Origin of the sequence: Pseudomonas fragi (genome assembly GCF_002269505.1) — a bacterium.
GTDB lineage: Bacteria > Pseudomonadota > Gammaproteobacteria > Pseudomonadales > Pseudomonadaceae > Aquipseudomonas > Aquipseudomonas fragi_D.
Genome location: NZ_NQKQ01000015.1, coordinates 1 through 115,343, shown reverse-complemented (window position 1 = coordinate 115,343; position 115,343 = coordinate 1). Strand labels below are relative to the sequence as shown.

Genomic DNA, 115,343 nt, shown 5'->3' with positions numbered 1-115,343 from the left:
CCGACACTTGCACCCCGGCCAGCACCGCTTACACCCGATTTGCAGTCAGCAATCAACTGCGAGGTCTCAGCCAGACCAGCTTCCAGCAAAGGCAAGAAACCCAACTGGGCTGAAGTCGGGTAGCAGCCCGGTACGGCGATCAAACGGGCCTTTTTGATTTGCTCGCGGTTGACTTCCGGCAGTCCGTAGACAGCCTCATCCAGCAGTTCTGGTGCACCGTGCGGCTGGCCGTACCACTTGGCCCATTCTTCGGCGTCCTGCAGACGGAAGTCGGCCGAAAGGTCGATAACCTTGGTACCTGCTGCCAGTAGTTCGCCAGCCAGGGCATGGGCTACGCCGTGAGGCGTGGCAAAAAACACCACATCGCAGGCACCCAGTGTTTGCGTGTCCGGCACGCTGAAGGCCAGGCCATCGTAGTGGCCGCGCAGGTTGGGATACATGTCGGCAACTGGCAGGCCAGCCTCGGATCGAGAAGTGATGACCACCACTTCAGCCTGCGGATGCTGTGCCAGCAAACGCAGCAGTTCGACCCCGGTGTAACCTGTGCCACCGACAATACCGACCTTGACCATAACCTGCCCTCAACGAAACCACTGGAAAGCCTTTGATAATAGGGTCAGCGCGCCCCTGCGACAACCGCCAAGGTGACTCACAGACGCTCTACTACTACTATTTGATCTACCGTGAACCTGGGAATAACTAAAAATGCTTTATCTATGGCTCAAAGCCTTCCACATCATCAGCATTGTCTGCTGGTTTGCTGGCCTGTTTTACCTGCCCCGTCTATTTGTTTACCACGCACAAAGCGAAGACTCTGTCAGTAAAGAGCGATTCAGCATCATGGAACGCAAGCTGTATCGCGGCATCATGGGCCCGGCAATGATTGCGGCCCTGATATTCGGCGGCTGGCTGTTGTGGCTAAGCCCCGGCTTCCTCAGCCAGGGCTGGATGCACGCCAAGCTGACACTGGTGTTTCTGCTGATCGGCTATCACCACATGTGCGGCGCGCAGGTAAAGCGCTTTGCCCGCGGCGAAAACACCCGCTCTCACGTGTTCTATCGCTGGTTCAACGAAGTGCCGGTGGTGTTCTTGCTGGCTATCGTAATTCTGGTGGTGGTCAAACCGTTTTAAACTCACTTCCTGACGATCCGAGGTTATCCAATGTCGCTGCCCGCCCTGCTTGAACAACGCTTGCGCCTGCCGGTAGTTGCCGCGCCCATGTTTCTGATTTCCAACCCGCAACTCGTACTGGCCTGTTGTCGCAACGGTGTGGTGGGCAGTTTTCCTGCACTCAACCAGCGCGATAGCAGCGGGTTCAAGGCATGGCTTGAAGAGATCGAAGCCGGGCTCGCAACATTGGATAATCCGGCGCCCTACGCCGTAAACCTGATCGTGCACAACAGTAACCCACGGTTGCAGGCGGATCTGGCGATCTGCATCGAGCACAAGGTACCTGTGGTGATTACCAGCCTGGGCGCCGTCAAGGAGGTCGTTGATGCCGTCCACAGCTATGGCGGCCTGGTATTCCACGATGTCACCACCCGCCGTCATGCCGAAAAAGCCGCAGAAGCCGGGGTCGACGGGCTGATTGCCGTTGCCGCAGGAGCCGGTGGCCATGCGGGTACCTGGAGCCCTTTTGCACTTGTAGCCGAAATCCGCCAGTTCTTCGACAAAACCGTGCTGCTCTCGGGCTGCCTGAATCACGGCCACGAAATCCTGGCCGCCCAGGTTCTGGGCGCAGACCTTGCCTACCTCGGCACACGCTTTATCGCTACCCAAGAGAGCCATGCACCTGACGCCTACAAAGAGATGCTGCTGGCATCCCGCGCTGCCGATATCATCCACACCCCGGCGGTATCAGGCGTGCCTGCCAGCTTCATGCGCCAAAGCCTGGAAAACGCAGGTTTCGACCTTGCGGCACTCCAGGGCAAAGGTGAAATCAAGCTCAAGCCACTGACCGATGAAGCCAAGGCATGGAAAACCGTCTGGTCTGCAGGCCAAGGCGTAGGTGATATCCACGACTTGCCAACAATTGACCAATTGATCGCGCGTCTTGATGAGGAATACCGCAAGGCGCAGCACCACGCCTCAAGCCTTGCCCGGCACTGGCCGCATCAGTGACATTACCCAGCCCGCCAATCCCGGCGGGCTTTGTTAAACACATCCAGACAAGGAAGCCACCATGCCCGAGCTGAGCCTGGACAAAACACCTCAACAACAATACGCACCACTCGACCCTTTGGGCTTCAGTGGCCGGATCGGGCGTTTGCGGCTGCTGGCCTGGAGCATGGTCATCAGTTGCATCGCCATGATCACGTCACTGCTGGTGCTGCTTGCCGTCAAGGTGTCACCCACACTAGGCATCACCTGCGGTGCAACGCTGACACTGGCCTACTTCATTATCAGCCTGCGAATCGGCGCCCAGCGTTTGCATGACCTTAACTGGTCCGCCTGGATGTTGCTGCTGCATCTGGTGCCGGTGGCCAACCTTGTCCTGTCCCTCATGATGCTGTTGATGCCCGGCACTCCCGGCCCGAACAAGTACGGTCCGCCGCCACCGCCCAACAGCCGGGCAGTCAACGTAGTGGCGGCCATCACGATATTTTTGATTGGATTGAGCATCTGCCTGATGGTTGCCGTACTGGCTTTGGGCCTGATGACTGCGGTGATCAACGCAGTCAACGGCAACAGCCTGTAGACTGCGTGCCTTAATGAACGCGTTAACGCCAGGGACATCATTGTCACCGGACTGTACCGTTGCAATGGAGAACAGCATGACCCGTTACGCTTTAATCACTGGTGCCACCAGCGGCATTGGCCTGGCCCTGGCTGAAGCCCTTGCCCGACGTGGGCGAAGCCTGATTTTGGTGGCCCGCCAACGGGACGCGCTGGAAACCATTGCCCTTGAGCTGACCCAGCGTTTTGGCGTCGAGGTCCTGTTCCGCGCCTGTGATCTGGGCGAACCCCTGCGCCTGTCCGGTTTTTTGCTGGAGCTCGAAGAAGGTGACCGCCAGATCGACCTGCTGGTCAATTGCGCCGGCATTGGCACCTGCGGCCCGTTCCTGGCACACGACTGGAGTGCCGAACAAGACTTGATCGAGCTCAACGTCCTCGCACTCACCCGCTTGTGCCATGCCATAGGCAACATGATGGCCGTACAGGGCGGCGGACAAATTCTCAATGTTTCCTCGATCGCAGCCTTTCAGCCTGGGCCGTGGCTTAGCACCTACTTTGCCAGCAAGGCCTATGTGCTGCATTTTTCCGAAGGCTTGCGCGAAGAAGTGAAAAAAACCGGCATCAAGGTTTCAGTACTTTGCCCTGGCATCACCCGCACCCGCTTTTTTGATGCGGCCAAAATGAATACCGACGCCATCAAGCAAAGCACCAGCGCCATGACCCCCGAAGAAGTGGCGCTCTACACCGTGCGAGCTCTCGACAAGAACAAGGCGATCATCATTCCCGGGCGGCGCAATCGCTGGATTACTCGCTTGCCGCGACTGCTCTCACGCTGGATGACGCGAAAAATAGCTGCCTCTGTTAACAAATCCTACTGCCCACGTTAACGAGACTGGGCGTAACTGGCTGCCCTGAGTACACTCAGACCGGACTTCACTCACGGAGACACAGCTTTGGATACTCTGTTCACCAAGATCATCAATCGCGAAATACCCGCCAAGATCATCTATGAAGATGATCAAGTGCTGGCTTTTCACGACATCGCCCCACAAGCGCCGATCCACTTTCTGGTTATCCCGAAAAAACCGATCCGCACGCTCAACGACCTGACCGAAGAAGACAAGCCGCTGGCAGGTCATATTTTGTTCACGGCACAGCGCCTGGCCAAGGAACTGGGCTGTGAAGACGGTTTCCGCGTGGTAATGAACTGCAATGAAAAGGGCGGCCAAACCGTCTACCACATTCATATGCACGTGCTGGGTCAACGCCAGATGAACTGGCCGCCGGGCTGATTGACCTCTGATTCTGACGCGCGAGCCCCCGCGGCTCTCGCGTTACCCCATGATCCAACGCAAACCCCGGCCGCCCGATTGGGGTAAACTGACCGCCGTGATTTTTTCCGGAGGTAAGCATGACTACCCAACGTCACTACTCGCCGATTGACCGTCTTCTGTTACAAGCCGATACCGCCTTGCGCACGCTGCTGCCCTTCAGCGGCCAGCCTCACCGTCCATCGCCGGCCATCGTCAAACCTGAAAACCCGCTGGCCCCACAGGCCAAGCGTCATGTTGCCGGCCTGATGCGTATCAACCATACCGGTGAAGTCTGTGCCCAAGCCTTGTATCAAGGCCAGGCGCTGACCGCCAAGCTGCCCCATGTGCGTGAAGCGATGGAGCATGCTGCTGAAGAAGAAATCGACCACCTGGCCTGGTGCGAGCAGCGCATCCGTCAATTGGGTAGCCACCCCAGCGTGCTCAACCCGTTGTTTTACGGCATGTCATTCGGGATCGGCGCCGCAGCCGGGCTGATTAGCGACAAAGTCAGCCTGGGATTTGTGGCAGCGACTGAAGACCAGGTCTGCAAACATCTGAACGAGCACCTTGAGCAACTGCCGGCGGAAGACGAAAAGTCCCGGGCAATTCTTGAGCAAATGCGCATCGATGAAGAACAGCATGCAGAATCCGCGCTCAATGCCGGGGGCTTTCGCTTCCCTGCCCCGGTGAAGTTCGGCATGAGCCTGATGGCCAAGGTCATGACCAAAAGCACCTACCGCATCTGACACAGCAGCCTTTGCGGGACATCTGCGAAGCACAAAAAAGGCGACTACCTTTCGGTAGCCGCCTTTTTTATTGCCGAGAATTTACGCCATGTTGCGTGCGTAGAAAATCTCGAGCATTTCGTGCTTGACCCGCTCAGTTACCTGGGCGCGCTGTTCAACCGACAGGTTGCTGGTGGCATCGCCGAACAGGTAGTTATCCAGTTCGAACTCCTTGAGCAGCATCTTGGTATGGAACAGGTTTTCCTGGTACACATTCACGTCGGTCATCTGGTAACCGTCACGGGTGTCTTCGGAGAGGTAGTTCTGGATCGAGTTGATCTCGTGATCGATAAAGTGCTTTTTGCCTTCCACGTCACGGGTAAAACCACGCACGCGGTAATCGACAGTCACGATATCCGAATCAAACTGATGGATCAGATAGTTGAGAGCTTTAAGCGGTGAAATAACCCCGCACGTCGACACATCAATATCCACACGGAACGTTGCAATACCGTCAACCGGGTGAATCTCCGGGTAGGTATGAACCGTGATATGACTTTTGTCGAGGTGAGCCAGGATGGTCTCGGGCAGCGGGCCTGGGGACTCTTCGATCTGGCTTTCGGTAGGAATTACCGGCTGCTCGGAGATCAGAATAGTCACGCTGGCGCCTTGTGGGTCGTAATCCTGACGGGCAATGTTCAGGATGTTGGCACCAATGATATCAACCACATCTGTAAGGATCTGCGTCAGGCGCTCTGCGTCGTACTCTTGATTGATGTACTCAACATATGCCTGCTGGTCTTGCGGGGTTTCCGCATAACAGATGTCATAGATGTTGAAGCTCAAGGTCTTTGTCAGGTTATTGAACCCGTGGAGCTTGAGTTTGCTTTTCACCGTTATAAAACTCTCTATGTCGATGCGGCTCGGCCGCGTGATCCAGCATGCCCGTCAAGTGCGTAGGACGCACCTGCGTAGGACGGTTAACACCTCTTCGCGATGGCGATTTTGGTTATCTGTTCGGACATGCGGCCGGGAATCAATCCCCGCCACTACCCTGAAAAAAGTGGCGCATTATGCAGACGTCAGCGACTGATCGCCAGAGTCTGCATTGCATTTATGAAAATTGAATGTCGACTCAGGCCAGTTCAATAATTTCATAGTCGTGGGTAATGGCAACACCCGCGGCGCCAAGCATGATCGATGCCGAACAGTACTTTTCGGCCGACAGTTCGATGGCGCGTTTAACCTGGGCTTCTTTCAGGCCACGGCCCTTGACCACAAAGTGCAGGTGGATCTTGGTGAACACCTTTGGATCTTCAGTGGCGCGCTCGGCTTCCAGAAACGCTTCACAGCTCTCAACCGGCTGACGCGACTTCTTGAGAATGCTGACAACGTCAAAGTTGCTGCAACCGCCAAGACCCAACAGCAGCATTTCCATCGGGCGTACGCCCAGGTTGCGACCGCCGCTCTCAGGCGGACCGTCCATCACAACAACGTGGCCGCTGCCGGATTCGCCCAGAAACATGGCTTCACCAGCCCATTGAATGCGTGCCTTCATCGCCCAGACTCCACTGTTTTAAAAGGGGCGCCAGCTTAGCACAGGGCCAGAAACTGATAACTCGCAACACTGAAGCGTTTCTCTGACAAACCACTCGGAAAATTCTGCAACCCCACAGAACCTGTCTGGTAAGCTGGCGCCAAATCGCTGGCGCCAGCCAGCTAGCACTCTATATAAAAATAGATCTGACCCTTACTGTGCCAGCTTTCCGGGAAACAACCATGGTTGCTCTTACTCCCATACCCAAGATCAAAAACCTCGACAAGTTTTTGACTTTTTGCCAGCGCAAACGCTATCCAGCCAAGAGCAATATCATTTGCGCTGGCGAGTCTTCGCACACCCTGTTTTTCATTATCAAAGGCTCGGTAACAGTTTTGATTGAAGACGAGGAGGGTCGTGAAATGATCATTGCCTACCTCAATAGCGGCGACTTTATCGGCGAGCTGGGTTTGTTTGAACAGGCAGGACAAGAGCAGACGCGCAGCGCATGGGTTCGAGCCAAGACCGAATGCGAAGTTGCGGAAATCAGCTACCCGAAATTCAGAGAATACACACAGCAAGAACCAGAGATTCTTTACGCTCTCAGTGGCCAAATCGCACAGCGTCTGCGTAACACCACGCGCAAGGTCGGTGATCTTGCGTTCTTTGATGTCACCGGGAGAGTCGCGCGATGCCTGCTGGAGTTGTGCAAGCAACCTGACGCCATGACCCATCCCGATGGCATGCAGATCAAGATCACCCGCCAGGAAATCGGCAGGATTGTCGGCTGTTCGCGAGAGATGGTAGGACGCGTACTCAAAAGCCTGGAAGAACAGAACCTGGTCAACGTCAAAGGCAAGACCATGGTGGTGTTCGGCACGCGTTAAGGCTTGAGCAGGGGCGCCAGGAGCTCTTGATAACTGGCACTCAAGCGCTCAAAGAAATCTGGAGCGGCAAAAGCTTCGTGCAGCGCAATATGGCTGTCGGCAAGGCAACGTTGCTCCAGATTGCACAGCACGTTGAAGCGATTGACCGCAGCCACCATCGATTCACGCTCGTATTCCACCAGCAACGCACCGTGCACCAGACCGACAGGCCGCTGCCCGCCCTGGCTCTGGCGCCAGCGTTGAGCAGTACCGACCAGTTTTCGCGCATTGAGATTGACGTTGAAGCGGCCGTCACAAAATGCGCCTTCAACCTCACCCAAAGACGCGACCCCACCCAACTGAGTCAGCAGATCACAAATGGGCTCGCATAAACGCCGGTATGCCGTTTCGATGCGACCATGATCACCTTCGCTGCGCAAAGGCGCATACACCAGTGCGATGTTCACCGTAGAAGCAGACTGAGGGACTGGCTCGCCGCCGGTTTCACGCAACAGGATCGGCCAGCCACTGGCAGCCAGTTCGAAACTGGCCTGTTCAAAACCCGCCAGGCGACTCAAGCGCCGTGGCATGACCAGCGCCCGGTCGGTGGGCTGCCAGAACAGCACACCCGCCTCGTACTCACCGGCACACACGGATGCCAGTAAATCCTGCTCGGCCTTGAGGCCGGCTTCGACGGTGAGGTGTTTGATCAATGGCATGCGAATCCTTTCGAACGCAGAACAACAATGATTGTGGGAGCGAGCCTGCTCGCGATGGCATCACCGCAATTAACTGATAGGCCGCGCCGCCTGCATCGCGAGCAGGCTCGCTCCCACAGGTGGAGATCAGGTCAATCCAGAGTCGAACCGGTTACCGCCACCGCACGCTCCGGGAAGAACAGACGCTGCAGTTCATTGCCCGGGTTTTCGGCACGCATAAAGGCTTCGCCAACCAGGAACGAATACACTTCGCTGATTTCCATCAGCTCGACATCCGCACGGTTGAGAATGCCGCTTTCGGTAATGACAAGGCGGTCACGTGGAACACGCGGCAGTAGATCCAGCGTGGTTTCCAGGCTGACTTCAAAGGTGTGCAGGTTACGGTTGTTGATACCCACCAACGGTGTATCGAGGGTTTTGAGCGCACGTTCAAGCTCATCGCCATCATGCACTTCAACCAGCACATCCAGCCCGACGCTTTTGGCAACAGCCGCCAGCTCGGCCATTTTCACATCATCCAGAGCGGAGACGATCAGCAGCACGCAGTCGGCGCCCAATGCCCGGGCTTCTACGATCTGGTAAGGATCGATCATGAAGTCCTTGCGAATCACCGGCAGGGTACAAGCGGTACGCGCCTGCTGCAGGTAGGCGTCGGCGCCCTGGAAGTAGTCGATATCGGTCAGCACGGATAGGCAAGTAGCACCGCCCGCCTGATAGCTTTTTGCAATCTCGGCAGGCACGAAGTTCTCGCGAATCACACCTTTGCTCGGCGATGCCTTTTTGATTTCAGCAATCACCGCAGGCTGCTTTTTCTTGGCCTGTGCCAGCAACGCATTGGCAAAGCCGCGTACAGGATCCGCCTGAGCCGCCAATCGTTCAAGTTCAGCCAGGCTTACACGCGCACTGCGCTCGGCAACTTCCTGAACTTTACGCGCCAGAATATTCTCCAGAACGGTAGGCACACTCATGCTTCATTCTCCTGCTTGAAAATAGCGGTAAATGCACCCAGCTCTTCGAGCTTTTCCCGGGCCAGTCCGGTGTGTAGCGCGTCGTGGGCCAATTCCACACCTTCTTTAAGAGTGTAGGCAAGGTCCGCGGCATAAAGTGCAGCGCCGGCATTGAGTACAATCATTTCAGCCGCTTTCTGGCCGGCTTCGGTTTTGCGCCGCCCAAGGGCATCACGGATCAGTTCCAGCGATTGCTCCGGACTGTCGACCACCAGGCCAAACAGGCTCTGGCTCTTGATGCCAAGGTCTTCAGGCTGAACCCAATATTCCTTGATTTCACCTTTATGCAATTCCGCCACAAAGGTCGGTGCTGCCAGGCTGAACTCATCCAGGCCATCCTGCGAGTGCACCACCAGCACATGCTTGCTGCCCAGACGCTGCAACACTTCAGCCAAAGGCCGGCACAGCGCCTGGTTGAACACGCCGACCACTTGATGCAATACACCAGCCGGATTCGTAAGCGGGCCAAGCATATTGAACAGGGTACGCAGGCCAAGATCCCGACGCGGGATAGCCGCATGCTTCATGGCGCCATGATGGCATTGCGCAAACATAAAACCGATGCCCACGCTGTCAATGCAGCGGGCAACTTGAACCGGGGTCAGGTTCAGATACACACCGGCCGCTTCCAGCAGGTCGGCACTGCCGCTTTTACCGGATACTGCGCGGTTGCCATGTTTGGCCACCGTGCAGCCGGCCGCAGAGATCACCAGCGCCGAAGCGGTGGACACGTTGAAAATATTCGCGCCGTCGCCGCCGGTGCCGACGATATCGACCACGCCGTCCAGGGTGTTGAGCTCAACCTTGTCTGCCAGCTCGCGCATCACGGTGACGGCACCGACGATTTCGTCGATGCTTTCGCTCTTCATGCGCATGCCCATCATGAACGCGCCAATCTGCGCCTCGGTGCATTGACCGGTCATGATGTCGCGCATCACATCACGCATTTCATCGGTGGTCAGGTCGAGGTGCCCGACGATACGGTTCAGGGCTGTCTTGATATCCATAAAAAGTCCTTAGCGCGTGCCGCCGGTTTGTTTGAGAAAGTTCGCGAACAGCTCATGACCTTGTTCGGTCAGGATCGACTCAGGGTGAAACTGTACCCCTTCGATATTCAGCGTTTTATGGCGCAGGCCCATGATCTCGTCGACCGATCCATCTTCAAGCTGCGTCCAGGCAGTCAGCTCAAGGCAGTCCGGCAGGGTGTCGCGCTTGACCACCAACGAGTGGTAACGGGTCACGGTCAACGGATTGTTCAGGCCCTGGAACACTCCGGTATCGAGGTGATACACCGGGCTGGTCTTGCCATGCATCACCTGGCGCGCGCGAACCACATCACCACCAAAGGCCTGGCCGATGGACTGGTGACCCAGGCACACGCCCAGGATCGGCAGCTTGCCGGCAAAGTACTTGATGGCTTCAAGGGAGATGCCCGCCTCATTCGGCGTGCAGGGGCCGGGCGAGACCACAATGCGCTCGGGCTTGAGCGCGTCGATCTGGGCCACGGTCAATTCATCGTTGCGCACCACTTTGACCTCGGCACCCAACTCGCCGAGGTACTGCACAACGTTGTAAGTAAAAGAGTCGTAATTATCGATCATCAGCAACATGTTGCTAAACCTCTGACTTCACTGACATTCAAAACTGTTTTCAGAATTCATTACCCGCAGTTTCGATTGCTGGATTGAACACACCAACCGGGGGGCAGCCATTCATGAAAACGCAGGGGGCAGGTCCGGCGTGGCCGGCAGAGAAATATTAGGCGCGCCAACGCCAACGGCCGTTGGCCTTGAGAACTCGCATAAAGAGTTTGCTGATGATCAACACAGGAAGGGTCCCATTTCTACGTCACGGCACAGTAACGTAGCCTTGCGACAGGTGCAACACGGGGTAGCAAATACGGGGAAAAACACCCATTAAGTACTTTGTGACTTTTTATTGCATGAAACATTTAATACGATTTGTTTTGATAATGTCTGCGCCCCAAACAATAAAAACAGGCCATCACATGCGCAGGCTTTCCGTACTCATTCCTCTGGCGGGGTGCATCTTGTCCATCGTCAGTGAGCGTGTCATTGCAGCACCCTCGCCGTATTCCACCATGATTGTGTTCGGCGACAGCCTGAGCGACTCGGGGCATTATCCAGGGGTAGGCAGTGGCCTGCGCTTCACCAATCGCACCGGGCCTACGTACAAGGAATACCGGGGTGAGGAATATGTTGCCGTAGCGCCCACGCGGCTGGGCACAAAGTTGGGCATCGCACCCGCAGACATGCGCCCGTCCACTTCGCCGGATAATACGCTCACAGGAGAACCCGACGGTAATAACTGGGCGGTCGGCGGTTATCGTACGGACCAGATACTCAATTCAATCAAGACTGTGTCGAAGGTCGCGATACCTGATGACTGGTCTTTGGTCGGCGGTTACGTGCTGCGCAGCAAGCCTGGTTATCTTGTGCAGAACAACTTCAAGGCTGACCCCAAGGCGCTGTATTTCATTTCAGGTGGCGGCAATGACTTCCTCCAAGGCAAGGTCACCAGCCCCGCCGAAGCAGGCCAAGCCGCACAAAGGCTGGCGGCAAGCGCACACACCCTGCAACAGGCCGGAGCACGCTACATCATGGTCTGGCTGCTGCCCGATCTGGGCCTGACGCCAGCCGTTTACGGCACACCCACCCAGGCTGGCACCAGCTATCTGAGCGCCCTGTTCAATCATGAGCTAACCCAGCAACTGGCGCAGATAGACGCCGAAGTGATCCCCCTCAATATCCCGCTGCTGCTGCGTGAAGCCATGGCAGACCCCGCCCGTTATGGCCTGGCACTGGGGCAGGACCTAGTCGCGACCTGCTTCAGCGGCGAAGAGTGTACGGAAAACCCGCAGTACGGCCTCAACAGCGCAACCCCCAACCCGGCCAAACTGCTGTTCAACGACTCGGTACACCCCACCGAAACAGGGCAACAGCTTATAGCCGACTATGCCTACTCACTGCTGGCCGCCCCTTGGGAACTGACCTTGTTACCCGTCATGGCCCAAGCATCACTAAATGCCCATCAAGACCAGTTGCGCAACCAATGGGCGGGCGACAACGGTCAATGGCAAGCCGTTGGCCAATGGAGGACTCTGCTCGCCGGTGGCGGGCAACGCCTTGAAATCGACAAGCAAACCACGGCCGTGAAGGCAGATGGCAAAGGCTATAACCTCAATATCGGCACCAGCTACCGGCTGGATGAAAACTGGCGATTTGGCATTGCAGGCGGGTTTTACCGGCAACGCCTGGAGACCGGTAGCAATGAATCGGACTACAAGCTCAACAGCTACCTGGGTAGCGTGTTTGCCCAATACCAGCACAATCACTGGTGGGGGGATGCGGCACTGACGCTGGGCAGGCTGGACTACGACAGCCTGAAGCGAAAATTCGCGCGGGGTGTTGGTAGTGGTCTGGAGCAAGGGCAGGCTGACGGCCATCTGCGAGCATTGAGCACTCGCCTGGGTTATGAAATCGCACAGGCTTCTGACCTGTGGCAGCTCTCCCCCTTTATCAGCGCCGATTACTCACGGGTGGAAGTTAACCGCTATGAAGAAAAGGGCCGGCGTTCGACTGCATTGAACTACGAAGAGCAGACTCTTGTTTCAAATCGCCTGGGCGCGGGTTTGCTCGCCAGTTACCAGGCCACCCCACAGACGTTGTTGTTTGCCGAGGCTGCTCATGAACATGAGTTCCAGAGCGAGACCCAGCGCCTGAACATCGCGCTCAACAGCCTGCCCAACAATCGATTCAAACTCGAAGGCTATACGCCGCCAAGCAACCTTGCCCGTGTAAGCCTGGGGGTCAGCCACAATTTGACTGCCGACCTGAAGCTGCAGGCGGCTTATAACGCGAGAAAGAGTGACGGGGTCATGCAACAGGGAGTGAATATAGGGGTTAGCCTGAATTTCTAAAACCTGTGGGAGCGAGCCTGCTCGCTCCCACATAGTCTGCTGCAGGCTTTAATCTCGCGGAGTTTGCTCGGCCAGAGCCACAGCGCGGAACATTGCACGACGCTTGTTCAGCGTCTCTTCCCATTCCAGGGCCGGGACCGAGTCCGCGACAATACCGCCACCGGCCTGCACATGCAGTTCACCGTTTTTGATCACTGCAGTACGAATGGCGATCGCCGTGTCCATATTGCCGTTCCAGGCGAAGTAACCCACTGCACCGCCATACACACCGCGCTTGACCGGTTCCAGCTCGTCGATGATTTCCATCGCACGGATTTTTGGCGCGCCGGACAACGTGCCCGCCGGCAAAATCGCCCGCAGGGCGTCCATCGCCGTCAGCCCGCTTTTCAGCTGGCCTGTCACGTTGGACACAATGTGCATCACGTTGGAGTAACGCTCGATCACCATCTTCTCGGTGAGTTTGACCGAACCGATTTCAGAAACACGGCCCGTATCGTTACGGCCCAGATCGATCAGCATCAAGTGCTCGGCGATTTCCTTGTCATCACTGAGCAAGTCTTCTTCGAGCGCCAGATCGGCCTCTTCGGTAGCGCCACGCGGGCGCGTGCCGGCAATCGGGCGTACGGTAATCAGATTGTCTTCAACCCGCACCAGCACTTCCGGCGAACTGCCCACGACGTGGAAGTCGCCAAAGTTGAAAAAGTACATGTACGGCGTCGGGTTGAAGCAGCGCAGCGCGCGATACAGATCGATCGGTGCTGCCTTGAAGTCGATGGACATGCGCTGCGACGGCACCACCTGCATGCAATCGCCTGCGAGGATGTAGTCCTTGATGGTGTCGACAGCTTTTTCGTAGTCGTCCTGCGTGAAGCTGGAACGGAACACCGGGTCAGCCGCCTGCTGGGCCGTAAAGTCCAGGCCGCGACGTGGGGTGATCGGTTGGCGCAATTGTTCAAGCAGGGCCTCAAGCCGGGCCTGGCCTTCTTCATAAGCGTCAGGTTGTGCCGGGTCGACCAGCACGATCGCGTGCATCTTGCCGGCCAGGTTGTCGAATACCACCACGGCGTCCGACACCATCAGCAGAATATCCGGCACACCCAATGGATCAGGGTTCGGACATTTGCCCAGACGCTTCTCCACGTAACGCACGCAGTCATAACCAAAATAACCCACCAGGCCGCCGTTGAAACGCGGCAAACCGGCGATGGTCGGCACATTGTAGCGAGCCTTGAATTCTTCAACGAAAGCCAGCGGGTCTTGCGCTTCGCAGGCTTCGATCTCGACACCGTCATGGGTCACGCTGATCTGGTGATCATGCACACGCAGTACCGTGCGGCATGGCAAGCCAATGATCGAATAACGCCCCCACTTCTCACCTCCCTGCACCGACTCCAGCAAATAGGAGTTGGGCTGATCGGCCAGTTTCAGATAGATCGACAGCGGCGTGTCGAAGTCAGCCAGGGTTTCGCGGGCAAGGGGGATACGGTTATAGCCGGCAGCGGCCAAACGCAGGAATTCTTCGCGGATCATGAGGTGCCTCGTGGTCTGAGGGTAAAACGGTCAGGTTTGCAAACGTGCCGACAATGCGGCCAGATTCAAGTCAGGCGCGCCAACGCCAGCGGGCCAGGGCCTTAATGACTTTCATCCAGAGTTTGCGGGTGACCACCACGATGGAATCTCTTCGAGAGGGGGAAACAGAATTGCCCAACGTTATCTCAGGCGCAGAATCTAAGCAACCGGCTATCAGTTCTTGCAGGTTGCCGATCACCATATCTGGTGACTCTTCTTCAATCGGGCGACCGTGGTTGTAGCCGTAGCTCAACGCGACGCAACGAACGCCGGCAGCCTTGGCCGCCAGTACGTCATTGCGTGAATCGCCGATAAACATCGACTGGGCTGGGGTCGCGCCAGCCATTTTCATCACAAACAATAATGCTGCAGGGTCGGGTTTTTTCTGTGGCAGGGTGTCGCCACCGATAATCCAGCGAAAAAACCGCCCCAGCTTCAGTTCATCAAGCAAGGGCGCGACAAAGCGCTCGGGCTTGTTGGTGATCAGGGCCATTTCAACGCCCTGCTTTTGCAGCCACTTGAGGCTTTCACGGACACCGGGGTAGACCTTGGTGTGTGCATGGCCACCGTCGTAGGCCTGCATGAAAATCTCCAGTGCCTGCTCGGCCTGCTCATCATCAACGCCACTGCCGTCCATATTGCCGGCCAGGGCACGGCGCACCAGCATCGGCGCGCCATTGCCGATCCACAACCGCACGTTTTCAATCCCGGCGGGTGGTCGACCCAGCTTGAGCAGCATGGTCTCAACGGCCTCTGCCAAATCCGGTACCGAATCAATCAGGGTGCCATCCAGATCGAACATCACCAATTTTGGCAGCTGGCCCTGAAGTAGCTGCTCAAAGCGGCTCATGGGCGGGCCAACGCAAGCTCGGCGCGCATTTTCTGAATCACTTCTTCATAGTTTGGCGTGTTGAAAATGGCGGAACCAGCGACAAAGGTGTCGGCACCGGCTTCAGCGATTTCACGGATATTGCCAACGTTTACGCCGCCGTCGATTTCCAGGCGAATCTCGCGACCGCTGGCATCGATCAGTGCACGGGCTTCGCGCAACTTGTTGAGCGTACCGGGAATGAATTTTTGCCCGCCAAAGCCCGGGTTCACGCTCATCAGCAAGATCATGTCGACCTTGTCCATCACGTACTTGAGCACATCCAGCGGGGTCGCCGGGTTGAACACCAGACCTGCCTTGCAGCCGCCTTCGCGGATCAATTGCAGGGAGCGGTCGATGTGCTGGGTGGCTTCGGGGTGGAACGTGATGTAAGTGGCGCCGGCTTCGATAAAGTCGCCGATGATGCGGTCGACCGGGCTGACCATCAGGTGCGCATCGATGGGTGCGGTGACGCCGTACTTGCGCAGGGCGGCGCAGACCATCGGGCCGATGGTCAGGTTGGGTACGTAATGGTTGTCCATGACATCGAAGTGAACGATATCAGCACCCGCGGCGAGTACGTTGTCCACTTCTTCGCCGAGACGGGCGAAATCGGCGGAAAGAATCGATGGGGCAATAGCGAAGGGCTGCATGACGCACCTTTTAGTGGGCTAAACACGGTGGCGCGCATTGTATACCGCTGGCTATGTGCCGCACACCGCCTTGCGGTCGCTTCGCGACCGATCGCAGCCTTCGGCAGCGACTACAAAGACACACATAATCTGTAGTCGCTGCCGAAGGCTGCGAAAAGGACCGAAAGACCTATCTGCAATATCTTGCGAATAAAGGATCAAGCCGCTCCCTCGTTAGCCATCTAGGTTAAACAAACACCTACTGCGTCGAGGGCAAAGGAATGCCAAAAGTATTTACCAGCAACCAACTACTAAAAGGCCGCTACTCCGAACATGGCCGCGTTTACCTGCTCACAACCGTCACCGATCATAGACGTCCGATTTTCAGCGACTTCCATTTGGGTCGCCTCGTCGTCAATCAACTCAGGCAAGCCCATGAAGACGGCATCGTTCATTCAATCGCCTGGGTGGTCATGCCTGACCATTTTCATTGGCTGGTAGAGCTGCGCCGTAAAACCTTGGGTGAGCTGATGTGCCGCATCAAGTCGCGCAGCTGCGTCACCGTCAACCGGGCTAGCCAATCTGCCAGCCGGTTATTGCAAAAGGGTTATCACGACCGGGCCTTGCGCCAGGAAGATGATCTCAAGGCCGCTGCCCGCTACATCATCAAAAACCCGATTCGCGCCCAATTGACCACGCGGATCGGTGATTACCCCTTGTGGGATGCCTGCTGGTTCTAGACCTGCACAGAGAGCAAAAACGTCTCATCCACACGCTCACACCCTGACAAATACGGATCAACCCATTACGCTGCCGGTACTACTTCTGGCCTGGAATAACCGATGCTTTCTTATCGTCTGGCACTGCCGGCTTTGTGCCTGTTCCTGATGTTGCCGCTAGCCCTGCCCGTGCTCGCAGCAGAACCCGAGCCCGAACCCGAGGCCAAGCCAGTCGTGCGCGAACCACTGCCCGAGCGCAGTCAGGAAGATGCCACAGCTCTTGAACGACAACTCCCGGAGCATGAGCAGCAACAGTTGCAAGCGCCCAACGACAGTTTTCTCGCCTTGTGGAAACCTGCCAACAGCAGCGCTCCCGAAGGTGCGGTGATTATCATCCCCGGTGCTGGCGAGACCGCTGACTGGCCGCGGGTAGTCGGCCCGCTGCGCAACAAGCTGCCGGACGCCAACTGGGCCAGCCTGAGCCTGAGCTTGCCGGATATGCAAAGCGATGCCAGCCAGGCACGGGAAGCCGAGCCAGAGAAACCTCCCACTACAATTGCAACAGACAGTAGCAGCAAGGCAGCCAGCACCACAGCCAAACCCATCGAGCAGGCCGCCAGTGCCGGTACCGAAAGTCCGCAGGACGAGGTTGCGCAAACGGCACAAGCGCTGGACAAAGCCGACGCCGAGCGCATCTTTGCCCGCATCGATGCCGCCATCGCCTTCGCCCAGCATCAAAACATGCGCAGCATTGTGTTGCTCGGTCACGGTTCGGGTGCCTACTGGGCCTCGCGCTATGTCAGCGCCAAACACCCGGCCCAGGTTCAAAAACTGATCATGGTCCAGGCCCGCAAACCTGTACTGGCGCAGCCAGACTTGAGCCAACTGACACCCGCGCTTAACGTATCAATGCTGGACATCTTCTATAACGACCAGGCACTGGCCCGCGAAGCCGCCTTGCAACGATTGCAGGCAAGCAAGCGCGCCAACAGCGCGAATTACAAACAAGTGGGGTTGATCGCCACCCCGGGTAACCGGGAAGGCGAACAGGAACAACTGTTCAGGCGAGTTCGCGGCTGGCTCAGCCCGCAGCCTGTGGATAAGTAGCTGCGGCTAAAAACCGCGACGCTCACGGATCAGGGCGTAAGCTTGATGCAACTCGCGGGTTTTTTCCGTAGCTTCACGCACCTGCGCCGGGCTGGCTCCGGTGCCAGCAACCTTGTCAGGGTGGTGACGACTGAGCAGGCGCCGGTAAGCACGTTTGATTTGCTCAGAATCACTGGCATCCGTCACCCCAAGCAACATCAGCGATTGCTGATAAGTGCCGCTGCGCGTCGCCAGGGGTTTTTGATGGGCTTCATGCTCACCTCCCAACGCCAGCACCCTTTGCCGGGGCCAGCCCAGCCAGCCACCCCAAAGCACGATCAGTTCGCGCTCCTGGGGGGCGACCCGGCCATCGGCCAGAATCATCCGCCAACAGGCACGCAACACACCTTCAGCCGCATGGGGCTGGGCTTTGAGGCGCAGCAGATAACCACGTAACGAATCGCTGCCCGACTTGCCGCGGTTGAACGCCGCGATGGCCCGTTTTTGCGCCGCGGGCGCCATGTCGAGCTGACGCATTTCCAGCTGCGCCTGCTCGATGTGCCGGTTTGTCACGCGCCCGGCGCTTTTGGCCAGGCGACCAAGCAGCACAAACAGCAATTCATCATTACGCAGCACCGGCCGGGCGCCAATGCGCTCCAGCAGATGTGCCCAACTGTGCAGCTGCAGGCGCCGGTCCAACGCCTGCCCCAACAAAGCGCCGAGCATGGCCCCCGGAATACTGGCAATGAAAAAGCCTGCTCCGGCTCCAATCAGAGTCCCTGGCCACAACATGTCAGCGGGTGCCCTTGATCAACGACTCGACCTCGGCCAGGCGCTCGTGCGTCCCCACATCTACCCAATGTCCTTGCAATTGTTCACCTGTCACTTGCCCTGCGGCCATCGCCTTGCGTAACAGCGGGGCCAGCTTGAAAGCACCGGCGGTGCAGCCCTGGAACAACCCGGGGTCGAGCACCGCGATTCCACTGTAGGTCAGCGTATCGGCACCCGGCACGCCATCTTGAACCCGTCCGGCATCCAGGCTGAAGTCCCCGCTGGCGTGGTGCTCAGGGTTGCCCACCAGCACCAGATGGGCCAGGCCGGACAGCGGTTGGCGCAAGGCAGCAAAGTCGTAGTCGGTCCAGATATCACCGTTGACCACGGCAAACGGGCCATCACCCAGTAACGCCAGCGCCTTGAAAATTCCGCCTCCGGTTTCCAGCGGTTCACCTTCCGGGGAGTAGCTGATACTCACGCCAAAACGCGAACCGTCGCCCAGGTGATCTTCAATTTGCTGACCCAACCAGGCATGATTGATCACGATCTCGGTAAAACCTGCCGCTGCCAGCGCCCGCAAGTGGTGCTCGATCAGCGGCACGCCGCCCACGCGCACCAAGGGTTTTGGCGTATGCAGGGTCAGCGGCCGTAGGCGCTCGCCTTTACCGGCGGCCAGAATCATCGCTTTCATGCATCGGCCTCGCTGACCAGCCCCAGGCTGGCGAACAGCTCACCCAGCTCTGCCAGCTCAGGACGACGCGCCAACACTGCTTCTATATAAGAGAAGAAGCGCGGTACATCGGCCAGATAGCGCGGTTTGCCGTCGCGATGGCAAATACGGGCAAAAATGCCGATCACTTTCAAATGCCGCTGCACACCCATCAGGTCGCTGGCGCGCAGGAACTCTTCAAAATTCGGCTGCACCGGGATGCCCAGCGGCAATGCCAGTTTCCAGTAATCCTGCAGCCAGTTACGCACGCGCTCTTCAGGCCAGCTCAAGAAGGCGTCCTTGAACAAGCAGGTAATGTCGTACGTCACCGGGCCATACACCGCATCCTGGAAATCCAGCACACCGGGGTTGGGAATACTGAGCATCAGGTTGCGCGGCATAAAGTCGCGGTGCACCAGCACTTTGGGCTGCGCCAGAGCGCTGTCGATCAACAGTGTGCTGACCCGTTGCCATGCGGCCTGTTGCTGTTCATTGAAAGCCACCCCAAGGTGAGCACGCACGTACCACTCGGGGAACAGCTCCAGCTCGCGGCGTAGCAAGGCCACGTCATAGCTTGGCAAAGGCTCGGTCATCGGCAGTTGCTGAAAGGCCAGCAGGGCTTCGATGGCATCCTTGAACAATTCGTCGGCATTGGTGCTGTTGATCACGTCCAGGAAGGTCTTGTTGCCCAGATCGTTGAGCAAAAGAAAGCCGCGATCGAGATCCTGAGCGTAAATTTTCGGGACGTTAATCAGGCAAGTCCGCAAAAAATCAGCAATATCGACGAAAGGTTTGCAGTTTTCCTGGGGCGGCGGAGCATCCATGACCACAAAACTGCGGCCATCGCCCTCCCAGCGGAAATAGCGTCTGAAACTCGCATCGCTACTGGCAGCAGTCAACGTGGCCGGGGGGACAGCACCCCAACCCTCGTTCTCGAACAGGGTTGCCAACTGCTCATCCAGCCAAACTTTCAGGTGTTGCAAGCGTACATCTTGGTCAGGCATTACAAGGGTCTCCGACGGCGCTAGCCGTCAAGCGGGTCATGCTTTATTATCCAGAATCTTTTCCAGACCATCGATAGGCGTGCGGTCCCCCACCGCGGGCTGATGGCACGCAGGAAGCCCGGACTAATAAGATGGCATTGAAATCCCCCGCGTTTCGTAAAAAATTTCCGTTGCTGGTAACCGGCAGTTTGCTGGCCATGCAACCTTTAGCCACGCCGTTCGCTTTTGCCGAGGAGCAGTATGACTGTTCCGTGTCGGCTACGGGTGGCTGGGATTGCGCACCAAAAACCAACGTGGCGCAACTGCCACCGCGTCCGTCGCACAGCGACGGGACTGCAGGTGCCAGCGGCGAGCCCAGCGAGCAGGTCCAACAGACCCCGCTGGTAACCGAGGCCAAGGGCCGCGGTCTCAAGGCGCGCAGCGACGACTACAGCCACCTCGACTGGGTACCACGCGACAAGCTGACCCCGGCCCAGCTGGCCGAAACCGGTCCGTACTGCTCCGGCTCGTACGTGGAGCCCATCCGTCCGGGCATGAACGACCCGACCAGCAAAAGCGACGCCCCGACCTTTATTGGCGCCAAGGCCTCCCGCTATCAGCAGGATGAGCAGATTGCGACCCTGGCCGGTGACGTCGTGATGCGTCAGGGCAGCATGCAGATCGAAGCCGACGAAGCCAGCCTGTATCAGGCTGAAAGCCGTGGCGAGCTTAATGGCAAGGTACGCCTGCGTGACAACGGTGCCCTGATCGTCGGCGACCACGCCGATGTGCAACTGGACACCGGTGCGGCCAAGGTCGACAACGCCGAATATGTACTGCACAAGTCACGCATCCGCGGCAGCGCGCTGTATGCCAAACGCGCTGAAGACTCGGTCATTCGTCTCAAGGACGGCACGTACACCACGTGCGAACCAAGCAGCAACGCCTGGCAGCTCAAGGGCAACAACATCACGTTGAACCCGGCCACCGGTTTCGGTACGGCCACCAACGTGACGCTGCGGGTCAAGGACATTCCGGTGTTCTATACCCCTTACATCTATTTCCCGATCGACGATCGCCGTCAGTCCGGTTTCCTGCCGCCGTCCTTCAGCAGCAGCACCGACACTGGCTTTATGCTCGTGACCCCGTACTACTTCAACCTGGCACCCAACTACGATGCCACGTTGTACCCGCGCTACATGACCAAGCGCGGCCTGTTGATGGAAGGCGAGTTCCGTTACCTGACCGAGTCCAGCGAAGGCCAGTTCGGTGCCGCGTACCTCAACGACGATAACGACGACCGCAAGCGCCAGACCGATTACACCGACAAGCGCTACATGCTCAACTGGCAGCACAAGGGTGGCCTGGATTCCCGCGTACTGACTGAAGTCGACTACACCAAGATCAGCGATCCGTATTACTTCCAGGACCTGGAAAGTGACCAGATCGGCGTTGAAAGCCGTGACTACCTGAACCAGCAGGGCGCCGTCAGCTACCGTGGCGATGACTACACCGCCAAGCTGAACGTGCAGGCCTATCAACTGGCCACCGTTACCCAGATCACGCCTTACGACATGTTGCCGCAGCTCACCCTCAACGGGATGCTGCCAACTCACCCGGGCGGCCTGAACTTCGCGTACAACACCGAGCTGGTGCGATTCGATCGCGACCTGAAAACCGGTGACTTCACCAACGAAGACAACACCTCGTCTCCGCGTCTGGATACATACGTCAAGGGCCTGGCCCGAGCGAACGGCACACGCCTGAACCTGGCGCCTGCCATGAGCCTGCCGATGACCACTAGCTATGGTTTCGTGACGCCGACTCTCAAGTACATGTATACCCAGTACGACTTGGATCTTGATAGCGAAGGTAAAAATACTCTGCTGGCCGGTGAGAATTACAAGAGCTCACAAAACCGTAGCGTGCCTATCGCCAGTATCGATAGCGGCCTTTACTTCGACCGCAATACGAACTGGTTCGGCACCAATTACCGCCAGACTCTGGAACCGCGGGCGTTCTACCTGTATGTGCCCGAGCGCAACCAACAAGACATCCCAGTCTTTGACACCAGCGAGAGCACCTTTAGCTACTCCTCGCTGTGGCGTGACAACCGTTTTACCGGCTCCGACCGTGTCGGCGACGAGAACAAGCTGTCGCTGGGCCTGACCAGCCGTCTGATCGAAGACAACGGCTTTGAGCGTCAGCGTATCAGCGTTGGCCAGGCTTACTACTTCAAGGACCGCAAAGTTCAGTTGCCGGGCATTGACGCAAACCGCAAAGACGCTACATCCAGCGTATCCCCTTATGCCCTTGAATACGCTTATCGCTTCAACCGCGACTGGCGTGCGACTGCTGACTACAACTGGGACCCGGAAACCCGCAGCCCGCGCTCAGGCAGTGCGATGATGCATTACCAACCTGAGGACAACCCGAACAAGGTGGTCAACGTCGGCTATCGCTATCGTAATGACCAGGTTCGCTATGACCAGTACACCGGCAAGTGGATCATCGGTGGCGGCGACTTTGGTACGCCAGGTCAACCGGGTTACATCAAGGATTATTACAAAATTCAGCAGCACGACTTCTCGGTTATCTGGCCGATCGTGCCGCAATGGAACGCCATCAGCCGCTGGCAGTACGACTACAACCGCAACCGTACCCTGGAAGCCTTCGGTGGCTTCGAGTACGACAACTGCTGCTGGAAGCTTCGTCTGATCAGCCGTTACTGGGTATCCAACGACGAGTACACCCAGGAAGCCCCTCAAAACGAGAAGGGCGACCATGGTCTCTTCCTCCAAGTTGTGCTGAAAGGTCTCGGTGGCGTTGTTGGCACCAAAGTAGAGAGCTTCCTCGACAAAGGCATCCAAGGTTATCGTGAACGTGAAGATCAAGCTTTCTGAGTGTCTGCGCCCGCTAATGCTGGGCGCGTTGTTCCTGGGTACTGCAGCCAGCGCTGCAGTACAGCCCCTGGATAAAGTGGTGGCCATCGTCGACAACGACGTGATCATGCAGAGCCAACTGGACCAGCGTGTCCACGAAGTTCAGCAAACCATCGCCAAGCGCGGCCAGGGCGTACCGCCTGCCAGCGTTCTGGATCAGCAAGTGCTTGAGCGCCTGATCGTCGAAAACCTGCAACTGCAGATCGGCGAGCGTTCAGGCATTCGCATCACGGACGAAGAGCTGAACCAGGCCATCGGCACCATTGCCCAGCGCAACAACATGACCATCGAGCAGTTCCGTCAGGCCCTGGCCCACGACGGTCTGTCTTATGAAGATGCCCGTGAACAGGTGCGTCGCGAGATGATCATCAGCCGTGTGCGTCAACGCCGCGTGGCTGAGCGCATTCAGGTAACGGATCAGGAAGTGAAAAACTTCCTGGCATCGGACCTGGGCAAAATGCAGATGTCCGAAGAGTATCACCTGGCCAATATCCTGATCCCGACGCCTGAAAGCGCGAGTTCGGAAGCTATCCAGAATGCGGCAAAGCAAGCTGAAGAGGTCTACAACAAGCTCAAGCAAGGCGCTGACTTTGCACAAATGGCCATCGCCCGCTCCGGCAGCGACACGGCACTGGAAGGCGGCGACATGGGCTGGCGTAAAGCTGCTCAACTGCCACCACCTTTCGACCGCATGCTCAGCGAAATGCCTGTAGGCGACGTTACACCTCCAGTACGCACGCCAGGCGGCTTCATCATCCTCAAGCTGAACGCAAAACGTGGCGGTGGATCCGTGGTGGTGGACGAAGTCCATGTCCGTCATATCCTGATCAAGCCAAGCGAAATTCGTACTGAAGCGCAAACCAAAGAACTGGCCGCCAAAATCTACGACCGCATCACCTCGGGCGAAGACTTTGCCACCCTGGCCAAGACTTATTCGGAAGACCCGGGTTCCGCCCTCCACGGTGGCGACCTGAACTGGGTTGACCCCAACTCGCTGGTACCGGAATTCCGCGAAGCCATGGCCGACACTCCGCAAGGCGTGCTGTCCAAGCCATTCAAGACCCAATACGGCTGGCATGTTCTGGAAGTCCTTGGCCGTCGTGCCACTGACAGCACCACCCAGGCTCGCGAGCAACAGGCCATGAACGCCCTGCGTAATCGCAAATACGATGAAGAGCTGCAATCCTGGCTGCGTCAGATCCGCGACGAGGCCTATGTAGAAATCAAGCTGCCAGGCGCAACCGGTACTGACAGCGCAGGCCAGGCCGCGCAGTGAACACACAGCGTTTTGCCCTGACACCCGGCGAACCGGCAGGTATAGGTCCCGACCTGTGCCTGCTGCTCGCCTCGCAACACCAGCCACACCCCCTGATTGCCATCACCAGCCGCGACCTGCTCCTTGAGCGGGCCGCGCAGCTCGGTGTGGCTGTCAGCCTGCTACCGGTCGGGCCAGGCAACTGGCCCGATCAGCCGGCTCCGGCAGGCAGCCTGTACGTGTGGGACACCCCGCTCAATGCTGCGGTTACCGCTGGCAAGCTGGACAAGGCCAACGCAGCCTTTGTGCTGCAGACCCTGACCCGCGCCGCACAAGGCTGCATGAAGGGTGACTTCGCCGGCATGATCACCGCCCCTGTGCATAAAGGCGTGATCAACGAAGCGGGTATCCCGTTCTCCGGCCACACAGAATTCCTCGCTGACCTGACCCGCACCGAACAGGTCGTGATGATGCTCGCCACGCGCGGATTGCGCGTGGCACTGGTCACCACGCACCTGCCGCTACGTCAGGTCAGCGATGCAATAACCCCCGAGCGACTGATGCGGGTCACCCGCATTCTGCACGCCGACTTACAACAAAAATTCGGCATTGCCCGGCCGCGAATCCTGGTATGCGGGCTCAACCCCCATGCAGGTGAAGGCGGCCATTTGGGCCACGAAGAAACAGACATCATCGAACCAACCCTGGAGCGCCTGCGCAGCGAGGGCATGGACCTGCGTGGCCCGCTGCCTGCCGACACTCTGTTTACCCCAAAATATCTGGAACACTGCGACGCAGTGCTGGCGATGTACCACGACCAAGGCCTGCCCGTACTCAAGTACAAAGGGTTTGGTGCCGCCGTCAACATCACCCTGGGCTTGCCGATTATCCGCACCTCTGTCGACCACGGCACCGCCCTGGATCTGGCGGGTAGTGGCAAGATCGATACCGGCAGCCTGCAAGTCGCCCTGGAAACCGCCTACCAGATGGCCGAGACCCGTATATGAACGAGCAATACCAACACAAGGCGCGTAAGCGCTTTGGTCAGAACTTCCTGCACGATGCCGGGGTTATCGACCGCATCCTGCGCGCCATCAACGCCAAGGCTGGCGAACGTCTGCTGGAAATCGGCCCGGGCCAGGGTGCCCTCACCGAAGGCATCCTCAACAGCGGTGGTCAACTCGACGTTGTGGAGCTCGACAAGGATCTAGTGCCGATCCTCAACCGCCAGTTTGCCGGCATGAGCAACTTCACCCTGCACCAGGGTGATGCACTGAAGTTCGACTTCAAGAGCCTCAACGCGGCACCGCGCACCCTGCGCGTGGTCGGTAACCTGCCGTACAACATCTCCACCCCGCTTATTTTTCACCTGCTGAAAAACGCCGACCTGATCCGCGACATGCACTTCATGCTGCAAAAAGAAGTGGTCGAGCGCATGGCAGCAGGACCTGGCGGTGGTGACTGGGGTCGTCTGTCGATCATGGTTCAGTACCACTGCCGCGTAGAACACTTGTTCAACGTAGGCCCGGGTGCATTCAACCCGCCGCCAAAAGTTGACTCGGCGATTGTCCGCCTGGTGCCCCACGAAGTTCTGCCGCACCCGGCAAAAGACCACCGCCTGCTTGAGCGCGTGGTTCGCGAAGCCTTCAACCAGCGCCGCAAGACCCTGCGCAACACCCTCAAAGCCTTGCTCAGCAACGCTGAAATCGAAGCCGCAGGCGTCGATGGCAGCAAACGCCCGGAGCAACTCGACCTGGCCGCCTTCGTGCGCCTGGCCGACAAGCTCAGCGAGCAACCGGTCGTGGCGCCCGCCGCCGACTGATCGCCGAGAAAAAACGGGGGCCAGGCCAGACGCCACGTCTGGCCTAGTACCCGTTGTTTGGCCTAGACTCAGGCATCAGTTTTATCCCGAACTGTGTCTTCGCTTTCAAGTAAGGCCTCTCGCATGCACGATCCCCGCTATCTGGTCGACGTCAGCGTCGTCACACGTTATCTGCCAGAACAATCGCAGCCCGAACATCAGCGCTTTGCCTTTGCGTACACCATTACGGTGCGCAATAACGGCTCAATACCCGCCAAGCTGCTGTCCCGGCACTGGGTAATCACCGACGGCGATGGTCATGTTGAAGAAGTCCGTGGCGCCGGTGTTGTAGGGCTGCAACCCAGGATTGATCCCGGCAGCGAGCACATTTACAGCAGTGGGTCGGTCATCATGACCAAAGTCGGCACCATGCAGGGCAGCTACCTGATGCATGCCGATGACGGCCATGAGTTCAAGGCCATTATTGCGCCCTTTCGCCTGGCGGTGCCCGGAGCCCTGCACTGATGGCGGTGTATGCTGTTGGCGACCTGCAAGGTTGCCTGAAACCGCTCAAACGCCTGCTCGAACGTGTGGCCTTCGACCCCACCAAAGACAAGCTATGGCTGGTGGGCGACCTGGTCAATCGCGGCCCCGAATCGCTGGAAACCCTGCGCTTTCTGTACCGCATGCGCGAATCGCTGGTCTGCGTGCTGGGCAATCATGACCTGCACCTGCTGGCCGTTGGCCGCAATATCGAGCGTCTGAAAAAAGGCGACACCCTGCGCGAAATTCTTCAGGCTCCCGATTGCGACGAGCTGTTGAACTGGCTACGCCAGCAGCCGCTACTGCATTACGATGCCGAGCGCGACATTGCACTGGTGCATGCCGGAATACCGCCACAGTGGACACTGAAAAAAGCCCTCAAATGCGCCAGCGAAGTCGAGCAAGCCCTGCGTGATGACAATCTTATAGGGCCTTACCTTGACGGCATGTATGGCAACGATCCTGCCAAATGGGACAACGAGCTGACCGGCGTGACCCGCTTGCGGGTTATTACCAACTATTTCACCCGGATGCGTTTTTGTACCCGAGACGGCAAACTCGACCTCAAAAGCAAAGAAGGCGTAGGCACTGCACCGCCCGGCTTCGCGCCGTGGTTCAGCTACAAAGAACGCAAAACCCAGGGCCTCAAGATCATCTTCGGGCACTGGGCAGCACTGGAAGGCAACTGCAAGGAACCCGGCATCTTCGCACTCGACACCGGTTGCGTTTGGGGCGGGGCCATGACCCTGCTCAATGTTGACACGGGCCAACGCCTGCTCTGCGACTGTGACGACCCGGCCCTTGCCGCACCCTCCATTGCTCCGCACACCGAGCCACCTTCCCACCCCTTGGGCGCAGGCTAACCGCGCCCGCAGTCAGGCCACAGGAATTTCCCATGACCGAATTCAAACGTATCCCGCCAGAGCAAGCCCAGGCCCTGCGCGAACAAGGCGCCGTCGTCGTCGATGTACGCGACCCGCAAGCCTTTGCCGCCAGCCACATCAGCGGCGCGAAGCACCTGGACAACCACTCGCTGCACGACTTCATCGCCAACGCCGACCTCGACGTCCCGCTGATTGTCGCCTGCTACCACGGCAACTCCAGCCAAAGCGCCGCTGCGTACCTGGTAAGCCAGGGCTTTAGCGAGGTCTACAGCCTGGATGGTGGCTTCGAGTTGTGGCGTGCCACTTACCCGAACGAAACCGCCAAAAGCCCCACCGAATAATATTTTTATCAGCCCCAGCCCCCGTGTTCAGAGGGCTTGGGGCCTGCCTGACCAACGGTCGAGAGCAACAATTCACGCATCTGACCTTGACCTCCCGTATTACCAACTATCCTTTACCTCAGGCCATCCAAATCTGGGGAGAGCCGGTACACCGGCGAATGGATCATCGGTAGTAACTTCAAGGGTTTAGCCACCTTGATGGTGTCCTGGGGGGTACACAGCAGCTGAAATGCTGCTGCATGCCAGCACTCGAACTGACCGATCTATCGCCGACTCCACGTATCGAGCGAGGTGACGTCATGAGTATTTTTAGCCACTTCCAACAACGCTTTGAATCCACACGCCAGGAAGAGCTTACGCTCCAGGAATATCTTGAGCTGTGCAAACAGGACAAAAGCACTTACGCCTCTGCCGCTGAACGGCTGCTGCTGGCTATTGGTGAGCCTGAACTGCTGGACACCTCAACCGACTCCCGACTGTCGAGGATTTTCTCCAACAAGGTGATTCGCCGCTATCCGGCCTTTGAAGACTTCCATGGAATGGAAGAATGCATCGACCAGATCGTTTCCTACTTTCGCCATGCCGCACAGGGCCTGGAAGAGAAGAAGCAAATCCTCTACCTGCTGGGCCCGGTAGGTGGCGGCAAGTCATCGCTTGCCGAAAAACTGAAACAACTGATCGAAAAGGTACCCTTCTACGCAATCAAGGGTTCACCGGTCTTCGAATCGCCTTTGGGCCTGTTCAACGCCACCGAAGATGGCGCGATCCTCGAAGAAGACTTCGGCATCCCCAAACGCTACCTGAGCACCATCATGTCGCCGTGGGCCACCAAGCGCCTGGCAGAATTTGGCGGTGATATCAGCCAGTTCCGCGTGGTCAAACTCTACCCGTCGATCCTTAACCAGATCGCCGTGGCCAAGACTGAACCCGGCGACGAAAACAACCAGGATATTTCTGCACTGGTGGGCAAGGTCGATATCCGCAAACTTGAAGAATTCCCGCAGAACGACGCCGACGCCTATAGCTACTCCGGTGCGCTGTGCCGGGCCAACCAGGGCCTGATGGAATTCGTCGAGATGTTCAAGGCCCCCATCAAGGTGCTGCATCCACTGCTGACCGCGACTCAAGAGGGCAACTACAACAGCACTGAAGGTCTGGGCGCTATTCCGTTTACTGGCATCCTGCTGGCTCACTCCAACGAATCCGAGTGGCACACCTTCCGCAACAACAAGAACAACGAAGCGTTTATCGACCGGATCTACATCGTCAAAGTACCGTACTGCCTGCGCGTCAGCGACGAGATAAAGATCTACGACAAACTGCTGTTCAACAGCTCGCTGGCCAAAGCCCATTGTGCTCCTGACACCCTGAAAATGCTGGCCCAGTTCACCGTGCTCTCACGTCTCAAAGAGCCGGAAAACTCGAACATTTACTCAAAAATGCGGGTCTATGACGGCGAAAACCTGAAAGATACCGACCCGAAAGCCAAGTCCATCCAGGAGTACCGTGACAACGCGGGCGTCGACGAAGGCATGAACGGTCTTTCGACCCGCTTTGCGTTCAAGATCCTGTCCAAGGTATTCAACTTCGATCCGCACGAAATTGCGGCCAACCCGGTTCACCTGCTCTATGTGCTCGAACAGCAGATCGAACAGGAACAGTTCCAGGCTGAAACCCGTGAGCGCTACCTGCGTTTCCTCAAGGAATACCTGGCACCGCGCTACATCGAATTTATCGGCAAGGAAATCCAGACCGCATACCTGGAGTCCTACAGCGAGTACGGGCAAAACATCTTCGATCGCTATGTGCTTTACGCAGACTTCTGGATCCAGGATCAGGAATACCGCGACCCTGAAACCGGCGAAATCCTCAACCGCGTGGCGCTTAACGAAGAACTGGAAAAAATCGAAAAACCGGCAGGCATCAGCAATCCGAAGGATTTCCGCAACGAGATCGTCAACTTCGTACTGCGTGCCCGGGCCAACAACAACGGCAAAAACCCGACCTGGCTCAGCTACGAGAAGCTGCGCGTAGTGATCGAGAAAAAAATGTTCTCCAACACCGAGGACCTTCTGCCGGTCATCAGCTTCAACGCCAAGGCGAGCAAGGAAGACCAGCAAAAACACAACGACTTCGTTACCCGAATGGTCGAACGCGGCTATACCGACAAACAGGTACGCCTGCTCTCCGAGTGGTACCTGCGGGTCCGCAAGTCGCAGTAAGGCAGCTGTAAGCCCCAGGCCTCAAGCTGCAAGAACATGGAAGCTCGCGTACGGGCTTCCGCTTGCAGCTTGCTGCTGACCACTTGAAGCTGCCCGGAGGGCTCCATGAGCTATGTGATCGACCGACGCCTCAATGGCAAGAACAAGAGCACGGTTAACCGTCAGCGTTTTCTGCGGCGCTACCGTGACCATATCAAAAAGGCCGTAGAAGAGGCCGTAGGCCGCCGCTCCATTACGGATATGGAACATGGCGAGCAAATCAGCATCCCAGGTCGCGATATCGATGAGCCGGTGATGCACCATGGGCGCGGTGGCAAGCAAACGGTGGTGCACCCAGGCAACAAGGAGTTCACCAGCGGGGACCACATTCCGCGCCCGCAAGGGGGCTCAGGTGGTGGCGGCGGGCCTGGCAAAGCGGGCAATTCCGGCGAAGGCATGGATGAGTTCGTGTTCCAGATCACGCAGGAAGAATTCCTCGAATTCATGTTCGAAGACCTCGAACTGCCCAACCTGGTCAAACGCAACCTGACCGGCACCGACACGTTCAAAACCGTACGCGCCGGTATCAGCAACGAGGGCAACCCGTCGCGCATCAACATCATTCGCACCTTGCGTTCAGCTCACGCTCGACGCATCGCCCTGTCCGGCAGCAGCCGGGCAAAACTACGCGAGGCCAAAGCCGAGCTGGAACGGTTAAAACGCGAAGAGCCGGATAACTTCGGCGATATCAAAACCATTGAAGCCGAAATCGAGAAACTCAGCGCACGCATTCATCGCGTTCCGTTCCTCGACACCTTTGACCTCAAATACAACCTGCTGGTCAAGCAACCCAACCCCAGTTCCAAGGCTGTCATGTTCTGCCTGATGGACGTTTCAGGTTCCATGACCCAAGCCACCAAAGACATTGCCAAACGCTTTTTCATCCTGCTGTACCTGTTCCTGAAGCGAAACTACGACAAGATTGACGTGGTGTTTATCCGCCATCACACCAGCGCACGGGAGGTGGACGAAGAGGAGTTTTTCTATTCCCGGGAAACAGGCGGCACCATCGTGTCCAGCGCACTCAAACTGATGCAGGAGATCATGGCCGAGCGCTACCCCACCAATGAGTGGAACATCTACGCAGCCCAGGCCTCTGACGGAGACAATTGGAACGACGACTCTCCCATCTGCCGCGACATTCTGATCAACCAGATCATGCCATTTGTGCAGTACTACACTTATGTTGAGATCACTCCGCGCGAACACCAGGCGCTCTGGTATGAGTACGAACGCATCAGCGAGGCGTTTTCCGACACCTTCGCTCAACAGCAACTGGTCTCGGCCGGCGATATTTATCCGGTCTTCCGTGAACTCTTCCAGCGCAGGTTAGTGACATGACCGCCAAAGAGAATAAGCGCCAACCCATCTCCACCGGCTCAGAGTGGACCTTTGACCTGATCCAGGCGTATGACCGCGAAATCGGCCGCCTGGCTGGCCGCTATGCGCTGGACACTTACCCCAACCAGATTGAAGTCATCACCGCCGAACAAATGATGGATGCCTACGCTTCGGTGGGCATGCCGCTGGGCTACCACCACTGGTCCTACGGCAAGCACTTCCTTAGCACTGAAAAATCCTACACACGGGGCCAGATGGGCCTGGCCTACGAAATCGTTATCAACTCAGACCCCTGCATTGCCTACCTGATGGAAGAAAACACCATCTGCATGCAGGCATTGGTGGTGGCCCATGCCTGCTATGGTCACAACAGTTTCTTCAAGGGCAACTACCTGTTCCGCACCTGGACTGACGCCAGCTCGATCATCGATTACCTGGTGTTCGCCAAGCAGTACATCATGCAATGCGAAGAGCGCCACGGCATCGACGCGGTCGAGGACCTGCTCGACTCCTGCCACGCCTTGATGAACTACGGTGTGGACCGCTACAAACGGCCTGATCCGATTTCAGCCGAAGAGGAGCGCCGTCGACAAAAGGAACGCGAGGAGCACCTGCAAAAGCAGATCAACGATCTGTGGCGCACCATCCCCAAAAGCGCAGGCAAACTCAGCGAGAAGGACAACGCCCGCTTTCCCGATGAACCTCAGGAAAACATCCTCTATTTTCTGGAAAAGCACGCGCCCCTGCTGGAACCCTGGCAGCGCGAAGTCGTACGTATCGTGCGCAAAATAGCCCAGTACTTTTACCCACAACGGCAAACGCAAGTGATGAACGAGGGGTGGGCAACTTTCTGGCACTACACCCTGATGAACGACCTCTATGATGAAGGCCTGGTCACCGAAGGCTTTATGATGGAGTTCCTTATTTCCCACACCAGCGTGGTGTTCCAGCCCGGCTTTGACAGCCCTTACTACAGCGGCATCAACCCCTACGCGCTGGGGTTTGCGATGTATTGCGATATCCGGCGCATATGCGAACACCCGACCGAGGAGGATCGCTACTGGTTCCCGGACCTTGCAGGCAGCGACTGGTTGTCGAGCATCAAGTTCGCCATGAGCAGTTTCAAGGACGAGAGTTTTATCCTGCAGTACCTGTCACCCAAAGTGATCCGCGACCTGAAACTGTTCAGCATCATGGACGACGATCAAAAAGATGACCTGCTGGTACCTGCCATCCACGACGAAAACGGCTACCGCATCATTCGCGAAACCCTTGCCGCGCAATACAACCTGGGCAATCGCGAACCCAATATCCAGATCTGGAGCATCGACCGCCGGGGTGACCGCTCACTGACTCTGCGCCACCAGCAACACGACCGCAAACCGCTGGGCGACTCGACCGACGAAGTTCTCAAGCACCTGCACCGCTTGTGGGGTTTCGACATCCACCTTGAAACCCTGCAGGGCGATCAGGTCATGAAAGTCCACCACGTACCGCCAAAAGGCGATCATGGCGACAATGATCGCGGCCGCCAGGATATGGGACCCATACACCTGTAACAAACCCAAGCCTCCGCTAACGCGACACACAGGCTATCCTGTCGCGCTAACGGAGGTTTTTTATGCAGATCTATAAAGTTGGCGGCGCCGTACGGGATCGCCTGCTGGGCAAGCCCGTCACCGATATTGACTGGGTGGTGGTAGGTGCAACTGCCGAGCAAATGCAGGCCTTGGGTTATCGCCCGGTAGGCTCCGATTTCCCGGTGTTTCTTCACCCCAAGACTGGCGACGAATATGCGCTGGCCCGCACTGAGCGCAAAAGTGGCCATGGCTATGGCGGCTTTATCTTTCATGCCAGCCCCGACGTTACCCTCGAAGAAGACCTGATACGCCGCGATCTGACCATCAATGCGATGGCGGAGGATGAAGCCGGCAATGTGACCGATCCTTACCACGGCCAACGCGATCTTGAAGATCGTATTTTACGCCATGTTTCCCCCGCGTTCGCCGAAGATCCACTCAGAGTCCTGCGGGTGGCCCGGTTTGCTGCGCGCTACGCCAGCCTGGGTTTCAGCATCGCGCCCGAAACACTGGAACTGATGCGCCAACTGTCGCACTCCGGCGAGCTGCAAGCCCTGACCCCGGAGCGCTGCTGGAAAGAAATTTCCCGCGCCTTGATGGAAGATCAGCCTCAGGTTTTTATTGAAGTGCTGCGCAGCTGCGACGCTCTTGAAGTACTGCTGCCCGAAGTAAATGCCTTGTTCGGCGTGCCGCAGCCTCCGGCCCATCACCCGGAAATCGACAGCGGCTTGCACACCCTCAGCGTTTTGGAGCAATCCGCACGCTACAAGCAACCGCTGACCGTACGCTGGGCCTGCCTGCTGCACGATCTGGGCAAAGGGCTTACGCCTGAAAAAGACTGGCCAAGGCATATTGCCCACGAACACAAAGGGCTGCGCCTGATCAAGGCGGTCAATGATCGCTACAAGGTGCCAAGGGACTGCCAGGAACTGGCATTGCTGGTGGGCGAATATCACACCCACGGGCATCGCGCCCTTGAGCTCAAGGCATCGACGCTACTGGAATTGCTGCAGCGCTTTGACGTGTACCGTAGGCCGCAGCGGTTCGAGGAGTTTATCGTAGCCTGCGAGATGGACGCCAAAGGGCGCCTGGGGCTGGAAGATCGGCCATACCCTCAAGCCGACTACCTGCGCGGCGCCGCGCGGGCAGCTCTTGCGGTAGCAGTGCAGCCGCTACTGGAACAGGGTTTTAAAGGCCCCGAGCTGGGTGAGGCACTCAAGCGCGAACGGCTTAAGGCACTGCAAGCCTACAAGGATGCCGCGTAGTGCAAACCTTGTGGGAGCGGGCTTGCTCGCGATTAGGGCACCACGGTCTTTCAGACAGACCGCATCGACGCCATCGCGAGCAAGCCCGCTCCCACAAAAAAAAGCAGCAACCTGCAGCCCATTCAATCGACTCTCAGCCCGCCAGCATCTCCAGCGGCGTCAACTGCTCCCCCCGCCACTCAAAGGCAGCAGGTGCCAGAACCTGATCGATCTGCGCCTCGGCCCACATCTGGGAAAGCGTCTTGCCCACACCGGGATGGACTTTGTCTGGCGCTATCAAAGACAGCGGCCACAACACAAAAGCATTTTTGAGAATTTCGGCACGCGGCAGGGTCAGCCCCTCGAAATTGCCCTCCAGATCGCCGTAAAACAACACGTCGATATCCAGAGGCAAACCCTTGCGATCGTGGGCATAACGACCGTTATCGGCTTCGATCAGCTTCAAACGCCGACTTAGCTCAACCAGCGGCAAATCGGTTTTCGCCGACACCACCAGATTGAAAAATGGCCCGCTCTTGATCCCTACCGGCTGGCTTTCGAACACGGGCGAACACTGCATGCCCAGCAAAAAACCGGCCAGCGCATCCAGCCCCGCCTGCAGATGTGTTTCGCGCTCGACATTACTGCCCAGCCCAAGATAAACCCGAGTTAGCGACATCCGCGCTCAATCTCCACGCCCACCCCTGTAGCCGCCGCAACGGCGCCAGGCTTGGTCAGCTTGAGGTGCAGCCAGGGAATATTGAACTCGCTCATCAGCACCTCGGCCAGACGCTCTGCGAATGTCTCTACCAACTGGAACTGAGCCTGCTCGGCAAACGCCTGAATACGCGATGAAACACTCGCATAATCCAGTGCTAGCGTCAGGTCATCGCCAGCCGCAGCAGGGCGATTGTCCCACGCAAAACTTAGATCAAGGCGCAGGCACTGACGGATGCCACGTTCCCAGTCATAAGCACCGATAACGGTGTCAACTTCCAGGCCTTCGATAAACACTCTGTCCAAGCACTCTTCTCCGCAGCACGACAAGGGCGCAATGCGCCGTTAGAATCAGGGCGTCCTCGCCCGGAATAGTTAGCATGTTTTGGTTACTGGCGATCCTCGCCTACCTGCTCGGCTCTCTGTCCTTTGCCATTTTGCTCAGCCGCCTGACGGGAACTCCCGACCCGCGAATGAGTGGATCGGGCAATGCGGGCGCAACCAACATGTTGCGTCTGGCCGGCAAAAAACTTGCCGTCCTGACCCTGCTCGGCGACCTGCTCAAGGGGCTTTTGCCCGTCATGCTGGCCCGCCAACTGGATTTTTCGCTCCAGGACCAGGCCTGGATTGGCGGCTGCGCCGTCGTAGGGCACATGTACCCTGCTTACTTCCGCTTTCGCGGCGGCAAAGGTGTCGCCACTGCTGCCGGCATGCTACTGGGCCTGTATCCGCCCGCCGCACTGCTGGCTGTCGCCGCATGGCTGCTGACCTTTCAGCTGACCCGTACCAGCTCGCTGGCGGCGCTGATAGCCACCCCCTTGACCCTGCCATTGCTGGCCTGGCAAGAGCCTGCTGCACTGCTGCCCATGAGCGTCTTGACGGCGCTGATTGTATGGCGACACCGCGGCAATTTACGCGACCTGATGGCCGGGCGCGAACGGCATTTCTGAATCTAGCCCGTGAAAAGCCTTCACGTTTGACTCAACCCTGCTCTCACAGGGGCTTCAACTGCTCCATCGGCCAGCGTGCCTGCACGCTGATCGCCAATGTCTCGTGCTGTCCGGCCTGCAAGCGCTGGCAACCGGCAAACGCAATCATCGCGCCATTATCCGTACAAAATTCCGGACGGGCGTAATACACGTTGCCATTCATCTCACCGAGCATTTTCTCAAGCGAAACGCGCAACGCCTTGTTGGCACTGACCCCGCCTGCAATCACCAGGCGCTTCATGCCTGCGTGCTTCAAGGCGCGCTTGCACTTGATGGTCAGTGTTTCAACCACAGCCTGCTGGAACGCCAGGGAGATATCACAGCGCGTCTGCTCAGTATCGTCGCCTGCTGCCACGCAACGCTGCCAGGTGTTCAGGGCAAACGTCTTGAGGCCGCTGAAGCTGAACTGCAGCCCCGGACGGTCAGTCATGGGCCGCGGGAACACAAAACGCCCGGCAACGCCCTGAGCGGCCAACCGGGCGATCTCAGGACCACCCGGGTAGTTGAGCCCCATCATCTTCGCGGTCTTGTCGAACGCTTCACCCGCAGCATCATCCAGCGTCTCGCCCAACAACTCGTATTGGCCGATGCCATCAACGCGAACCAGCTGCGTATGACCGCCCGAGACCAACAAAGCGACGAACGGGAACTCCGGAGGCTGCTCTTCGAGCATCGGAGCCAGCAAGTGGCCTTCCATGTGGTGCACGCCGAGGGCAGGAATACCCCAGGCAAATGCCAGCGCCTGAGCGCAAGAAGCCCCAACCAGCAGGGCCCCGACCAATCCTGGGCCTGCCGTGTAGGCAATCGCATCGATCTCGGTCGGCACGCAGTCAGCCTCGGCCAGCACCTGACGAATCAGGGGCAGCATCCGCTTGACGTGATCCCGTGAAGCCAGCTCCGGAACCACACCGCCATAGGCGCGGTGAAGGTCGATCTGACTGAACAGTGCATCGGCCAAAAGCCCGCGTTCACTGTCGTATAGCGCGACGCCGGTTTCGTCGCAGGAGGTTTCTAATCCCAGTACTAGCATGGGTTTACGCCTTGTAGAGGCTAAATTCGAAGGCGCGCATAATAGTCGCCACTCCCGCCCCCGGCCAGCGGTTTTCGATCAGAGGCTTTGCATTCCGGGCGATGAGGGGTTAACATCCGCAACCCTTAAAAACCGACGTCTTCCAACGCGATTTTGCCTTGAGACGTTGACCCCGGTAATGAATGAAGGTAGCTCTGGATGCCAGCCGTCAAAGTAAAAGAGAACGAACCCTTCGACGTAGCTCTGCGTCGTTTCAAGCGCTCCTGCGAAAAAGCCGGTGTTCTGGCTGAAGTTCGCAGCCGCGAATTTTACGAGAAGCCGACTTCTGAGCGTAAGCGTAAAGCAGCAGCTGCTGTTAAGCGTCACGCGAAGAAAGTTCAGCGCGAGCAGCGCCGCGCCGTTCGTCTGTACTAATACACAGACGTTCGTTGCACGCTTCTGCCAAGCCCGGCCTAAAGCCGGGCCGTAGGCAGTTGTTGCAAGTTACATGCTTTATCGTCAAGGCCGCAGATGCGACCGCGACAAGCGTTACAACACGTCAGACCTGGCCTAATAGCCAGCGGTGCACGTCTTTACTGACGAGCCTTCCAAGGCTACCGACGAGCACACCTCTCTGATTTTCCTTAAAGACGATCAGCCCAAGGCACCTCTCCAGTGCCTGCTTATGAGCTATCCGAGACCAGCCACTGGTCAGTGCCGGACTCAGAGCGTGACGTTTATCGATCCCATCGACTCTGATTAATATGAGTAGAGCGGATTTCGACAGATACACTTCCCCGAGATAATTGAGCAGACGCCCCACGATCGAGCAGAGCTTTTGCCTGCACGCACGACGACCAAGCTCTTTATACGGACCCACTTCTGCGCAGTGATGACGAGAACGCCATGGCCGGGTTAATCCCCCAGAGCTTTATTGACGACCTTCTGAACCGTACCGATATCGTCGATGTCGTCAGCTCGCGCGTGCAAATGAAGAAAGCCGGCAAGAACTACACTGCCTGCTGCCCCTTCCACAAAGAAAAAACCCCGTCGTTCAGCGTCAGCCCGGACAAACAGTTCTATTACTGCTTTGGCTGCGGCGCTGGCGGCAATGCCCTCGGCTTCATCATGGATCATGACAACCTGGACTTCCCCCAGGCTGTCGAAGAACTGGCCAAAGCCGCCGGCATGGAAATCCCACGGGAAGAAAGCGGCCGCCCGCACAAACCTCGGCAACCGACTGACTCCCCGCTCTACCCGCTTCTGACTGCCGCTGCTGACTTCTATCGCCAGGCCCTGAAAAGCCATCCGGCACGAAAAGCGGCGGTGGACTACCTGAAGGGCAGAGGCCTGACCGGCGAAATAGCCCGCGACTTCGGTTTGGGCTTTGCGCCACCAGGCTGGGACAACCTCTACAAACACCTGAGCAGTGACACGCTGCAACAAAAAGCCATGATCGACGCCGGCCTGCTGGTCGAAAACGCCGAGACCGGCAAACGCTACGACCGTTTTCGCGACCGGGTCATGTTTCCGATTCGCGACAGCCGTGGCCGCATCATCGCTTTTGGCGGCCGAGTGCTGGGTGACGACAAGCCCAAATACCTGAATTCCCCGGAAACCCCGGTCTTTCACAAAGGCCAGGAACTCTACGGGCTGTTCGAAGCGCGCAAATTCAATCGCAGCCTCGACGAAATCATCGTGGTTGAAGGCTACATGGACGTCATCGCCCTGGCCCAGCAAGGCCTGCGCAATGCTGTCGCGACACTGGGCACCGCCACCAGCGAAGAACACATGAAGCGCCTGTTTCGCGTGGTGCCCAGCGTGCTGTTCTGTTTTGACGGCGACCAGGCTGGCCGCAATGCAGCATGGCGCGCACTTGAAGCCACGCTGCCCTGCCTGCAGGACGGGCGTCGCGCCCGCTTCCTGTTTTTGCCCGAAGGCGAAGACCCGGACACCCTGGTTCGCTCCGAAGGCACCGACGCTTTCAAGGCGCGCATCAACCAGCATGCCCAGCCGCTGGCAGATTACTTTTTCCAGCAACTGACCGAAGAAGCCGACCCGCGCTCGCTCGAAGGCAAGGCCCATATGGCCACGCTGGCAGCACCGTTGATCGACAAAGTCCCGGGCGCCAACCTGCGGGCCCTGATGCGCCAGCGCCTGAGTGAAATCACCGGCCTTACCAGTGAAACCGTCAGCCAGCTGGCGCAAAACGCGCCCGTAAAAGCCCAGGCACAGCCGGCCTACGATCCGGGCATTGATTACGATGCAATGCCCGACTACAGCGACTTCCAGCAACCGGACATGTACATCCCCCAACAGGAATGGACCCCGAAAAAGCCTGGCGCTGGCGGCAAAAAGTGGGAAAACAAGCCCTGGGACAAAAAAGGCAAGCGTGGCGGCGAACGCGAGCAGGCCTGGATCCCGGTAGGTGTTGAACCCCCTACCCTGACGGCCCTGCGCACCCTGCTGCATCACCCGCAACTGGCCAAGAAAGTTGAGGATGCCGGGCACTTTGCTGCAGAAGACCAGACTAATAATCAGCTACTGATTGCTCTGGTCGAGGCCGTACAGAAAAATCCTAGGCTAAGCTCTATTCAGCTACTGTCCCGTTGGCACGGCACTGAACAGGGCCGTTTGCTGCAAAGACTGCTGGAAAAGGAATGGCTAATTGATGCCGATAACCTTGAACAACAGTTTTTCGACACCATAACTAGTCTGTCAGCTCGCCAACGCGAGCGAAATCTTGAACAACTTCTTCGAAAAGCACGTCAAGGCGAGCTAAGTAGCGAGGAAAAAAATCAGTTACGCGACCTTCTAAGTCGCAATAATCCCGCATCAAACCCGACCTCAACTGGCGCGTGAGGTCATAGCTAAGGTATAATCCTCGGCTTGTTTTTTGCCCGCCAAGACCTTCAGTGGATAGGGTGTTATGTCCGGAAAAGCGCAACAGCAGTCTCGTATCAAAGAGTTGATCACCCTCGGCCGTGAGCAGAAGTATCTGACTTACGCAGAGGTCAACGACCACCTGCCCGAAGATATTTCAGATCCGGAGCAAGTGGAAGACATCATCCGCATGATTAATGACATGGGGATCCCCGTACACGAGAGTGCTCCGGATGCGGACGCCCTTATGTTGGCCGATGCCGACACCGACGAAGCAGCGGCTGAAGAAGCGGCAGCAGCGTTGGCGGCAGTAGAGACCGACATTGGTCGTACTACCGACCCTGTGCGCATGTATATGCGTGAAATGGGCACGGTAGAACTGCTGACACGTGAAGGCGAAATTGAAATCGCCAAGCGTATCGAAGAAGGCATCCGTGAAGTGATGGGCGCAATCGCGCACTTCCCTGGCACGGTTGACCATATTCTCTCCGAGTACACTCGCGTCACCACCGAAGGTGGCCGCCTGTCCGACGTTCTGAGCGGTTATATCGACCCGGACGACGGTATTGCGCCGCCCGCAGCCGAAGTACCGCCTCCTGTCGACACCAAGGTGAAAGCCGAAGGTGATGACGAAGAGGACGATAAGGAAGAGTCCACCGAGGAAGAGGAAGAGGTCGAAAGCGGCCCCGACCCGATCATCGCGGCTCAGCGCTTTGGTGCTGTTTCCGATCAGATGGAAATCGCTCGCAAGGCTTTGAAAAAGCACGGTCGTGGCAGCAAGCAGGCAATTGCCGAGCTGGTTGCACTGGCTGAGCTGTTCATGCCTATCAAACTGGTTCCGAAGCAATTCGAAGGCCTGGTTGAGCGTGTTCGCAGCGCCCTGGAGCGTCTGCGTGCACAAGAGCGCGCCATCATGCAGCTGTGTGTACGTGATGCACGCATGCCGCGCACCGATTTCCTGCGCCTGTTCCCGGGCAACGAAGTCGACGAAAGCTGGAGCGACGCGCTGGCCAAAGGCAAAAGCAAATACGCTGAAGCCATTGGTCGCCTGCAACCGGACATCATCCGTTGCCAGCAAAAGCTCTCTGCTCTGGAAGCAGAAACCGGCTTGAAGATTGCCGAGATCAAGGACATCAACCGTCGCATGTCGATCGGTGAGGCCAAGGCCCGCCGCGCGAAGAAAGAGATGGTTGAAGCGAACTTGCGTCTGGTGATCTCCATCGCCAAGAAGTACACCAACCGTGGCTTGCAGTTCCTCGATCTGATCCAGGAAGGCAACATCGGCTTGATGAAAGCGGTAGACAAGTTTGAATACCGCCGCGGCTACAAATTCTCGACTTATGCCACCTGGTGGATCCGTCAGGCGATCACTCGCTCGATCGCCGACCAGGCCCGCACCATCCGTATTCCGGTGCACATGATCGAGACGATCAACAAGCTCAACCGTATTTCCCGCCAGATGTTGCAGGAAATGGGCCGTGAACCGACCCCGGAAGAGCTGGGCGAACGCATGGAAATGCCTGAGGATAAAATCCGCAAGGTATTGAAGATCGCTAAAGAGCCGATCTCCATGGAAACCCCGATCGGTGATGACGAAGACTCCCATCTGGGTGACTTCATCGAAGACTCGACCATGCAGTCGCCAATCGATGTAGCCACTGTTGAGAGCCTTAAAGAAGCGACACGCGATGTACTCGGCGGCCTCACAGCCCGTGAAGCCAAGGTACTGCGCATGCGTTTCGGTATCGACATGAATACCGACCACACCCTTGAGGAGGTTGGTAAGCAGTTCGACGTTACCCGTGAGCGGATTCGTCAGATCGAAGCCAAGGCGCTGCGCAAGCTGCGCCACCCGACGAGAAGCGAGCATTTGCGCTCCTTCCTCGACGAGTGACAACAAAACCCCCGGCCCTGCCGGGGGTTTTGCTTTATAGCTAAAAACCCTCTCGCCCCTCACCTCTGCCACAGCCCGACTACACTGGATGCATCCAGGTGTATTGAAGGGACGCGCATGTCACGTTTGCTGGCTACCCTGCTTTTGTCGCTTGTCGTTTGGACCTCTAGTGCCCAGGCCCTGACGTTCACCGATGAAGAACAACAATGGCTCAAAGACCATCCCGAACTGCTCCTGGGCATCGATACTACATGGCCGCCTTTCGAGTTCCGCAACGCCCAGGGCGCCTATACAGGCCTCGCTGCCGACTATGTGAACCTGATCACCAACCAATTGGGTGTAAGCATCAAGCAGGTCGCAGGATCAAACTGGAGCGAAGTTCTGGAGCAAACCAAAGAAGGCAAACTCGACTGGCTACCCGGCGTCATGTCGACACCCGAGCGCCAAAAGCGCCTGGCCTTTACCCGGCCCTATCTGGACTTCCCCATTGTCATCCTCGCCCACAAGGGCGGCGCGGCGCCTAAAAACATCCAGGAGCTCTACGGCCTCAGAGTTGGCGTAATCGAAAACTACGCCCCTCACGAACTGCTGCGCGCTCAACACCCCGACCTGAATATTGTCGCCCTGCCCAACGTCAGCTCGGCATTGCAGGCTCTGGCCACGGACCAGGTAGATGCCATGGTGGGTGATCTGGCTTCCAGCGTATGGAGCTTGCGCCAGCTCAAACTCGATGGCCTGTACGTGAGCGGCGAAACCCCGTACCGCTTTCAACTGGCCATGGCGGTTCCTAAAAACCAGACCGTGCTGTTAGGACTGCTGGACAAGGTGCTCGCCAATATAAGCCCGAGTGAAACCCAGCGCATTCAGCAGCAGTGGGTAGGCGATATCAACGATTACCGCCCCCTGTGGCGCACCGTGCTGCTCTATGTCCTGCCGGGCATATTGCTACTGATCATTATTCTGTTCGTAGTCATGCGCATCAATCGACGCCTGCGCTCCGAGATTTCGCGGCGAACAGCCCTCGAACAGGAACTGCGCAGCAGCGAGGATCACTACAAGGGGTTGATTGAAGGTCTTTCAGCCATCGCCTGGGAAGCACATCTGGACAACGACACCTTTACCTATGTCTCCCCCCAGGCCGAAGCCTTGCTCGGCTATCCAGTCTCTGACTGGCTTACCCCGGGGTTCTGGAAACGGGTCGTACACCCCGATGATCTGCCCCGCATCCAGGCATGGCGCAAAAAGGAGATCAGCGCAGGCCACGATCACAGCCTGGACTATCGCGTGATCACTGCAGATGGCAGCATCCTCTGGCTACGCGATATTGCCAGTATCACAACCCACAACCAACAAGCCGTGGTTCGCGGCCTGCTGATCAATATCAGCGAAACCAAGCAGACTGAAGAAGCCTTGCTCCTTTCCGAAGAAAAGTTTGCCAAAGCTTTTCACGCATCCCTGGACGGCCTTTTGCTGAGCCGTCAAAGCGATGGACTGATACTCGAGATAAACGAAGGTTTCAGCCGCCTCATCGGCTATGACAGTGCCAGCGCCCTGTACCACTCAACGCTGGAACTGCAATTGTGGGTCGATCCCCATGAGCGCCACGAATTGCTTGCGACCCTGAAAAAAAACGGCTTTGTGCGCGACTTCACCTGCCATATCCGACACAAGGAAGGGCAAGTGCGCCTCTGTGAAATCTCCAGCTATCCGCTGCTGATCGGCACTGACGACTGCATTTTGACCATCGTCCATGACATTACCGAACGGCATCAGATGCAGGAAAAGCTTCTGCAAACAGCCACCGTATTCGAGAGTACCGCCGAAGGCATCATCTTTACCGATCCCGAGCAAAAAATTACCGCGGTCAACCGGGCCTTCAGCGAAATCACCGGTTACTCCGAAAGTGAAGTACTGGGTCAGACTCCGCGCATTCTGGCCTCTGGCCGGCACGACAAACTGTTCTTTGCGTCCATGTGGTACCAACTGTCGAGCGCTGACAACTGGCAGGGCGAAATCTGCAACAGGCGCAAAAACGGAGAAACCTACCCCAGCTGGATGACCATCAGCGCCGTGCGCAACAACAATGATGTGGTGACGCATTTTGTGGCCGTATTTTCTGATATTTCCACCCTCAAACTGGCCCAGGAACGCCTTGATCACCAGGCCCACCACGACCCGTTGACCAACCTGCCCAACCGTTTGCTGTTTGAAAGCCGGGTGCGCCAGGTACTCACCGATCAGCGACGCAACGATCAATACAGCGCCGTGCTATTTCTGGACCTTGATCGCTTCAAGAACATCAATGACAGCCTCGGGCATCCTGTGGGTGACCAATTGCTCAAAGGCATCGCAGCACGCCTGACGGAACAACTGCGCGACATCGACATGGTTGCCCGTCTTGGCGGCGATGAATTTATCGTCCTGTTGCCCGGACTCAAACACCCGGACGCTGCACAGATGATTGCCGAAAAGCTGCTGAGCAGCTTCAACGAACCCTTTTTGACCGACGAAAGCGAACTGTTTATCAGCGCCAGTATCGGCATCAGCGTCTACCCGGACGATGGTGGTGACGTGGCCACACTGATCAAAAATGCCGATATCGCGATGTACCACTCCAAACTCAAAGGGCGCAATCGCGTCGAACGTTACAGCCACGACCTCAACTCCCAGACCAGCGCCCGAATTCTTCTGGGGCAAGAGCTGCGCCGCGCCCTGGAGCGTGGCCAGGTATCACTGCTGTATCAGCCAAAAGTCCGTTTGCGAGACCATTCGCTGGCTGGCGCCGAAGCATTGCTGCACTGGAACCACCCTCTACTCGGAGGAATCTCACATGAGCGTTTGATTCATCTGGCAGAAGAAAACGGCATGATCATACAAATTGGTGACTGGATGCTCGAGCGTGCATGCCATCAACTGTGCTCATGGAATCAGTTGTACAAGCCCTTTGGACCAATCTCGGTCAACCTTGCCAGCGCTCAATTGCACCAGCCGGGGTTGATGGCGCACATCCAGCAACTGCTCGAAACCTGCGAGCTCAAGCCCGAGAGCCTGAAACTGAAAATCACTGAAACCTTTCTTACGGGCCAGACCGAAGAAGCGTTTGACGCCCTGCATCGGTTGAAGAAACTGGGGGTGAAACTGTCCATCGACAACTTCGGCACTGGCAACTCGTCCCTCAGCTACCTCAAGCGCTTGCCACTGGATACGTTGAAAATCGACCCGTCATTTGTGCAGGGCTTACCCGACGACACCCATGATGCTGCAATTGTGAATGCCATCATCGCACTGGGGCACAGCATGCACTTCACCATCATTGCCGACGGTGTTAAAACCCGAGAACAACAGATTTTTCTGGCGCAGGCTGGTTGCGAACTGATCCAGGGCGACATTGTCAGCCCGCCACTGCCTCCCGAAAAATTCGCAGCGACCTTCCTTCATCTCGCAATTTCAGATCTTTCGGATAGCACTACTTAGAATCCGTCGTTATAATCCGCGACCTACTGAGGGCCTATAGCTCAGTTGGTTAGAGCAGGGGACTCATAAGTGCGCCGTAAGATGGCGCAAAAACGTTGTGGTTAATAGCCACCCCCTTGTGACAATAGGGGTAAAGCAGCGGCTTACCGGAAGGGGAAACCCCGCAAGGGACAAGAGCATGCCGTGAAAAGGCTTCCTGCGGAGGATCTCAACTCCAATAGAGGGGGTCAGCTAGGGCAGGTCATGGTTAAGGCTGGATTGCTTGAAGCCAAGGTGAAGCGTGGGTAGGTCGTAACTGGGGTGGCACTGAGATTGACGCCACTCCCTTCGGTTGCGGGAGGACGATTATGAGTCTCCTGCATGTCACACCGGAGGCGCTAGCACAGGTAGTGTGAAAGACAACCGAAATGGCAACCTAAAACCTGAGCACGTTTTTGCGTTAACTGCGGGATCACCTAAAGGGAGTAATCCCCATGGTGACGGAAGGCTCGTAGTACCCGATAGACCTGGGCCGGTAGCATAACGGTTAATGCAGCGGACTCATAATCCGTTGAGTGGGGGTTCAAATCCCCCCCGGCCCACCACTTTTAGTGATTGGCTCATGACATCGCCACGCCGCCGCACCCGGATCTCATGCGACCGACTAATCCTCGGTGAAGGGGAAGGGGCCTAGGATATTTAGTCTCTAGGATCGTGGAGGTATGCGTGATGCAGTTAAAAAGCTTCACGAGAATCGAGGCAATCAGGAAGGCGAACGCCGACCCTACCTACGTGAATGATCGACTTTACCGCCTGATGTTCAAGGAAGACTTGTACATCGCGGCCTACGAGAAGATCAAGAGCAAACCGGGCAACATGACGCCGGGTGTGGATAAAACGACCCTCGACCAGTTCTCGACCACTACAGTCAAGAATATGATCGAGAAAATGAAGAACGAAAGTTTTTCATTCAGGGGCGCCAGACGGGTACTCATCCCTAAGGCCAATGGCAAAACACGAGCATTATCTGTTGCGCCACCCACCGACAAAGTCGTTCAAGAGGTCATGCGAATGATCTTGGAGGCCATATTCGAACCAACGTTTAGCAGTAACAGCCACGGATTTCGGTCGGGAAGGAGTTGTCACACCGCTCTAAAGCAAATCCGCGACACGTGGTCGGGAGTAACCTGGATAATCGAGGGAGACATTAAAGGCTGCTTCGACAACATTCAGCATGACCTCCTAATCAACGCGCTACGGACACGCATTAAAGACGAGAGATTCATCACTCTGATAAGGAAAGCGCTGAACGCGGGCTACTTTGATAACGGGGTCTTTTTCTCTGGTTCACTCGGGACGCCTCAGGGGAGCATTATCTCTCCCATGCTGGCCAACGTGTTCTTGCACCAGCTTGACCAGAAAGTGGAAGAGCTGATCAAAGAACACAACATCGGGGAAGAAGATAGAAAGGCAAGAAACCCGGAATATCGTCGCCTAGTATCGAGACGCGAATTCCTACAGAAGAAGGCAGACACGGCTCAGGGAGCCGAACGTGATCTGTTGATCGAGCAAATCCGCGAGATCAAAAAGGCCACATTGAAACTCCCTCCAACACTTGTGTCTCGCAATGGATTCATTAGAGTGAAGTACGTTCGGTACGCCGACGATTGGGTCGTAGGCATCAACGGGCCGAGGGAACTAGCTGACCGACTGCGTGTGGAGATTGGTGATTACCTTCAAAATCTGGGACTCGAACTCAGCATGGAGAAGACCCATATCAGGCATGCGAAATCGGAGCCGGCAAGATTCCTAGGAACCTCCTTCAGGGTAGGCTCCACAAGTCCGAAGATCATGCGGGTCAAGCGAAACGGCAAATGGTTCACCAAACGGGTGGCAGGTTGGACACCATTGATGTACGCCCCTGTGACGGACATCGTGGCAAAACTAAGCTTGAAAGGATTCTGCAATCCTCAGGGCGAGCCTACTACCATCAATAAGTGGATCTATCTGGACGACTACCAAATCGTTGAGCAGGTGGGGAGTGTGTGGAGAGGTATCTGTAACTATTATTCCTTCGTGGACAGGTTCAGTAACCTAAGTAGAATCCAGTACATTCTGCAACACGCAGCAGCCAAAACCCTGGCAACCAAACATAGGTCGTCAAGGAGTAAAATCTTTTCGAAGCACGGGGCGAAACTCCGAGTAAGAGTGATGAATGCGGCTGGCGAGGAAGTGAAACAAGTGGCAATGCCGCTCGTGAGAAGTTGGAACGCAAAACCAAACCGATTTATGATCGGCGAAGTGGACACCAACTTCCTGGAGAGGAACCTGCGCTTGCGAACGCGATCCAAATTAGGATCACCTTGTGTTATCTGCGATAGCGACGACAGAGTAGCAATGCACCACGTGAAACATATTAGGAAGCTGGGAAGCAAGGTGGCGGGGTTCACAAGGGTCATGGCCGTCCTTAACCGGAAGCAGATCCCTGTATGTCATGAGTGTCACCACAAGATCCACCGTGGCGAATACGATGGCATATCCCTATCCAGCTTTGCGCACCCACACGTGGCAGCAGCCTGATGAATATCTGGAGAGCGCAGTGCTTGGAAACCTGCACGCTGCGTTCGGAGGAAGCTAGTTGATGTCCATGAGTCTCGATGACCTCAACATCGTGGCTCCGGGATCCGGTTAGCCATCCTACTCCCTTGGTCGTAGGTTCGAGTCCTACTGGGCCCACCATACTCAAAGCCGCGCACTGCGCGGCTTTTGTGTTTCCGGGGTTTGGGATTTTGTTTTTCAAAAACGCCCAGAAAACCGGTTTGCGTCCACAAAAACGTCCACAGGCCAGCTCTATAGCCCTTTCGTCGGCTTACCCTGCATCCCAGGTTAGACAGTGAGCCGATTAGCCGGCATTATCGGCTCATTATATGAGCCGAATAGATTCGTTAATCGGCTCACAGACGAGTAAAGCCCATGAACGATTCCCCCTGGATCTGGCAACAGCCCGGCTGGCCAAACTTTAGCTGGCAAGCTGAGATGCTTAACCCGCTATTGCGTGCCTGTACCCAGGCTCAGGGCCGTTTGCTGGGCATGATTGGCGCTGTCGGAAGTGATAGTGAAGCGCTCAACAGCCTGGACACCATGCTGCAAAACATCGTCACCTCATCAGCCATTGAGGGCGAACAGCTGAATGCAGGCTCTGTACGTTCATCCCTGGCTCGCCGCATGGGGCTGACCGGAACAGGTAGCACAACTGCACGCTCCGAAGGCCTGGCACAATTGTTGTTCGATGCCACAAGTGCGCACCAACGCTTGCTGGATCTTGAACGCCTCTATAAGTGGCACTGCTGGCTATTCCCCGGCGAGGACAAGCTGTTGGCCCGCCCACTGCACATTGGCACGCTGCGCGGCGAAGAACCCATGCAGGTAGTATCCGGGCCCCTCCACCACCCCACCGTGCATTTTGAAGCACCACCACGTGCAGGGCTGGAAGAGCAACTGGGCGATTTCCTCACTTGGTTCGAGAGCAGCAGAATCGATGTCAGCCTTGATCCTTTACTACGTGCTGGCATTGCCCACTTTTGGTTCGTTACCTTACATCCGTTCGATGACGGCAACGGTCGCCTCACTCGCACGATCACCGATTTGGCATTGGCCCAGAGTGAGCAGCAATCCATCCGCTTCTATGCCATGTCAGCCAGCATTCTTGATGACCGCACCGGTTATTACCGAATTCTGGAGTCCAGCCAGAAAGGCACACTGGATATCACCCCATGGTTGCAGTGGTTTCTAGCCACGCTGCTTAAAAGCCTGGAGCAAGCCCTTGCCCGGATTGAACGAGTATTGAGCAAGGCCCGCTTCTGGCAACTACACCGCGACCAGGCCCTGTCAGCCGAACAGCTCAAGGTGCTCAACCGCCTGCTCGACGGTGGCGAACGCGGCTTCGAGAACGGTATAAACGCCGCTCAATACCAAGCCGTGGCCAAAGTCTCCAAGGCTACCGCGACCCGCCACCTGGGTGACCTGCTTGCGAAAGGCTGCATCACTCGCCTGCCTGGCAGTGGGCGCAGCACACGCTACCAAATTCAGTACGGCGTCAGCCTCCAAAGTGACCAGAAACTGAGTAGCAAACTCGACTAAAACCAACAATCACCCAGCCCCTGGAGCCAACCTTGCCTGACACCCGCCCCCCTGCACTGGATGAAATCGACCGTCAATTGATCGCGGCTTTGCAGCTCAATGCCCGGGAAAGCGTGGCAATGCTGGCACGCCAATTGGGAATTGCCCGCACCACCGTGACATCACGCCTGGCGCGGCTGGAGAAAACCGGGGTGATTACCGGCTACGGGGTTCGTTTGGGCCAGCGCCTGATTGATGGCGGCCTGCAGGCCTATGTCGGGATTACCGTGCAGCCACGCTCCGGCAAGGAAGTGGTGCGACGCTTGAGTGCGATGGCCCAGGTGCAACAACTGTGCGCAGTCAGTGGCGAATTCGATTACGTGGCCTGGTTGCGCAGCGATTCGCCCGAGCAACTGGACCAGTTGCTCGACCAGATCGGCAGTGTCGAAGGCGTCGAGAAAACCACCACCTCAATCATCCTCAGCAGCAAAGTTGATCGCGGATAAGTCATTTCGACTGTCTGATTCGTCACATCGACTAAATAAAAGCCATAACGACGACAATTTGCGTCTTATTTACGTGTTCTGCGCTGCCTATCATGGTGCCTGTCTTTTTCTATACTCAAGGTTACGCTTGGGTCGCCAGCAAGGTCAGCCATGAACAAGAATAATCGCCACCCTGTCGACGGTAAAAAACCCGTCACCATCTTCGGCCCGGACTTCCCGTTTGCCTTCGATGACTGGATCGAACACCCCGCTGGCCTGGGCAGTATTCCCATACATAAACTTGGCGCTGAAGTGGCGATTGTCGGCGCCGGCATGGCCGGGATGGTGGCGGCCTACGAACTGATGAAGCTGGGCCTTAAACCCGTGGTGTATGAAGCCTCGAAAATGGGCGGGCGCCTGCGCTCGCAAGCCTTTGAGGGCAGTGAAGGGGTGATTGCCGAGCTAGGCGGCATGCGCTTTCCGGTGTCCTCAACAGCGTTTTACCACTATGTCGACAAGCTGGGGCTGGAGACCAAACCCTTCCCCAACCCGCTGACGCCTGCGTCGGGCAGTACGGTCATCGACCTCGAAGGCCAGACGTTCTACGCACAAAAACTGGCGGACTTGCCTGCCCTGTTTCAGGAAGTGGCCGACGCCTGGGCAGACGCCCTGGAAGAAGGCTCGCGCTTTGGCGATATTCAGCAAGCCATCCGTGACCGTGACGTCCCTCGCCTCAAAGAGCTGTGGAACACCCTGGTTCCACTGTGGGACGACCGCACGTTCTACGACTTCGTCGCCACCTCAAAAGCCTTCGCCAAATTGTCCTTCCAGCACCGCGAAGTGTTTGGCCAGGTTGGGTTCGGCACCGGCGGCTGGGATTCGGACTTCCCCAACTCGATGCTGGAAATCTTCCGCGTGGTCATGACCAACTGTGACGACCACCAACACTTGGTAGTGGGCGGTGTCGAGCAAGTGCCACTGGGGATCTGGCGTCATGCCCCTGAGCGCTGTGCCCACTGGCCCGCCGGCACCAGCCTGAGTTCACTGCACAACGGCGCACCTCGTACCGGGGTCAAAGCCATCTCCCGCGCGCAGGACGGGATGTTTTCCGTTACTGACATTCTCGGTGTCACACGCCCCTACGAAGCCGTACTGGTCACGTGCCAAAGCTGGTTGCTGACCACCCAGATCGAATGCGAAGAGTCGCTGTTCTCACAGAAACTGTGGATGGCTCTGGACCGTACGCGCTACATGCAATCATCGAAAACCTTTGTCATGGTCGACCGCCCGTTCTGGAAGGACAAAGACCCGGAAACCGGCCGCGACCTGATGAGCATGACCCTTACCGACCGCCTGACCCGTGGCACCTACCTGTTCGACAACGGCGACGACAAGCCAGGGGTGATGTGCCTGTCGTACTCGTGGATGAGCGATGCGCTGAAAATGCTCCCGCATCCTGTAGAAAAACGCGTGAAGCTGGCCCTCGATTCGCTGAAAAAGATTTATCCGAAGGTGGATATCGCCAGCCGTATCATCGGCGACCCGATCACCATTTCGTGGGAGGCCGATCCGCATTTCCTGGGCGCCTTCAAGGGCGCACTGCCGGGACATTACCGCTATAACCAGCGGATGTATGCGCACTTCATGCAACAGGACATGCCCGACGAGCAACGCGGGATCTTTATTGCTGGCGATGATGTGTCGTGGACCCCTGCCTGGGTTGAAGGCGCGGTGCAGACTTCATTAAACGCGGTCTGGGGCATCATGCACCACTTTGGCGGCAGCACCCATGCGGCCAACCCGGGGCCAGGGGATGTGTTCCACGAAATCGGCCCGATTGCCCTGCCGGATTGACGCCGGAGGGTGAATTAATTCCAGTGGGAGCGGGCTTGCTCGCGATTCAGGCAACGCGGTGCATCAGGCATATCGAGTTGATGCCATCGCGAGCAAGCCCGCTCCCACACAAACAGTCAACACCAGGAGAACCCCATGCGCGTCGCCCTTTACCAATGCCGGCCTCTGCCATTGGATGTCGCGGGCAATCTGCAGCGTTTGCGTGAAATTGCCCAACAAGCCGAGGACATTGACCTGCTGGTACTGCCCGAAATGTTCCTTACGGGCTACAACATCGGCGCCCAGGCCGTAGCCGAACTCGCACAAGCCCACGACGGCGACGCTGCACAGCAGATTGCCCAACTGGCCAAAGCCACTGGCATGGCCATTGTGTACGGCTACCCCGAGCGCGGTGCTGACGGGCATATCTACAACAGTGCACAGTTGATCGACGCCCACGGCAAAAGCCTGTGTAACTACCGCAAGACTCACCTGTTCGGTGAGCTCGACCATTCAATGTTCAGCAAAGGCCCCGATTCATTCCCGGTCATTGAACTCAACGGCTGGCAGCTCGGCCTGCTGATCTGCTACGACCTCGAATTCCCGGAAAACACCCGCAGGCTGGCCCTGGCCGGAGCTGAAGTGATTGTGGTGCCTACCGCCAATATGGCGCCCTACGACTTTATCGCTGATGTCACCGTGCGTTGCCGCGCCTTCGAAAATCAGTGCTATGTGGCCTACGCCAACTACTGCGGCCATGAAGGCGAGATCCATTACTGCGGCCAAAGCAGCATCGCCGCACCCAATGGCAAGCAGATTGCACTGGCCGAACAGGACGAGACCCTGCTGGTTGCAACGCTGCAACGCCAACAATTGGCTGATGCCAAAACCGGAAATTTCTACCTCGCAGACCGTCGCCCCGAGCTATATGGCGAGCTGAGCAAGCGCTAAATCCGCTAGCATGAGCGCTTCTCTGTTCCGGAAGTGCCCATGCCTGCGCTGAATCACCCTCACACCCAACGTCTGACGCTTGAAAACGGTCTGACCCTCTGCGTGCGCCATGAGCCGCGCCTCAAGCGTTGCGCGGCCGTTTTAAGGGTTGCCGCAGGCAGCCACGACGTGCCCGCTGCCTGGCCCGGCCTCGCGCATTTCCTGGAACACTTGCTGTTTCTGGGCACCGAACGCTTCCCGGCGGCAGACAACCTGATGGCCTGGGTACAGCGCCACGGCGGTCAGGTAAATGCCAAAACCTGCGAGCGTCATACCGACTTCTTTTTCGAATTGCCCCTCGGTGCTTTCGAAGGCGGTCTTGAACGTTTGTGCGACATGCTCGCCCAACCGCGCATGAATCTGGCTGACCAACTGCGCGAACGTGAAGTGCTACATGCCGAATTTATCGCCTGGGCCCGTGAGCCTTCGGCGCAGCGTGAGATCAAACTGTTCCAGCCATTGAATCCGGCCCATCCGCTACGGGCATTTCATGCCGGCAACCGTTACAGCCTGCCCGTGCCGCGGGCGAATTTTCAGCAAGCCCTGAAAGACTTCTATCAAAGGTTCTATCAGACCGGGCAAATGACCTTAAGCCTGAGCGGCCCGCCAGCAATCCCCGAGCTGATCACCCTCGCCGAGCGCTACAGCGCTGTGTTGCGCCCCGGCAAAGCCGTGCAACAAGCCGATGCGCCCGCCTTGATGACCGGCCAGCAGCACTATCAACATATAGACGGCCCGCGCCTGAGCCTGGTGTTTGCCCTGGAGCATCTGCCACCAGCGTCTGAAAAGGCGCTGGAATTCCTGTGCCACTGGATCAATGCCGACAAAGCCGGTGGTCTGTGCGCACAGTTAAGCCAGCAGCAACTGATTGGCACTCTCAAGGCCACGCCGCTCTACCACTTCAACAGCCAGGCACTGCTGCACATTGAGTTCACTGCAGCCAATGATATTGCCCCGCACGCCACACTCATCCGCGACACCTTCCATGACTGGCTGAGGTTTTTCCGGGCACAACAGGATTGGCCGACGCTACGCGAAGAATTGCGCCTGCTGCAACAACGTCAGCAAGACACCAGCAGCGCACTGGAACTGGCTCGAAATGACTGTAAGCAACATGTACCCGGTTTGTCGGATCAAGGCGTAACAACCCTCAAGGCTATACTTGGACAGCTGCAGCCTGAGGCGTTGCAGCCAGCGCAACATGCCTGGCAATTGCCCGCGCCCAATCCGTTTCTGCAACCGCCTGAAGAGCCCGTAAGTGCCGGCCTGATTCGCGGGCAAACCAGCGCTCACCGAGGTTTGCGCACCTTTGCCCAAGACCGCTTACGCAGCCGTCGCGACCTTTCAGCGATGCGTTTTAGCACCGCTCTACCAAGCCTGGGCGGCGAGGCTGCGATTTACCTGCGTTGGCGTTTGCCTGCGAAGCCTGCAGACAACCCGCTGCCCGCACTGGAAAACAGCCTGCGTTCGCTGATCCTGGATGCTCGCCATGCCGGGGTCGAGCTGTCACTCAACGCACAGGGCAATGACTGGCTGCTGAAAATGCACGGCTACCACGCGCCAATGCCCGCCATTCTGGAGCAGGCCTTGCGCACACTCAGCGCTCCCGCCGAGCCAGCCACCCCGCCTGCTGAAGCTGCATTGATGCCGATCCGCCAACTGCTCAAGCGCCTGCCTGAGCTGGGCCAGCCGATGGACGAAGCGACCCTGCCACACGATTGGGCCAATGTCCGCTGGGATGGGCTGGCAGTGGGCCTGCCTGGTGCCACACAGGCCCTGATCACCCCCGTTCTGAACAAGGTACCGGGCACGCCGGATGCACAACTGGCACAGCAAACCCGGCTCCCGACCCAACGCCATTGGTACACCGAACCTTGCGACTCCAGCGAGCACGCACTGATCCTGTTTTGCCCGACTCCCGAGGCAACACTGGCCGACGAAGCGGCCTGGCGCCTGCTCGCCCACATTGCGCAAACCCCGTTCTATCAACGCCTGCGGGTTGAATTGCAACTGGGCTATGCGGTGTTCAGCGGTCTGCGCCAAATCAACGGTCAAACCGGCCTGCTGTTCGGTGTGCAATCGCCCCACGCTTCAACGACGCAAATCTTCGAACACATTGAGGATTTCCTCGCGCATTTGCCGGATCTGGTATCGGATATGGATGAAATATCTTTCACCCAGGCGCGCGCTGCCTTGGCACAACAATTTTCGACCGAGGCCCTCGGCGTGTCTCAAGCCAGTGAATTGCTGTGGCAGGCCACGTTGGCCGGCCACCCGTCGGATTACCTCACAGCCCTCTATTCGGCCCTTATGGCGATGGATCAAGGCACTACACTCAAGGCTGCACGGCAGATCAGCCAAGCCGACAGCCGCTGCTTGTGTGTGGCCACGAGCCCCGCAACTGAAACGTTTTATCCAGGGAGAAGCTGATCGTTACCAACTGTGCAACGAGCTTTCTTCGACATCGGGCGTTCAAAAAGCGTCAAATTTAGTAACATAGCCACCTAAGCTTTTGAACAACTCCTTCGGGAGCTGGACTAATCAAGAGACACCACCCACCCACCCGCTGAAGGAGTCACGATATGGCCTGGACTAAACCTGCTTACACCGACCTGCGTATTGGCTTTGAAGTCACCATGTACTTCGCTAGCCGTTGATCTGCGTCTTCACTGAGCAGAGCAACCCAACGCCTCGGTTCGCCGGGGCGTTTTTATTTTCAGATTTGCAAGAGAACACGCCATGTTTGTCCAGATTCTAGGTTCCGCCGCTGGCGGCGGTTTCCCGCAGTGGAACTGCAACTGCGTCAACTGCGCGGGTTTTCGTGATGGTTCGTTAAACGCCAAGGCGCGTACCCAATCGTCGATTGCGATCTCCGACGACGGCGTGAACTGGGTGCTGTGCAACACTTCGCCCGACATTCGTGCACAACTCCAGGACTTCGCTCCGATGCAACCGGGCCGTGCCCTGCGTGATACCGGGATCAGCGCCATCATCCTGATGGACAGCCAGATCGACCACACCACCGGCCTGCTGAGCCTGCGCGAAGGCTGCCCGCATGAAGTCTGGTGCACTGACATGGTCCACGAAGACCTGAGCACCGGCTTCCCGCTGTTCACCATGCTCAAGCACTGGAATGGCGGCCTGAACTGGAACCGCATCGAGCTGGAGGGAACATTCACCATTCCCGCCTGCCCCAACCTGCGATTCAGCCCGCTGCCCCTGCGCAGTGCCGCACCGCCGTATTCGCCGCACCGTTTCGACCCGCACCCGGGCGACAACATCGGCCTGATCGTCGAAGACCTGCGCACCGGCGGCAAACTGTTCTATGCCCCGGGTTTGGGCAAGGTTGACGCGCCCTTGCTGGAAATCATGGCTGGCAGCGACTGCCTGCTAGTGGACGGCACGATGTGGGACGACGACGAAATGCAGCGTCGAGGCGTGGGCACCCGTACCGGCCGCGAGATGGGCCACCTGGCGCAAAACGGCCCCGGCGGCATGCTCGAAGTACTTGAGCAACTGCCCGAACAGCGCAAGGTGCTTATCCATATCAACAACACCAACCCGATCCTCGACGAAGACTCCGCCGAGCGTGCCGAACTGGTTCGCCGGGGGGTTGAAGTGGCCTTTGATGGCATGAGTATCGAGCTTTAAGCCACACCACAACCCCTGTGGGAGCAGGCTTGCTCGCGATGCAAACGGCGCGGTGCATTTGACACACCGCAGCGATCCCATCGCGAGCAAGCCCGCTCCCACCCTGGAGAACCCTGATGACCCAAGCCCCACTCTCCATCGCCGAATTCGAGGCCGCCCTGCGGGCCAAAGGCGCTTATTACCACATCTACCACCCCTACCAGGTGGCGATGTACGAAGGCCGCGCTACCCGCGAGCAGATTCAGGGCTGGGTCGCCAACCGTTACTACTATCAGGTCAATATCCCGCTTAAAGATGCCGCGATCCTGGCCAACTGCCCTGACCGTGAAGTGCGTCGCGAGTGGATTCAACGCATGATCGACCACGACGGCGCGCCCGGTGAAGACGGCGGTATCGAAGCCTGGCTGCGCCTTGGCCAGGCCGTCGGCCTGGACCCGGATCAACTGCGCTCTCAGGAGCTGGTCCTGCCCGGCGTTCGTTTTGCCGTGGATGCCTACGTCAACTTCGCCCGCCGCGCCACGTGGGAAGAGGCCGCCAGCAGTTCGCTGACCGAAATGTTTGCGCCGCAAATTCACCAGTCACGCCTGGACAGCTGGCCGCAGCATTACCCGTGGATCGACCCGGCCGGCTACGAATACTTCCGCACCCGCCTGGGCCAGGCCCGACGCGACGTAGAGCACGGGCTGGCAATCACCCTGCAGCACTACACTACTTATGAAGGCCAGCAGCGCATGCTGGAAATCCTGCAGTTCAAACTCGATATCCTGTGGAGCATGCTCGATGCCATGACCATGGCCTACGAGCTGGACCGCCCGCCCTATCACAGCGTGACCAGCCAACGTGTCTGGCATAAAGGAATCACCCTATGAGCTTCGATCGCAGCAAAATCCCGACCTGGCGCACCGGCTATCGTTACCAGTACGAGCCCGCGCAAAAAGGCCATGTGCTGCTGTACCCCGAAGGCATGATCAAGCTCAATGACAGCGCCGCCCTGATCGGTGGTCTGATCGACGGCCAGCGCGACGTCGCGGCCATTATTGGCGAACTGAACCAACAGTTCCCCGGCGTACCTGAGCTCGGCGCAGATATCGAGCAATTTATGGAGGTTGCTCGTGCAGAGCACTGGATCGAACTTGCCTGACAGCCGTATCCCGCCCAAGCCAGAGGTCGGCCTGCCGCTGTGGCTGCTCGCTGAATTGACCTACCGCTGCCCGCTGCAATGCCCCTACTGCTCAAACCCGCTGGACTTCGCCCAGCAGGGCAAAGAACTCAGCACCGAGCAGTGGATCAAGGTGTTTCGCGAGGCACGGGAGATGGGCGCGGCACAGTTGGGGTTCTCCGGTGGCGAACCGCTGGTGCGTCAGGATCTGGCCGAATTGATTGGCGAAGCACGCAAGCTGGGCTTCTATACCAACCTGATTACCTCGGGCATCGGCCTGACCGAGCAAAAGATCAGCGACTTCAAAAAAGCCGGGCTGGACCATATCCAGATCAGCTTCCAGGCCAGCGATGAACAGGTCAACAACCTACTGGCCGGCTCAAAAAAGGCCTTCGCGCAAAAGCTCGAAATGGCCAGGGCAGTCAAGGCCCACGGCTATCCGATGGTGCTGAACTTCGTCACCCATCGGCACAACATCGACAAAATCGACCGCATCATCGAGCTGTGTATCGCCCTTGAGGCCGACTTTGTCGAGCTGGCCACCTGCCAGTTCTACGGCTGGGCCCAGCTCAACCGTGTCGGCCTGCTGCCAACCAAGGAGCAACTGGTACGGGCTGAGCGCATCACCAACGAATACCGGGCCAAACTTGAGGCTGAAGGCCACCCCTGCAAGCTGATCTTCGTCACCCCGGACTATTACGAAGAACGCCCAAAAGCCTGCATGAACGGCTGGGGCAGCATTTTTTTGACCGTAACACCTGACGGTACGGCCCTGCCGTGTCATGGTGCCCGGCAAATGCCGGTCGAGTTCCCCAATGTGCGCGACCACAGCATGCAACACATCTGGTATGACTCGTTTGGCTTCAACCGTTTTCGCGGTTATGACTGGATGCCCGAGCCCTGCCGGTCGTGCGACGAGAAAGAAAAGGACTTCGGCGGCTGCCGTTGCCAGGCCTTTATGCTCACCGGGGACGCCAGCAATGCGGACCCGGTGTGCAGTAAATCGCCACAACACGACCTGATTCTCAAGGCGCGCGAAGAAGCCGAGCACGCCACCCAGACCATCGAACAATTGGCCTTCCGAAATGAACGAAACTCACGTCTCATCGCCAAAAGCTGAACCCTTCAGCGCCGCACTCGCCGTGGCCGCCGGGGTTGATTTCGCAGAATTGCGGGTCGGCCCACGGGGCCTGTTCTGGAACGAATATCGTCCACAGGATGCGGCCTCGCGTATCTGGCACTGGCGCGAAGGCCAGGCCCACTGCCTGACGCCCGCCGGTTTCAGCGCGCGCAGCCGGGTCTATGAGTATGGCGGTGGCAGTTTTTGCTTGAGTGATGACGCGGTGGTATTCGTCAACGAAGCCGATCAACAGTTGTACTTGCAACCCCTGGACGGCGCGGCACCGCAAGTGCTGACCCAGGGCACTTGCCGTTACGGTGGCGTGCAGTTTGCCAGCGGGCAGGTGCTGGCGGTCGAGGAAACCGGCGATCAACATCGACTGGTCAGCATCGACCTTGCGACCCTTGAACGCCAGTTGCTGGCCGAAGGCGCTGATTTCTATGGTGCACCGGCATTGAGCCCCGACGGCCAGCGCCTGGCCTGGATTGAATGGAGCCGCCCGCACCAACCGTGGACATCAACCCGCCTGATGCTCGCCGAAGGCCAAACGGCCGGACGCTGGAACACCGCCCAGTGCCTGGCCGGTGATCTTGATGAAGAGTCGCTGCAACAGCCGCGCTTCGACACAGATAACCGCCTGCATTGCCTGACCGACCGCGCAGGTTTCTGGCAACCCTGGGCCGAGTCCGGCGAAGGCCTGGTGCCCGCACCCAGCGCGCGCGCCGATCACGCCCCGGCCCCCTGGCAACTGGGCACCAGCACCTTTGTGCCGCTTGCCGAGCAAGGCTATCTGGCCAGTTGGACCGAGGACGGCTTCGGTCGCCTGGGCATCCGCACAGCTGACGGCAACCTCGAAGACTTCACGGGTGACTACAGCCACTTTCGCAGCCTGGCACTGGATAAGGCATTTATTTATTGCATCGCAGCATCACCGATACGCCCTTCAGCCGTGATCCGCATCTGTCGCGCCGACCATAAGGTCGAGGTACTGGCAGGTGGCGTTGCGCCGCTGCCCCCTGAACGTATCAGCCGCCCGAGAACCCTGCGTTATCCCTCTGGATCGGGTCATGCCCACGGCTTTTTCTACCCAGCGATGAATGGCGAGACAAAACCGCCACTGCTGGTATTCATCCACGGCGGTCCGACTTCGGCCTGTTACCCGATGCTCGACCCGCGCATTCAATACTGGACCCAACGCGGCTTTGCCGTGGCCGACCTCAACTATCGCGGCAGCACCGGCTATGGCCGTGAGTATCGTCAGGCCCTGCATCTGAATTGGGGCGTTGCGGATGTCGAAGATGCTTGCGCAGTAGTCAGTTATCTCACCGAGCAAGAACTGATTGCTCCCCGCACTGCGTTTATTCGCGGCGGCAGCGCAGGGGGCTACACCACCTTGTGTGCGCTGGCATTTCATAAAGTCTTCCGGGCGGGTGCCAGCCTGTACGGAGTCAGCGATCCGATTGCGCTGGCGCGAGCCACCCACAAGTTTGAAGGTGACTACCTGGACTGGTTGATTGGCGACCCGCAGCGCGACGCTGAACGTTATGCGGCGCGCACTCCGTTGCTGTACGCCAACCAGATCAGTGTGCCGGTGATCTTCTTCCAGGGCGAGCTGGACGCCGTCGTGGTGCCGCAACAAACCCGCAACATGCTCCAGGCCCTGCAATACAACGGCATCCCGGCCCAGGCCCATTACTACCCGGACGAACGCCACGGCTTTCGCAAAGCCAGTAACCAGGCCCACGCACTGGAACAGGAATGGCTGTTTTACAGCCAGGTGATGCAAGCTGATACATAACTGTAGTCGCTGCCGCAGGCTGCGAAGGGTGCCCCAAAGGCCACACTGGTTGAATGAGCAGGGCCTTCGGCCCTTATCGCAGCCTGCGGCAGCGACTACAGGTCGATATCCTTTGCCAGTTAACGCTTGGCGATAATCCACACCGCATGCACGATCCCTGGAATATAACCGCACAGGGTCAGCAGAATATTCAGCCAGAATGCCCCGGCAAAACCCACTTGCATAAACACGCCCAGCGGCGGAAGCAGAATGGCAAAGATGATTTTAATAAGATCCATATGCGCAGCTCCCTAGTAGTGGCGGGCCAGAACTGGCCCTGCTACCAATCGACTCCGGGCGCTGGCCAAAGGTTCAGCCAGAACTTATCCACAAGCAAAAAAAACGCCCTGTGCCGAAGGAAACAGGCACAGGGCGATGCGTTATACCGCGAGACGGTTCTTTAAATTCTGTGTGACCGATGCAGTCAGACGGCAACTCCGCGACGGCACTGCAACTGGGCCGTGCGCACACGGGCAAAGGCCCGGGCCAGACGCAGCAGCATTTCATCGATATTGCCCTTGCTCACGCACAGGGCCGGGGTGAACCGCAGGCAGTCGGGCTGTGGAGCACTGATCAGCAAGCCTTCGTACAATGCCGCCTTGACCACCGCATCTGCCGAGTTATCCGACAAGGTCAGGCCCCAAAGCAGGCCCTGGCCGCGCAATTCGCCCTGTGCATAACTATTCGCCAACCGGCCCAACCCCTCGCGCAGGTGTTGCCCCGCGTCGCGAACCTGCTGCAAAAAGCCTTTGTCCAGCACCGTGTCCAGTACCGCCAACCCTGCTGCGCTCATCAAGGCATTGCCATGATGGGTACCGCCCAACTCGCCGGGCTCAAGGCAGCAGGCCTTGCCCCGAGCCAGCAATGCGGCCAATGGCACACCGCCGCCCAGGCCCTTGCCTAAAGTGATGATGTCGGCGCGAATGCCGTAATTCTGCTCTGCCAGCAAGGTGCCGCAACGTCCCATGCCGGTCTGGACTTCATCCAGGATCAACAAAATGCCCAGCTCACGGCACAAACGCTCAACACCCTTGAGGTAATGCTCAGTCGCCGCAATCACCCCGGCTTCGCTTTGTACCGGCTCCAGCATGATGGCCACGGTCTGAGCATCGACTGCCGCATGCAGCGCCAGCAAATCGTTGAACGGCACATTGATAAAGCCCGGCAACTGCGGCTCGAAGCGGTTATCCACAGAGGCGCCGCCCGAAGCTGACATCGCGCCAAAGCTGCGACCGTGGCAGCTGCGGCTGGCCGTAATGATCCGATGGGCGCCACCGCGATGCAGCTGACCCCATTTACGCGCCAGCTTGATCGCGCCCTCATTCGCCTCGGCGCCGGTGTTGAGCAAATGCACCTGATCGCTGCCGGTGCTGTCACACAAGCGCTGCGCCAGATTCAACATCCCGCGATTTAAAAAGCCTGCGCCCGGATTCAGCAAAGACTGCGCCTGCTCGGCCATCGCCTTGACCAGCACTGCCGGGCTGTGGCCCAGGCTGTTGGCGGCACTGCCCTGAGTAAAGTCCAGGTACGCACGGCTGTCGCTGTCCCACATCCACGACCCCTGACCTCGCACAAACACTTGGGTCTCACGCTCAACGCAGGGCATCAGGCAATCCTGGGACGGATGGTTGCCAGCCTTCGATGGCGCAGAATGCGCAGCCATCTCTTCAAGGCTGGGGGAATGGCGACGCAGGTTAAACAGGTTCATGCACGCGGACCTTGTGACCATAAACAGATTCGATTTGCAACTGCCGGCGCTTCTTACAGTAGGTAAACCTCTGATTGGGTTTATTGCCCTGCCTATGTAAAACGCCACTGCCTATCAACATCTCTGGCTCGATGAGCCTTGTGGAATGCGCGTAGACTAGGCGCCAGCGGGCCGTTGAGCCATTTCGTTTTTTAAGCAATTTCGATAAGTATTACTTATGGATTTCAAGCAACTGCGTTATTTCGTCGCGGTCTATGAAGAAGGCCATGTGGGCCGTGCCGCTGAGCGTCTTTGCATCTCGCAGCCAGCCCTGTCGCAGCAGATTCGCCAGCTCGAACACAACCTCGATGTGAGCCTGTTCGAGCGCAGCAGCAAGCGTCTACTGCCAACATTGGCAGCGCACACGCTGTACAACCACGCGCTGCCGCTGCTCGACGGGCTGCAACGGGCCAAAGAGGCTTTGCACAATTTCCAGGGCCAGGCCCTGCGCACCATCGCCATCGGCGTGTTGCAAACCGTGCATACCAGCCTGGTGCCGCAAATGCTGGAGCGGGTGCGCCAGGCCCAACCCCATTTGGTGGTGCAGATCTACGAGCTCACCGGCATCGAGATCGAGCGGCGTCTGCTCAATGGTTCGCTTGATATCGGCATCAGCTACCTGCCGCCACGCCAGCCCGGGTTGCACGGCATGCTGCTGTATGAGGACGAACTACAACTGGTAATCCCGGCGGATCATCCACTGCGCGAATTCAAGAAGGTGTCTGTGAGCCAGGCGGCCGAGTTGCCGATGCTGCTACTGGGAGAAGAGTTTCAGGTACGCCAGATCTGGCAAACCCAGCTCGCCAATCTGGGCCGCCGCCCGCAGGTGCAGGCCGAACTGAACACCATGGCAGGGATTCTCGACAGCCTGCCCCATAGCAAGCTGGCCACCGTATTACCTGGGCGTTCGCGCCATCAGCACGACGACCAGGCACTGCTATGGAAACCGTTGAGTGAGCCGAGAGTACCGCTAAAGGTGGGGTTGGTGTGTCGCGATGTGCAACGTCAGCAAGCCACATTGGCGTTGCTGCGCACGCTGCTGGAGGATGTGATGCAGAGCGATGAAGGCTCTTTGTAGCTGCCCACCTTGTGGGAGCAGGCTGGGGGAAGTCGCAAAAATTCTGGTGCGCAAAAAAGAAAACCCCGCCGAGGCGGGGTTTTGCAGACTGTTTCCCTGACATCCTTTTCACTCCGCCATCCTGGCAGAATCCTACGTGTCCGTGTTGTTGCTTTGAGCTTCCTGCTCTACGTCCATGGAAAGTAGATTACCCCTGGATCCAATCTGCCGATATGGGAGATTGTCAGCATGTAATGTAAGCAAATGCTTACAAAACACTAAACAGGTTAAAAGTGTGCTTCGTCCAGCAGGTAAAGCGACTCGCTACCGGCCTTGACCGATGCGCTCAGCGAGTGGATACGCGGCAGCAAACGTGCGAAGTAGAAGCGCGCCGTGCCCAACTTGCTGACATAAAAGGCTTCCTGGGCTTCTTTGCCCAACGCGGCCTTGGCCATCAACGCCCACATATACGCATACGTTGTGTAACCAAAAACCTGAAGGTACTCAACCGAAGCGGCACCGATCTCATTCGGGTTGTTTTGCGAGCGATCCAGCACCCAGGCTGTCAACTGGTCAAGTGTGTCCAAAGCTGCAGCCAGTGGCTGGGTAAACTCGTTCAGGTCACTGCTGGTCGTGGCAATGAACTGACGAATCTCTTCGGCAAACTGGCGGTAGTAGGCCCCCTGGTTGCCGACGATCTTGCGCCCCACCAGATCCAGCGCCTGGATACCGTTGGTACCTTCGTAGATCTGGGTGATGCGCACATCACGCACCAACTGCTCCTGACCCCACTCGCGAATATACCCGTGGCCGCCGAACACCTGCTGGCCATGCACGGTGGTTTCCAGGCCCAAGTCGGTCAGGAATGCCTTGGCCACCGGGGTCAGCAAAGCCACCAGGCCATCAGCGCGCTCGCGGGCTGCGGGGTCTTCACTGAACTTGGCAATATCCAGCTGGTTGGCAACGTAAGTCGAAAACGCCCGACCGCCTTCGTTCGAGGCCTTCATGGTCAGCAGCATGCGCCGCACATCGGCGTGAACAATGATCGGGTCGGCCACTTTATCCTTGGCCACCGCGCCGGTTGCTGCGCGCCCCTGCAGACGGTCGCGGGCATATTCCACGGCGTTCTGGTACGACCGTTCTCCCGAGGCCAGGCCCTGAATGCCAACCCCCAGACGCTCGTAATTCATCATGGTGAACATCGCGGCAAGGCCGCGGTTAGGCTCACCCACCAGGTAACCGACCGCTTCATCGAAGTTCATCACGCACGTTGCGGAAGCCTGGATACCCATTTTGTGTTCAATCGAACCACAGGTGACCGGGTTGCGGTCACCCAGGCTGCCATCGGCATTAACCATGAACTTGGGCACCAGAAACAGCGAGATACCTTTAGGCCCCGCAGGCGCATCCGGCAATTTGGCCAGTACCAGATGGATAATGTTTTCAGTCAGGTCGTGCTCGCCACCGGTAATGAAGATTTTGGTGCCACTGACTTTGTAGGAACCATCCACTTGAGGCTCGGCTTTTGTCCGAATTATCCCCAGATCAGTACCGGCATGGGGCTCGGTCAAACACATGGAACCTGCCCACACACCCGAGTACATATTCGGCAGATAGGCCGCTTTCAATTCTTCGCTGGCGTGCGCGTTGATCGACACACAGGCCCCCGCGGTCAACATCGGGTACAGGCCGAACGACAGGCTGGATGAGTTGATCATTTCTTCGACCTGCGCCGACACGGCCTTGGGCATGCCCATGCCGCCGAACTGCGGGTCGCCGCCTACACCCACCCAGCCGCCTTCGGCGTAGGTGCGATAGGCATCGACAAAACCGGCCGGGGTGGTCACTGCACCATTGTCCCAGTGGCAGCCTTCCTCATCACCACTGCGGCTCAGCGGTGCGATGCTTTTCGCGGTGACCTTGCCCGCTTCTTCAAGAATGGCTTCAACCGTTTCAGCATCTACCGTCTCTGCCAACACAGGCAATTGCGCCCAAAGTGTAGCGACCTCGAACACTTCATTGAGGACGAAGCGCATATCGCGCAGGGGCGCTTTGTAGTCAGCCATGGCAAACCTCGTAATCTGTAAACGGCGTTTAATGTGGGACCCAGTCTAGCTTAACGACGATAGCGATACATAGGGTCATGCTGTGACTAATATATACGTTTTGGTCGAGAGCATATCTGATGTGGGAGCGAGCCTGCTCGCGAGGGCTTTCGCGAGCAGGCTCGCTCCCACAGAAAGTTAAGGCGCACCAAAACTAAAAAAGCCGCTTCCCCAAAGGAGAAGCGGCTTTGCAAGATGACCCGCCGGGACTTAGTAGCCCAGGTCGAAGTCTTCTTCTTTCATGTCCATCAGGTTGGCAGCGCCCGACAGCATGGTGGCAACGTGTGCGCGGGTGCGCGGCAAGATGCGCTGGAAGTAGAAGCGTGCCGTTTGCAGCTTGGCTTTGTAGAACGCTTCTTCGGAAGTGCCGGCCGCCAGCTTTTCAGCTGCCAGACGCGCCATGTCAGCCCAGAAGTAGGCCAGGCAGGCATAACCGGAGTACATCAGGTAGTCGACCGAGGCCGCACCCACTTCTTCACGGTCTTTCATGGCGGCCATACCGACCTTCATGGTCAGCTCGCCCCATTCCTTGTTCAGCGCAGCCAATGGCGTGACGAACTCGTTCAGAGTTTCGTTGCCTTCGTTGCTCTGGCAGAACTTGTGCACGATCTTGGTAAAGCCTTTGAGCGCTTCGCCCTGGGTCATCAGTACTTTACGGCCCAGCAGATCGAGTGCCTGGATACCGGTGGTGCCTTCGTACAGCATCGAAATGCGGCTGTCGCGAACGTTCTGCTCCATGCCCCATTCGGCGATAAAGCCGTGGCCGCCGTAGATTTGCACGCCGTGGTTGGCAGACTCAAAACCGACTTCAGTCATGAATGCCTTGGCAATCGGAGTCATGAATGCCAGCAGTGCGTCGGCTTTCTTCTTCTCTTCTTCATCAACGCCGTACTTGACGATGTCAACCTGCTTGGCGGTGAAGTACACCATCGCACGGTTGCCTTCGGCGAATGCCTTCGTGGTCAACAGCATGCGGCGTACGTCCGGGTGAACGATGATCGGGTCAGCCGCCTTCTCAGGGGCTTTCGGGCCGGTCAGCGAGCGCATCTGCAGACGGTCACGGGCGTATTTCAGGCCGCCCTGGAAGGCGATTTCAGCGTGGGACAAGCCCTGCAGCGCGGTACCCAGACGTGCGGTGTTCATAAAGGTGAACATGCAGTTCAGGCCTTTGTTTGGCGGGCCGATCAGGAAACCCGTGGCGCCGTCGAAGTTCATCACGCAGGTGGCGTTACCGTGGATGCCCATTTTGTGCTCAAGCGAGCCACAGGACACGGCGTTGCGCTCACCGATGCTGCCATCGGCGTTGGCCTTGAACTTGGGCACGATAAACAGCGAAATGCCTTTGGTGCCAGCCGGTGCATCCGGCAGGCGAGCCAGCACGATGTGCACGATGTTATCGGCCATATCGTGTTCACCGGCCGAGATAAAGATCTTGGTGCCGGAAATTTTGTAGGAACCGTCAGCCTGAGGTTCAGCCTTGGTACGCAGCAGGCCCAGGTCGGTACCGCAGTGCGATTCGGTCAGGCACATGGTGCCAGTCCATTCGCCGGTCACCAGCTTGGTCAGGTAGGTCTCTTGCTGCTCGGGGGTGCCGTGCTCGGAGATGGTGTTCATCGCACCATGGGACAGGCCCGGGTACATGCCCCACGACCAGTTGGCCGCACCGACCATTTCGCTTACCGCCAGACCCAGGGATTCCGGCAGGCCTTGGCCACCGTGCTCCACGTCGTGAGCCAGGCTCGGCCAGCCGCCTTCTACGAATTGTTTGTAGGCTTCTTTAAAACCTGTAGGAGTCTTAACCCCGGACTCGCTCCAGGTGCAGCCTTCAATGTCACCCACACGGTTCAGAGGTGCCAGCACCTGCTCACAAAACTTGGCGCCTTCTTCGAGAATGGCGTCAACCATATCTGGAGTAGCGTCCTGGCAAGCCGGCAGGCTCTGATAGTGCGCTTCGTAACCGAGCAGTTCGTCACGAACGAAGCGAATATCACGCAAGGGGGCCTTGTAGTCAGGCATAGCGATAAACCTCTGCTGATGAATCCGGGGATGAACAACCGCGTGGATTTGTTATGGCGGTCAAACAGGTGTTTGAAACATACGTTTACGCCTATTTATTGTCAAGCAGCGCGAAGCGTCCGTTCGTCTTGGGTCGGATTTATCAGGCAAAGGGAAAAGGGCTTGTGGGAGCGAGCCTGCTCGCGATACAGGCAGTGCGGACCGCCTGTCAGACCGAACCGATACCATCGCGGGCAGGCCCGCTCCCACACTAGATCGGGCCTGGACTGGAGCGGTTTTTCAGTCCAGCAAATCGAGCTGCAGGTATTCAGCCACGGACTGCGCCGACGCCGATTTAAGCTTTGGCACACGCCCGAGGCAAGGCGCAGGCAGGCGCTCGGCCAGGGTGGCGAGGTTTTCTTCCAGGCGTGAGGTTTTCGGGCCGATGATATTGGCCACCCAGCCCGCCAGTTGCAGGCCATCACGGGCAATCGCCTCTGCCGTGAGCAGGGCATGGCTGATACAGCCCAGGCGCACGCCCACCACCAGAATCACCGGCAGATCCAGCGCCTGGGCCAGGTCCGACAAGCTGTCTTGCCCCGATAACGGCACTCGCCAGCCGCCAGCGCCTTCAATCAGGGTGAAGTCGGCTTGTTTACTCAGGATGTGCTGCATCGGGCCCAGCAACGAGCGCACCGTCAGCACCACCCCGGCTTCGCGCGCCGCAATATGCGGAGCGATAGCCGGCTCGAACGCCACCGGGTTGACCTCGTCATAACTCAACTTGATCGAGCTTTCAGCCATCAAGGCCAGGGCGTCGGCATTGCGCAGCCCCTGCGGGGTGACTTCACAACCCGAGGCCACCGGTTTGCCCGCAGCCGTGCTTAGCCCGGCCGCGCGGGCGGCATATAAAAAGCCCGCTGCTACTGTGGTCTTGCCTACATCAGTATCCGTGCCGGTGATGAAGTACGCCGGGTTCATCGCGTTTTCTCCAGAATGCCGTAGACCACCTGGTACGTCGCCGGTAGCCCGAGCGGCTGACGAAATTGCTCATAGGCACCCACCAGCCCCTTGATCCGCGCCCTGCCGGTCAGCCCCTCGGGGCGTCCCGGGTTCAGATTGTGTGCACCGAGCGCTTTAAGCTCATGAGTCAGCTGGCGAACTTGCGGGTAGTGCAGCACATGCGGCTGATTCTGCAAGTCGAGTACCTGCAAACCGCTGTCGGCACAAAGCTGCTGATAAGTCTGAAATTCACGAAAGCGATTGACGTGAACCTGGCCATCGACCGCTCGCCAACTGTGACGCAGCTCACTCAAGGTGCCCACGCACAAACTGGCGAATGCCAGCACACCGCCGGGTTTGAGCACACGCTGGGCCTCGTTCAGCACCGCCCGGAAATCCGCACACCATTGCAGCGCCAGACTGGAGAAAATCAGGTCGCAACTGTTCGATTGCAGCGGCAGGCTTTCGGCATCGCCCGCAATGAAATGCTGTGCCCCGCCCAAGGGCCGGGCATAGGCCAGCATGCCCTGGGCGATGTCCAGGGCCAACCCCTGGCTATGGGTAAAGCGCTCGCCCAACAGGCGACTGAAATAGCCCGTGCCACTGCCCAGATCCAGCCAGCGCTGCGGGCTCAAACCCTGCGGCAATCGGGCTATCAGCTCACGGCCAACAGCGCGTTGCAGCTGCGCGACGCTGTCATAACTGGCCGCCGCGCGGGAAAACGAAACTGCCACCTGACGCTTGTCCGGCAAACTGGCCGCAAGCATTGCAACACTCAAATCATTCATCGCCCGACTCGTGTAAAAAAACCTGGATGGCCGCCGCCAGCTCGTGGGGGGCTTCCAGTAAAAAAGCATGACAGGCCTGTTCAATCAGACCCACTTCGACATCGGGTAACAGCGCCAGCACATCGCTCGCCGCCTGCACCGGGACCAGGGCATCAAGCCCCGCGAACAGGTGCAATTGCGGGCCGTTGAAACGCTGCAAGGCGGCGCGCGTATCCAGCTTGCCCAGCAGTTCAAGGCCGGCCAGCAGGGTATCGGGCTGCGCTTTCGGTGCACCGGCCAGCAGCAGGCTGGCAAGCGCCCGCGCCTCAAGCGAACCTTGGCTGCACAGCAGGCAAAAGCGTTTGAGGGTCGTGTTGGGCGCATCGCCAAAACCGTTGAGGAACGGCTCGAAGGTCGAGGCAGGCATGGCGCTTGGCCAATCCTCGCGGCTGACAAAGCTCGGATTGCTGGCCAGGGTCACCAGCCCGCAACAGCGATCACCGCGACGCGAAGCCAGCTCGCTGGCGAGCATCCCGCCCAACGACCAGCCACCCAGCCAGACGTTGTCGGGCAGGGTGGCTTCGAGTTCATCGAGCCAGTCGTCAAGATCGGCGGACAACAGCACCGGCAGTGGTTCGATTTCCACCCGCAAGTGCTCGTCCAGCCCGCGCAGGGCCACGGCAAGCGGCTCCAGAGGTGAAACCCCCAGGCCCCAGCCCGGCAGCAAAATCAAGCGATCACGCATGAGCAGGCTCCAACGTACGCCAACAGTCGTCGAGTGCTGTTAACAATAGCTGCACCTGTGCTTCTGTGTGGGCGGCCGACAGGGTCACGCGCAGGCGGGCGCTGCCCGCAGGCACGGTGGGCGGGCGGATTGCAGTCACCAGCAGGCCGCGCTCGCGCAGCCTCTGCGACAGGCGGATGGCCCGGCCGCTGTCGCCGATCATGATCGGCTGGATCGGCGTGAAGCTGTCCATCAACTGCAAGCCGATCTGCTCGGCACCCCGGCGAAATTGCGCTATCAGGTTGTTCAGGTGCTCACGGCGCCAATGCTCGGTGCGCAGCAGCTCAAGGCTTTTCAGGGTTGCGCAGGCCAATGCCGGCGGCTGGCTGGTGGTGTAGATGTAGGGCCGGGCGAACTGGATCAGGCTTTCGATCAGCTCTTCGCTGCCCGCAACAAATGCACCGCTGGTGCCAAATGCCTTGCCCAGCGTTCCGACCAGCACCGGCACATCGTCTGCGCTCAGACCAAAGTGCTCGGAAATCCCGCCGCCATTGGCACCCAACGGGCCAAAACCATGGGCATCGTCGACCATCAACCAGGCACCTTTGGCTTTGGTTTCACGGGCGAGCGCAGGCAGGTCGGCGAGATCGCCGTCCATGCTGAATACGCCATCGGTGACCACCAGCGTACTGCCGCTGGCTTTTTCCAGACGCTTGGCAAGGCTACTTGCATCGTTATGCAGGTAGCGGTTGAAGCGCGCCCCGCTCAACAAGCCGGCATCCAGCAGGGAGGCATGGTTGAGGCGGTCTTCCAGCACCGTATCGCCTTGCCCCACCAGGGCCGTGACGGCGCCCATGTTGGCCATATAACCGTTGCTGAACAGTAGCGCCCGCGGGCGACCGGTGAACTCGGCCAGGGCTTCTTCCAGTGCGTGATGAGGGGTGCTGTGACCGATGACCAGATGCGATGCACCGCCGCCCACCCCCCAGCGCGACGCACCGATTTGCCAGGCTTCGATGACTTGCGGGTGATTGGCCAGGCCAAGGTAGTCGTTATTGCAAAAGGCGAGCAAAGGCTTGCCATCGACCACCACCTGCGGGCCTTGCGGGCTTTCCAGCAAAGGCCGCTGGCGGTACAGATTTTCGGCACGGCGAACGGCCAGGCGGGCGTTTAGATCAAATGACATGCTGGCTATAATCCCTTGTAGCCGCTGCCGCAGGCTGCGATGGGCAGCGAAGCGGCCCCGGCTTCGGTATTGAAAGCGAAGGTCCTGCGGACCTTATCGCAGCCTGCGGCAGCGACTACAGATCGGCGCTGTGGTTAAACCACAGCGTTATAAAACTGCTCGCTGGACTTCTGATCCCGCAGCGCATGCTCGATCACCGCCTGATGCACCTCGTCGGCGTGATCTTCACGCTCTTCGGGCAAGATGCCCAAACGACTGAACAACTGCATGTCCTTGTCCGCCTGCGGGTTGGCGGTAGTGAGCAATTTGTCACCGTAGAAAATCGAGTTGGCTCCGGCAAAAAATGCCAGCGCCTGCATTTGCTCGTTCATTGCCTCACGCCCTGCCGACAGGCGCACATGGCTCAAAGGCATCATGATTCGCGCTACCGCCAGCATGCGGATGAAATCAAACGGGTCGATGTCTTCGGCGTTTTCCATCGGCGTACCGGCCACTTTCACCAGCATATTGATCGGCACCGACTCCGGGTGCTCAGGCAGATTGGCCAGCTGGATCAGCAGATTGGCGCGGTCGTCCAGCGACTCGCCCATGCCCAGGATGCCGCCGGAGCAGATTTTCATCCCGCTGTCGCGCACATAACTCAGGGTTTGCAGGCGTTCGCTGTAAGTGCGGGTGGTGATGATGCTGGTGTAGAACTCAGGGGAGGTGTCGAGGTTGTGGTTGTAGTAATCGAGGCCAGCGTGGGCCAGCGCGGCGGTTTGCTCCTGATCGAGCTTGCCCAGGGTCATGCAGGTTTCCAGGCCCATGGCCTTCACGCCTTTGACCATCTCCAGCACATAGGGCATGTCTTTGGCCGACGGGTGTTTCCAGGCCGCCCCCATGCAAAAGCGGGTGGCACCGATGTCCTTGGCCCGTTGTGCTTCTTCAAGCACCTTCTGCACCTGCATCAGCTTCTCTTTGGCCAGGCCGGTGTTGTAGTGACCCGACTGCGGACAATATTTGCAATCTTCCGGGCAAGCACCGGTCTTGATCGACAGCAGCGTCGAAACCTGAACCCGGTTGGCGTTGAAATGCCTGCGGTGAACGGTCTGCGCTTCGAAAAGCAGGTCGTTGAAGGGCTGGGTGAACATCGCCCGGACTTCGGCTAATGACCAATCATGTCGCAAGTTGGCAAGGCTGCTGGCGCTCATCGGCGTTTCTCTTGTTTATGCTTTGACTAGAACCCGAGGCAAAAAAACCCAGGCACGGCACGGATATCGGCATGTTTAAGGATGCGACATGAACTGTCAACCACTATGGACAAGGCTGGTTTACAACTGGTTATTAAACAACCAATCATGTTTGTTGTGTGACGAGCGCGCCAGCCCGGAGTTGGCCCTGTGCGTCGCCTGCGAACTGGAGCTGCCCTGGCTGGGTGACCGCTGCCAGCGGTGCGCTTTACCGTTGCCGATGGAGGGGCTGATGTGCGGCCATTGCATCAGACAGCCGCCAGCCTTCGAGCGTGTCCATGCGCCTTGGGTGTATGGCTTTCCAATCGACAGTCTGATCGTGCGCTTCAAGCACCACAGCAAATGGCCTTATGGACGACTTTTGGCCGAAATTCTTGGCCAATCGCTGCTAGATAGCTTCAACTCGGGTGAGCCTAGACCCGACGCCCTGCTGCCAGTGCCCCTGTCCAGCAAACGCTTGCGTGAGCGTGGCTATAACCAGGCCGGCATGCTGGGTGACTGGCTCAGCAAGCAGTTGTGCCTCCCCTGCCAACCGCACTGGCTGCTGCGTACCCAGGACACCGCTGCGCAACAGGGTCTGGACGCCAAAACCCGCAAACGCAACCTGCGCCACGCCTTCCGCCTTGCACCCGGGGTACAGGTCAATGGTTTGCATCTGGCCCTGATCGATGATGTGCTGACCACCGGCGCCACGGCAGAAAGCCTGGCGCGCCTGCTGCTCAAGGGCGGGGCGCGGCGGGTCGATGTGTATTGCCTGGCGCGCACGCCAAAACCCGATGGGCTTGCTTGACGCCACCCTGCGCAGCAGGCACTTTTCGGGCACACCCCGTCTTGCGAACCTGCCTTCATGCACCTGCCTGCCCTGCTTGCCCAACATATCGTCCACCGCCCGCAACGTATTGCCCTGTTGCAACACATCGCCGAGCAGGGCTCGATCACGGCTGCCGCCAAAAGTGCGGGCATCAGCTACAAGGCTGCGTGGGATGCCATCGATGAGCTGAACAACCTGGCGCAAACCCCCTTGGTAGAGCGCAGCATAGGTGGCAAGGGCGGAGGCGGCGCCCGGTTGTCCGTGGCAGGTCTACGGGTGCTGCGGCTTTATCAGCGCTTGCAGGCAATACAGGCTCAGGTGCTGGACGCCGCCGAAGACGCCCGGGATCTCGACCTGCTGGGCCGCCTGATGTTGCGTACCAGCGCCCGTAACCAGTTGCACGGTACCGTTACTGCCATCCACAGGCATGGTCACAACGATCTGATTGACCTTGAGTTACCCGGTGGCCTGACCTTGCAGGCGCAAATCACCCACGACAGCACCCAGCGCCTGGAACTGGCCATCGGCAGCCCGGCGGTAGCGCTGATCAAAGCGGGCTGGCTGCAGTTGATCGACGTCGCACAACTGCCCAGTCCCGAACACAATCACCTGCACGGGCAGATCGAACAGATCCTACACATCGCCGACGGCCCCAGCGAAGTGCGCATCAGCCTGCCTGGCGGCCAGACGTTGTGTGCGCTGACCGAACCGCAACACCTTGAAACACTTGGTCTGAGCGTGGGCAGCGCGGCGCAAGTGCAGTTCGCGCCGTCGCTGGTGTTGCTTGGGACAGCGCTCTAGTCCGCCCCCCCCAACCCTCTCCCTTTGGGAGAGGGTAAGCGTGAGGGCTTTTCAAACAAACACTGAAACATCTCTGTCATACCCGCTGCTTAAGGTGTCTGCCAAAACCGTCAGAGCCGAGCCCGCCATGAGCCTATTAGAAGAAAACCAATCCACCGACCTTGAGCAGATGGTTGGCCTTAGTCGACGTGGCTTTATCAGCGCTGGCGCCTTGTGCGGCGCGGCGATGTTCCTCGGCGGCGGCCTGCTCGGGCGTAGCGCACTGGCGGCGGGTGTCAGCGCTGCCAACAGCAACTTGCTGGGGTTCGACAGTATCAACGCAGCCACCACCGATACCATCAGCCTGCCACCTGGCTACCGCGCCTCGGTGCTCATCAGCTGGGGCCAGCCGCTACAGGCCAACGGCCCGGCGTTTGACCCGGCCGGCAACGGCACTGCCAGCGAGCAGGAAGTGCAATTTGGCGACAACAACGACGGCATGAGCCTGTTTGCCTTCGCGGATGACTCGGACCGCGCCCTGATGGCAATCAACAATGAATACACCAACTACCGCTACCTCTACCCCCACGGTGGCACCCCCATCTCTGCCGAAGAAGTACGCAAGGCCCAGGCCAGTGAAGGCGTGTCGGTAATCGAAATCCAGCGCAAGGGCAACGGCTGGCAGTTTGTCCAGGGCTCACCCTTTAACCGGCGCATCCACGGCAACACCCCTATCCGCCTCAGCGGCCCCGCGGCGGGCCACGAGCTGCTGCGCACCCAGGCCGACGCTACCGGCAGCCGCGCATTGGGCACGTTCCAGAACTGCGCCAACGGCAAAACGCCGTGGGGCACCTACCTGACGTGCGAGGAAAACTTCACCGACTGTTTTGGCAGCTCTGATCCCAAACAGGCCTTCGACGCTGCACAAAAACGCTATGGCGTCGTCGCGGCCAGCAAAGATATCAACTGGCACCTGCACGACCCGCGCTTTGACCTGGCGCACAACCCCAACGAACTCAACCGTCACGGCTGGGTGGTGGAAATCGACCCGTTCGACCCGCTCTCAACACCGGTCAAACGCACTGCCCTGGGCCGTTTCAAGCACGAAAACGCCGCACTCGCCGAAACCGGCGACGGCCGTGCCGTGGTCTACATGGGCGACGATGAGCGCGGCGAGTTCATCTATAAATTCATCAGCCGCGACAGGATCGACCACCAGAACCCCAAGGCCAACCGCGATCTGCTCGACCACGGCACGCTTTATGTGGCGCGTTTTGACGGTGGCGACAGCAATCCCGATCGCCCTAAAGGCCACGGCCAGTGGGTTGAACTGAGCCACGGCAAAAACGGCGTCGATGCGACCAAGGGGTTTGCCAATCAGGCCGAGGTGTTGATTCATGCACGTATGGCGGCAAGCACCGTCGGGGCCACGCGTATGGATCGCCCGGAGTGGATTGTGGTCAGCCCCAAAGACGGCCAGGTCTATTGCACCCTGACCAACAACGTCAAACGTGGCGAGGATGGACAGCCGGCTGGCGGGCCCAACCCGCGTGAGAAAAACGTCTACGGGCAAATCCTGCGCTGGAAAGCCAAGAAGGGTGATCACGGCTCGGACACCTTTGACTGGGACCTGTTTGTGGTGGCCGGCAACCCGGCAGTGCACGGCAAAACGGCCAAAGGAGGCTCGGCCAACATCACCCCGCAAAACATGTTCAACAGCCCAGACGGCCTGGGTTTTGACGATGCAGGGCGCCTATGGGTCCTCACCGACGGCGATGCCAGCAACAGCGGCGACTTTGCCGGCATGGGCAATAACCAGATGCTCTGCGCCGACCCGGCCAGCGGTGAAATCCGCCGCTTCATGGTCGGGCCGATTGGCTGTGAAGTCACCGGCATCAGCTTCTCGCCCGACCACAAAACCCTGTTCGTAGGCATTCAGCACCCCGGCGAAAACGGCGGTTCCACCTTCCCCGAGCACCTGCCCAACGGCAAACCGCGTTCTTCGGTCATGGCCATTAGCCGGGAAGACGGCGGTATTGTAGGCGCGTAATACAAATCCCTTGTGGGAGCGAGCCTGCTCGCGATACAGGCGACATGGGCTTTCTGGATAACCGCAGTGATGTAATCGCGAACAGGTTCGCTCCCACAGGTTTTGTGCCAGCTTGTACCCGGTCTGCGCTAACATGCATGGCCGGACGCGGCAGCCTGCTGCGCGCAGGAGTCAGCATGTCTCATCCGTTTGCAACACTTACCCCTGATCTGGTGCTCGACGCCGTCGAGAGCATCGGTTTCCTGAGCGATGCCCGCGTGTTGGCGCTCAACAGCTACGAAAACCGCGTGTATCAGGTCGGCATCGAAGACTCGCAGCCGCTGATCGCCAAGTTCTATCGCCCTCAGCGCTGGACCAACGAAGCGATCCTCGAAGAACACCGCTTCACCTTCGAACTGGCCGACTGCGAAGTGCCCGTGGTGGCGCCGATGATTCACAACGGCCAAAGCCTGTTCGAACACCAGGGTTTTCGCTTTACCCTGTTTCCACGCCGTGGTGGCCGTGCGCCAGAGCCGGGCAATCTCGACCAGTTGTATCGTCTCGGGCAACTGCTTGGCCGCCTGCATGCCGTAGGTGCAACCAAGCCGTTCGAACACCGCGAAGCGCTGGGGGTGAAAAACTTCGGTCACGACTCGCTGACCACCCTGCTTGAAGGCAACTTTATTCCGCGCAGCCTGCTCCCGGCTTACGAGTCCGTCGCCCGCGACCTGCTCAAGCGCGTTGAAGACGTCTACGCCGCCACTCCGCACACCAACATCCGCATGCATGGCGATTGCCACCCCGGCAACATGATGTGCCGCGACGAAGTGTTCCATATCGTCGATCTTGATGACTGCCGCATGGGCCCTGCGGTACAGGACTTGTGGATGATGCTGGCCGGTGACCGTCAGGAATGTCTGGGGCAGCTGTCAGAATTAATGGACGGTTACAGCGAATTCCATGACTTCAACCCCCGCGAACTGGCGTTGATTGAACCGCTGCGCGCTTTGCGCCTGATGCACTACAGCGCCTGGCTGGCGCGACGCTGGGACGACCCGGCCTTCCCGCACAGCTTCCCGTGGTTTGGCAGCGAGCGCTATTGGGGTGACCAGATCCTGGCGTTACGCGAACAGCTTTCGGCACTCAATGAAGAGCCGCTGAAGCTGTTCTGACGCCATGCATGTGGCTCTTGTGGGAGCGGGCTTGCTCGCGATTGGGGCGATTGCGGTTTAACTAACAGACCGCAGCGCCTGCATCGCGAGCAAGCCCGCTCCCACAGAAAAACCGGGGCCGCTGCTGGTGCAAAAAAACATGCCCGCCTTGCAGATCTCCTGCACGACACGTCTGCAAAACCTGCTTACACTCTTGGCTTCTTCCGTGTCTGTTAGTTGCCTAAGCAAGGATTCTGCATGCAAGCCGCCAACCCGCGTCGCGGGTACATTCTAGGCCTCACGGCCTATGTCATCTGGGGCATCTTCCCGCTCTACTTCAAACTGCTGGCAAGCGTCCCGGCGGCCGAAATCATTGTTAACCGGGTGCTCTGGTCCGCCTTGTTCGGCTCACTGTTGCTGCTGGTATGGAAGCACCCCGGCTGGTGGCAGGAGCTGCGCGACAATCCCAAACGCCTTGGCGTGCTGACCATCAGCGGCCTGCTGATTGCCGCCAACTGGCTGACCTACGTGTGGGCAGTGAACAACGACCGCATGGTCGAAGCCAGCCTGGGCTATTACATCAACCCGCTGGTCAACGTGCTGCTCGGCATGTTGTTGCTGGGCGAACGCCTGCGACGCTTGCAGTGGATTGCCGTAGGCCTGGCCGCTGCGGGCGTGGCCCAGCAAGTGTGGCAAGTGGGCAGCCTGCCGTGGGTGTCGCTGGTGCTGGCACTGACATTCGGTTTTTACGGGCTGATCCGCAAACAGGCGCCAGTCAAGGCACTGCCGGGGCTGGTGGTGGAAACCTGGATTCTGGTGCCGGTGGCTATTGGCTGGTTGCTGTTACACCCCGAGGCCAACAGTGCTCATGTTGAGTTCTGGAGCACATCAGAAGCCTGGCTGCTCGTACTTGCCGGCCCGGCCACGCTGATTCCCCTGGTCAGTTTCAACGCCGCTGCACGGCATCTGCCCTACACCACTCTGGGCTTTATGCAGTACATCGCACCGACGCTGGTGTTGATTCTGGCGGTCTGGGTGTACGGCGAGCACTTGTCCGAAAGTACCTTGATCGCCTTTGCGTTTATCTGGGCCGGCTTGGTGGTGTACAGCCTCGATGCCTGGTTCAGCATGCGTCAGCGCAGCTGAACCGGCGGGGTTATTCCTCGGTACTGAACTTGAGGTCCACCAGCAGTTCATCCGCCAGGGTTTCCAGACGCTTTTGCAACACATCCAGCGACAGGGTCAGGGGCACAGCCAGAATGGCCTCGGCATGAAACAGCGGCTCGTTGCTCATGGGCGCGGGCCGCACATCGGTCACCAGCCGCTCCAGGCTCACCCCCTGCTCCGTCAGCACCCGAGTGATGTCACGCACAATACCGGGGCGATCGTTGCCCACCAGCTCCATGGCAATGGGCTTCCAGGTGCAGGACTGCTCGATGCCGCTTTCGGCGATCAACACCCGAATCCCTTCTTTTGACAGGCGTTGCAACGCATCGACCAGCTCATCGTGGGCTTCGGCAGGCACGCCGACACGCAGGATCCCGGCAAATTGCCCGGCCATGCGCGACATGCGACTCTCCAGCCAGTTACCACCATGCTCGGCGATGCACTGGGCAATGCGTTCGACCTGCCCGGCCTTGTCCTGGGCAAAGACCGTAATCACAAGATGGTTCATGGCGGGGGCTCTCTTATTAGGGGGAATCGAATGAGTATAGGCCGCCATGAAATGCCCGTAGTCGCTGCCGAAGGCTGCGAAGGGTTTGGTGCGCCACTGCGACGCAGCAACCCGTTTTCCAAAGAGCGACACAACCCACTTCGCAGATCAAAACAGACCGCCAACCATTAAATTGTGTACTGTTTTTAGAATTATCTGGAACAACCTGCCTGTTTCTTGAGAACATCCTGTTCTTGCGTGTGACCGTTAGCGTAAAAACGGTCGCAGAACGACGTGATCAGTCTGATTTTCACATCTGCAATTGATCATGTAGTATGCCTCGGCAGCCACTACATAACTTGCAACATAGTCTGCCAAGGCGTCTGCAATCCCCGTACAAACCCGCTCTGGCGGTGTTTTGAGAAGCGCTCCAGGCTTTAAATAAAAATGAGTGAGGCAAGCAATGACTGAACACGTTCACGTCGGTGGCCTGCAGGTCGCCAAAGTCCTGTTCGACTTCGTCAACAACGAAGCTATCCCCGGTACCGGCCTCACCGCCGATCAGTTCTGGGCCGGTGCCGACAAGGTCATCAATGACCTGGCACCCAAGAACAAAGCACTGCTCGCCAAACGCGATGATTTGCAGGCGCGGATCGACGCCTGGCACCAGGCCCAGGCCGGCAAGGCCCATGACGCCGTGGCTTATAAGGCCTTCCTCCAGGACATCGGGTATCTGCAGCCAGAAGTTGCAGATTTCCAGGCAACGACGCAAAACGTCGATGACGAAATCGCCCGCATGGCCGGCCCGCAATTGGTGGTACCGGTGATGAATGCGCGCTTTGCCCTCAACGCTTCGAACGCCCGTTGGGGTTCGCTGTACGACGCCCTGTATGGCACCGATGCCATCAGCGAAGCCGATGGCGCCGAAAAGGGTAAAGGCTACAACAAGGTACGCGGCGACAAGGTCATTGCCTTCGCCCGCGCCTTTCTCGACGAAGCTGCGCCCCTGGCCAGCGGCTCCCACGTTGACTCCAGCGGCTACGCCATCGTTGACGGCGCCTTGCAGGTGACCCTCAAGGGCGGTGCCAGCACCGGCCTGCGCGACACCGCACAGCTGATCGGTTACCACGGCTCGGCCGCAGCGCCGACGGCCGTGCTGCTCAAGCACAACGGCCTGCACTTCGAAATCCAGGTCGATGCCAACAGCCCTGTCGGCCAGACCGATGCAGCAGGCGTCAAAGACGTGCTGATGGAAGCCGCCCTGACCACCATCATGGACTGCGAAGACTCGGTCGCTGCGGTCGATGCCGATGACAAGGTGGTGATCTACCGCAACTGGCTCGGCCTGATGAAAGGCGACCTCAGTGAGCAAGTGTCCAAGGGCGGCCAGACCTTCACCCGCACCATGAACCCGGATCGCGAGTACACCGCACCCAACGGCGGCACCGTCAGCCTGCATGGCCGTTCGCTGCTGTTCGTGCGCAACGTGGGTCACCTGATGACCATCGACGCGATCCTCGACAAAGACGGCCACGAAGTGCCCGAAGGCATCCTCGACGGCCTGTTGACCAGCCTGGCAGCGATCCACAGCCTCAACGGCAAGGCCACGCGCAGCAACAGCCGCACCGGCTCGGTGTACATCGTCAAGCCGAAGATGCACGGCGCTGAAGAGGCCGCGTTCACCAACGAACTGTTCGGCCGCATCGAAGACGTGCTCAAGCTGCCACGCAACACGCTCAAAGTCGGGATCATGGACGAAGAGCGCCGCACCACCGTCAACCTCAAGGCGTGCATCAAAGCCGCCAGCGAGCGTGTGGTGTTTATCAACACCGGCTTCCTTGACCGTACCGGCGACGAGATTCACACCTCGATGGAAGCCGGCCCGGTAGTACGCAAGGCCGACATGAAAGCCCAGAAGTGGATTTCGGCCTACGAAAACAACAACGTCGATGTCGGCTTGAGCACTGGCCTGCAAGGTCGTGCACAAATCGGTAAAGGCATGTGGGCCATGCCCGACCTGATGGCGGCGATGCTCGAACAGAAAATCGCTCACCCGCTGGCCGGCGCCAACACCGCGTGGGTGCCATCACCGACCGCCGCTGCGTTGCACGCACTGCACTACCACAAGGTTGACGTGTTCGCCCGTCAGGCCGAGCTGGCCAAGCGTACACCGGCTTCGGTGGACGACATCCTGACCATCCCGCTGGCGGTGAACCCGCAGTGGACCCCGGAACAGATCCAGAACGAACTGGACAACAACTCCCAGGGCATCCTGGGCTACGTTGTGCGCTGGATCGACCAGGGCGTGGGTTGTTCGAAGGTGCCGGATATCAATGACATCGGCCTGATGGAAGACCGTGCCACGCTGCGTATTTCCAGCCAGCACATCGCCAACTGGCTGCGTCACGGCATCGTCAACCAGGACCAGGTCATGGCCAGCCTCAAGCGCATGGCGCCGGTGGTCGATCGCCAAAACGCCAACGACGCGCTGTACCGTCCGCTGGCGCCAGACTTCGACAGCAACATCGCCTTCCAGGCGGCCGTCGAACTGGTGATCGAAGGTAGCAAGCAGCCTAATGGCTATACCGAGCCGGTACTGCACCGTCGCCGTCGCGAGTTCAAGGCCAAAAACGGCCTGTAACCCGCAGTCATAAAAAAGCCCCGAACATTCGGGGCTTTTTTTTTGACCTGTGGGAGCAAACCTTACATCCCCAGTTCCTGGCGGATCAGCTTGAGCAGTTTTTCGGTATCAATGGGCTTGAGCAGAAAATCCACCACGCTCAGGTGCATGGCATCGATGGCGTCACGCACGTTCGCATCGCCCGACATGATGATGATCGGCAGGGCCGCTCGCTCTGATTCACGCACTTTGCGAATCAGATGCAAGCCATCGTGGGGCAGCATGCGCAAATCGGTGAGCATCAAATTAATCGGCTTGCCCGATGCCAACAGCGCCAGCGCCTGTTCTTCATTGCTGGCCTTGAGGCACTCAATGGCATTGAGTTCCAGAAACTCGGCCAACAACTCACGAGCTACCGGGTCGTCTTCAACAATCAACACACATGACGAGGCCGAAGCAGGTGTCTGCATGACCTCTTGCAAGGCCTCACGTTCGGCGTCAGTCAAAATGTCGTGTTCGGTCATAGGCTTCTCGAAAGCGGCCTTGCAGGCGAAATATCCTAACAGCGTAGTCGGTTATCTATATCTGGCTGCCAATGTGCGCTCAGAGGCAGGTAATTCCAAGACTGTAAGCACAAGAAATATGCAAAATCTCTGTACGACTTTTCAAAAACAGCAGCACAACGCTGCCCCATAGACTTACGTCCAATGGGCACCCGCGCGCAGACCGCCGAGCATGAGGGATAGAAATACACCATGGGGCGCAGCCCTGTCCGGTCATAACAACAACGGCTCACAACCTACAACGCGGTATCAGTAATGAGTAAATCGGATGCGTTTCTCCAGGCAGGGAAAACCGCGGTGTTGCAGAACATTCACGGCACCATGCAGTTTTTGCAGCGATTCCCGCCGTTCAACCAAATGGAAAACACTCACCTGGCGTATCTGGTCGAGCAGTGCCAACTGCGCTTCTATGCCCCGGGCGAAAGCATCATCCGACCGACTGACGGGCCGGTGGAACACTTCTATATCGTCAAGCAGGGCCGAGTGGTCGGCGAGCGTACCCACGCCGGGCGCGAAGAGGCCCAGACGACCTTCGAGATCACCGCTGGCGAGTGCTTCCCCCTTTCCGCACTGCTGGGCGAGCGCGCTACGCGCACCGAACACCGCGCCGCCGAAGATACGTTCTGCCTGCAACTGAACAAGGCCGCGTTCATCAAGCTGTTTGCCCTGTCTGACGAGTTCCGCGACTTTGCCCTGCGCGGCGTCAGCAGCCTGCTCGACAAGGTCAATCAGCAAGTGCAGCAAAAAGCCGCGCAAACCCTCGGCACGCAATACTCGCTCAACACCCGCCTGGGCGAACTGGCCATGCGCCACCCGGTAACTTGCGCCCCTCATGTTGCACTGCGCGAAGCCGTTCGGCTGATGCACGAACAGCAGGTGGGCAGCATTGTCGTGGTCGACGAGCACAAGGCTCCGCTGGGGATTTTCACCCTGCGCGACCTGCGTCAGGTGGTGGCCAATGGCATTGAGGACTTCGAGCAGGCCATTGATCTGCACATGACCCCCGAGCCGTTCTACCTGAGCCCCGACCACAGCGCTTTCGACGCCGCAATCGCCATGACCGAGCGGCATATTGCCCACGTGTGCCTGGTTAAAGATCAACGCCTGTGTGGCGTTGTTTCCGAACGCGACCTGTTTTCCTTGCAACGGGTCGACCTGGTGCACCTGGCGCGTACCATCCGCCATGCTCCACGACTGGATACCCTGATCAACCTGCGCGGCGAAATCGGCCAGCTGGTTGAACGCATGCTGGCCCACGGTGCGTCTTCCACGCAGATCACCCACATCATCACCCAGCTCAACGATCACACCGTATGCCGGGTGATCGAACTGGTACTGGCCGACAAGGGCGACCCTGGTGTGCCGTTTACCTGGCTGTGCTTTGGCAGCGAAGGCCGACGCGAGCAAACCCTGCACACCGACCAGGACAACGGCATCCTGTTCGAAGCCAAAGACGCCGCCGAGGCCGCCGACATTCGCCTGCGCCTGCTGCCCATTGCCCAGCAGATCAACCATCATCTGGCAGCCTGCGGCTTTACCCTGTGCAAGGGCAACATCATGGCCGGCAACCCCGACCTGTGCCTGTCCCGTGCCGAATGGGCACGCCGCTTTGCGGCCTTTATCCGCGAGGCCACTCCGGAAAACCTGCTGGCCAGCACCATCTATTTCGACCTGCGCGTGGTCTGGGGCGATGAACGGGGCTGCGCGCAGCTGCGCCGCGGCATCCTTGAGCAAGTGGCCGACAACCGTCTGTTCCAGCGCATGATGGCCGACAACGCGTTGCGTCACCGCCCGCCGGTGGGGCGTTTTCGCGAGTTTGTGCTGGAGCGCAAAGGCAGCGACAAGGCCACCCTCGACCTCAAGGTCCAGGGCCTCACACCTTTTGTCGACGGCGCGCGCCTGCTGGCGCTGGCCAACGGTGTCGAAGCCAACAACACCCTGGAACGCTTGCGCCAACTGGTTGCCCTGGACGTGATTGAAGCGCTGGACGGCGCCGCCTACGAGGAGGCGTATCACTTCATCCAGCAAACCCGCATGCAACAGCACCAGTTGCAAACCCGGGAAAACCGCCCGTACTCCAACCGCGTCGACCCCGACAGCCTGAACCAGCTGGACCGCCGCATCCTGCGTGAAGCACTGCGTCAGGCCCAGCGTCTGCAAAGCAGCCTGGCCCTGCGGTATCAGCTATGAGCCTGTTGTCCTGGTTGTTGCCGCGCAAAAAACCGCTGTTAAGCCTTGAGCAGCAGCAACGCCTGCAGCAACTGGCGCCCGCTCCGCCGTTGAGCGAGAAGCCATTGCGCTCGCAGCGCTGGGTTGTGGTGGACCTGGAGACCAGTGGCCTGAACCTTAGCCGCGATCAAGTGCTGTCGATGGGTGCGGTAGTGATTGAAGACGGCGCGATCGACCTGGGCCAGGCGTTTGAACGAACCCTGCAGCGTCCCGACAACACTCTGAGCCCCAGCATATTGCTGCATGGCCTGGGGCCTGCGGCCATTGCTGCAGGCAGTGACCCGGTGGACGCCCTGCTCGATTTCATGGACTTTGTGGGTGATAGCCCGGTACTGGCGTTTCATGCGCCGTTTGACCAGCACATGCTCACTCGCTCCCTCAAAGACAGCCTGGGCTACCGCTTGCAGCACCCGTTTATGGATGTGGCTGCACTGGCACCGATGCTGTGCCCGCAGGTGCATCAGCGCGAAGCCGGGCTCGACCAGTGGATCAACCACTTCCACCTGCAAGTGGAAGACCGCCACAACGCCAGCGCCGACGCCCTGGCCACTGCCGAACTGGCCCTGATCCTGTTCAGCCGCGCCCGGGCACAGGGCATCGACAGCCCCCTGGCCTTACAGCAGCGGCTCAACCAGTGGCAGCGGCGCAAGCAGATGCACGGCTTTTAAGAGCGCCCTCACCCTGGCCCTCTCCCGGAGGGAGAGGGGACTGATATGTGGTGTTACGCAAAATTGCTTTTGCCTTTAGCCCCCTCTCCCTCCGGGAGAGGGTTGGGGTGAGGGCAGCTAGCTGCAACGGTCAAAAATCATCCGATGAGCGTCAATTGCGTAGGGCCATTCCCTCTGCCACAATCGCGAATAATTATCGTTAGTTAAAACTTGCAGTCGGTGATGCCCTTGTCGTCAGTCCAAAACCCCCACAGTGAGCTGGTTGGAGCGCTTTATCGCGACCATCGCGGCTGGCTGCTGGCGTGGTTACGACGCAACGTGGCCTGCCCTCAGCGCGCAGAAGACCTTAGCCAGGACACCTTCGTGCGCCTGCTGGGCCGTACCGAACTGCAGGCTCCCCGCGAGCCCCGGGCCTTTTTGGCAGCCATCGCCAAGGGTCTGCTGTTTGACTACTTTCGGCGCGCTGCACTGGAGCAGGCCTGGCTCAACGAATTGATGCTGATCCCCGAGGCCGAGCAGCCTTCGCCTGAGGCCCAGCAACTGATCCTTGAAGACCTCAAGGCCATCGACCGCATGCTGAGCAAGCTGTCGAGCAAATCCCGTGCGGCCTTCCTGCACAGCCGGCTCGACGGTATGACCCACGCCGAAATCGCCGAACGCCTGGGCGTGTCGGTGCCCCGTGTGCGCCAATACCTGGCCCAGGGTATTCGCCAGTGCTATATCGCCCTGTATGGCGAACCAACATGAGCCAGGCCAATACCAAACCGGTCTCGGCCCAGGTCCTGGACGCCGCCATTGCCTGGCAACTATGCCTGGATTGCGGTAACGGCAGCGCGGTGGAGCAGGCCGAATTCGCCAAGTGGTACAGCGCCAGCGAAGAACACGCCCGCGCCTGGTTGCAGCTGGGCATGCTCGATCAACGCTTCAGCAATACCAGCATCCCCGCACGCAATGCCCTGCTTAATGCACGCAATGGCGCGCAACAGCGGGCGCGCAAGATCGGCAGCGGCCTGGCGAGTATCGCGCTGGTGTGCGGGCTGGCCCTGTTCGCCGGTAAAAGCTACCTGCCCATCGATTACTGGATGGCCGACCAGCGTACCGCCACCGGCGAACAGCGGCAGATGCGGCTGGCCGATGGCACGCTGCTCAACCTCAATACCCACAGTGCAGTCGATGTGCGTTTTGACGACAGCACCCGGCGCATAGTCCTGCAAGAAGGCGAGATCATGGTCGAGACCGGCCACGGCGACCCTCGCCCCTTTATCGTACAAACCCGCGATGGCAGCTTGCTGGCCCTGGGCACACGCTTCATGGTCAAACGTGAAGACGACGGCACGCGCCTGAGCGTGCTGCAATCGCGGGTACAGGCCCAACCTGAAGACAGCATCGAACACACCATCTACAGCGAAGGCCAGCAAGTACTGATGCACCGCGACCACCTGGGCCAGATGTTCGCCATCAGCCCCGGAGCCGACGCCTGGACACGCGGCATGCTGGTACTGGATAACGTGCGCCTGGCTGACATGGTGGGTGAACTCAACCGCTACCACCGCGGCCACCTGGGTGTTGACCCGCAAGTGGCCGACTTGCGCATTACCGGCAGCTTCCCGCTGAACAACATCGAACTGGCACTCAACGCCCTGCTGCCGACCTTGCCGGTCGAGATCCGGCAGCGTACGCCGTGGTGGGTAACAGTTGGCGCCAAGCCGCAAAACCACTGAATCTAAATTATTTTCAATTAGCCCTATCACTTTTCCAATCTCGTCCGGCAGATAGGCATTGAGAAACATTTTCATTCAGGAACCCGCCGAATGTCCCGCACCCTCGACACATTTTTGCGTCCCAGCCTGTTGGCTGTCGCCATCGCCCTTAGCGCCCCGCTGGCCAGCACCGCGCTGATTGCCGCCGAGCAGGCCTCGTCTGCGCGCAACTACAATTTGCCCGCCGGGCCATTGGCGGCCACCCTGAACCAGATCGCCAGCCAGGCCGGCATCACCCTGGCCATCGACTCGTCCTTGCTGGCAGGCAAAACCTCGGCGCCGGTCAACGGTACGTTCGAGGCAACCACCGCGCTGCGTGAGGCGTTGCAGGGGAGCGGGTTGCAGTTGGTGCCGGGCAGTGCTGGCAGCTTCACACTGATCGAAATCCCCCAGGGCGCATTGGCTCTGGGGGCAACGACCATCTCCGGCCAGGGCACTTACGAAAGCGCCTGGGGCCCGGTGGAAGGTTATCTCGCCCAGCGCACAGCGTCAGGCACCAAAACCGATACCTCACTGGCAGAGGCTCCGCGCTCCATCTCCGTTGCTACCCGTAGCCAGATGCAGGACCGGGCGGTGCAAAACCTGGATGACGCAGTTCGCTATATGCCTGGCGTTACGGCCAGCAGCTACGGCAGCGACAGCCGCTCGGAGTGGCTTAAGGTTCGGGGTTTCGAACCGACCCAGTTTCTCGACGGTCTGCCCCTGCCCAAGGGTTCCTACACCATGCCCAAGCTGGAAACCTGGGACCTAGAGCGCGTAGCCCTGCTCCGTGGCCCAGCGTCATCGGTCTACGGCCAGACCCCTGCCGGTGGCTTGCTGGACATGGTCAGCCGTCGCCCGCAAGACACCCCAAGCCATGAAGTGCAGGTCCAGGTCGGCAGCTACCAGCGCAAGCAAATCAGCTTCGACAGCACCGGCCCGATCGATGATGAAGGCCGCTTTCTGTACCGTATCAGCGGCCTGGTGCGCGACAGTAATACGGCAATCGATCACAACGAAGACAAACGCTACAACCTCGCACCGAGCCTGACCTGGAACATCGACCCGGACACCAAGCTGACCTTCCTCAGCCAGTTCAACCGTGACGACACTGGTATCACCAGCCAGTTCTTACCGATCCAGGGCACCAAGGTCGACTCACCGGCGGGCAAGGTGAAGTATCACGAGAACCTGGGTGATCCGAAGTGGGAGTACTACGACAAAACCTACTACGCACTCGGCTACGCTTTTGAACACCGTTTTGACGATGTGTGGCAGTTCCACCAGAACCTGCGTTACACCAAAAGTGACCTGTCCTTTCAGGGCATCACGGCTGGCGGTTACTACGGTTCTGTTGCCGACGACGGCACCTTGCAGCGCGGCGCCAACATCGTGAATGAGGACATCAGCCAATTCGCCGTGGATAACAACTTCCAGGCGGACTTCAACACTGGCGCCCTCAAGCACACTGTTCTGATCGGGCTCGACCACCAGCGCGTCAACACCAACTACAAGTGGCAATACGGCGCGGCTCCGGCCAGCAACATCATCAACCCGATCTACGGGCAAGACTTCAGTAACGTCAAATACACCGCCTATAACGACTACAACCAGAAAACCCGCGATACCGGCCTCTACCTGCAAGACCAGATGGCACTGGATAACTGGCGTTTGACCCTGGGCGGACGCCAGGACTGGTTGCACACCGACACCACGTTCTACAACGAGAACAACGCGCGCGACAAACGCGATGACAGCGCCTTCACCGGCAATGCCGCGCTCAGCTATGTGTTCGACTCGGGCTTCACACCTTATGTGTCCTATGCCGAATCGTTCCAGGCCGAGCCAGGCGGCTTTGGCGGCAAGGCCTTCAAGCCCGGCACCGGCAAGCAATACGAAGTGGGCCTCAAGTACCAGCCACCCGGCACCGAGATGCTGTTCACCGCTGCCGTGTATGACCTGACCCGTAAAAACATCGTGCTCAGCGACACCCTTGGTGTAAGCCGGCCACTGGGTGAAGCTAACGTGCGCGGCGTGGAACTGGAGGCCGTGGGCAACGTCAACGATAACCTTAAGCTGACTGCTGCCTACACCTATGCCAACACCAAGATGACCAAGGTCTCCGACCCGCTGGACAAGAACCGTCCACTACCCCTGACGCCTGAACATCAAGCCTCGATCTGGGCGGACTACACCTGGCACAAAGGCGCTCTGGATGGCTTCGGCGTCGGCTTTGGTGCCCGTTACATTGGCGAAACCGACAATATCGCGATCGGCAGCATGGCCTATGTGCCCGACGCCTCTTATGGCCACACAGACGCTTACACCGTCTACGACGCCGCGGTGCATTACGACTTGGGCAAGGTCAGCAAAACGCTCAAAGGCGCCACGGTTTCTGTGAACGCCAACAACGTATTCGACAAGGAATACCTGTCGACCTGCGACGGTTTCTACTGCTACTACGGCGACCGCCGCAACGTAATGGCCAGCGTCAACTACAAGTGGTAACCCGCTAAGGGCTGCACCACCTTCCCCCTGTGGGAGCGGGCTTGCCCGCGATGGCATCACCTCGGCTTTTCCAGACACACCGAGTTGCCTGCATCGCGAGCAAGCCCGCTCCCACCGGGGGTTTACGCATTCAGGATCTTCATGAAAAGCAAAACCATCCGCCGCTGGTCCTTTATCCACACCTGGACCAGCCTGATTTGCACCGCGTTCTTGCTGATGCTGGCACTGACCGGCCTGCCGTTGATTTTTCATCATGAAATCGACCATCTGCTGGGCGATGCGCCACAGGTCAAGGAACTGCCCGCCGACACCCCGACCCTGGATCTGCAACAACTGGTGCGCGCCGCCGAAGCCCATCGGCCGGGTGAAGTCATGCAGTACTTCGGCTGGGAAGAAGACGAGCCCAATGCCGTCCTCACGATCATGGCGCCCACCGCCGGCACCGAACCCAATTCGTCCCACACCTTTATGCTCGATGCTCGCACCGGCGAAGCCATTGAGGTGCCGTCAGCCAATGGCGGGCTCATGATGGTCATGCTGCGCCTGCATGTGGACATGTTCGCCGGGCTGCCCGGCAAGCTGTTGCTGGCCTTTATGGGGCTGTTGTTTGTGCTGGCGATCATCTCCGGCACAGTGCTGTACCTGCCCTTTATGCGCCGCCATGAATTCGCCACCGTGCGCACGGACAAATCCACCCGCTTGCGCTGGCTCGACCTGCACAACCTGATTGGCGCCGTAACCCTGACCTGGGCCTTGGTGGTAGGTGTGACCGGGGTTATCAGTGCCTGTGCCGATCTGATTATTGCCGCCTGGCGTAATGACAGCCTCAGCGCCATGATCGAACCCTACCGCGACGCCCCGCCACTGACCCGTCTCGCCCCGGCCAGCCAGTTGCTGGAGATCGCCGCCAAAGCCGCGCCCGGCATGCGCCCGGATTTTATCGCGTTCCCGGGCACGCGGTTCTCCAGCGAGCACCATTACGCAGTCTTTATGAAAGGCAGCACGCACCTGACCTCGCACCTGCTGACCCCGGTATTGATCGATGCCAGTACCCTGGAGGTCACCGCCGTGGCCGGACGACCGTGGTACATGGACGCCATGGGCATGTCCCAACCGCTGCATTTTGGCGATTACGGCGGCATGCCGATGAAAATCCTCTGGGCGGCTCTCGATGTGCTGACCATTGTGGTGCTCGGCAGCGGGCTGTACCTGTGGTGGGTGCGCAGACGCGCGGCCAGGGAGAGCGCACGATGAGGCCGCGTCAGTCGAACTTCTGGAAAGTGTTTTCCATCCCGCTGGCCATTGGCCTGGTCAGCGTAACGGGCTTGTTCAGTGCGCTATTGGGTGACGACGCCTGGGATGTATTGAGCTGGATTGGCTTGGGTATTCCTGTGTGGATCAGTGTACGCGGGCTGCTCAAGCGCTGAGCCAAGCCGCTGCCCTCACCCCAACCCTCTCCCTCGGGAGAGGGCCATAACTGACACCCACAAAAAAGCCCGCATCGCTGCGGGCTTTTTAGTACGCGCCGGTCTTAGTTGACCTTGGCGTTCAGCTCACCTTTGAGGTAACGCTGGTACATGACTTCCAGAGAGATCGGTTTGATCTTCGAAGCATTACCGGCAGTACCGAAGGCTTCGTAACGGGCAATACACACGTCACGCATGGCCGTTACGGTGGCGCCGAAGAACTTGCGCGGGTCGAACTCGCTCGGGTTGGTTGCCATCAGACGACGCATCGCGCCAGTCGATGCCAGGCGCAAGTCGGTGTCGATGTTGACCTTGCGCACGCCGTGCTTGATGCCTTCAACGATTTCTTCTACCGGCACACCGTAGGTTTCTTTGATGTCGCCGCCGAACTCGTTGATGATCGCCAGCCACTCTTGTGGCACAGAAGACGAACCGTGCATCACCAGGTGAGTGTTCGGGATACGCTTGTGGATCTCTTTGATACGGTCGATTGCCAGTACGTCGCCAGTAGGTGGCTTGGTGAACTTGTAAGCGCCGTGGGAAGTACCGATGGCAATGGCCAGGGCATCTACTTGGGTGCGCTTGACGAAGTCAGCCGCTTCTTCCGGGTCGGTCAGCATCTGGCTGTGATCCAGAACGCCTTCTGCACCGATGCCGTCTTCTTCGCCAGCCATACCGGTTTCCAGAGAACCCAGGCAGCCCAGCTCGCCTTCAACCGATACGCCGCAAGCATGCGCCAGGGCAACGGTTTGCTGAGTAACGCGAACGTTGTAGTCGTAGTCAGTCGGGGTCTTGCCGTCTTCGCCCAGCGAGCCGTCCATCATGACCGAGCTGAAACCCAGCTGGATCGAGCGCTGGCACACGTCAGGGCTGGTGCCGTGGTCCTGGTGCATGCACACCGGGATATGCGGGAATTCTTCGATTGCAGCCAGGATCAGGTGACGCAGGAATGGAGCACCTGCGTACTTGCGCGCACCGGCCGAAGCCTGAACGATCACCGGGGAGTCGGTCTTGTCAGCGGCTTCCATAATGGCGCGCATCTGCTCAAGGTTGTTTACGTTAAAGGCTGGAACGCCGTAGCCGAATTCGGCGGCGTGGTCCAACATCTGGCGCATGCTGATAAGTGCCATTGTGTATGTCTCTCCCGGACAAGGGTCGTTAATCGTGCAAGCCTGCCGTAGCGGCGGCTGCTATTCAAGTTATTGCAGATCGGGGGTTTGCCCCGATTTGACCAATTCGATTTAGCTGAAACGTTACAGCTTCAGCTATAGCTATGCGGCCCATAAGGTGGGCCGCATATCACATCAAGGGCACCCGCGCTCTTGTGAAGCCTTGGGCGACTCGTATTTTTCCAGCGCCTCAGGCCCTGAGCGTTTATTGACCAGCGGCACACTTTGCGCCTGCCAGTCAGCCTGGTAACAACCACTCTCTTCAGGGGTTGCAGCCTCGGGCGCCGGCTTGCTCGAGCCGGCGCAACCGGCCAAAAAGCCCGCGATCATCAACAGCGGTAACAACTTGACCATGTCCATGCTTCCTTTCAGGGCCTGAAACACCTTCAGGCTTTGGCGCGGCTTTCCAGGATCTCAACGGCAGGCAGTACCTTGCCTTCGACGAACTCCAGGAATGCACCACCGCCGGTGGAGATGTAGGAGATTTGATCAGCAATGCCGTACTTGTCGATAGCCGCCAGGGTGTCGCCGCCGCCAGCAATCGAGAACGCCGAACTGTCAGCAATGGCCTGGGCCAGAACCTTGGTACCGTTGCCGAACTGGTCGAACTCGAACACACCCACCGGGCCGTTCCACAGGATAGTCTTCGAAGACTTGAGCAGCTCGGCAAAATGCGCAGCGGTTTGCGGGCCGATGTCCAGAATCATGTCGTCGGCAGCCACATCAGCGATCAGCTTGACGGTTGCAGCAGCACTTTCAGCGAACTCTTTGGCCACGACTACGTCGGTAGGCAGGGGCACATTGACCTTGGCAGCGATGGCGCGAGCGGTTTCCAGCAGGTCAGGCTCGTACAGCGACTTGCCCACCGGGTGACCGGCAGCAGCCAGGAAGGTGTTGGCGATACCGCCACCCACGATCAGCAGATCGCAGATCTGGCTCAGGCTGTTCAGCACTTCCAGTTTGGTCGACACCTTGGAGCCGGCAACAATGGCTGCCATCGGCTTGGCCGGAGCGCCCAGCGCCTTGCCCAGGGCTTCCAGCTCAGCGGCCAGCAACGGGCCAGCAGCCGCAACCTTGGCAAACTTGGCCACGCCGTGGGTCGAGCCTTCGGCGCGGTGAGCAGTGCCGAAAGCGTCCATCACAAACACGTCGCACAGGGCGGCGTATTGCTTGGCCAGTTCGTCGGCGTTCTTCTTTTCGCCCTTGTTGAAGCGCACGTTTTCAAACAGCACGATGTCGCCGGCTTTGACGTCGACGCCATTGAGGTAATCGCTGACCAGCGGCACTTCACGGCCCAGGGCCTTGCTCAGGTAGTCGGCTACAGGCTTGAGGCTGTTTTCAGCCGAAAACTCGCCTTCAGTCGGGCGGCCCAGGTGCGAGCAGACCATAACCGCCGCGCCTTTTTCCAAAGCCAGCTTGATGGTCGGCAGCGAAGCGAGGATACGCGCATCGCTGGTGACTACACCGTCCTTGACTGGGACGTTGAGGTCTTCGCGGATCAGTACGCGTTTACCTTGCAGATCGAGGTCGGTCATCTTCAACACGGTCATGGGTCACAATTCCTGAGTTTCTAATGTTAGAGAGCGGGTTTTGGGTGGGTAACGTGCAAGTAATGCTCTGCCACATCGATCATTCGATTGGCAAAACCCCATTCGTTGTCGAACCAGGCCAGCAGGTTCACCAGGCGTGGGCCGGAAACGCGGGTCTGGCTGGCATCGACAATCGCCGAATGCGGGTCATGATTGAAATCACAGCTGGCGTGCGGCAACTCGGTATAGGCCAGCAAGCCTTTGAGCGGACCGCTGGTGGCAGCCTCGCGCAGCAGGCGGTTCACTTCTGTGGCATCGGTGTCCCGCGCCGTGGTCAGAGTGATGTCCAGGCACGACACGTTCAAGGTCGGCACCCGTACCGCTTTGGCCTGAATCCGGCCAGCAAGTTCCGGCAACAGACGCTCGATGCCCTTGGCCAGGCCGGTAGACACCGGAATCACTGACTGAAACGCCGAACGTGTACGACGCAGGTCTTCATGATGGTAGGCATCGATTACCGGCTGATCGTTCATCGCCGAGTGAATCGTGGTGATCGACACGTACTCAAGGCCAAGGGCCTGATCCAGCAGACGCAACAGCGGCACACCGCAGTTGGTGGTGCAGGAGGCGTTGGACACCAGGCGTTCTTCGCCGGTAAGGCTGTGCTGGTTGACGCCATAAACGATGGTGGCGTCGACATCGGCGTCGCTGGCCATCGGTTGCGAAAACAGCACGCGAGGTGCCCCGGCATCCAGAAAACGCTGGCCATCGGCGCGGGTGTTGTAGACGCCGGAGCATTCCAGCACCAGGTCAACGCCCAACGCGGCCCAGTCGATCCCCTCGGGGGTGGCACTGCGGAACACTTTCACGCAGTCGCCATTGATATGCAGGCAGTCGCCTTCGATCCGTATCTCGCCGGGGAACCGGCCATGAGTGGAATCGAAGCGCGTCAAATATTCGAGGCTGGCCATATCGGCCAGATCATTGAGTGCAACAATTTCAAACCCGGCAGCAGCTCCTCGCTCGAACAACGCACGCAAGACGCAACGACCAATCCGGCCGTAGCCATTGAGTGCAACTTTGTAGGGACGCGGTTGAGGCATGGGGTTCTCGATTACCAAGGTGAATCCTTCACCACTACTATTTCGCGAGCAGGCTCGCTCCCACATGGACTATTAGATCCTGTGGGAGCGAGCCTGCTCGCGAATAAGGCAGCCACTTTGTTACTTAGTCTTCCAGCAGTTCGTCAGCCTGACCCAGGATGTTTTCCAGGGTGAAACCGAACTCTTCGAACAAGGCAGGCGCAGGCGCCGACTCGCCGTAGGTGGTCATGCCGATCACGCGGCCTTCCAGGCCCACGTACTTGTACCAGTAGTCTGCGTGGGACGCTTCGATCGCGATACGGGCGCTCACCTGCAGCGGCAGAACCGACTGCTTGTAGCCTGCATCTTGAGCTTCGTACACGCTGGTGCAAGGCATCGATACAACACGAACCTTGCGGCCCTGTTCGGTCAGTTTTTCCCAGGCCTGAACGGCCAGGCCCACTTCGGAACCGGCCGAGATCAGGATCAGTTCAGGCTCGCCTGCACAATCCTTCAGCACGTAACCACCACGGTTGATGTCGGCAATCTGGCCAGCATCACGGGTTTGGTGGTTGAGGTTCTGACGCGAGAAGATCAACGCGGACGGGCCGTCGTTGCGCTCCAGGGCGTATTTCCAGGCAGCTGCGGATTCCACCGCATCGGCTGGGCGCCAGGTGTCCAGGTTCGGCGTGGTACGCAGGCTGGTCAGTTGCTCGATCGGCTGGTGAGTCGGGCCGTCTTCGCCCAGGCCGATGGAGTCGTGGGTGAACACATAGATTACGCGCTGCTTCATCAGGGCCGACATGCGGATGGCGTTGCGGGCGTATTCCATGAACATCAGGAAGGTTGCGCCGTAAGGCACCAGGCCGCCGTGCAGGGCAACACCGTTCATGATGGCGCTCATGCCGAACTCGCGTACGCCGTAGTACACGTAGTTGCCGCTGGCGTCTTCAGCCGAAACACCTTTGCAACCTTTCCAAATGGTCAGGTTGGAACCGGCCAGGTCAGCGGAGCCGCCCAGCAGTTCAGGCAACAGCGGGCCGAAAGCGTTCAGGGCGTTCTGGCTGGCTTTACGGCTGGCGATGGTTTCGCCTTTGGCCGCGACTTCAGCGATGTAGGCGTTAGCCTTGGCATCGAAGTCAGCTGGCAGTTTGCCGCTTAGGCGACGGGACAGCTCAGCGGCCAGTTCCGGGAACTCGGCAGCGTAGGCAGCGAAACGTTTGTCCCACTCGGACTCAACAGCAGCGCCGACTTCCTTGGCATCCCATTCGGCGTAGATATCAGCCGGGATTTCAAATGGGCCGTGGTTCCAGTTCAGAGCCTTGCGGGTCAGGGCGATTTCGTCGTTGCCCAGTGGCGCACCGTGGCAGTCTTCCTTGCCCTGCTTGTTCGGCGAACCGAAACCGATCGTGGTTTTGCAGCAGATCAGCGTTGGTTTGTCGCTTTTGCGTGCAGTTTCGATCGCAGTTTTGATTTCTTCCGGATCGTGACCGTCAACGTTACGGATCACTTGCCAGTTGTAGGCTTCGAAACGCTTTGGCGTGTCGTCGGTGAACCAGCCTTCAACTTCGCCATCGATGGAGATGCCGTTGTCGTCGTAGAACGCGATCAGTTTGCTCAGGCCCAAGGTGCCGGCCAATGAGCCAACTTCGTGGGAAATGCCTTCCATCATGCAGCCATCACCCAGGAACACGTAGGTGTGGTGATCGACAACGTTATGGCCAGGACGGTTGAACTGCGCGCCCATGACTTTTTCGGCCAGGGCAAAGCCCACAGCGTTGGCCAGGCCCTGACCCAACGGGCCAGTAGTGGTTTCAACGCCCGGCGTGTAACCCAGCTCCGGGTGGCCCGGGGTGCGGCTGTGCAGCTGGCGGAAGTTTTTCAGGTCGTCGATCGACAGGTCATAGCCGGTCAGGTGCAACAACGAGTAGATCAGCATCGAACCATGGCCGTTGGACAGCACGAAGCGGTCACGGTCAGCGAACGAAGGATTGCTCGGGTTGTGCTTCAGATAATCGCGCCACAGTACTTCGGCGATATCCGCCATACCCATAGGGGCACCTGGATGGCCGCTGTTGGCTTTTTGCACGGCATCCATGCTGAGTGCACGAATGGCGTTGGCACGCTCACGACGGCTGGGCATCGCTGTTCTCCTGGGTATTGAAAGTTAAATCGAAACGGAAAAAAGGCGAGCATTTTCCCTCACCCACCGCCCTCGGGGCAATGACAGATAGTCAGCTGAAACGTTTTTCCTTTGATCTGGCAGCCAATCTGTTAAGGATCGGACATTTCATTTCGTTAATAAGCACACCTCACCCGACAAACGCGCCACTTATCGACCAATATCAAAAAGTTTTGATATTGAACTTGCGAGTGCTTGAGCGGGTAACTAGACTGCGGCCCCATGAACTTACGCGTGCCTTCAATCCGCCATGACGATTGCGACGAGCTCTCCGCCCTGTGCAAGGCTGGAGGCGATCCGCTGCGACTCAATGTGCTGCGCGCGTTGGCCAACGATTCGTTTGGTGTGCTGGAGCTGGCGCAGATTTTCGCCACCGGCCAATCCGGGATGAGCCACCACCTCAAGGTGCTGTCCCAGGCGCGACTGGTCGCAACCCGGCGCGAAGGCAATGCGATTTTTTATCGCCGCGCCCTGCCCCATACCGAACAACTGGGCGGCAAATTGCATGCAGCACTGCTGGAAGAGGTCGATAACCTGACCTTGCCCGCCGAAGTACAGGCGCGCATCAGCGCCGTACACAGCCAACGTGCAGCCGCCAGTCAGGACTTTTTCTCACGCATCGCCGAAAAGTTTCGCGCTCAACAGGATTTGATCGCCGGCTTGCCGCAATACCGGGACAGTGTTTTAACCCTGCTCGACAAACTGAGCTTCAGCCCGGCGGCCACGGCCCTGGAAGTTGGCCCCGGCGATGGCAGTTTCTTGCCTGACCTGGCCCGTCGCTTCCATCAGGTCACGGCACTGGACAACAGCCCGGTGATGCTTGGGTTGGCCCGCCAGCTGTGTGAACGCGAGTCACTGAACAACGTCAGCCTGATCCTGGCCGACGCGCTGCATGAAGCACCGATCCAGGCCGACTGCGTGGTTGTGAATATGGTCTTGCACCATTTCGCCGCACCGGCTGAAGCACTCAAGCAACTGGCAACCTTGCTGCAACCAGGCGGTAGCCTGCTGGTAACAGAGTTGTGCAGCCATAATCAGGCGTGGGCCCGCGAGGCTTGCGGTGATTTATGGCTGGGTTTTGAACAAGATGATCTGGCCCATTGGGCCACCGCTGCGGGACTCGTTCCCGGGGAAAGCCTCTATGTAGGCTTACGTAATGGTTTCCAGCTTCAGGTCCGCCACTTTCAGCGGCCAGCTGGCGACACTCACCATCGGTAAATATTAGGAAACCGTCGAGATGAGCGAATACTCCCTTTTCACCTCCGAGTCCGTGTCTGAAGGGCATCCGGACAAAATCGCCGACCAGATTTCTGACGCGGTGCTGGACGCCATCATTGCTGAAGACAAGTTCGCCCGTGTGGCGTGCGAGACTCTGGTGAAAACCGGCGTAGCAATCATCGCCGGCGAAGTGACCACTTCGGCCTGGGTAGACCTGGAGCAGATCGTTCGTGACGTGATCACCGACATCGGCTACACCAGCTCCGACGTCGGTTTCGACGGCGCGACCTGCGGCGTGATGAACATCATCGGCAAGCAGTCCCCTGACATCAACCAGGGTGTTGACCGTGCCAAGCCTGAAGATCAGGGTGCCGGCGACCAGGGTCTGATGTTCGGCTACGCCAGCAACGAAACCGACGTGCTGATGCCAGCACCGATCACCTTCTCTCACCAGTTGGTTCAGCGCCAGGCAGAAGCCCGCAAATCCGGCCTGCTGCCGTGGTTGCGCCCGGACGCCAAGTCCCAGGTCACTTGCCGCTACGAAGGCGGCAAGGTTGTAGCCATCGACGCCATCGTGCTGTCGACCCAGCACAACCCTGAAGTGTCGTACAAGGACCTGCGCGAAGGCGTGATGGAACTGATCGTCAAGCATGTGCTGCCAGCCGAGCTGCTGCACAAGGACACCCAGTTCCACATCAACCCTACCGGCCAGTTCATCATCGGTGGCCCGGTTGGCGACTGCGGCCTGACCGGTCGCAAGATCATCGTTGACACCTACGGCGGCATGGCCCGTCACGGTGGCGGCGCGTTCTCGGGTAAAGATCCATCCAAGGTTGACCGTTCGGCAGCCTATGCCGGTCGCTACGTAGCCAAGAACATCGTGGCTGCAGGTTTGGCTGATCGTTGCGAGATCCAGGTTTCCTACGCTATCGGCGTCGCTCAACCGACTTCGATTTCGTTGAACACCTTCGGCACTGGCAAAATCTCCGACGACAAAATCATCAAGCTGGTACGTGACATATTCGACCTGCGTCCATACGCCATCACCACCATGCTTGACCTGCTGCACCCGATGTACCAGGAAACTGCTGCTTACGGTCACTTCGGCCGCACCCCGCAGACCAAAACTGTTGGCGACGATACCTTCACCACGTTTACGTGGGAGCGTACCGACCGCGCCGAAGAACTGCGCGCCGCTGCTGGCCTGTAAGTAAACCGGCGGCACAAAAAGCCCCGCACAGGTGACTGTGCGGGGCTTTTTGCTGCTGGCGGGAAATGCCCGACGGCTTGTTTGCACGCGGATGCTGCTAACATCCACGGTTTAGATCCGCCGAAACGCTCTTGTGCAGCGTTTTTTCAGCCTTATTTAATTGTCATCTTTGGTCATGGAGCTATTTATGAAATTACTTTCACCGCTCGCCCTGTTTACTGTTTGCGGCCTGCTGGCCTCCCCGCTGATGGCTGCTGATGCAGCCCCGGAACTGACCGGTTGTGCCGCCAAGAAACAAGCCATCACCCTGCAACTTGAGCAGGCTCGCGCCCACGGCAACAGCAACCAGGTGGCCGGTCTGGAAAAAGCCCTGAGCGAAGTTGAAGCTCATTGCACCGACGCGGGCCTGCGCAAGGAACGTGAAAACAAGGTGCTGGAAGCCAAGCATGAAGTCAGCAAGCGCCAGGCGGATCTGGACAAGGCCATGAAGAAAGGCGACCCGGAAAAAATCGACAAGCGCAAAAACAAGCTGGCCGAATCGCGCAAAGAACTACAGGAAGCGCTGGATCAGCTGGACAAGTAATACGCTAAAGCGCCCTCACCCCAACCCTCTCCCGAAGGGAGAGGGGGCTGATTTGTGGCGATCTTGAAGCCGCGTGCGTTAAGTTCCCTCTCCCTCCGGGAGAGGGCCAGGGTGAGGGGCTTTTGATCTTTACTCAGTGGTTCCTGAACGCCTTGTGGCACGCACTGCAGGTGTCTTCGACTTTCTGCACCGCAGGGGTCAGGTTGCTGGCTTTGTAGGGCTGCACCTGGCTGGCGATTACCAGCTCACCCGTGGCGGCCTCCAATTGACGCGCCAGCTCCTGAAAACGGGCCTGCTTTTGCCAGACATCATCAGTAGCGCTGGTTTGATCAGTCTCTTTAACCTGTGGGAAATGCTTCCAAGGTTCATGAGCCAGGGCATCCAGCTTGATGGCACCCTCAGTAAAGCGCGGGCCATCGAACGGAATTCGGCCCCGCAACATGCCGCCCAGGTCTTCGCTGGTCTTGAGCATTTGCTTGAAAATCGCTTTACGCTGGCCCAGCGGCGAATCGGGATCAACCCCGCCACACGCAGTCAGCGTCAGGCAGGCGAGCACTACAACAGTCAGGCGTTTAAGAGTCATGGTGGCTTCAGGTCACGGAAATCGGTCGCCAGTATCCTCGCGTCACCTGCAAAGACCAATACCCTTATTAAATATACGGTTTGCCTTGACGGCCATCAGACCTCGGCAACCTTGAAGGAACCGCGTCAATGAACAGAGTTTTCAAACCACTGGCCTGGATGCTGCCCGTTGCCATGTTACTGGCCGGATGCAACGGCACCGACAAAGACGCAGACAAGAATGCCGTCAAACCTGAACCGCACACCACTTACAGCAAAGCTGACTGGAGCGCCCTGCCTGAAGTGACAGGCAGTGACCTGCAAAGCGGCTTCGCTTCATGGCGCAGTGCCTGTACCCGCCTCAAGACGGATGCCAACTGGGGGCCGGTATGCAGTGACGCTGCGGCATTGCCTGCCAGCCCGAGCGTGGCCGAAATCAGCAATTTCCTGCAAACCCACCTCGACGTGTACAGCCTGCGCTCGGCAGAAGGCAGCAGCGACGGCCTGATCACTGGTTACTACGAACCCGTTTACCCAGGCAGCCTCAAACCCACCCAAGCGGCCAATGTCCCGATCTATGGTGTGCCGGCTGATCTGATCGTGGTCAATCTGGACAGCATTTACCCCGAACTCAAAGGCAAGCGCCTGCGCGGTCGCCTCGATGGCCGTGTACTCAAGCCTTACGACACTGCTGAAACCATCAACAGCAAAGGCCTGAATGCTCCGGTGCTGGCGTGGCTGACCGACCCGATGGACCTGCAGTTTCTGCAAATCCAGGGCTCTGGCCGGGTCCAGCTCGACAATGGCCGTCAACTGCGCATCGGCTATGCCGACCAGAACGGCCACCCGTACAAGCCGATTGGCCGCTGGCTGGTCGAGCAAGGCGAATTGAAGAAAGAAGACGTGACCATGGGCACCATTCACGCCTGGGCCATGGCCAACCCGCAGCGCGTCCACGAGATGCTGGCCAGCAACCCGAGCTACGTGTTCTTCACTCAGAACCCCGACAGCAACGAAGGCCCGCGCGGCTCGCTGAACGTGCCTCTGACGGCCGGTTACAGCGTGGCAGTTGACCGTAAAGTGATCCCGCTGGGCAGCCTGTTGTGGTTGTCGACCACCCAGGCCAACGGCCAGCCCATCGTGCGCCCGGTTGCCGCCCAGGACACCGGCGGCGCCATTGCCGGCGAAGTGCGGGCCGACTTCTTTGTCGGTACGGGCCCCGAGGCAGGACAAATTGCGGGCGACATGAAACAGAAGGGCAATATCTGGCTGCTGTGGCCTAAAGGGGCGGCGTTGCCGTTGTAACTGCCCTTGTGGGAGCGAGCCTGCTCGCGATGGCATCACTGCGGCGCATCAGGTAAACCGCATCGCCGACATCGCGAGCAGGCTCGCTCCCACAGGCAGTGTGGTGATTGCGTTACATCGACACAAAAAAGAAGCTGACAACCAGCCCCATGCCGATAAACCAGATGATCGAACGCAGAATCGCCCAGTCAGCCAGGTAGCAGATGATGTACAGCATGCGGCTGGTCACGAACAGCACCGCCAGCACATCAATGGTCACCGGCTGAGCGTTGCCCACGATGTCGGCAATGATCACCGCCGCGGCAAACGCGGGGGTCACTTCGAAGCTGTTGAGCTGGGCACTGTGAGCGCGCTTGGCAAACCCTTGCAGGCCATCGAGAAACGCACGCGGATCATGGTTCTGTTTAGGCCCGAACTTGCCATCACTGAACTTGGCAAACGCGGTGCACACATAGGTCAGGCAGAAGGCAATCAGTACGCACCAGAAGGCAACCGTCATTGGAATTTCCTTTTTAGAGTTTCATCACGAGCATGCCGATCAGCACCAGCCCACAGGCTAAGAGCCTCGGTCCGCCGAAAGGTTCTTTGAGGTAACGCATACCGAACAGCACCACCAGAATCACACTGACCTCACGCAAGGCCGCCGCCTCGGCAATCGAGCCCAACTGCATAGCCCACAGCACCAGGGCATAGCTGGCCAGCACACAGACTCCCACCGCGACTCCCAACCGCCATTGCGTGCGCCAGAACAGCGCAAATGCTGCCCGCTTGCGGGTAACGGCCAGCAGCGGGAACGGCCAGGCACTGAGTAATGTGACCCACACCAGATAATCCAGCGGATGAGACCAGCGCCGGATCGCCTGCCCGTCCAGGAAGGTATAGCAACCGATACACAGGCCGATAAGCGCCACCACCGGCAGCATCGACCAGGGCAGGCGATCACCGCCACCGCCCTGCCACAGCAAGCAGGCCATGCCGCACGGAATCAGCAAAATACCGATGATCTGCTGCCCCGTGAGCACTTCTCCGGCAAAGGTCAGGGTCAGCGCCAGCACCACCAGTGGCGAAAGGCCGCGCATCAGCGGGTACACCAGACCCAGATCCCCCACCCGATACGCGCGGATCAACAGCACCCGGTACACCAGCTCGAAAAACACCGAGGCCAGAATCCACGGCCAGATATCCGCCGGCGGCCATTGCGCAAACCCCACCAGCGCGGCCACCACCACCAGCGCCACCGTGTCCATGCAGGCGATCACCAGCAAACGCTCACCGCTGAACTTGATCAGGGTATTCCAGATCGCGTGCAACACGGCCGCGACCAACACCAACGCCGTTGCCAGCACTGCAGACTCCTTATTGTTATAAACCTGCGCTCACCGCCAGGTGCTCCATGCAACCTCAGCGCGAAGGCGTGGTCAATGACCTGGCACTTCGCGTCCCTTTGCCACACCCCGTGGATGTGCCCCTGGCCCCCGTTTTTGCATCCAAACATGACCCGACCCGATCGGGTTTCCATTCACTCTCGCCACCACAGGATCCCGGATGCTTGAGCTTGTTGCTGCGTTTATCTGCCTGACTTCACTACTGACTTATGTGAACTTCCGCTTTATCGGCTTGCCGCCGACGATTGGCGTGATGGTCACTGCCCTGATGTTTTCCCTGCTGCTGCAAGGCTTGAGCTTCCTCGGTTATCCGGGGCTGGAAGAGCGTGTGCAGGAGCTTATCGGCCAGATCGACTTCGGCGACCTGCTGATGAACTGGATGCTGTCGTTCCTGCTGTTCGCAGGCGCCTTGCACGTGAATTTCAACGACGTGCGCAGCTACCGCTGGCCCATTGGCCTGCTGGCCACGGTCGGTGTGTTGATCGCCACTACCGTGATCGGCAGCCTGGCGTACTGGATTTTCGGCCTGTTCGGCTGGCATATCAGCTTCCTTTACTGCCTGCTGTTCGGCGCACTGATTTCCCCTACCGACCCGATCGCGGTACTCGGCGTGCTGCGTACCGCCAATGCCTCCAAACCGCTGAAAACCACCATCGTAGGCGAAAGCCTGTTCAATGACGGTACCGCCGTTGTGGTGTTCACCGTGTTGCTGGGCATCGTGCAACTGGGCGAAACCCCGAGCCTGAGCGCCACGGCCATGCTGTTTGCCCACGAAGCCATTGGCGGCGTGGTGTTCGGCGGTCTGATCGGTTATCTGGTGTACCGCATGATCAAGAGCATCGAGCAATACCAGATCGAAGTCATGCTGACCCTGGCCCTGGTGATCGGTGGCTCGGCCATGGCCAGTGAGCTGCATGTGTCGGCGCCGATCGCGATGGTGGTTGCCGGTTTGATCATCGGTAACCTGGGCCGCAACAAGGCCATGAACGAGATGACCCGTCGCTATATGGACGGTTTCTGGGAACTGCTTGATGACATGCTCAACGCACTGCTGTTTGCGTTGATCGGCATGGAGCTGTTGCTGCTGCCGTTCTCGTGGCTGCACTTGCTGGCGGCCAGTGGCCTGGCCTTGGCCATTTTGCTGTCGCGCCTGCTGACCGTGGCTCCGGCCATTGTATTGCTGCGCCGCTGGCGCACCGTGCCGCGCGGCACCATCCGCATCCTCACCTGGGGCGGCCTGCGCGGCGGTGTTTCGGTAGCCCTGGCGCTGGCCTTGCCGCTGGGCCCGGAGCGCGATTTGATCCTGAGTATTACTTACATCGTGGTGCTGTCCTCGATCCTGTTCCAGGGCCTGACCATCGGCAAACTGGTCAAGCATGTGACCAAGGATGCGCCGGTGGAGGCTGAGCAGGCGCACTGATCCCGCTCCCGAACCCCCTGTAGTCGCTGCCGAGGAACGAAGGCTGCGATCGATCGCAATCGCAGCCTTCGTTCCTCGGCAGCGACTACAGGTGCTTGTCATCCCGGCGATTTCCCCCGCCTTGGCTACACTCACTTTCCGTAATGCCCTCGGGCATGAATCGCTAAGGAGAAAGGGATGAGTACTTCTGCTGCCTACGCACCGCCCAGGCGCCGTCTTGGCGCCAATATCATGATCATCGCGGCTCTGGCTGCCCTGGCCATTACGGCAGGGAGATTCTTGATGCCATTGTCTGGCGTGACAGGTTCCGGCGGGGCAATGACCACGATGTTTGCCGAATTGGTGCTGCTTGTTCTGGGCGTGTTGCTGCTCAAGACCGGGGCAGGCGGCATGCGTAACTTCATCCTGTTCCTGGGCTGGGCCGGGGTCATCGGGACCCTTTTTGCCGCCAGCCTGCTGCATGGCTGGTGGACTGTGGTTGCCCTGCTGGTCTACGCCGTGGGTGTGGTCATTGAAACCTTTGGCCCCAAGCCAACCAGGAGCGCGCTATGAACGGGATCAATAAGCACTTTTTGACAGCACCGGCGCTGTGCTTGCTGGCTGGTGTGTCCAACGCCTACGCCCAGGACACCTACACCGTACCGCCGCCCTTGCTGGCCCCGTCCAGCATCTCGGCCGAAGCCGCCAAAATTCCGATCCCCAGCGGTAAGGAATGGGACAGCTTCCACGGCCAGCTCAGCTCGCAGAAGTACTCGCCCCTGACTCAAATCAACAAGGACAACGTCGGCAAACTGACCAAGGTCTGGCAGTACTTCACCGGCGACATGTCCACCGGCAAGGGCAAAATCCCACCGTCGGTGTGGTCCGCCACCCCGATTTTTGCCAATGACACGTTGTATGTCGGCACCCCTTTTTACCGGATCATCGCCCTTGAGCCCGAGACCGGCAAAGAGAAATGGACATACGACACCAAGTCACCTCTGGTGGCCGAAACCCAGCCCGCGCTGAAGTCACGCGGCGTGGCCTACTGGCAGGAAAAAAACCCGCAAGCAGGCGTGGCCTGCCAGAAGGTCGTGTACCTGGGCAATATGACGGCGCAGCTGTACGCGGTGGATGCCGATACCGGCAAACCCTGCGCAGGCTTCGGCAAAAACGGCGTGGTCGACGTCAACCAGTGGAACAAGGTCAACGCCAAATGGCCGCTGTCGCAGTTGCAACCCCCCACTGTTATCGGTGACAAGCTGATCGTCGGCTGGGCCGGTAAAGACTGGGAATACGAAGTTGAGTCACCGGGCTCGCTGTTTGCCCTCAATGCCCGCACCGGCGAGCTGGAGTGGGAATTCAAGCCGATCCCGGATGAGGAGGCTGGCAAAACCGGTACCGCCAACATCTGGACCGCGATGTCTTATGACCCGGCTCTTGGCTTGCTGTACATACCCGTGTCCTCACCCTCACCCAACTACTGGGGCGGCAACCGGACCCAACCGATTCCACTGGGCACTTCAACCACCGCCCTGGATATCAATACCGGCAAGGTCGTCTGGTCTCGTCAGTGGGTTCACCATGACTTGTGGGACTACGATATCAACTCTGCGCCGACGCTGATGGACATCACCGTCGATGGCAAGCCTGTAGCGGCGTTGGTACAAGCGACCAAAATGGGCTTCCTGTTCACCGTCGACCGCCGTACCGGCGAAGACGTGTGGCCGATCGAAGAACGCCCGGTGCCCAAAGGCGACGCCGACGGCGAGGTGTATTCGCCAACCCAGCCGTTCCCGACCAAACCAGCTCCGTTGCTGGATCAGTCGAAAAAACCGGCCATCTGGAAAATCGCCGATATCGTCGGTTTCGGCCAGTGCAGCAAAATGTGGGACGGCTTGGAATACAACGGCATGTACTCGCCGCCATCCACCAAGGGCAACGGCGTACTGGCTTACCCGGACAGTGCCGGTGGCGTGCAATGGGGCGGTGTAGCGTTTGACCCGGTGAGTCAGGTGGCGATCGTCAACACCTCGCACATCGTTCAGATGATCAAGCTGTGGGATCGCGCTTCCTACGATAAACAGCCTAAAGATTCTGGCAACGAAAACGGCTTCTACCCTCAAATCGGCGCGCCTTACGGCATGAGTTTGCTGAACGCGCAAAACTGGGCTGGCATGCCGTGCTGGGCACCGCCTTTTGGTGAAATCGTGGCAATCAACATGAACACCGGTGACGTGAAATGGCGTCGGCCGATGGGTGCCGTGCAGCAGTGGGGCTGGTACATGCCTGAAAGCATGGGCTCACCGACCATTGGTGGTCCAGCGGTGACCGCAGGCGGCCTGGTGTTTATCGGTGCATCGATGGATGCCAAGGTGCGCGCCTACTCCCTGGATGACGGCAAGGAACTGTGGTCGGACATCGTTATGGCGCCTGCCGTGGCCAACCCCGCCGTCTATGAATACAAGGGCCGGCAGTACGTGGCGTTTGTGGCGGGCGGCAACTCGATCCTGAAAGATCAGGTGGGCGATCAGGTGGTGGTATACGCCTTGCCGAAGTAACCCCCCCACCCTGTGGGAGCGGTTAAATCGCGCTATCAACCCGCCAACCGCTGCAACTGTTCGCTGGCACGCTCTGCGAACAGTTGCAGCAACCCTTCCAGGGTATGCGCCGGGGCCTCATCTGCCCGGGTCAATGCATACAACGTTATCGGCAGTGCCGGGGTCAGTGGCCTGATCAGCGTACTCGCCCGCGACGCCCCCAGCGCCGTAAACGGATCAATTACCGCCAATCCCGCACCCGACTCCACCATCGCCCGCGCCAGTGAATAGGTCTGCACCGCGATACTGATGCGTGGCGGCGGCTCTACCGCCTGCAGGTAATTGTCCAGGCGGGCAAACAACGGATCGGCACTGCTCAGCCCGATCAACGGCGCATCCGCCAACTCATTCAAGGCCAGCGGCATGCCCTCGCTTTCATCTGCCCAATACCCTCTCGGTGCCAGCGCCACCAGTACACCGTGGGCCAATGCCCGAGCCTTGAGCCCGGGGTGATCAGGCAACTTGAAGGTCAGGGCCACATCCAGCTCGCGCATCAACAGGTTTAGTACCAGTTCCCGGCTATGGGCACTGGCCAGTTCACAGTTGATATCGGGGTAGCGCTGCGTCCACTCACTGATCACCGGCGGCAACAGCGACAACGCCAGCGCGGGCGTACTGCCGATCCGCAAACGCTGGCCCGGCTCACGGCGCAGGCTTTGCGCCAGGCGCTGCACGCCTTGCAGGCTCTCGGTCACCTTGTCGACTTCGCGCTCCAGCAACAGCGCCTCGGGGGTGGGCTGCAACTTGCCGCGCACGCGTAAAAAAAGCGGGAAGCCCAACCGCTGCTCGGCGTGTTGCAGCACCTTGCTGACCGCAGGCTGCGAAACATGCAGCAACTGCGCAGCCGCACTCACAGAACCGGTTTGGCGAATCGCCTGGAACACTTCGATATGACGCAAGCGCATGGCAGCAGTCCATAACCTTTGTTTATGGGAGATCCATCTTTATTCATTGTTCGCCGCCTGTCACCTGCCCCTAATCTGAAGCCCGAACAACAAGGGTTAAGGACTGTTATGGCACAGCGAGTTTGCATCATCGGCGGGGGCGTAATCGGGCTGGCCACAGCGTATGCCCTGGTGCGCGACGGCTTTGAAGTGACGGTTATCGAGGCCCGACCTGCCCTAGGCAGCCAGACCAGCTTTGCCAATGGTGGCCAGCTCTCGTACCGCTATGTAGCACCGCTGGCCGATGCCGGCGTGCCGTGGCAAGCGATGGGCTGGATGTTGCGCGGCGACTCGCCCCTCAAGCTACGCCCGCGCCTGGACACGGCCCAATGGCGCTGGCTCGCTTCGTTTATTGCTGCCTGCCGTGGCTCGGTCAATCAGCGCAACGGCGCGCATTTGCTGCGCCTGGCGTTGCTCAGCCAGGCCACGCTGCAACAATGGCGCGAAGACGATCAGCTGGGCGATTTCGCCTGGCAGCGCAATGGCAAGCTGGTAGCGTTCCGTGAGCGCGGCAACTTTGAAAAGGCCCGGAAAAAAGTTATCCACAGCTCATTTCAACAGGCGCTGACTGCCAGCGAGTGCGTCAGCCTGGAACCCGGCCTGCATGGCTCGGCGTTTATCGGCGGCATCTACACCCCTAGTGAAGAAGTCGGTGATTGCCATGCGTTCTGTCAGCAAATGGCCGCCCGCCTGCAGGCCAGTGGCCGTTGCACTTTTATGCTGGGCAAGACCGTCACCCGCCTTCGCCACGCCAACGGGGCGATACAGGCAGTGGAAATGGGCGATGAGGTTCTGGCCGTGGACCAACTGGTGCTCGCTGCCGGGCACAACAGCCCTGCCCTGCGCCTGCCGGGGTTGCGCCTGCCGCTGTATCCGCTCAAGGGTTACAGCCTCACGCTGGCTCTTACCGACCCGCAAAAGGCACCACAAGTGAGCATCACCGACTACGACCGCAAGATCGTCTACGCGCGTATCGGCGATCAACTGCGCATTGCCGCGATGGTCGACATCGTCGGCTTCGATCCCGCGCCGGACCCCAAACGCCTTGCGCAAATGCGGCAACTGGCCGGTAGCACCTTCCCGCAGGCGGGCAATTATAACGACGCCATCGAGTGGGCTGGCATGCGCCCTGCAACCCCCAGCGGCGTGCCGATCCTGGGTGCCAGCGGCTATCGCAACCTGTGGCTAAACCTGGGCCACGGTGCGCTGGGCTTCACCCTGGCCTGCGGCAGCGGGCGCTTGCTCAGCGAGCTGATTGCACAACGCAAACCCTCCATTGACATGCAAGGCCTGGCTGCCTGAGTGCGTCATCCCGTCCAGAAGGAAAGCCCTATGACCATCCAACGCATCAACAGCAATGACCGTTTGAGCGCCGCCGCGACGTTTGAAGCGCTGGTGTTCCTGTCCGGACAGGTGCCTACACAAAGCGAGGACATTACCGCGCAGACGCAAGAAGTGCTGAGCAAGATCGACGCCTTGCTGGCCGAAACCGGCAGCGACAAAGACCACATCGTTAACGCCACCATTTACCTGCAAAACATTCAGCGCGACTTTGCGGCCATGAATGCCGTGTGGTCAGCCTGGCTATCAGCAGGCAAGGCGCCCACCCGCACCACCCTGCAAGCCGAACTGGCGCGACCTCAGGTACTGGTGGAAATAAGCGTGATTGCTGTTCGTCATTAATCTGTTTTAGGGGAAAACAACAATGAAAAAATTTGCCTTGATCAGTTGCACGCTGGGCCTGTTGATCAGCCATGCCGTACAAGCCAACGAAGCCCCGTTGCAGGGCACACTGAAAAAAATCGCCGACTCGGGAAGTATTACCCTGGGTTATCGCGATGCGTCGGTACCGTTCTCCTATGTCGGCGATAACAGCGGCAAGCCAATGGGCTATTCGGTAGAGCTGGCCAACAAGATCGTAGAGCGCATCCAGCAGCAAGTGGGCGGCAAGCCGCTGAAGGTCAAATTCAACCTGGTGACCTCGCAAACCCGCATTCCGCTGGTGCAGAACGGCACTGTCGATCTGGAGTGCGGCTCAACCGGCGTGACTGCCGAACGGCAAAAGCAGGTGGCATTTTCCTATGGGTTTATTTACGTCAAAGGCCAATTGCTGACCGCCAAGGACAGCGGCATCAAGGGCTTCGATGATTTACGCGACAAGAACGTGGTGACCACGGCGGGTACCACCAACGAACGCTTTATCAAAAGCTACAGCGCCGACCACAAAATGGGCATGAACGTGATCAGCGCCAAAGATCATGGCGAAGCCTTCAAGATGCTCGAAACCGGCCGCGCCGTTGCGTTTTATATGGACGATGCGCTGCTCTACGGCGAACGCGCCAAAGCCCGCGACCCACACAACTGGGTCGTGGTGGGTGACGAACAATCGAGGGAGATCTACAGCTGCATGGTGCGCAAGGACGATCCGCAGTTCCTGGCAGTGGTCAACAAGACCCTGGCCGATCTGTATCAGTCCGGGGAAATCACCAGCATTTACCAGCGCTGGTTCGAGCAACCGATCCCGCCCAACGGCCTGAACCTGGAATTCCCGATGACCGCCGAGCTGAAGAAAATCATCGCCACACCGATCAGTGCTCCTGTGGAATAAACGGGCAAATGCTTGCCTGAATCAGAAATCGCCCCACAACTGCTGCGCCACGGCCAGGGCCACAACCGGTGCGGTCTCAGTGCGCAATACCCGTGGACCAAGGCGTGCAGGCTGGTAGCCGGCGGCCTGGGCCTGATCGATTTCGTTATCGGTCAGGCCGCCCTCCGGGCCGATCAGGAACGCCAGACGCGCGGGTTTTGCGTGGCTGGCCAAGGGCTCGGACACCGGGTGCAGCACCAGCTTGAGGTCGGCCTCTGTGGTTTTGATCCAGTCACTGAGCAACACCGGCGGATGAATCACCGGCACCCGCGAACGGCCACATTGCTCACAGGCACTGATCGCCACTTGCCGCCAGTGGGCCAGGCGCTTGTCGGCACGTTCGTCCTTGAGCCGTACTTCGCAGCGCTCACTCATGATCGGGGTGATCTCGGTCACGCCCAGTTCGGTGGCCTTCTGAATGGCCCAGTCCATCCGCTCGCCACGGGACAGGCCCTGGCCGAGGTGTATGGCCAATGGTGACTCGACTTGCCCGGCAAAGGTTTCCTCGAGCAGCACGCGCACGCGTTTTTTGCCGACTTCCAGCAAACGCCCCAGGAACTCCTGGCCCGAGCCATCGAACACTTGCAAGGCATCGCCCTCGGCCATGCGCAGTACGCGGCCAATGTAATGCGCCTGGGCTTCAGGCAACTCATGTTCACCAAGGCTCAAGGGAGCATCGATAAAGAAGCGGGACAATCTCATTTATATTCTCTGAAAATTCGGGTGCTAATGTGGGAGCGAGCTTGCTCGCGATTGTATCTACGCGGTGATTCAAACACACCGCGCAGCCTGCATCGCGAGCAAGCCCGCTCCCACAGGAGATTCAGTACGACCCGGCTTAACCCGGATCACGGAAGTCCGGATGAAAGTTCGATGGTACGGCCACGCTGATGTCACTGCGGGTCGCAATATCGATCCCTTCACTGGCCACTTCAGCCAAAAAGTCGATCTGCTCGGGGGTGATCACGTAAGGCGGCAAGAAATACACCACGCTGCCCAGAGGACGCAACAACGCGCCCCGCTCCAGAGCGTGCTGGAAGACTTTCAGGCCACGGCGTTCCTGCCACGGGTAAGCGGTTTTGCTGGCCTTGTCCTGAACCATTTCAATAGCCAGCACCATACCCGTATGACGTACTTCCGAGACATGAGCATGATCAACAAGGTGGGCAGTCGCACTGGCCATGCGTTGAGCCAAGGCCTTGTTGTTCTCGATAACGTTGTCTTCTTCGAAAATATCCAGCGTGGCCAATGCTGCCGCACAGGCCAACGGGTTGCCCGTGTAGCTGTGGGAATGCAGGAAGGCGCGCAAGGTCGGGTAATCGTCGTAGAACGCGCTGTACACCTCGTCCGTGGTCATGCAGGCCGCCAGCGGCAGGTAACCGCCGGTCAACGCCTTGGACAGGCACAGGAAGTCGGGCGTGATACCCGCCTGCTCGCAGGCGAACATGGTTCCGGTACGCCCGAAGCCCACGGCGATCTCGTCGAGGATCAAGTGCACGCCGTAACGGTCACAGGCCTCGCGCAACAATGTGAGGTATATCGGGTGGTACATGCGCATGCCGCCAGCGCCCTGAATCAGCGGCTCGACGATAACCGCAGCGACGGTCTGGTGATTTTCGGCAAGGGTCTGTTCCATCGCCAAAAACATCGTGCGCGAATGCGCTTCCCAGCTCACGCCTTCAGGGCGCAGGTAGCAGTCGGGGCTCGGCACCTTGATGGTGTCCAGCAGCAACGCCTTGTAGGTCTCGGTGAACAGCGGCACATCGCCCACGGCCATCGCGGCCATGGTTTCGCCGTGGTAACTGTTGGTCAGGGTCACGAAGCGCTTTTTGTTCGGCTGTTCACGGTTGAGCCAGTAGTGAAAGCTCATCTTCAACGCGACTTCGATGCACGACGAACCGTTATCGGCATAGAAGCAACGAGTCAGGCCTGCGGGCGTCATCTTGACCAGCCGCTCGGACAACTCGATTACCGGCTGATGGCTGAAACCTGCAAGGATCACGTGCTCCAGCTGATCGACCTGATCCTTGATGCGCTGGTTGATACGCGGGTTGCAGTGGCCAAACACGTTGACCCACCAGGAACTCACGGCATCGAGGTAACGCTTGCCTTCAAAGTCTTCCAGCCACACGCCTTCACCGCGCCTGATCGGGATCAAGGGCAGTTGTTCGTGATCTTTCATTTGGGTGCAGGGATGCCACAACACGGCGAGGTCGCGCTGCATCCACTGGTTATTCAGGCCCATTTCCACTCTCCTGACGCTGGTTGCCAGCGTGTGCGGGCAAATAATCGCGCAAGACTATGCAATGCACAGGACCGTAACAAGTCATTACGCCTGGAGATGCACCCAAGAGATCAGGAAATGTCGAGTGGAGTTTACAAACCGTTACTTATAAACCATCGACGCAAACGCTCAATCATAAGTTCTAGCCTGGCCGGACTCTGGACCAATGCAATACGAACATAGCCTTTGCCCGCCAGACCAAACAAACTGCCGGGCGTCATTAAAATGCCCGTGTCGTTCAGCAGCTTTTGAGTAAACGTGACGTCATAATCCGCTGTGCAGCAGTCGGGCAATTTAGCCCATAAAAAAAACCCGCCTTCAGGTGGTGCAACTTTCCACCCCATCAGATTTAAGGCGTCGACGACCATGACGATACGCTGGCGATAGTCCTCGCTGATAAGGTTTGCGACCGGTTCCAGTTGTTCGAGCATTTCGCTGGCGACACGCTGAAACGGTAAAAACATACCAAAATCACTATTGGCCTTCAGCCCCTTGAGTGCCTCAATCATGGAGGCCGCCCCTACCGCGAATCCAATGCGCCAGCCAGCAAGACCACACGATTTGCTCAAACTGTGGAGTTCAATCACGCACTCCATTGCACCTTCAAGCGGTAAGGCAGAGCCCTGCAAATAGTGGGAATTACCGCTGGGCAGACGAAAACCCAACTCGACGTAAGCCCTATCCAGCACCACTTTCAAATGATGCTGGCGTGCAAAACGTACGATGCGTTGCAAAGTTTGTTCAGTCACCACTACCCCGGTGGGGTTGTTCGGCGAACAAAGCACCAGCAAACGTGCATTTCTCAACTGCGCAGCCGTGATCTGTCGAACGTCAGGCTGTCCAGACTCATCACAGGGGAAGTACTCCACTCGCACCCCACGCTGCAAGGCACACGCCTGGTAAACACTGTAAGACGGGTCGGGCAAGAGCAGTGTCTCGCCCGGCTTCACAAACGCCAAAAGCGCTAAAAAAATACCTTCTTTACTACCCAGCAAATCCACCACGTGATGGTGCGCGCTGAGCTCAATAGCGGCAGAGCCCAAAAAGCGACGCTGGTGATAAGCCACAAACTGCTCACGCAGGGCCAGGTTTATGTCGCCTCTAAGCTCCCCATAACCGTGCAGGCTTACATCATTGATGTAATGAGCCAAACGCTTAAGCCAATAGGCTGGGGGATGAACATCCGGATTTCCCACCGACAGATCTATAAGGCAGGGCATTGGTCGTTCGCAGGTCTGTTGGCGCTCGCAGTAAAGCTCAATCATCTGCTTGAGAAGGGCAAAGCCAGTAGGCGACTGTTCAGTAATCGCGGTGACATCAAGGTTCGCTGCGCCCTTCATTTGATGGGGCGCTCGAAATGCTCGCTCACTTGGCTGATTTGACGCTGGCGATACCGCGTTTCAAAAACGACCTTTTGCTCGGCGATTTGCCTGAGCACCCAATCCCAATCATCGTTTGTTAATTCTGTATGGCAGGGCGTCAGCAAAAAGGCCGTGGTAACGTCTGCCGGATCATTATTAATTCGATAATTGGGCACGATACTGAAAAGCGGGAACTGCACCCCCGTATTGGTCAATTGCCAGCAATGCTGCATAAATGCCTTGGCCAATTCATCATTCGTCACACACCTGCTGGACAGGTCACTGGCAAACGGAATTAAAAACACAACTTCATGCCCTAATGTTTTCTCGTTTAACTGCGTAAACAATGCCTGCCGCTTAATAGCAGCGACGAGCGTCTCTCTACCTTGTTGAAGTCTAAATATGTAAGCACCCAACCCTTGCTTGCCAAACTTCTTCAAAGCAACCCAACTTGAAAGAATGCCAGAAGCACCGCGTGAATTTTCAAACGTATAACGGTAGGCACGCAGTTGTCCAGGCTCAAAATCCCTCTCACTAAACCGATACTTTCCGTCACCCAGTTCATCCATAAAACGACGATCTTGGCTAACAAAGTAACTATTGTTATACGGGCATAAACCGGTTTTATGGAAATCGACTCCGAATGAATCGAAGTGAGCAAGCCCCGAAAAACGTTCACAGATCGCCTCAAGACGCTGCGCAACGGCATTGCCTGGCAACTGTGTCGCTGGCAGACGCTTCAGCCCGCCTTGCAGCAAGGTGAAATAAACCCAACCAATCACGCTGTCCAGGTGCAGGTAAGGTCGATAGCTCAATGCTTCGCGGCTGACGAAACCCTCCACGACCTCATGGATGACACGCGTGTCTTCGCAGTTGAAATTGATCGTTGTCCCACCCGCACAAATAATGGCTGCTATTTTTTTTCCTTGAGCATGAGCCCGCTCCATTAGCAGGAGCAAAGCCTTTGGGCACATTTGCCCAGCGTTGTTACTCGGTACACGCCAGCAGTTGTCAGAGCCCAGGCCTAATTGGCTTGCGATGTGCTCCACGCAGTAATGCCCGCCCTCGCTACTGAAAACGACTGTCTCACCTGTCAATCCCTGGCATTGGGAATCTGGCAAAAGTCGGCTGAGGGCCGAACGAATCGCGTACATCAGGGTTATTTTTCCACCATTGCAGGCGATTCCCATGGCTTGATCCCACCCCACCCATTTCCCCAGGGTTCGGGCGACTTTCTGCTCGACCAGCAAACTTTCGCCACCAAAGGCTTCCATCAAACTGTTGATGTTATAGGCATTGGCCAGATTAGCCGCGGCAACAGTGGGCGGTCTCAAGGAACAAGTGCAACAGTCAGTTAATTTTTCTGAGCATGCTAATCACGAAACTGGGCATTCCCGCCT

At 58.5% G+C, this 115,343-nt stretch carries 102 protein-coding genes and 1 tRNA gene (1 of these 103 running past the window's edge); 63 read left to right on the top strand and 40 right to left on the bottom strand.

What is annotated here, in order from left to right:
- A protein-coding gene (gene argC / locus CJU81_RS14785) for an N-acetyl-gamma-glutamyl-phosphate reductase (RefSeq protein WP_095019509.1) crosses the window boundary here: on the bottom strand, positions 1 to 572 show its 5' portion. Its footprint begins 463 nt before the window's first position; only the first 572 of its 1,035 coding nucleotides appear in the window; it begins with the start codon at positions 570 to 572; its stop codon lies beyond the left edge, outside the window.
- A 133-nt stretch (positions 573 to 705) separates the two neighbouring features.
- Here argC and hemJ point away from each other — a divergent pair, with 133 nt between their 5' ends.
- The 6 genes from hemJ to coq7 all read left to right on the top strand — a co-directional run bounded on the left by hemJ (position 706) and on the right by coq7 (position 4,735).
- Positions 706 to 1,131: a protoporphyrinogen oxidase HemJ gene (gene hemJ / locus CJU81_RS14780; RefSeq protein ID WP_095031076.1), complete on the top strand. Its 426-nt coding sequence runs from the start codon at positions 706 to 708 to the stop codon at positions 1,129 to 1,131.
- Positions 1,132 to 1,161: 30 nt separating this feature from the next.
- Positions 1,162 to 2,121 (top strand): NAD(P)H-dependent flavin oxidoreductase, encoded by a 960-nt coding sequence (locus tag CJU81_RS14775; RefSeq protein WP_095037254.1) that lies wholly within the window; start codon positions 1,162 to 1,164, stop codon positions 2,119 to 2,121.
- 61 nt (positions 2,122 to 2,182) lie between these two features.
- The gene (locus CJU81_RS14770) at positions 2,183 to 2,698 is read left to right on the top strand and encodes a DUF805 domain-containing protein (protein WP_095037253.1); all 516 of its coding nucleotides are present in this window, start codon (positions 2,183 to 2,185) and stop codon (positions 2,696 to 2,698) included.
- Between the two features lie 76 nt (positions 2,699 to 2,774).
- Positions 2,775 to 3,563, top strand: a complete 789-nt coding sequence (locus CJU81_RS14765) for an SDR family NAD(P)-dependent oxidoreductase (protein ID WP_016782401.1) — start codon at positions 2,775 to 2,777, stop codon at positions 3,561 to 3,563.
- A 66-nt stretch (positions 3,564 to 3,629) separates the two neighbouring features.
- On the top strand, positions 3,630 to 3,968 hold the full coding sequence (locus tag CJU81_RS14760; RefSeq protein WP_083369746.1) for a histidine triad nucleotide-binding protein: 339 nt from the start codon (positions 3,630 to 3,632) through the stop codon (positions 3,966 to 3,968).
- Positions 3,969 to 4,087: 119 nt separating this feature from the next.
- A complete protein-coding gene (gene coq7 / locus CJU81_RS14755; RefSeq protein ID WP_095037252.1) occupies positions 4,088 to 4,735 on the top strand; it encodes a 2-polyprenyl-3-methyl-6-methoxy-1,4-benzoquinone monooxygenase in 648 nt (215 codons plus the stop codon).
- A gap of 81 nt (positions 4,736 to 4,816) precedes the next feature.
- On the opposite strand, the gene speD is transcribed toward coq7, so the two are convergent.
- Complete coding sequence (speD, locus tag CJU81_RS14750; RefSeq protein ID WP_016782404.1) at positions 4,817 to 5,608, bottom strand: adenosylmethionine decarboxylase; 792 nt, start codon at positions 5,606 to 5,608, stop codon at positions 4,817 to 4,819.
- 241 nt (positions 5,609 to 5,849) lie between these two features.
- Positions 5,850 to 6,272 carry an OsmC family protein gene (locus CJU81_RS14745; protein ID WP_095031080.1) on the bottom strand — a complete coding sequence of 141 codons (423 nt, stop codon included), beginning with the start codon at positions 6,270 to 6,272 and terminating at the stop codon, positions 5,850 to 5,852.
- A 221-nt stretch (positions 6,273 to 6,493) separates the two neighbouring features.
- Here CJU81_RS14745 and crp point away from each other — a divergent pair, with 221 nt between their 5' ends.
- Positions 6,494 to 7,138, top strand: a complete 645-nt coding sequence (gene crp, locus CJU81_RS14740; RefSeq protein WP_016782406.1) for a cAMP-activated global transcriptional regulator CRP — start codon at positions 6,494 to 6,496, stop codon at positions 7,136 to 7,138.
- Here crp and CJU81_RS14735 read toward each other — a convergent pair.
- The 4 genes from CJU81_RS14735 to CJU81_RS14720 all read right to left on the bottom strand — a co-directional run bounded on the left by CJU81_RS14735 (position 7,135) and on the right by CJU81_RS14720 (position 10,453).
- A complete protein-coding gene (locus CJU81_RS14735) occupies positions 7,135 to 7,836 on the bottom strand; it encodes a lipoate--protein ligase family protein (RefSeq protein WP_095037251.1) in 702 nt (233 codons plus the stop codon). The two genes, crp and CJU81_RS14735, sit on opposite strands and share 4 nt — an antisense overlap.
- 131 nt (positions 7,837 to 7,967) lie before the next feature.
- The gene (gene trpC, locus CJU81_RS14730) at positions 7,968 to 8,804 is read right to left on the bottom strand and encodes an indole-3-glycerol phosphate synthase TrpC (RefSeq protein ID WP_095037250.1); all 837 of its coding nucleotides are present in this window, start codon (positions 8,802 to 8,804) and stop codon (positions 7,968 to 7,970) included.
- The gene (trpD, locus tag CJU81_RS14725; RefSeq protein WP_086795738.1) at positions 8,801 to 9,850 is read right to left on the bottom strand and encodes an anthranilate phosphoribosyltransferase; all 1,050 of its coding nucleotides are present in this window, start codon (positions 9,848 to 9,850) and stop codon (positions 8,801 to 8,803) included. Before trpD ends, trpC begins: the two co-directional genes overlap by 4 nt.
- A 9-nt stretch (positions 9,851 to 9,859) precedes the next feature.
- Complete coding sequence (locus CJU81_RS14720) at positions 9,860 to 10,453, bottom strand: aminodeoxychorismate/anthranilate synthase component II (RefSeq protein WP_095037249.1); 594 nt, start codon at positions 10,451 to 10,453, stop codon at positions 9,860 to 9,862.
- Positions 10,454 to 10,851: 398 nt separating this feature from the next.
- Here CJU81_RS14720 and estP point away from each other — a divergent pair, with 398 nt between their 5' ends.
- Entirely contained in the window at positions 10,852 to 12,783 is a 1,932-nt protein-coding gene (gene estP / locus CJU81_RS14715) for an esterase EstP (RefSeq protein WP_095037248.1), read from the top strand.
- A 48-nt stretch (positions 12,784 to 12,831) separates the two neighbouring features.
- On the opposite strand, the gene trpE is transcribed toward estP, so the two are convergent.
- The 3 genes from trpE to rpe all read right to left on the bottom strand — a co-directional run bounded on the left by trpE (position 12,832) and on the right by rpe (position 15,873).
- Positions 12,832 to 14,313: an anthranilate synthase component I gene (gene trpE, locus CJU81_RS14710; protein WP_095037247.1), complete on the bottom strand. Its 1,482-nt coding sequence runs from the start codon at positions 14,311 to 14,313 to the stop codon at positions 12,832 to 12,834.
- Positions 14,314 to 14,383: 70 nt separating this feature from the next.
- A complete protein-coding gene (locus CJU81_RS14705) occupies positions 14,384 to 15,202 on the bottom strand; it encodes a phosphoglycolate phosphatase (RefSeq protein WP_095037246.1) in 819 nt (272 codons plus the stop codon).
- Positions 15,199 to 15,873, bottom strand: a complete 675-nt coding sequence (gene rpe / locus CJU81_RS14700) for a ribulose-phosphate 3-epimerase (RefSeq protein WP_016782414.1) — start codon at positions 15,871 to 15,873, stop codon at positions 15,199 to 15,201. Before rpe ends, CJU81_RS14705 begins: the two co-directional genes overlap by 4 nt.
- Positions 15,874 to 16,133: 260 nt before the next feature.
- On the opposite strand from rpe, the gene CJU81_RS14695 reads away from it, so the two are divergent.
- Together CJU81_RS14695 and CJU81_RS14690 are read left to right on the top strand one after the other, a co-directional pair.
- Positions 16,134 to 16,592: an REP-associated tyrosine transposase gene (locus CJU81_RS14695; RefSeq protein ID WP_095037245.1), complete on the top strand. Its 459-nt coding sequence runs from the start codon at positions 16,134 to 16,136 to the stop codon at positions 16,590 to 16,592.
- Positions 16,593 to 16,694: 102 nt separating this feature from the next.
- Positions 16,695 to 17,678: an alpha/beta hydrolase family protein gene (locus tag CJU81_RS14690; protein ID WP_095037244.1), complete on the top strand. Its 984-nt coding sequence runs from the start codon at positions 16,695 to 16,697 to the stop codon at positions 17,676 to 17,678.
- Between the two features lie 6 nt (positions 17,679 to 17,684).
- Here CJU81_RS14690 and CJU81_RS14685 read toward each other — a convergent pair whose 3' ends face one another.
- Genes CJU81_RS14685 through CJU81_RS14675 form a run of 3 tightly spaced genes read right to left on the bottom strand, consistent with a single transcriptional unit; the run spans position 17,685 to position 20,144 of the window.
- On the bottom strand, positions 17,685 to 18,449 hold the full coding sequence (locus CJU81_RS14685; RefSeq protein WP_095037243.1) for a DnaJ domain-containing protein: 765 nt from the start codon (positions 18,447 to 18,449) through the stop codon (positions 17,685 to 17,687).
- Between the two features lies 1 nt (position 18,450).
- Complete coding sequence (gene murU / locus CJU81_RS14680; RefSeq protein ID WP_095037242.1) at positions 18,451 to 19,122, bottom strand: N-acetylmuramate alpha-1-phosphate uridylyltransferase MurU; 672 nt, start codon at positions 19,120 to 19,122, stop codon at positions 18,451 to 18,453.
- Positions 19,119 to 20,144, bottom strand: a complete 1,026-nt coding sequence (locus tag CJU81_RS14675) for an aminoglycoside phosphotransferase family protein (protein ID WP_095037241.1) — start codon at positions 20,142 to 20,144, stop codon at positions 19,119 to 19,121. Before CJU81_RS14675 ends, murU begins: the two co-directional genes overlap by 4 nt.
- Before the next feature lie 131 nt (positions 20,145 to 20,275).
- Here CJU81_RS14675 and CJU81_RS14670 point away from each other — a divergent pair, with 131 nt between their 5' ends.
- The 11 genes from CJU81_RS14670 to CJU81_RS14620 all read left to right on the top strand — a co-directional run bounded on the left by CJU81_RS14670 (position 20,276) and on the right by CJU81_RS14620 (position 34,336).
- A complete protein-coding gene (locus CJU81_RS14670; RefSeq protein WP_095037240.1) occupies positions 20,276 to 23,026 on the top strand; it encodes an LPS-assembly protein LptD in 2,751 nt (916 codons plus the stop codon).
- Positions 23,001 to 24,341 carry a peptidylprolyl isomerase SurA gene (gene surA, locus CJU81_RS14665; protein WP_176464850.1) on the top strand — a complete coding sequence of 447 codons (1,341 nt, stop codon included), beginning with the start codon at positions 23,001 to 23,003 and terminating at the stop codon, positions 24,339 to 24,341. The genes CJU81_RS14670 and surA overlap by 26 nt, the downstream gene beginning before the upstream one ends.
- Positions 24,338 to 25,327 carry a 4-hydroxythreonine-4-phosphate dehydrogenase PdxA gene (gene pdxA / locus CJU81_RS14660; protein WP_095037238.1) on the top strand — a complete coding sequence of 330 codons (990 nt, stop codon included), beginning with the start codon at positions 24,338 to 24,340 and terminating at the stop codon, positions 25,325 to 25,327. The genes surA and pdxA overlap by 4 nt, the downstream gene beginning before the upstream one ends.
- Positions 25,324 to 26,142: a 16S rRNA (adenine(1518)-N(6)/adenine(1519)-N(6))-dimethyltransferase RsmA gene (gene rsmA / locus CJU81_RS14655; protein ID WP_016782429.1), complete on the top strand. Its 819-nt coding sequence runs from the start codon at positions 25,324 to 25,326 to the stop codon at positions 26,140 to 26,142. Before pdxA ends, rsmA begins: the two co-directional genes overlap by 4 nt.
- Before the next feature lie 123 nt (positions 26,143 to 26,265).
- Positions 26,266 to 26,646, top strand: a complete 381-nt coding sequence (gene apaG / locus CJU81_RS14650) for a Co2+/Mg2+ efflux protein ApaG (RefSeq protein ID WP_095037237.1) — start codon at positions 26,266 to 26,268, stop codon at positions 26,644 to 26,646.
- Positions 26,646 to 27,527 (top strand): symmetrical bis(5'-nucleosyl)-tetraphosphatase, encoded by an 882-nt coding sequence (locus CJU81_RS14645; protein WP_095037236.1) that lies wholly within the window; start codon positions 26,646 to 26,648, stop codon positions 27,525 to 27,527. The genes apaG and CJU81_RS14645 overlap by 1 nt, the downstream gene beginning before the upstream one ends.
- Before the next feature lie 32 nt (positions 27,528 to 27,559).
- A complete protein-coding gene (gene glpE / locus CJU81_RS14640; protein WP_095037235.1) occupies positions 27,560 to 27,889 on the top strand; it encodes a thiosulfate sulfurtransferase GlpE in 330 nt (109 codons plus the stop codon).
- 299 nt (positions 27,890 to 28,188) lie between these two features.
- Positions 28,189 to 30,111: a PrkA family serine protein kinase gene (locus CJU81_RS14635; RefSeq protein ID WP_095031099.1), complete on the top strand. Its 1,923-nt coding sequence runs from the start codon at positions 28,189 to 28,191 to the stop codon at positions 30,109 to 30,111.
- A gap of 105 nt (positions 30,112 to 30,216) precedes the next feature.
- Positions 30,217 to 31,491, top strand: coding sequence for a YeaH/YhbH family protein (locus CJU81_RS14630; protein WP_095037234.1), 1,275 nt, complete (start codon positions 30,217 to 30,219; stop codon positions 31,489 to 31,491).
- Entirely contained in the window at positions 31,488 to 33,050 is a 1,563-nt protein-coding gene (locus tag CJU81_RS14625; RefSeq protein ID WP_095037233.1) for a SpoVR family protein, read from the top strand. The genes CJU81_RS14630 and CJU81_RS14625 overlap by 4 nt, the downstream gene beginning before the upstream one ends.
- Before the next feature lie 62 nt (positions 33,051 to 33,112).
- Positions 33,113 to 34,336 carry a multifunctional CCA addition/repair protein gene (locus tag CJU81_RS14620; RefSeq protein WP_095037232.1) on the top strand — a complete coding sequence of 408 codons (1,224 nt, stop codon included), beginning with the start codon at positions 33,113 to 33,115 and terminating at the stop codon, positions 34,334 to 34,336.
- 133 nt (positions 34,337 to 34,469) lie between these two features.
- On the opposite strand, the gene folK is transcribed toward CJU81_RS14620, so the two are convergent.
- The gene (folK, locus tag CJU81_RS14615) at positions 34,470 to 34,994 is read right to left on the bottom strand and encodes a 2-amino-4-hydroxy-6-hydroxymethyldihydropteridine diphosphokinase (protein WP_095037231.1); all 525 of its coding nucleotides are present in this window, start codon (positions 34,992 to 34,994) and stop codon (positions 34,470 to 34,472) included.
- Positions 34,985 to 35,338, bottom strand: a complete 354-nt coding sequence (gene folB / locus CJU81_RS14610; protein WP_095031104.1) for a dihydroneopterin aldolase — start codon at positions 35,336 to 35,338, stop codon at positions 34,985 to 34,987. The genes folK and folB overlap by 10 nt, the downstream gene beginning before the upstream one ends.
- A 74-nt stretch (positions 35,339 to 35,412) precedes the next feature.
- On the opposite strand from folB, the gene plsY reads away from it, so the two are divergent.
- The gene (plsY, locus tag CJU81_RS14605; protein ID WP_095037230.1) at positions 35,413 to 35,982 is read left to right on the top strand and encodes a glycerol-3-phosphate 1-O-acyltransferase PlsY; all 570 of its coding nucleotides are present in this window, start codon (positions 35,413 to 35,415) and stop codon (positions 35,980 to 35,982) included.
- 43 nt (positions 35,983 to 36,025) lie between these two features.
- Here the strand turns inward: plsY and tsaD are convergent, their stop codons facing one another.
- Positions 36,026 to 37,051 (bottom strand): tRNA (adenosine(37)-N6)-threonylcarbamoyltransferase complex transferase subunit TsaD, encoded by a 1,026-nt coding sequence (gene tsaD, locus CJU81_RS14600; protein WP_095037229.1) that lies wholly within the window; start codon positions 37,049 to 37,051, stop codon positions 36,026 to 36,028.
- A 198-nt stretch (positions 37,052 to 37,249) separates the two neighbouring features.
- On the opposite strand from tsaD, the gene rpsU reads away from it, so the two are divergent.
- From rpsU to CJU81_RS14515, 17 genes are all read left to right on the top strand, one after another.
- Positions 37,250 to 37,465 (top strand): 30S ribosomal protein S21, encoded by a 216-nt coding sequence (gene rpsU / locus CJU81_RS14595; protein ID WP_002551877.1) that lies wholly within the window; start codon positions 37,250 to 37,252, stop codon positions 37,463 to 37,465.
- Positions 37,466 to 37,936: 471 nt separating this feature from the next.
- A complete protein-coding gene (gene dnaG, locus CJU81_RS14590) occupies positions 37,937 to 39,892 on the top strand; it encodes a DNA primase (protein WP_095037228.1) in 1,956 nt (651 codons plus the stop codon).
- Between the two features lie 67 nt (positions 39,893 to 39,959).
- Positions 39,960 to 41,807 (top strand): RNA polymerase sigma factor RpoD, encoded by a 1,848-nt coding sequence (gene rpoD, locus CJU81_RS14585; protein WP_095037227.1) that lies wholly within the window; start codon positions 39,960 to 39,962, stop codon positions 41,805 to 41,807.
- 117 nt (positions 41,808 to 41,924) lie between these two features.
- Positions 41,925 to 45,281 carry a bifunctional diguanylate cyclase/phosphodiesterase gene (locus tag CJU81_RS14580; protein ID WP_095037226.1) on the top strand — a complete coding sequence of 1,119 codons (3,357 nt, stop codon included), beginning with the start codon at positions 41,925 to 41,927 and terminating at the stop codon, positions 45,279 to 45,281.
- A gap of 508 nt (positions 45,282 to 45,789) precedes the next feature.
- Positions 45,790 to 45,865 (top strand) — tRNA-Ile (locus tag CJU81_RS14575).
- Positions 45,866 to 45,989: 124 nt separating this feature from the next.
- Positions 45,990 to 47,840: a reverse transcriptase/maturase family protein gene (locus CJU81_RS14570; RefSeq protein ID WP_095037225.1), complete on the top strand. Its 1,851-nt coding sequence runs from the start codon at positions 45,990 to 45,992 to the stop codon at positions 47,838 to 47,840.
- A gap of 393 nt (positions 47,841 to 48,233) precedes the next feature.
- Positions 48,234 to 49,400 (top strand): Fic family protein, encoded by a 1,167-nt coding sequence (locus CJU81_RS14565; protein WP_095037224.1) that lies wholly within the window; start codon positions 48,234 to 48,236, stop codon positions 49,398 to 49,400.
- Positions 49,401 to 49,432: 32 nt separating this feature from the next.
- Positions 49,433 to 49,885: an Lrp/AsnC family transcriptional regulator gene (locus CJU81_RS14560; RefSeq protein ID WP_095037223.1), complete on the top strand. Its 453-nt coding sequence runs from the start codon at positions 49,433 to 49,435 to the stop codon at positions 49,883 to 49,885.
- A gap of 150 nt (positions 49,886 to 50,035) precedes the next feature.
- Positions 50,036 to 51,718: a flavin monoamine oxidase family protein gene (locus CJU81_RS14555; protein ID WP_095037222.1), complete on the top strand. Its 1,683-nt coding sequence runs from the start codon at positions 50,036 to 50,038 to the stop codon at positions 51,716 to 51,718.
- Between the two features lie 135 nt (positions 51,719 to 51,853).
- Complete coding sequence (locus CJU81_RS14550) at positions 51,854 to 52,648, top strand: carbon-nitrogen hydrolase family protein (RefSeq protein WP_095037221.1); 795 nt, start codon at positions 51,854 to 51,856, stop codon at positions 52,646 to 52,648.
- A gap of 39 nt (positions 52,649 to 52,687) precedes the next feature.
- The gene (gene pqqF, locus CJU81_RS14545; protein ID WP_095037220.1) at positions 52,688 to 55,117 is read left to right on the top strand and encodes a pyrroloquinoline quinone biosynthesis protein PqqF; all 2,430 of its coding nucleotides are present in this window, start codon (positions 52,688 to 52,690) and stop codon (positions 55,115 to 55,117) included.
- 152 nt (positions 55,118 to 55,269) lie between these two features.
- Positions 55,270 to 55,344, top strand: coding sequence for a pyrroloquinoline quinone precursor peptide PqqA (pqqA, locus tag CJU81_RS14540; protein WP_003444522.1), 75 nt, complete (start codon positions 55,270 to 55,272; stop codon positions 55,342 to 55,344).
- Between the two features lie 82 nt (positions 55,345 to 55,426).
- On the top strand, positions 55,427 to 56,338 hold the full coding sequence (pqqB, locus tag CJU81_RS14535) for a pyrroloquinoline quinone biosynthesis protein PqqB (RefSeq protein WP_095037219.1): 912 nt from the start codon (positions 55,427 to 55,429) through the stop codon (positions 56,336 to 56,338).
- Positions 56,339 to 56,454: 116 nt separating this feature from the next.
- Positions 56,455 to 57,207 (top strand): pyrroloquinoline-quinone synthase PqqC, encoded by a 753-nt coding sequence (gene pqqC, locus CJU81_RS14530; RefSeq protein ID WP_095037218.1) that lies wholly within the window; start codon positions 56,455 to 56,457, stop codon positions 57,205 to 57,207.
- Positions 57,204 to 57,479 carry a pyrroloquinoline quinone biosynthesis peptide chaperone PqqD gene (gene pqqD, locus CJU81_RS14525; RefSeq protein WP_095037217.1) on the top strand — a complete coding sequence of 92 codons (276 nt, stop codon included), beginning with the start codon at positions 57,204 to 57,206 and terminating at the stop codon, positions 57,477 to 57,479. Before pqqC ends, pqqD begins: the two co-directional genes overlap by 4 nt.
- Positions 57,451 to 58,617 (top strand): pyrroloquinoline quinone biosynthesis protein PqqE, encoded by a 1,167-nt coding sequence (gene pqqE, locus CJU81_RS14520; protein WP_083369743.1) that lies wholly within the window; start codon positions 57,451 to 57,453, stop codon positions 58,615 to 58,617. Before pqqD ends, pqqE begins: the two co-directional genes overlap by 29 nt.
- Positions 58,583 to 60,415, top strand: a complete 1,833-nt coding sequence (locus CJU81_RS14515; protein WP_095037216.1) for a S9 family peptidase — start codon at positions 58,583 to 58,585, stop codon at positions 60,413 to 60,415. The genes pqqE and CJU81_RS14515 overlap by 35 nt, the downstream gene beginning before the upstream one ends.
- Positions 60,416 to 60,534: 119 nt before the next feature.
- Here CJU81_RS14515 and CJU81_RS14510 read toward each other — a convergent pair whose 3' ends face one another.
- Positions 60,535 to 60,693 carry a YqaE/Pmp3 family membrane protein gene (locus CJU81_RS14510; RefSeq protein ID WP_004419451.1) on the bottom strand — a complete coding sequence of 53 codons (159 nt, stop codon included), beginning with the start codon at positions 60,691 to 60,693 and terminating at the stop codon, positions 60,535 to 60,537.
- Between the two features lie 185 nt (positions 60,694 to 60,878).
- Positions 60,879 to 62,162, bottom strand: coding sequence for an aspartate aminotransferase family protein (locus CJU81_RS14505; protein WP_095037215.1), 1,284 nt, complete (start codon positions 62,160 to 62,162; stop codon positions 60,879 to 60,881).
- A gap of 217 nt (positions 62,163 to 62,379) precedes the next feature.
- Between CJU81_RS14505 and CJU81_RS14500 the strand changes: the two genes are divergently transcribed.
- Complete coding sequence (locus CJU81_RS14500) at positions 62,380 to 63,279, top strand: LysR family transcriptional regulator (RefSeq protein WP_095037214.1); 900 nt, start codon at positions 62,380 to 62,382, stop codon at positions 63,277 to 63,279.
- Positions 63,280 to 63,545: 266 nt separating this feature from the next.
- Here the strand turns inward: CJU81_RS14500 and CJU81_RS14495 are convergent, their stop codons facing one another.
- The 7 genes from CJU81_RS14495 to bioB form a co-directional block, all read right to left on the bottom strand.
- The gene (locus tag CJU81_RS14495) at positions 63,546 to 65,324 is read right to left on the bottom strand and encodes an acyl-CoA dehydrogenase C-terminal domain-containing protein (RefSeq protein ID WP_095037213.1); all 1,779 of its coding nucleotides are present in this window, start codon (positions 65,322 to 65,324) and stop codon (positions 63,546 to 63,548) included.
- Positions 65,325 to 65,573: 249 nt separating this feature from the next.
- On the bottom strand, positions 65,574 to 67,379 hold the full coding sequence (locus tag CJU81_RS14490) for a phenylacyl-CoA dehydrogenase (RefSeq protein WP_095027449.1): 1,806 nt from the start codon (positions 67,377 to 67,379) through the stop codon (positions 65,574 to 65,576).
- A gap of 279 nt (positions 67,380 to 67,658) precedes the next feature.
- Entirely contained in the window at positions 67,659 to 68,339 is a 681-nt protein-coding gene (gene bioD / locus CJU81_RS14485) for a dethiobiotin synthase (RefSeq protein ID WP_095037212.1), read from the bottom strand.
- The gene (bioC, locus tag CJU81_RS14480; RefSeq protein ID WP_095037211.1) at positions 68,336 to 69,148 is read right to left on the bottom strand and encodes a malonyl-ACP O-methyltransferase BioC; all 813 of its coding nucleotides are present in this window, start codon (positions 69,146 to 69,148) and stop codon (positions 68,336 to 68,338) included. The genes bioD and bioC overlap by 4 nt, the downstream gene beginning before the upstream one ends.
- Complete coding sequence (locus tag CJU81_RS14475; RefSeq protein WP_095037210.1) at positions 69,141 to 69,872, bottom strand: alpha/beta fold hydrolase; 732 nt, start codon at positions 69,870 to 69,872, stop codon at positions 69,141 to 69,143. Before CJU81_RS14475 ends, bioC begins: the two co-directional genes overlap by 8 nt.
- Positions 69,865 to 71,037 carry an 8-amino-7-oxononanoate synthase gene (gene bioF / locus CJU81_RS14470; protein ID WP_095037209.1) on the bottom strand — a complete coding sequence of 391 codons (1,173 nt, stop codon included), beginning with the start codon at positions 71,035 to 71,037 and terminating at the stop codon, positions 69,865 to 69,867. The genes CJU81_RS14475 and bioF overlap by 8 nt, the downstream gene beginning before the upstream one ends.
- Positions 71,038 to 71,171: 134 nt before the next feature.
- Positions 71,172 to 72,227, bottom strand: a complete 1,056-nt coding sequence (gene bioB, locus CJU81_RS14465) for a biotin synthase BioB (protein WP_095027454.1) — start codon at positions 72,225 to 72,227, stop codon at positions 71,172 to 71,174.
- Positions 72,228 to 72,315: 88 nt separating this feature from the next.
- Between bioB and CJU81_RS14460 the strand changes: the two genes are divergently transcribed.
- The 5 genes from CJU81_RS14460 (at position 72,316) to rarD (ending at position 78,183) form a co-directional block, all read left to right on the top strand.
- On the top strand, positions 72,316 to 73,056 hold the full coding sequence (locus CJU81_RS14460) for a ComF family protein (protein WP_095037208.1): 741 nt from the start codon (positions 72,316 to 72,318) through the stop codon (positions 73,054 to 73,056).
- A 57-nt stretch (positions 73,057 to 73,113) separates the two neighbouring features.
- Positions 73,114 to 73,878: a TOBE domain-containing protein gene (locus CJU81_RS14455; RefSeq protein ID WP_095037207.1), complete on the top strand. Its 765-nt coding sequence runs from the start codon at positions 73,114 to 73,116 to the stop codon at positions 73,876 to 73,878.
- Between the two features lie 127 nt (positions 73,879 to 74,005).
- Positions 74,006 to 75,907, top strand: coding sequence for a PhoX family protein (locus CJU81_RS14450; RefSeq protein WP_095037206.1), 1,902 nt, complete (start codon positions 74,006 to 74,008; stop codon positions 75,905 to 75,907).
- A 176-nt stretch (positions 75,908 to 76,083) separates the two neighbouring features.
- Complete coding sequence (locus CJU81_RS14445; protein WP_095037205.1) at positions 76,084 to 77,058, top strand: serine/threonine protein kinase; 975 nt, start codon at positions 76,084 to 76,086, stop codon at positions 77,056 to 77,058.
- Positions 77,059 to 77,295: 237 nt separating this feature from the next.
- Complete coding sequence (gene rarD / locus CJU81_RS14440; RefSeq protein WP_095037204.1) at positions 77,296 to 78,183, top strand: EamA family transporter RarD; 888 nt, start codon at positions 77,296 to 77,298, stop codon at positions 78,181 to 78,183.
- A 10-nt stretch (positions 78,184 to 78,193) separates the two neighbouring features.
- Here rarD and CJU81_RS14435 read toward each other — a convergent pair whose 3' ends face one another.
- Complete coding sequence (locus CJU81_RS14435; protein ID WP_095027459.1) at positions 78,194 to 78,712, bottom strand: glycine cleavage system protein R; 519 nt, start codon at positions 78,710 to 78,712, stop codon at positions 78,194 to 78,196.
- Positions 78,713 to 79,154: 442 nt separating this feature from the next.
- On the opposite strand from CJU81_RS14435, the gene CJU81_RS14430 reads away from it, so the two are divergent.
- Entirely contained in the window at positions 79,155 to 81,332 is a 2,178-nt protein-coding gene (locus CJU81_RS14430; RefSeq protein ID WP_095037203.1) for a malate synthase G, read from the top strand.
- Positions 81,333 to 81,394: 62 nt separating this feature from the next.
- Here the strand turns inward: CJU81_RS14430 and CJU81_RS14425 are convergent, their stop codons facing one another.
- On the bottom strand, positions 81,395 to 81,835 hold the full coding sequence (locus tag CJU81_RS14425) for a response regulator (protein ID WP_095037202.1): 441 nt from the start codon (positions 81,833 to 81,835) through the stop codon (positions 81,395 to 81,397).
- A gap of 294 nt (positions 81,836 to 82,129) precedes the next feature.
- On the opposite strand from CJU81_RS14425, the gene CJU81_RS14420 reads away from it, so the two are divergent.
- From CJU81_RS14420 to CJU81_RS24080, 7 genes are all read left to right on the top strand, one after another.
- Entirely contained in the window at positions 82,130 to 84,064 is a 1,935-nt protein-coding gene (locus tag CJU81_RS14420) for a putative nucleotidyltransferase substrate binding domain-containing protein (protein WP_095037201.1), read from the top strand.
- Positions 84,061 to 84,771, top strand: coding sequence for a 3'-5' exonuclease (locus CJU81_RS14415; RefSeq protein ID WP_095037200.1), 711 nt, complete (start codon positions 84,061 to 84,063; stop codon positions 84,769 to 84,771). Before CJU81_RS14420 ends, CJU81_RS14415 begins: the two co-directional genes overlap by 4 nt.
- A 222-nt stretch (positions 84,772 to 84,993) precedes the next feature.
- Positions 84,994 to 85,518 carry an RNA polymerase sigma factor gene (locus tag CJU81_RS14410; RefSeq protein WP_176464587.1) on the top strand — a complete coding sequence of 175 codons (525 nt, stop codon included), beginning with the start codon at positions 84,994 to 84,996 and terminating at the stop codon, positions 85,516 to 85,518.
- The gene (locus CJU81_RS14405) at positions 85,515 to 86,492 is read left to right on the top strand and encodes a FecR family protein (protein WP_095037199.1); all 978 of its coding nucleotides are present in this window, start codon (positions 85,515 to 85,517) and stop codon (positions 86,490 to 86,492) included. Before CJU81_RS14410 ends, CJU81_RS14405 begins: the two co-directional genes overlap by 4 nt.
- A gap of 90 nt (positions 86,493 to 86,582) precedes the next feature.
- Positions 86,583 to 89,018 carry a TonB-dependent siderophore receptor gene (locus CJU81_RS14400; protein ID WP_095037198.1) on the top strand — a complete coding sequence of 812 codons (2,436 nt, stop codon included), beginning with the start codon at positions 86,583 to 86,585 and terminating at the stop codon, positions 89,016 to 89,018.
- Positions 89,019 to 89,159: 141 nt separating this feature from the next.
- Positions 89,160 to 90,272, top strand: coding sequence for a PepSY-associated TM helix domain-containing protein (locus tag CJU81_RS14395; RefSeq protein WP_095037197.1), 1,113 nt, complete (start codon positions 89,160 to 89,162; stop codon positions 90,270 to 90,272).
- Positions 90,269 to 90,445, top strand: a complete 177-nt coding sequence (locus CJU81_RS24080; protein ID WP_095037196.1) for a hypothetical protein — start codon at positions 90,269 to 90,271, stop codon at positions 90,443 to 90,445. The genes CJU81_RS14395 and CJU81_RS24080 overlap by 4 nt, the downstream gene beginning before the upstream one ends.
- A 104-nt stretch (positions 90,446 to 90,549) precedes the next feature.
- Here CJU81_RS24080 and fba read toward each other — a convergent pair whose 3' ends face one another.
- The 5 genes from fba to tkt all read right to left on the bottom strand — a co-directional run bounded on the left by fba (position 90,550) and on the right by tkt (position 96,407).
- A complete protein-coding gene (fba, locus tag CJU81_RS14385; RefSeq protein ID WP_095037195.1) occupies positions 90,550 to 91,614 on the bottom strand; it encodes a class II fructose-bisphosphate aldolase in 1,065 nt (354 codons plus the stop codon).
- A gap of 174 nt (positions 91,615 to 91,788) precedes the next feature.
- A complete protein-coding gene (locus CJU81_RS14380; protein ID WP_016782492.1) occupies positions 91,789 to 92,007 on the bottom strand; it encodes a hypothetical protein in 219 nt (72 codons plus the stop codon).
- A gap of 32 nt (positions 92,008 to 92,039) precedes the next feature.
- Entirely contained in the window at positions 92,040 to 93,203 is a 1,164-nt protein-coding gene (locus tag CJU81_RS14375) for a phosphoglycerate kinase (RefSeq protein WP_095037194.1), read from the bottom strand.
- A gap of 26 nt (positions 93,204 to 93,229) precedes the next feature.
- Positions 93,230 to 94,285 (bottom strand): erythrose-4-phosphate dehydrogenase, encoded by a 1,056-nt coding sequence (gene epd / locus CJU81_RS14370; RefSeq protein ID WP_095027469.1) that lies wholly within the window; start codon positions 94,283 to 94,285, stop codon positions 93,230 to 93,232.
- 124 nt (positions 94,286 to 94,409) lie between these two features.
- Complete coding sequence (gene tkt, locus CJU81_RS14365) at positions 94,410 to 96,407, bottom strand: transketolase (protein WP_095037193.1); 1,998 nt, start codon at positions 96,405 to 96,407, stop codon at positions 94,410 to 94,412.
- 261 nt (positions 96,408 to 96,668) lie between these two features.
- On the opposite strand from tkt, the gene CJU81_RS14360 reads away from it, so the two are divergent.
- The 3 genes from CJU81_RS14360 (at position 96,669) to CJU81_RS14350 (ending at position 99,457) form a co-directional block, all read left to right on the top strand.
- Positions 96,669 to 97,664, top strand: a complete 996-nt coding sequence (locus CJU81_RS14360; RefSeq protein ID WP_095037192.1) for an ArsR/SmtB family transcription factor — start codon at positions 96,669 to 96,671, stop codon at positions 97,662 to 97,664.
- A 19-nt stretch (positions 97,665 to 97,683) separates the two neighbouring features.
- A complete protein-coding gene (metK, locus tag CJU81_RS14355; RefSeq protein WP_095037191.1) occupies positions 97,684 to 98,874 on the top strand; it encodes a methionine adenosyltransferase in 1,191 nt (396 codons plus the stop codon).
- 187 nt (positions 98,875 to 99,061) lie between these two features.
- Complete coding sequence (locus tag CJU81_RS14350; RefSeq protein WP_095027473.1) at positions 99,062 to 99,457, top strand: DUF1090 domain-containing protein; 396 nt, start codon at positions 99,062 to 99,064, stop codon at positions 99,455 to 99,457.
- 133 nt (positions 99,458 to 99,590) lie between these two features.
- Here the strand turns inward: CJU81_RS14350 and CJU81_RS14345 are convergent, their stop codons facing one another.
- On the bottom strand, positions 99,591 to 100,040 hold the full coding sequence (locus CJU81_RS14345; RefSeq protein ID WP_095037190.1) for a c-type cytochrome: 450 nt from the start codon (positions 100,038 to 100,040) through the stop codon (positions 99,591 to 99,593).
- Between the two features lie 128 nt (positions 100,041 to 100,168).
- On the opposite strand from CJU81_RS14345, the gene mltA reads away from it, so the two are divergent.
- The gene (gene mltA, locus CJU81_RS14340; protein ID WP_095037189.1) at positions 100,169 to 101,323 is read left to right on the top strand and encodes a murein transglycosylase A; all 1,155 of its coding nucleotides are present in this window, start codon (positions 100,169 to 100,171) and stop codon (positions 101,321 to 101,323) included.
- 112 nt (positions 101,324 to 101,435) lie between these two features.
- Here the strand turns inward: mltA and CJU81_RS14335 are convergent, their stop codons facing one another.
- Together CJU81_RS14335 and CJU81_RS14330 are read right to left on the bottom strand one after the other, a co-directional pair.
- Positions 101,436 to 101,822 carry an MAPEG family protein gene (locus tag CJU81_RS14335; protein WP_095037188.1) on the bottom strand — a complete coding sequence of 129 codons (387 nt, stop codon included), beginning with the start codon at positions 101,820 to 101,822 and terminating at the stop codon, positions 101,436 to 101,438.
- Positions 101,823 to 101,835: 13 nt separating this feature from the next.
- On the bottom strand, positions 101,836 to 102,669 hold the full coding sequence (locus CJU81_RS14330; protein WP_095037187.1) for a DMT family transporter: 834 nt from the start codon (positions 102,667 to 102,669) through the stop codon (positions 101,836 to 101,838).
- 199 nt (positions 102,670 to 102,868) lie between these two features.
- On the opposite strand from CJU81_RS14330, the gene CJU81_RS14325 reads away from it, so the two are divergent.
- The 3 genes from CJU81_RS14325 to CJU81_RS14315 all read left to right on the top strand — a co-directional run bounded on the left by CJU81_RS14325 (position 102,869) and on the right by CJU81_RS14315 (position 106,668).
- A complete protein-coding gene (locus CJU81_RS14325; protein WP_095037186.1) occupies positions 102,869 to 104,128 on the top strand; it encodes a cation:proton antiporter in 1,260 nt (419 codons plus the stop codon).
- Between the two features lie 177 nt (positions 104,129 to 104,305).
- Positions 104,306 to 104,680 carry a hypothetical protein gene (locus CJU81_RS14320; protein WP_095037185.1) on the top strand — a complete coding sequence of 125 codons (375 nt, stop codon included), beginning with the start codon at positions 104,306 to 104,308 and terminating at the stop codon, positions 104,678 to 104,680.
- The gene (locus CJU81_RS14315) at positions 104,677 to 106,668 is read left to right on the top strand and encodes a pyrroloquinoline quinone-dependent dehydrogenase (RefSeq protein WP_095037184.1); all 1,992 of its coding nucleotides are present in this window, start codon (positions 104,677 to 104,679) and stop codon (positions 106,666 to 106,668) included. Before CJU81_RS14320 ends, CJU81_RS14315 begins: the two co-directional genes overlap by 4 nt.
- Before the next feature lie 35 nt (positions 106,669 to 106,703).
- Here the strand turns inward: CJU81_RS14315 and CJU81_RS14310 are convergent, their stop codons facing one another.
- Complete coding sequence (locus tag CJU81_RS14310) at positions 106,704 to 107,612, bottom strand: LysR family transcriptional regulator (RefSeq protein WP_095037183.1); 909 nt, start codon at positions 107,610 to 107,612, stop codon at positions 106,704 to 106,706.
- A gap of 24 nt (positions 107,613 to 107,636) precedes the next feature.
- Between CJU81_RS14310 and CJU81_RS14305 the strand changes: the two genes are divergently transcribed.
- From CJU81_RS14305 to CJU81_RS14295, 3 genes are read left to right on the top strand one after another with little or no spacing between them, the layout of a single operon-like run.
- On the top strand, positions 107,637 to 108,953 hold the full coding sequence (locus tag CJU81_RS14305; RefSeq protein ID WP_254924881.1) for a D-amino acid dehydrogenase: 1,317 nt from the start codon (positions 107,637 to 107,639) through the stop codon (positions 108,951 to 108,953).
- A gap of 30 nt (positions 108,954 to 108,983) precedes the next feature.
- Positions 108,984 to 109,334: a RidA family protein gene (locus tag CJU81_RS14300; protein WP_095027482.1), complete on the top strand. Its 351-nt coding sequence runs from the start codon at positions 108,984 to 108,986 to the stop codon at positions 109,332 to 109,334.
- Between the two features lie 22 nt (positions 109,335 to 109,356).
- Positions 109,357 to 110,259, top strand: coding sequence for a transporter substrate-binding domain-containing protein (locus tag CJU81_RS14295; RefSeq protein ID WP_095037181.1), 903 nt, complete (start codon positions 109,357 to 109,359; stop codon positions 110,257 to 110,259).
- 21 nt (positions 110,260 to 110,280) lie between these two features.
- On the opposite strand, the gene CJU81_RS14290 is transcribed toward CJU81_RS14295, so the two are convergent.
- From CJU81_RS14290 to CJU81_RS14275, 4 genes are all read right to left on the bottom strand, one after another.
- Positions 110,281 to 111,000: a 16S rRNA (uracil(1498)-N(3))-methyltransferase gene (locus CJU81_RS14290; RefSeq protein ID WP_095037180.1), complete on the bottom strand. Its 720-nt coding sequence runs from the start codon at positions 110,998 to 111,000 to the stop codon at positions 110,281 to 110,283.
- 136 nt (positions 111,001 to 111,136) lie between these two features.
- Positions 111,137 to 112,543 carry an adenosylmethionine--8-amino-7-oxononanoate transaminase gene (locus tag CJU81_RS14285; protein ID WP_095037179.1) on the bottom strand — a complete coding sequence of 469 codons (1,407 nt, stop codon included), beginning with the start codon at positions 112,541 to 112,543 and terminating at the stop codon, positions 111,137 to 111,139.
- Between the two features lie 131 nt (positions 112,544 to 112,674).
- On the bottom strand, positions 112,675 to 113,922 hold the full coding sequence (locus tag CJU81_RS14280) for a pyridoxal phosphate-dependent aminotransferase (protein WP_095037178.1): 1,248 nt from the start codon (positions 113,920 to 113,922) through the stop codon (positions 112,675 to 112,677).
- Positions 113,919 to 115,277 (bottom strand): pyridoxal-dependent decarboxylase, encoded by a 1,359-nt coding sequence (locus tag CJU81_RS14275; RefSeq protein ID WP_095037177.1) that lies wholly within the window; start codon positions 115,275 to 115,277, stop codon positions 113,919 to 113,921. The genes CJU81_RS14280 and CJU81_RS14275 overlap by 4 nt, the downstream gene beginning before the upstream one ends.
- Positions 115,278 to 115,343: the final 66 nt, after the last annotated feature.

Coding starts and splice junctions, on each gene's coding strand:
- hemJ (WP_095031076.1), top strand. CDS start 706: ATGCTTTATCTATGGCTCAAAGCCTTCCACATCATCAGCATTGTCTGC.
- CJU81_RS14775 (WP_095037254.1), top strand. CDS start 1,162: ATGTCGCTGCCCGCCCTGCTTGAACAACGCTTGCGCCTGCCGGTAGTT.
- CJU81_RS14770 (WP_095037253.1), top strand. CDS start 2,183: ATGCCCGAGCTGAGCCTGGACAAAACACCTCAACAACAATACGCACCA.
- CJU81_RS14765 (WP_016782401.1), top strand. CDS start 2,775: ATGACCCGTTACGCTTTAATCACTGGTGCCACCAGCGGCATTGGCCTG.
- coq7 (WP_095037252.1), top strand. CDS start 4,088: ATGACTACCCAACGTCACTACTCGCCGATTGACCGTCTTCTGTTACAA.
- CJU81_RS14745 (WP_095031080.1), bottom strand. CDS start 6,272: ATGAAGGCACGCATTCAATGGGCTGGTGAAGCCATGTTTCTGGGCGAA.
- crp (WP_016782406.1), top strand. CDS start 6,494: ATGGTTGCTCTTACTCCCATACCCAAGATCAAAAACCTCGACAAGTTT.
- CJU81_RS14735 (WP_095037251.1), bottom strand. CDS start 7,836: ATGCCATTGATCAAACACCTCACCGTCGAAGCCGGCCTCAAGGCCGAG.
- trpC (WP_095037250.1), bottom strand. CDS start 8,804: ATGAGTGTGCCTACCGTTCTGGAGAATATTCTGGCGCGTAAAGTTCAG.
- trpD (WP_086795738.1), bottom strand. CDS start 9,850: ATGGATATCAAGACAGCCCTGAACCGTATCGTCGGGCACCTCGACCTG.
- CJU81_RS14720 (WP_095037249.1), bottom strand. CDS start 10,453: ATGTTGCTGATGATCGATAATTACGACTCTTTTACTTACAACGTTGTG.
- estP (WP_095037248.1), top strand. CDS start 10,852: ATGCGCAGGCTTTCCGTACTCATTCCTCTGGCGGGGTGCATCTTGTCC.
- trpE (WP_095037247.1), bottom strand. CDS start 14,313: ATGATCCGCGAAGAATTCCTGCGTTTGGCCGCTGCCGGCTATAACCGT.
- CJU81_RS14705 (WP_095037246.1), bottom strand. CDS start 15,202: ATGAGCCGCTTTGAGCAGCTACTTCAGGGCCAGCTGCCAAAATTGGTG.
- rpe (WP_016782414.1), bottom strand. CDS start 15,873: ATGCAGCCCTTCGCTATTGCCCCATCGATTCTTTCCGCCGATTTCGCC.
- CJU81_RS14695 (WP_095037245.1), top strand. CDS start 16,134: ATGCCAAAAGTATTTACCAGCAACCAACTACTAAAAGGCCGCTACTCC.
- CJU81_RS14690 (WP_095037244.1), top strand. CDS start 16,695: ATGCTTTCTTATCGTCTGGCACTGCCGGCTTTGTGCCTGTTCCTGATG.
- CJU81_RS14685 (WP_095037243.1), bottom strand. CDS start 18,449: ATGTTGTGGCCAGGGACTCTGATTGGAGCCGGAGCAGGCTTTTTCATT.
- murU (WP_095037242.1), bottom strand. CDS start 19,122: ATGAAAGCGATGATTCTGGCCGCCGGTAAAGGCGAGCGCCTACGGCCG.
- CJU81_RS14675 (WP_095037241.1), bottom strand. CDS start 20,144: ATGCCTGACCAAGATGTACGCTTGCAACACCTGAAAGTTTGGCTGGAT.
- CJU81_RS14670 (WP_095037240.1), top strand. CDS start 20,276: ATGGCATTGAAATCCCCCGCGTTTCGTAAAAAATTTCCGTTGCTGGTA.
- rsmA (WP_016782429.1), top strand. CDS start 25,324: ATGAACGAGCAATACCAACACAAGGCGCGTAAGCGCTTTGGTCAGAAC.
- apaG (WP_095037237.1), top strand. CDS start 26,266: ATGCACGATCCCCGCTATCTGGTCGACGTCAGCGTCGTCACACGTTAT.
- CJU81_RS14645 (WP_095037236.1), top strand. CDS start 26,646: ATGGCGGTGTATGCTGTTGGCGACCTGCAAGGTTGCCTGAAACCGCTC.
- glpE (WP_095037235.1), top strand. CDS start 27,560: ATGACCGAATTCAAACGTATCCCGCCAGAGCAAGCCCAGGCCCTGCGC.
- CJU81_RS14635 (WP_095031099.1), top strand. CDS start 28,189: ATGAGTATTTTTAGCCACTTCCAACAACGCTTTGAATCCACACGCCAG.
- CJU81_RS14630 (WP_095037234.1), top strand. CDS start 30,217: ATGAGCTATGTGATCGACCGACGCCTCAATGGCAAGAACAAGAGCACG.
- CJU81_RS14625 (WP_095037233.1), top strand. CDS start 31,488: ATGACCGCCAAAGAGAATAAGCGCCAACCCATCTCCACCGGCTCAGAG.
- CJU81_RS14620 (WP_095037232.1), top strand. CDS start 33,113: ATGCAGATCTATAAAGTTGGCGGCGCCGTACGGGATCGCCTGCTGGGC.
- folK (WP_095037231.1), bottom strand. CDS start 34,994: ATGTCGCTAACTCGGGTTTATCTTGGGCTGGGCAGTAATGTCGAGCGC.
- plsY (WP_095037230.1), top strand. CDS start 35,413: ATGTTTTGGTTACTGGCGATCCTCGCCTACCTGCTCGGCTCTCTGTCC.
- tsaD (WP_095037229.1), bottom strand. CDS start 37,051: ATGCTAGTACTGGGATTAGAAACCTCCTGCGACGAAACCGGCGTCGCG.
- rpsU (WP_002551877.1), top strand. CDS start 37,250: ATGCCAGCCGTCAAAGTAAAAGAGAACGAACCCTTCGACGTAGCTCTG.
- dnaG (WP_095037228.1), top strand. CDS start 37,937: ATGGCCGGGTTAATCCCCCAGAGCTTTATTGACGACCTTCTGAACCGT.
- rpoD (WP_095037227.1), top strand. CDS start 39,960: ATGTCCGGAAAAGCGCAACAGCAGTCTCGTATCAAAGAGTTGATCACC.
- CJU81_RS14580 (WP_095037226.1), top strand. CDS start 41,925: ATGTCACGTTTGCTGGCTACCCTGCTTTTGTCGCTTGTCGTTTGGACC.
- CJU81_RS14570 (WP_095037225.1), top strand. CDS start 45,990: ATGCAGTTAAAAAGCTTCACGAGAATCGAGGCAATCAGGAAGGCGAAC.
- CJU81_RS14565 (WP_095037224.1), top strand. CDS start 48,234: ATGAACGATTCCCCCTGGATCTGGCAACAGCCCGGCTGGCCAAACTTT.
- CJU81_RS14555 (WP_095037222.1), top strand. CDS start 50,036: ATGAACAAGAATAATCGCCACCCTGTCGACGGTAAAAAACCCGTCACC.
- CJU81_RS14550 (WP_095037221.1), top strand. CDS start 51,854: ATGCGCGTCGCCCTTTACCAATGCCGGCCTCTGCCATTGGATGTCGCG.
- pqqF (WP_095037220.1), top strand. CDS start 52,688: ATGCCTGCGCTGAATCACCCTCACACCCAACGTCTGACGCTTGAAAAC.
- pqqB (WP_095037219.1), top strand. CDS start 55,427: ATGTTTGTCCAGATTCTAGGTTCCGCCGCTGGCGGCGGTTTCCCGCAG.
- pqqC (WP_095037218.1), top strand. CDS start 56,455: ATGACCCAAGCCCCACTCTCCATCGCCGAATTCGAGGCCGCCCTGCGG.
- pqqD (WP_095037217.1), top strand. CDS start 57,204: ATGAGCTTCGATCGCAGCAAAATCCCGACCTGGCGCACCGGCTATCGT.
- CJU81_RS14515 (WP_095037216.1), top strand. CDS start 58,583: ATGAACGAAACTCACGTCTCATCGCCAAAAGCTGAACCCTTCAGCGCC.
- CJU81_RS14510 (WP_004419451.1), bottom strand. CDS start 60,693: ATGGATCTTATTAAAATCATCTTTGCCATTCTGCTTCCGCCGCTGGGC.
- CJU81_RS14505 (WP_095037215.1), bottom strand. CDS start 62,162: ATGAACCTGTTTAACCTGCGTCGCCATTCCCCCAGCCTTGAAGAGATG.
- CJU81_RS14500 (WP_095037214.1), top strand. CDS start 62,380: ATGGATTTCAAGCAACTGCGTTATTTCGTCGCGGTCTATGAAGAAGGC.
- CJU81_RS14495 (WP_095037213.1), bottom strand. CDS start 65,324: ATGGCTGACTACAAAGCGCCCCTGCGCGATATGCGCTTCGTCCTCAAT.
- CJU81_RS14490 (WP_095027449.1), bottom strand. CDS start 67,379: ATGCCTGACTACAAGGCCCCCTTGCGTGATATTCGCTTCGTTCGTGAC.
- bioD (WP_095037212.1), bottom strand. CDS start 68,339: ATGAACCCGGCGTACTTCATCACCGGCACGGATACTGATGTAGGCAAG.
- bioC (WP_095037211.1), bottom strand. CDS start 69,148: ATGAATGATTTGAGTGTTGCAATGCTTGCGGCCAGTTTGCCGGACAAG.
- CJU81_RS14475 (WP_095037210.1), bottom strand. CDS start 69,872: ATGCGTGATCGCTTGATTTTGCTGCCGGGCTGGGGCCTGGGGGTTTCA.
- bioF (WP_095037209.1), bottom strand. CDS start 71,037: ATGTCATTTGATCTAAACGCCCGCCTGGCCGTTCGCCGTGCCGAAAAT.
- bioB (WP_095027454.1), bottom strand. CDS start 72,227: ATGAGCGCCAGCAGCCTTGCCAACTTGCGACATGATTGGTCATTAGCC.
- CJU81_RS14460 (WP_095037208.1), top strand. CDS start 72,316: ATGAACTGTCAACCACTATGGACAAGGCTGGTTTACAACTGGTTATTA.
- CJU81_RS14455 (WP_095037207.1), top strand. CDS start 73,114: ATGCACCTGCCTGCCCTGCTTGCCCAACATATCGTCCACCGCCCGCAA.
- CJU81_RS14450 (WP_095037206.1), top strand. CDS start 74,006: ATGAGCCTATTAGAAGAAAACCAATCCACCGACCTTGAGCAGATGGTT.
- CJU81_RS14445 (WP_095037205.1), top strand. CDS start 76,084: ATGTCTCATCCGTTTGCAACACTTACCCCTGATCTGGTGCTCGACGCC.
- rarD (WP_095037204.1), top strand. CDS start 77,296: ATGCAAGCCGCCAACCCGCGTCGCGGGTACATTCTAGGCCTCACGGCC.
- CJU81_RS14435 (WP_095027459.1), bottom strand. CDS start 78,712: ATGAACCATCTTGTGATTACGGTCTTTGCCCAGGACAAGGCCGGGCAG.
- CJU81_RS14430 (WP_095037203.1), top strand. CDS start 79,155: ATGACTGAACACGTTCACGTCGGTGGCCTGCAGGTCGCCAAAGTCCTG.
- CJU81_RS14425 (WP_095037202.1), bottom strand. CDS start 81,835: ATGACCGAACACGACATTTTGACTGACGCCGAACGTGAGGCCTTGCAA.
- CJU81_RS14420 (WP_095037201.1), top strand. CDS start 82,130: ATGAGTAAATCGGATGCGTTTCTCCAGGCAGGGAAAACCGCGGTGTTG.
- CJU81_RS14415 (WP_095037200.1), top strand. CDS start 84,061: ATGAGCCTGTTGTCCTGGTTGTTGCCGCGCAAAAAACCGCTGTTAAGC.
- CJU81_RS14410 (WP_176464587.1), top strand. CDS start 84,994: ATGCCCTTGTCGTCAGTCCAAAACCCCCACAGTGAGCTGGTTGGAGCG.
- CJU81_RS14405 (WP_095037199.1), top strand. CDS start 85,515: ATGAGCCAGGCCAATACCAAACCGGTCTCGGCCCAGGTCCTGGACGCC.
- CJU81_RS14400 (WP_095037198.1), top strand. CDS start 86,583: ATGTCCCGCACCCTCGACACATTTTTGCGTCCCAGCCTGTTGGCTGTC.
- CJU81_RS14395 (WP_095037197.1), top strand. CDS start 89,160: ATGAAAAGCAAAACCATCCGCCGCTGGTCCTTTATCCACACCTGGACC.
- CJU81_RS24080 (WP_095037196.1), top strand. CDS start 90,269: ATGAGGCCGCGTCAGTCGAACTTCTGGAAAGTGTTTTCCATCCCGCTG.
- fba (WP_095037195.1), bottom strand. CDS start 91,614: ATGGCACTTATCAGCATGCGCCAGATGTTGGACCACGCCGCCGAATTC.
- CJU81_RS14380 (WP_016782492.1), bottom strand. CDS start 92,007: ATGGTCAAGTTGTTACCGCTGTTGATGATCGCGGGCTTTTTGGCCGGT.
- CJU81_RS14375 (WP_095037194.1), bottom strand. CDS start 93,203: ATGACCGTGTTGAAGATGACCGACCTCGATCTGCAAGGTAAACGCGTA.
- epd (WP_095027469.1), bottom strand. CDS start 94,285: ATGCCTCAACCGCGTCCCTACAAAGTTGCACTCAATGGCTACGGCCGG.
- tkt (WP_095037193.1), bottom strand. CDS start 96,407: ATGCCCAGCCGTCGTGAGCGTGCCAACGCCATTCGTGCACTCAGCATG.
- CJU81_RS14360 (WP_095037192.1), top strand. CDS start 96,669: ATGAACTTACGCGTGCCTTCAATCCGCCATGACGATTGCGACGAGCTC.
- metK (WP_095037191.1), top strand. CDS start 97,684: ATGAGCGAATACTCCCTTTTCACCTCCGAGTCCGTGTCTGAAGGGCAT.
- CJU81_RS14350 (WP_095027473.1), top strand. CDS start 99,062: ATGAAATTACTTTCACCGCTCGCCCTGTTTACTGTTTGCGGCCTGCTG.
- CJU81_RS14345 (WP_095037190.1), bottom strand. CDS start 100,040: ATGACTCTTAAACGCCTGACTGTTGTAGTGCTCGCCTGCCTGACGCTG.
- mltA (WP_095037189.1), top strand. CDS start 100,169: ATGAACAGAGTTTTCAAACCACTGGCCTGGATGCTGCCCGTTGCCATG.
- CJU81_RS14335 (WP_095037188.1), bottom strand. CDS start 101,822: ATGACGGTTGCCTTCTGGTGCGTACTGATTGCCTTCTGCCTGACCTAT.
- CJU81_RS14325 (WP_095037186.1), top strand. CDS start 102,869: ATGCTTGAGCTTGTTGCTGCGTTTATCTGCCTGACTTCACTACTGACT.
- CJU81_RS14320 (WP_095037185.1), top strand. CDS start 104,306: ATGAGTACTTCTGCTGCCTACGCACCGCCCAGGCGCCGTCTTGGCGCC.
- CJU81_RS14315 (WP_095037184.1), top strand. CDS start 104,677: ATGAACGGGATCAATAAGCACTTTTTGACAGCACCGGCGCTGTGCTTG.
- CJU81_RS14310 (WP_095037183.1), bottom strand. CDS start 107,612: ATGCGCTTGCGTCATATCGAAGTGTTCCAGGCGATTCGCCAAACCGGT.
- CJU81_RS14305 (WP_254924881.1), top strand. CDS start 107,637: ATGGGAGATCCATCTTTATTCATTGTTCGCCGCCTGTCACCTGCCCCT.
- CJU81_RS14300 (WP_095027482.1), top strand. CDS start 108,984: ATGACCATCCAACGCATCAACAGCAATGACCGTTTGAGCGCCGCCGCG.
- CJU81_RS14295 (WP_095037181.1), top strand. CDS start 109,357: ATGAAAAAATTTGCCTTGATCAGTTGCACGCTGGGCCTGTTGATCAGC.
- CJU81_RS14290 (WP_095037180.1), bottom strand. CDS start 111,000: ATGAGATTGTCCCGCTTCTTTATCGATGCTCCCTTGAGCCTTGGTGAA.
- CJU81_RS14285 (WP_095037179.1), bottom strand. CDS start 112,543: ATGGGCCTGAATAACCAGTGGATGCAGCGCGACCTCGCCGTGTTGTGG.
- CJU81_RS14280 (WP_095037178.1), bottom strand. CDS start 113,922: ATGAAGGGCGCAGCGAACCTTGATGTCACCGCGATTACTGAACAGTCG.